107 protein-coding genes (2 of these 107 running past the window's edge) are annotated in these 115,343 nt (G+C 35.7%); 81 read left to right on the top strand and 26 right to left on the bottom strand.

Translation table 11 applies throughout. The features are described from left to right. From ACFSAH_RS04465 to ACFSAH_RS04405, 13 genes are all read left to right on the top strand, one after another. A protein-coding gene (locus ACFSAH_RS04465; RefSeq protein ID WP_379661498.1) for an FAD-dependent oxidoreductase crosses the window boundary here: on the top strand, positions 1-265 show its 3' portion. Its footprint begins 1,001 nt before the window's first position; 265 of the gene's 1,266 nt are visible here — the last part of the coding sequence; its start codon lies beyond the left edge, outside the window; it ends in the stop codon at positions 263-265. A 135-nt stretch (positions 266-400) separates the two neighbouring features. Continuing rightward, a complete protein-coding gene (locus tag ACFSAH_RS04460; RefSeq protein WP_379661497.1) occupies positions 401-949 on the top strand; it encodes a peroxiredoxin in 549 nt (182 codons plus the stop codon). A gap of 197 nt (positions 950-1,146) precedes the next feature. Further along, positions 1,147-1,728 carry a carboxymuconolactone decarboxylase family protein gene (locus ACFSAH_RS04455; protein WP_379661496.1) on the top strand — a complete coding sequence of 194 codons (582 nt, stop codon included), beginning with the start codon at positions 1,147-1,149 and terminating at the stop codon, positions 1,726-1,728. A gap of 349 nt (positions 1,729-2,077) precedes the next feature. After that, on the top strand, positions 2,078-2,623 hold the full coding sequence (locus ACFSAH_RS04450; RefSeq protein WP_379661495.1) for an RNA polymerase sigma factor: 546 nt from the start codon (positions 2,078-2,080) through the stop codon (positions 2,621-2,623). Positions 2,624-2,918: 295 nt separating this feature from the next. Then, entirely contained in the window at positions 2,919-3,851 is a 933-nt protein-coding gene (locus ACFSAH_RS04445) for an alpha/beta hydrolase (RefSeq protein ID WP_379661494.1), read from the top strand. Between the two features lie 80 nt (positions 3,852-3,931). Further along, positions 3,932-4,204 (top strand): sigma factor, encoded by a 273-nt coding sequence (locus tag ACFSAH_RS04440; RefSeq protein ID WP_379661493.1) that lies wholly within the window; start codon positions 3,932-3,934, stop codon positions 4,202-4,204. Between the two features lie 289 nt (positions 4,205-4,493). Next, positions 4,494-5,825 carry a hypothetical protein gene (locus ACFSAH_RS04435; protein ID WP_379661492.1) on the top strand — a complete coding sequence of 444 codons (1,332 nt, stop codon included), beginning with the start codon at positions 4,494-4,496 and terminating at the stop codon, positions 5,823-5,825. Positions 5,826-5,923: 98 nt separating this feature from the next. Beyond that, a complete protein-coding gene (locus ACFSAH_RS04430; protein ID WP_379661491.1) occupies positions 5,924-6,886 on the top strand; it encodes a FecR family protein in 963 nt (320 codons plus the stop codon). 157 nt (positions 6,887-7,043) lie between these two features. Beyond that, the gene (locus ACFSAH_RS04425; protein WP_379661490.1) at positions 7,044-10,397 is read left to right on the top strand and encodes a TonB-dependent receptor; all 3,354 of its coding nucleotides are present in this window, start codon (positions 7,044-7,046) and stop codon (positions 10,395-10,397) included. A 16-nt stretch (positions 10,398-10,413) separates the two neighbouring features. Then, on the top strand, positions 10,414-12,324 hold the full coding sequence (locus ACFSAH_RS04420; protein ID WP_379661489.1) for a RagB/SusD family nutrient uptake outer membrane protein: 1,911 nt from the start codon (positions 10,414-10,416) through the stop codon (positions 12,322-12,324). 87 nt (positions 12,325-12,411) lie between these two features. Continuing rightward, complete coding sequence (locus ACFSAH_RS04415; RefSeq protein WP_379661488.1) at positions 12,412-13,953, top strand: beta-N-acetylhexosaminidase; 1,542 nt, start codon at positions 12,412-12,414, stop codon at positions 13,951-13,953. A gap of 27 nt (positions 13,954-13,980) precedes the next feature. Beyond that, positions 13,981-15,297: a beta-galactosidase gene (locus ACFSAH_RS04410; RefSeq protein WP_379661487.1), complete on the top strand. Its 1,317-nt coding sequence runs from the start codon at positions 13,981-13,983 to the stop codon at positions 15,295-15,297. A gap of 16 nt (positions 15,298-15,313) precedes the next feature. Beyond that, positions 15,314-18,133 (top strand): family 78 glycoside hydrolase catalytic domain, encoded by a 2,820-nt coding sequence (locus ACFSAH_RS04405; RefSeq protein ID WP_379661486.1) that lies wholly within the window; start codon positions 15,314-15,316, stop codon positions 18,131-18,133. A 160-nt stretch (positions 18,134-18,293) separates the two neighbouring features. Here ACFSAH_RS04405 and ACFSAH_RS04400 read toward each other — a convergent pair whose 3' ends face one another. From ACFSAH_RS04400 to ACFSAH_RS04380, 5 genes are all read right to left on the bottom strand, one after another. After that, positions 18,294-19,841, bottom strand: coding sequence for a DHA2 family efflux MFS transporter permease subunit (locus tag ACFSAH_RS04400; protein ID WP_379661485.1), 1,548 nt, complete (start codon positions 19,839-19,841; stop codon positions 18,294-18,296). A 12-nt stretch (positions 19,842-19,853) separates the two neighbouring features. After that, positions 19,854-20,891, bottom strand: a complete 1,038-nt coding sequence (locus ACFSAH_RS04395; RefSeq protein WP_379661484.1) for an HlyD family secretion protein — start codon at positions 20,889-20,891, stop codon at positions 19,854-19,856. 20 nt (positions 20,892-20,911) lie between these two features. After that, the gene (locus tag ACFSAH_RS04390; protein WP_379661483.1) at positions 20,912-22,240 is read right to left on the bottom strand and encodes a TolC family protein; all 1,329 of its coding nucleotides are present in this window, start codon (positions 22,238-22,240) and stop codon (positions 20,912-20,914) included. After that, positions 22,241-22,864 carry a TetR/AcrR family transcriptional regulator gene (locus ACFSAH_RS04385; RefSeq protein WP_379661482.1) on the bottom strand — a complete coding sequence of 208 codons (624 nt, stop codon included), beginning with the start codon at positions 22,862-22,864 and terminating at the stop codon, positions 22,241-22,243. A gap of 115 nt (positions 22,865-22,979) precedes the next feature. Then, positions 22,980-23,747 (bottom strand): DeoR/GlpR family DNA-binding transcription regulator, encoded by a 768-nt coding sequence (locus ACFSAH_RS04380; RefSeq protein ID WP_379661481.1) that lies wholly within the window; start codon positions 23,745-23,747, stop codon positions 22,980-22,982. A 157-nt stretch (positions 23,748-23,904) separates the two neighbouring features. Here ACFSAH_RS04380 and ACFSAH_RS04375 point away from each other — a divergent pair, with 157 nt between their 5' ends. The 4 genes from ACFSAH_RS04375 to ACFSAH_RS04360 all read left to right on the top strand — a co-directional run bounded on the left by ACFSAH_RS04375 (position 23,905) and on the right by ACFSAH_RS04360 (position 27,877). Continuing rightward, complete coding sequence (locus ACFSAH_RS04375) at positions 23,905-25,467, top strand: glycerol-3-phosphate dehydrogenase/oxidase (RefSeq protein WP_379661480.1); 1,563 nt, start codon at positions 23,905-23,907, stop codon at positions 25,465-25,467. A 37-nt stretch (positions 25,468-25,504) separates the two neighbouring features. After that, on the top strand, positions 25,505-26,596 hold the full coding sequence (locus ACFSAH_RS04370) for an SGNH/GDSL hydrolase family protein (protein WP_379661479.1): 1,092 nt from the start codon (positions 25,505-25,507) through the stop codon (positions 26,594-26,596). Positions 26,597-26,661: 65 nt separating this feature from the next. Continuing rightward, complete coding sequence (locus ACFSAH_RS04365) at positions 26,662-26,958, top strand: YtxH domain-containing protein (RefSeq protein WP_379661478.1); 297 nt, start codon at positions 26,662-26,664, stop codon at positions 26,956-26,958. A gap of 172 nt (positions 26,959-27,130) precedes the next feature. Then, positions 27,131-27,877: a DUF4397 domain-containing protein gene (locus tag ACFSAH_RS04360; RefSeq protein ID WP_379661477.1), complete on the top strand. Its 747-nt coding sequence runs from the start codon at positions 27,131-27,133 to the stop codon at positions 27,875-27,877. A 72-nt stretch (positions 27,878-27,949) separates the two neighbouring features. Here the strand turns inward: ACFSAH_RS04360 and ACFSAH_RS04355 are convergent, their stop codons facing one another. After that, complete coding sequence (locus tag ACFSAH_RS04355; protein ID WP_379661476.1) at positions 27,950-28,372, bottom strand: secondary thiamine-phosphate synthase enzyme YjbQ; 423 nt, start codon at positions 28,370-28,372, stop codon at positions 27,950-27,952. Positions 28,373-28,381: 9 nt separating this feature from the next. Continuing rightward, complete coding sequence (locus ACFSAH_RS04350) at positions 28,382-29,533, bottom strand: MFS transporter (protein WP_379661475.1); 1,152 nt, start codon at positions 29,531-29,533, stop codon at positions 28,382-28,384. 314 nt (positions 29,534-29,847) lie between these two features. Between ACFSAH_RS04350 and htpG the strand changes: the two genes are divergently transcribed. After that, positions 29,848-31,737: a molecular chaperone HtpG gene (htpG, locus tag ACFSAH_RS04345; protein ID WP_379661474.1), complete on the top strand. Its 1,890-nt coding sequence runs from the start codon at positions 29,848-29,850 to the stop codon at positions 31,735-31,737. 104 nt (positions 31,738-31,841) lie between these two features. On the opposite strand, the gene ACFSAH_RS04340 is transcribed toward htpG, so the two are convergent. After that, positions 31,842-32,240, bottom strand: a complete 399-nt coding sequence (locus ACFSAH_RS04340) for a thiol-disulfide oxidoreductase DCC family protein (protein ID WP_379661473.1) — start codon at positions 32,238-32,240, stop codon at positions 31,842-31,844. A gap of 30 nt (positions 32,241-32,270) precedes the next feature. After that, the gene (locus ACFSAH_RS04335; RefSeq protein WP_379661472.1) at positions 32,271-32,450 is read right to left on the bottom strand and encodes a hypothetical protein; all 180 of its coding nucleotides are present in this window, start codon (positions 32,448-32,450) and stop codon (positions 32,271-32,273) included. A gap of 236 nt (positions 32,451-32,686) precedes the next feature. Between ACFSAH_RS04335 and ACFSAH_RS04330 the strand changes: the two genes are divergently transcribed. The 4 genes from ACFSAH_RS04330 to ACFSAH_RS04315 are packed head-to-tail and all read left to right on the top strand — an operon-like array spanning position 32,687 to position 35,991. After that, a complete protein-coding gene (locus ACFSAH_RS04330) occupies positions 32,687-33,724 on the top strand; it encodes a sensor histidine kinase (RefSeq protein ID WP_379661471.1) in 1,038 nt (345 codons plus the stop codon). Further along, a complete protein-coding gene (locus ACFSAH_RS04325; RefSeq protein ID WP_379661470.1) occupies positions 33,717-34,451 on the top strand; it encodes a LytR/AlgR family response regulator transcription factor in 735 nt (244 codons plus the stop codon). Before ACFSAH_RS04330 ends, ACFSAH_RS04325 begins: the two co-directional genes overlap by 8 nt. 13 nt (positions 34,452-34,464) lie before the next feature. Beyond that, on the top strand, positions 34,465-35,208 hold the full coding sequence (locus ACFSAH_RS04320) for a DUF481 domain-containing protein (RefSeq protein ID WP_379661469.1): 744 nt from the start codon (positions 34,465-34,467) through the stop codon (positions 35,206-35,208). A 48-nt stretch (positions 35,209-35,256) separates the two neighbouring features. Beyond that, a complete protein-coding gene (locus tag ACFSAH_RS04315; RefSeq protein ID WP_379661468.1) occupies positions 35,257-35,991 on the top strand; it encodes a lysophospholipid acyltransferase family protein in 735 nt (244 codons plus the stop codon). A gap of 6 nt (positions 35,992-35,997) precedes the next feature. On the opposite strand, the gene ACFSAH_RS04310 is transcribed toward ACFSAH_RS04315, so the two are convergent. Then, on the bottom strand, positions 35,998-36,396 hold the full coding sequence (locus ACFSAH_RS04310) for a hypothetical protein (protein WP_379661467.1): 399 nt from the start codon (positions 36,394-36,396) through the stop codon (positions 35,998-36,000). Between the two features lie 65 nt (positions 36,397-36,461). Then, positions 36,462-38,273 carry a translational GTPase TypA gene (typA, locus tag ACFSAH_RS04305; protein ID WP_379661466.1) on the bottom strand — a complete coding sequence of 604 codons (1,812 nt, stop codon included), beginning with the start codon at positions 38,271-38,273 and terminating at the stop codon, positions 36,462-36,464. A gap of 118 nt (positions 38,274-38,391) precedes the next feature. Here typA and ACFSAH_RS04300 point away from each other — a divergent pair, with 118 nt between their 5' ends. Next, positions 38,392-38,553: a FeoB-associated Cys-rich membrane protein gene (locus ACFSAH_RS04300; RefSeq protein ID WP_379661465.1), complete on the top strand. Its 162-nt coding sequence runs from the start codon at positions 38,392-38,394 to the stop codon at positions 38,551-38,553. 58 nt (positions 38,554-38,611) lie between these two features. On the opposite strand, the gene ispF is transcribed toward ACFSAH_RS04300, so the two are convergent. Both ispF and porV read right to left on the bottom strand, forming a co-directional pair. Then, entirely contained in the window at positions 38,612-39,097 is a 486-nt protein-coding gene (gene ispF, locus ACFSAH_RS04295) for a 2-C-methyl-D-erythritol 2,4-cyclodiphosphate synthase (RefSeq protein WP_379661464.1), read from the bottom strand. A gap of 58 nt (positions 39,098-39,155) precedes the next feature. Then, entirely contained in the window at positions 39,156-40,292 is a 1,137-nt protein-coding gene (gene porV / locus ACFSAH_RS04290) for a type IX secretion system outer membrane channel protein PorV (RefSeq protein ID WP_379661463.1), read from the bottom strand. Between the two features lie 355 nt (positions 40,293-40,647). Here porV and ACFSAH_RS04285 point away from each other — a divergent pair, with 355 nt between their 5' ends. From ACFSAH_RS04285 to ACFSAH_RS04195, 19 genes are all read left to right on the top strand, one after another. Then, positions 40,648-42,279, top strand: coding sequence for an SUMF1/EgtB/PvdO family nonheme iron enzyme (locus ACFSAH_RS04285; protein WP_379661462.1), 1,632 nt, complete (start codon positions 40,648-40,650; stop codon positions 42,277-42,279). An 807-nt stretch (positions 42,280-43,086) separates the two neighbouring features. Next, positions 43,087-44,553 carry a Gfo/Idh/MocA family protein gene (locus ACFSAH_RS04280; RefSeq protein ID WP_379661461.1) on the top strand — a complete coding sequence of 489 codons (1,467 nt, stop codon included), beginning with the start codon at positions 43,087-43,089 and terminating at the stop codon, positions 44,551-44,553. 72 nt (positions 44,554-44,625) lie between these two features. After that, positions 44,626-45,183 carry a gluconate 2-dehydrogenase subunit 3 family protein gene (locus tag ACFSAH_RS04275; protein WP_379661460.1) on the top strand — a complete coding sequence of 186 codons (558 nt, stop codon included), beginning with the start codon at positions 44,626-44,628 and terminating at the stop codon, positions 45,181-45,183. A gap of 2 nt (positions 45,184-45,185) precedes the next feature. Next, on the top strand, positions 45,186-45,515 hold the full coding sequence (locus ACFSAH_RS04270) for a c-type cytochrome (RefSeq protein WP_379661459.1): 330 nt from the start codon (positions 45,186-45,188) through the stop codon (positions 45,513-45,515). A 9-nt stretch (positions 45,516-45,524) separates the two neighbouring features. Then, positions 45,525-46,400 carry a sugar phosphate isomerase/epimerase family protein gene (locus ACFSAH_RS04265; RefSeq protein ID WP_379661458.1) on the top strand — a complete coding sequence of 292 codons (876 nt, stop codon included), beginning with the start codon at positions 45,525-45,527 and terminating at the stop codon, positions 46,398-46,400. A 62-nt stretch (positions 46,401-46,462) separates the two neighbouring features. Then, on the top strand, positions 46,463-47,506 hold the full coding sequence (locus ACFSAH_RS04260) for a hypothetical protein (RefSeq protein WP_379661457.1): 1,044 nt from the start codon (positions 46,463-46,465) through the stop codon (positions 47,504-47,506). Between the two features lie 439 nt (positions 47,507-47,945). Next, the gene (locus ACFSAH_RS04255) at positions 47,946-48,617 is read left to right on the top strand and encodes a GNAT family N-acetyltransferase (RefSeq protein WP_379661456.1); all 672 of its coding nucleotides are present in this window, start codon (positions 47,946-47,948) and stop codon (positions 48,615-48,617) included. A 7-nt stretch (positions 48,618-48,624) separates the two neighbouring features. After that, on the top strand, positions 48,625-49,821 hold the full coding sequence (locus ACFSAH_RS04250; protein WP_013634208.1) for an argininosuccinate synthase: 1,197 nt from the start codon (positions 48,625-48,627) through the stop codon (positions 49,819-49,821). Positions 49,822-49,939: 118 nt separating this feature from the next. Continuing rightward, positions 49,940-50,974: an N-acetyl-gamma-glutamyl-phosphate reductase gene (gene argC / locus ACFSAH_RS04245; protein ID WP_379661455.1), complete on the top strand. Its 1,035-nt coding sequence runs from the start codon at positions 49,940-49,942 to the stop codon at positions 50,972-50,974. Positions 50,975-51,031: 57 nt separating this feature from the next. Beyond that, complete coding sequence (locus ACFSAH_RS04240) at positions 51,032-51,391, top strand: four helix bundle protein (protein ID WP_379661454.1); 360 nt, start codon at positions 51,032-51,034, stop codon at positions 51,389-51,391. Positions 51,392-51,424: 33 nt separating this feature from the next. Next, positions 51,425-52,555: an aspartate aminotransferase family protein gene (locus ACFSAH_RS04235; protein ID WP_379661453.1), complete on the top strand. Its 1,131-nt coding sequence runs from the start codon at positions 51,425-51,427 to the stop codon at positions 52,553-52,555. A gap of 49 nt (positions 52,556-52,604) precedes the next feature. Next, positions 52,605-52,826: a DUF433 domain-containing protein gene (locus ACFSAH_RS04230; protein WP_379661452.1), complete on the top strand. Its 222-nt coding sequence runs from the start codon at positions 52,605-52,607 to the stop codon at positions 52,824-52,826. After that, a complete protein-coding gene (locus ACFSAH_RS04225) occupies positions 52,826-53,164 on the top strand; it encodes a DUF5615 family PIN-like protein (RefSeq protein ID WP_379661451.1) in 339 nt (112 codons plus the stop codon). The genes ACFSAH_RS04230 and ACFSAH_RS04225 overlap by 1 nt, the downstream gene beginning before the upstream one ends. A 38-nt stretch (positions 53,165-53,202) precedes the next feature. After that, complete coding sequence (locus ACFSAH_RS04220) at positions 53,203-54,150, top strand: Rossmann-fold NAD(P)-binding domain-containing protein (RefSeq protein ID WP_379661450.1); 948 nt, start codon at positions 53,203-53,205, stop codon at positions 54,148-54,150. Between the two features lies 1 nt (position 54,151). Continuing rightward, positions 54,152-54,949 (top strand): acetylglutamate kinase, encoded by a 798-nt coding sequence (gene argB, locus ACFSAH_RS04215; RefSeq protein WP_379661449.1) that lies wholly within the window; start codon positions 54,152-54,154, stop codon positions 54,947-54,949. A gap of 36 nt (positions 54,950-54,985) precedes the next feature. Beyond that, the gene (gene proC / locus ACFSAH_RS04210; RefSeq protein WP_379661448.1) at positions 54,986-55,801 is read left to right on the top strand and encodes a pyrroline-5-carboxylate reductase; all 816 of its coding nucleotides are present in this window, start codon (positions 54,986-54,988) and stop codon (positions 55,799-55,801) included. A 6-nt stretch (positions 55,802-55,807) separates the two neighbouring features. Further along, positions 55,808-56,872 (top strand): M20 family metallo-hydrolase, encoded by a 1,065-nt coding sequence (locus tag ACFSAH_RS04205; protein ID WP_379661447.1) that lies wholly within the window; start codon positions 55,808-55,810, stop codon positions 56,870-56,872. Between the two features lie 83 nt (positions 56,873-56,955). After that, positions 56,956-58,287: an argininosuccinate lyase gene (argH, locus tag ACFSAH_RS04200; protein WP_379661446.1), complete on the top strand. Its 1,332-nt coding sequence runs from the start codon at positions 56,956-56,958 to the stop codon at positions 58,285-58,287. A gap of 40 nt (positions 58,288-58,327) precedes the next feature. Next, positions 58,328-59,584, top strand: coding sequence for a pyridoxal phosphate-dependent aminotransferase (locus ACFSAH_RS04195; RefSeq protein WP_379661445.1), 1,257 nt, complete (start codon positions 58,328-58,330; stop codon positions 59,582-59,584). A gap of 103 nt (positions 59,585-59,687) precedes the next feature. Here ACFSAH_RS04195 and ACFSAH_RS04190 read toward each other — a convergent pair whose 3' ends face one another. The 9 genes from ACFSAH_RS04190 to ACFSAH_RS04150 all read right to left on the bottom strand — a co-directional run bounded on the left by ACFSAH_RS04190 (position 59,688) and on the right by ACFSAH_RS04150 (position 68,594). Then, positions 59,688-61,187, bottom strand: a complete 1,500-nt coding sequence (locus ACFSAH_RS04190; RefSeq protein ID WP_379661444.1) for a lipopolysaccharide biosynthesis protein — start codon at positions 61,185-61,187, stop codon at positions 59,688-59,690. Beyond that, positions 61,187-62,227: a pseudaminic acid synthase gene (pseI, locus tag ACFSAH_RS04185; RefSeq protein ID WP_379661443.1), complete on the bottom strand. Its 1,041-nt coding sequence runs from the start codon at positions 62,225-62,227 to the stop codon at positions 61,187-61,189. The genes ACFSAH_RS04190 and pseI overlap by 1 nt, the downstream gene beginning before the upstream one ends. Next, on the bottom strand, positions 62,224-63,117 hold the full coding sequence (locus ACFSAH_RS04180) for a methionyl-tRNA formyltransferase (RefSeq protein WP_379661442.1): 894 nt from the start codon (positions 63,115-63,117) through the stop codon (positions 62,224-62,226). Before ACFSAH_RS04180 ends, pseI begins: the two co-directional genes overlap by 4 nt. Before the next feature lies 1 nt (position 63,118). After that, the gene (gene pseG / locus ACFSAH_RS04175; protein WP_379661441.1) at positions 63,119-64,096 is read right to left on the bottom strand and encodes a UDP-2,4-diacetamido-2,4,6-trideoxy-beta-L-altropyranose hydrolase; all 978 of its coding nucleotides are present in this window, start codon (positions 64,094-64,096) and stop codon (positions 63,119-63,121) included. Between the two features lie 2 nt (positions 64,097-64,098). Then, entirely contained in the window at positions 64,099-64,821 is a 723-nt protein-coding gene (locus ACFSAH_RS04170) for a cytidylyltransferase domain-containing protein (RefSeq protein WP_379661440.1), read from the bottom strand. An 11-nt stretch (positions 64,822-64,832) separates the two neighbouring features. Then, positions 64,833-65,996, bottom strand: a complete 1,164-nt coding sequence (gene pseC / locus ACFSAH_RS04165; RefSeq protein ID WP_379661439.1) for a UDP-4-amino-4,6-dideoxy-N-acetyl-beta-L-altrosamine transaminase — start codon at positions 65,994-65,996, stop codon at positions 64,833-64,835. A gap of 14 nt (positions 65,997-66,010) precedes the next feature. Further along, positions 66,011-67,027: a UDP-N-acetylglucosamine 4,6-dehydratase (inverting) gene (pseB, locus tag ACFSAH_RS04160; RefSeq protein WP_379661438.1), complete on the bottom strand. Its 1,017-nt coding sequence runs from the start codon at positions 67,025-67,027 to the stop codon at positions 66,011-66,013. Between the two features lie 2 nt (positions 67,028-67,029). Further along, positions 67,030-67,614, bottom strand: a complete 585-nt coding sequence (locus ACFSAH_RS04155; RefSeq protein WP_379661437.1) for a CatB-related O-acetyltransferase — start codon at positions 67,612-67,614, stop codon at positions 67,030-67,032. 104 nt (positions 67,615-67,718) lie between these two features. After that, the gene (locus tag ACFSAH_RS04150) at positions 67,719-68,594 is read right to left on the bottom strand and encodes a 6-hydroxymethylpterin diphosphokinase MptE-like protein (protein ID WP_379661436.1); all 876 of its coding nucleotides are present in this window, start codon (positions 68,592-68,594) and stop codon (positions 67,719-67,721) included. Between the two features lie 101 nt (positions 68,595-68,695). Between ACFSAH_RS04150 and ACFSAH_RS04145 the strand changes: the two genes are divergently transcribed. Next, positions 68,696-69,457: a glycosyltransferase family 2 protein gene (locus tag ACFSAH_RS04145; RefSeq protein ID WP_379661435.1), complete on the top strand. Its 762-nt coding sequence runs from the start codon at positions 68,696-68,698 to the stop codon at positions 69,455-69,457. Positions 69,458-69,509: 52 nt separating this feature from the next. Here the strand turns inward: ACFSAH_RS04145 and ACFSAH_RS04140 are convergent, their stop codons facing one another. From ACFSAH_RS04140 to ACFSAH_RS04125, 4 genes are all read right to left on the bottom strand, one after another. Beyond that, the gene (locus tag ACFSAH_RS04140) at positions 69,510-71,996 is read right to left on the bottom strand and encodes a YfhO family protein (protein ID WP_379661434.1); all 2,487 of its coding nucleotides are present in this window, start codon (positions 71,994-71,996) and stop codon (positions 69,510-69,512) included. A 211-nt stretch (positions 71,997-72,207) separates the two neighbouring features. Then, positions 72,208-72,492 (bottom strand): DUF4834 family protein, encoded by a 285-nt coding sequence (locus ACFSAH_RS04135; RefSeq protein WP_379661433.1) that lies wholly within the window; start codon positions 72,490-72,492, stop codon positions 72,208-72,210. 71 nt (positions 72,493-72,563) lie between these two features. After that, entirely contained in the window at positions 72,564-74,603 is a 2,040-nt protein-coding gene (gene uvrB, locus ACFSAH_RS04130; RefSeq protein ID WP_379661432.1) for an excinuclease ABC subunit UvrB, read from the bottom strand. Between the two features lie 151 nt (positions 74,604-74,754). Next, positions 74,755-75,951: a phosphoethanolamine transferase gene (locus ACFSAH_RS04125; RefSeq protein WP_379661431.1), complete on the bottom strand. Its 1,197-nt coding sequence runs from the start codon at positions 75,949-75,951 to the stop codon at positions 74,755-74,757. Between the two features lie 611 nt (positions 75,952-76,562). Between ACFSAH_RS04125 and ACFSAH_RS04120 the strand changes: the two genes are divergently transcribed. The 38 genes from ACFSAH_RS04120 to ACFSAH_RS03935 all read left to right on the top strand — a co-directional run. Beyond that, positions 76,563-77,831, top strand: coding sequence for a polysaccharide deacetylase family protein (locus ACFSAH_RS04120; protein WP_379661430.1), 1,269 nt, complete (start codon positions 76,563-76,565; stop codon positions 77,829-77,831). Between the two features lie 51 nt (positions 77,832-77,882). Beyond that, positions 77,883-78,524, top strand: coding sequence for a uracil phosphoribosyltransferase (upp, locus tag ACFSAH_RS04115; protein WP_379661429.1), 642 nt, complete (start codon positions 77,883-77,885; stop codon positions 78,522-78,524). A gap of 83 nt (positions 78,525-78,607) precedes the next feature. Beyond that, on the top strand, positions 78,608-79,300 hold the full coding sequence (locus ACFSAH_RS04110; RefSeq protein ID WP_379661428.1) for a YjjG family noncanonical pyrimidine nucleotidase: 693 nt from the start codon (positions 78,608-78,610) through the stop codon (positions 79,298-79,300). Positions 79,301-79,451: 151 nt separating this feature from the next. Continuing rightward, complete coding sequence (locus ACFSAH_RS04105) at positions 79,452-80,279, top strand: UDP-2,3-diacylglucosamine diphosphatase (RefSeq protein ID WP_379661427.1); 828 nt, start codon at positions 79,452-79,454, stop codon at positions 80,277-80,279. Between the two features lie 71 nt (positions 80,280-80,350). After that, positions 80,351-81,352 (top strand): glycosyltransferase family protein, encoded by a 1,002-nt coding sequence (locus tag ACFSAH_RS04100; protein ID WP_379661426.1) that lies wholly within the window; start codon positions 80,351-80,353, stop codon positions 81,350-81,352. 82 nt (positions 81,353-81,434) lie between these two features. Beyond that, positions 81,435-82,415 (top strand): DUF6427 family protein, encoded by a 981-nt coding sequence (locus ACFSAH_RS04095; protein WP_379661425.1) that lies wholly within the window; start codon positions 81,435-81,437, stop codon positions 82,413-82,415. Positions 82,416-82,514: 99 nt separating this feature from the next. Continuing rightward, positions 82,515-83,276: a type III pantothenate kinase gene (locus tag ACFSAH_RS04090; protein ID WP_379661424.1), complete on the top strand. Its 762-nt coding sequence runs from the start codon at positions 82,515-82,517 to the stop codon at positions 83,274-83,276. Continuing rightward, complete coding sequence (locus tag ACFSAH_RS04085; protein WP_379661423.1) at positions 83,257-84,555, top strand: hypothetical protein; 1,299 nt, start codon at positions 83,257-83,259, stop codon at positions 84,553-84,555. The genes ACFSAH_RS04090 and ACFSAH_RS04085 overlap by 20 nt, the downstream gene beginning before the upstream one ends. A gap of 2 nt (positions 84,556-84,557) precedes the next feature. Continuing rightward, on the top strand, positions 84,558-85,139 hold the full coding sequence (gene lptC / locus ACFSAH_RS04080) for an LPS export ABC transporter periplasmic protein LptC (RefSeq protein ID WP_379661422.1): 582 nt from the start codon (positions 84,558-84,560) through the stop codon (positions 85,137-85,139). A gap of 161 nt (positions 85,140-85,300) precedes the next feature. Further along, positions 85,301-87,397 (top strand): peptidylprolyl isomerase, encoded by a 2,097-nt coding sequence (locus tag ACFSAH_RS04075; protein ID WP_379661421.1) that lies wholly within the window; start codon positions 85,301-85,303, stop codon positions 87,395-87,397. Positions 87,398-87,541: 144 nt separating this feature from the next. Next, positions 87,542-88,057, top strand: a complete 516-nt coding sequence (locus ACFSAH_RS04070; RefSeq protein WP_379661420.1) for a DUF2480 family protein — start codon at positions 87,542-87,544, stop codon at positions 88,055-88,057. A 33-nt stretch (positions 88,058-88,090) separates the two neighbouring features. Next, complete coding sequence (locus tag ACFSAH_RS04065; RefSeq protein ID WP_379661419.1) at positions 88,091-88,870, top strand: DUF3108 domain-containing protein; 780 nt, start codon at positions 88,091-88,093, stop codon at positions 88,868-88,870. Between the two features lie 50 nt (positions 88,871-88,920). Next, positions 88,921-90,183 carry a nucleotide sugar dehydrogenase gene (locus ACFSAH_RS04060; RefSeq protein WP_379661418.1) on the top strand — a complete coding sequence of 421 codons (1,263 nt, stop codon included), beginning with the start codon at positions 88,921-88,923 and terminating at the stop codon, positions 90,181-90,183. Continuing rightward, positions 90,170-91,285 carry a DegT/DnrJ/EryC1/StrS family aminotransferase gene (locus ACFSAH_RS04055; protein WP_379661417.1) on the top strand — a complete coding sequence of 372 codons (1,116 nt, stop codon included), beginning with the start codon at positions 90,170-90,172 and terminating at the stop codon, positions 91,283-91,285. Before ACFSAH_RS04060 ends, ACFSAH_RS04055 begins: the two co-directional genes overlap by 14 nt. Next, a complete protein-coding gene (locus ACFSAH_RS04050; protein ID WP_379661416.1) occupies positions 91,275-91,781 on the top strand; it encodes an acyltransferase in 507 nt (168 codons plus the stop codon). The genes ACFSAH_RS04055 and ACFSAH_RS04050 overlap by 11 nt, the downstream gene beginning before the upstream one ends. A gap of 5 nt (positions 91,782-91,786) precedes the next feature. Continuing rightward, a complete protein-coding gene (locus ACFSAH_RS04045; protein WP_379661415.1) occupies positions 91,787-92,350 on the top strand; it encodes a DUF3109 family protein in 564 nt (187 codons plus the stop codon). A gap of 59 nt (positions 92,351-92,409) precedes the next feature. Beyond that, positions 92,410-93,282, top strand: coding sequence for a glucose-1-phosphate thymidylyltransferase RfbA (rfbA, locus tag ACFSAH_RS04040; RefSeq protein WP_379661414.1), 873 nt, complete (start codon positions 92,410-92,412; stop codon positions 93,280-93,282). A gap of 90 nt (positions 93,283-93,372) precedes the next feature. Then, complete coding sequence (locus ACFSAH_RS04035; protein ID WP_379661413.1) at positions 93,373-93,516, top strand: GIY-YIG nuclease family protein; 144 nt, start codon at positions 93,373-93,375, stop codon at positions 93,514-93,516. A 129-nt stretch (positions 93,517-93,645) separates the two neighbouring features. Next, positions 93,646-93,954, top strand: coding sequence for a GIY-YIG nuclease family protein (locus tag ACFSAH_RS04030; RefSeq protein WP_379661412.1), 309 nt, complete (start codon positions 93,646-93,648; stop codon positions 93,952-93,954). 208 nt (positions 93,955-94,162) lie between these two features. Beyond that, complete coding sequence (gene gmd / locus ACFSAH_RS04025; protein ID WP_379661411.1) at positions 94,163-95,299, top strand: GDP-mannose 4,6-dehydratase; 1,137 nt, start codon at positions 94,163-94,165, stop codon at positions 95,297-95,299. A gap of 71 nt (positions 95,300-95,370) precedes the next feature. Then, the gene (locus ACFSAH_RS04020; RefSeq protein WP_379661410.1) at positions 95,371-97,881 is read left to right on the top strand and encodes an SLBB domain-containing protein; all 2,511 of its coding nucleotides are present in this window, start codon (positions 95,371-95,373) and stop codon (positions 97,879-97,881) included. Between the two features lie 347 nt (positions 97,882-98,228). Continuing rightward, complete coding sequence (locus ACFSAH_RS04015; protein ID WP_379661409.1) at positions 98,229-99,569, top strand: ATP-binding protein; 1,341 nt, start codon at positions 98,229-98,231, stop codon at positions 99,567-99,569. Between the two features lie 71 nt (positions 99,570-99,640). Beyond that, the gene (locus ACFSAH_RS04010; RefSeq protein ID WP_379661408.1) at positions 99,641-100,984 is read left to right on the top strand and encodes an ATP-binding protein; all 1,344 of its coding nucleotides are present in this window, start codon (positions 99,641-99,643) and stop codon (positions 100,982-100,984) included. A gap of 414 nt (positions 100,985-101,398) precedes the next feature. Continuing rightward, positions 101,399-102,517 carry a Wzz/FepE/Etk N-terminal domain-containing protein gene (locus tag ACFSAH_RS04005; RefSeq protein WP_379661407.1) on the top strand — a complete coding sequence of 373 codons (1,119 nt, stop codon included), beginning with the start codon at positions 101,399-101,401 and terminating at the stop codon, positions 102,515-102,517. Beyond that, a complete protein-coding gene (locus ACFSAH_RS04000; RefSeq protein WP_379661406.1) occupies positions 102,514-103,779 on the top strand; it encodes a nucleotide sugar dehydrogenase in 1,266 nt (421 codons plus the stop codon). The genes ACFSAH_RS04005 and ACFSAH_RS04000 overlap by 4 nt, the downstream gene beginning before the upstream one ends. A 1-nt stretch (position 103,780) precedes the next feature. Further along, complete coding sequence (locus ACFSAH_RS03995; RefSeq protein ID WP_379661405.1) at positions 103,781-104,920, top strand: DegT/DnrJ/EryC1/StrS family aminotransferase; 1,140 nt, start codon at positions 103,781-103,783, stop codon at positions 104,918-104,920. Continuing rightward, positions 104,910-105,488 (top strand): acyltransferase, encoded by a 579-nt coding sequence (locus ACFSAH_RS03990; RefSeq protein WP_379661404.1) that lies wholly within the window; start codon positions 104,910-104,912, stop codon positions 105,486-105,488. The genes ACFSAH_RS03995 and ACFSAH_RS03990 overlap by 11 nt, the downstream gene beginning before the upstream one ends. After that, positions 105,488-106,537 carry a Gfo/Idh/MocA family protein gene (locus ACFSAH_RS03985; RefSeq protein ID WP_379661403.1) on the top strand — a complete coding sequence of 350 codons (1,050 nt, stop codon included), beginning with the start codon at positions 105,488-105,490 and terminating at the stop codon, positions 106,535-106,537. The genes ACFSAH_RS03990 and ACFSAH_RS03985 overlap by 1 nt, the downstream gene beginning before the upstream one ends. Then, a complete protein-coding gene (locus ACFSAH_RS03980) occupies positions 106,534-107,811 on the top strand; it encodes a lipopolysaccharide biosynthesis protein (RefSeq protein WP_379661402.1) in 1,278 nt (425 codons plus the stop codon). The genes ACFSAH_RS03985 and ACFSAH_RS03980 overlap by 4 nt, the downstream gene beginning before the upstream one ends. After that, on the top strand, positions 107,774-108,409 hold the full coding sequence (locus ACFSAH_RS03975; RefSeq protein WP_379661401.1) for an acyltransferase: 636 nt from the start codon (positions 107,774-107,776) through the stop codon (positions 108,407-108,409). The genes ACFSAH_RS03980 and ACFSAH_RS03975 overlap by 38 nt, the downstream gene beginning before the upstream one ends. Further along, positions 108,409-109,029, top strand: a complete 621-nt coding sequence (hisH, locus tag ACFSAH_RS03970) for an imidazole glycerol phosphate synthase subunit HisH (RefSeq protein ID WP_379661400.1) — start codon at positions 108,409-108,411, stop codon at positions 109,027-109,029. Before ACFSAH_RS03975 ends, hisH begins: the two co-directional genes overlap by 1 nt. After that, positions 109,029-109,775, top strand: a complete 747-nt coding sequence (locus ACFSAH_RS03965) for an AglZ/HisF2 family acetamidino modification protein (RefSeq protein WP_379661399.1) — start codon at positions 109,029-109,031, stop codon at positions 109,773-109,775. Before hisH ends, ACFSAH_RS03965 begins: the two co-directional genes overlap by 1 nt. Continuing rightward, the gene (locus ACFSAH_RS03960) at positions 109,775-110,914 is read left to right on the top strand and encodes an N-acetyl sugar amidotransferase (protein WP_379661398.1); all 1,140 of its coding nucleotides are present in this window, start codon (positions 109,775-109,777) and stop codon (positions 110,912-110,914) included. The genes ACFSAH_RS03965 and ACFSAH_RS03960 overlap by 1 nt, the downstream gene beginning before the upstream one ends. Next, positions 110,911-112,017, top strand: a complete 1,107-nt coding sequence (locus tag ACFSAH_RS03955) for a glycosyltransferase family protein (protein ID WP_379661397.1) — start codon at positions 110,911-110,913, stop codon at positions 112,015-112,017. The genes ACFSAH_RS03960 and ACFSAH_RS03955 overlap by 4 nt, the downstream gene beginning before the upstream one ends. Positions 112,018-112,184: 167 nt before the next feature. Next, the gene (locus ACFSAH_RS03950) at positions 112,185-113,126 is read left to right on the top strand and encodes a glycosyltransferase (RefSeq protein ID WP_379661396.1); all 942 of its coding nucleotides are present in this window, start codon (positions 112,185-112,187) and stop codon (positions 113,124-113,126) included. After that, complete coding sequence (locus ACFSAH_RS03945) at positions 113,123-113,860, top strand: glycosyltransferase family 2 protein (protein WP_379661395.1); 738 nt, start codon at positions 113,123-113,125, stop codon at positions 113,858-113,860. The genes ACFSAH_RS03950 and ACFSAH_RS03945 overlap by 4 nt, the downstream gene beginning before the upstream one ends. Next, positions 113,857-115,062: an O-antigen ligase family protein gene (locus ACFSAH_RS03940; protein ID WP_379661394.1), complete on the top strand. Its 1,206-nt coding sequence runs from the start codon at positions 113,857-113,859 to the stop codon at positions 115,060-115,062. The genes ACFSAH_RS03945 and ACFSAH_RS03940 overlap by 4 nt, the downstream gene beginning before the upstream one ends. After that, positions 115,055-115,343: the start of an acyltransferase family protein gene (locus tag ACFSAH_RS03935; protein ID WP_379661393.1), read on the top strand. It continues 779 nt past the right edge of the window; 289 of the gene's 1,068 nt are visible here — the first part of the coding sequence; the start codon lies at positions 115,055-115,057; its stop codon lies beyond the right edge, outside the window. Before ACFSAH_RS03940 ends, ACFSAH_RS03935 begins: the two co-directional genes overlap by 8 nt.

Below are 115,343 nucleotides of genomic sequence, written 5' to 3'. Positions count from 1 at the left end.
TCGTTCACGTATTTGGTTTCTTGAACACCCGGATGTACAAGTGCTCACGCTTGAACAAAGTATGTCTTTATTGAGCTTTATTAGCGGGAAAGAAAATTATGTTATCCAGGCGGAGGTAGAAAAGCGATGGAAAAAGGTTTTTAAGTTTGAAGCCGATTTGGATCTCTCTAAAGAACTTACTAAAAAAGAACTTGCTGTTTTAGTTTCTATTTATCTTAATCCCTTTTCGGTAAGGGTAAATATGGAAGGCACCTTTATAAGGTAATTTTATATCTGTTTATTTTTGTTATAGATATATCTTATAGTTGTATCGGGATAAGTGATGGTTAAAACCTTTAAAAGACGTTAATTAAGCCCTATATTTGTATCAAACAAAAAGAAAAAATAAAAAAGTAATATTATGATCGGAGTAGGACAAGAATTTCCAAAATTCTCAAAATTAGCAGTAGTAAGTTTAGAAAAAGGTAAAGAGTTTGATACTATTAGTTCAGACTATTTAGTAAATGAAGATAATGTGTGGACCGTAATTTTCTGGTGGCCGAAAGACTTTACTTTCGTTTGTCCAACAGAGATTGCAGAGTTTAACAAAAGTTTTGGTGAGTTCTCTGACCGTGACGCTCGTTTGATTGGTGCTTCTACAGACTCTGAGTTTGTTCACTTAGCATGGAGAAACAATCATGATGATTTAAGAGGATTGAAATTCCCTATGTTAGCAGATACTTCTAAATCTTTGGCTGGTGAGCTTGGTATCTTAACTAATGATGATGAAAAAGTAGCTTACAGAGCAACTTATATTATAGATCCAAGTGGAATTATCCGTTGGGTTAGCGTAAACGATTTGAGCGTAGGCCGTAATGTAAAAGAGGTATTACGCGTGTTGGATGGTTTGCAAACTGATGAGTTGTGCCCTTGTAACTGGGAAAAAGGACAAGAGACCTTAACTGTTTAAGTCTTTGTTGCTTAAAAATATCGTGGGGGTGTATCAAAAATAAAAACGTTGTCATTTGGATGAGTACAGCGAAGAGAAATCTCTTTCTTAAGTACTTCTGAAAGAAATCCCTCGACTGCGCTCGGGATGACAAATTCCTTTTGATACACCCCCTCTTTTTTAACATGTTTTAAATTAACTATTTGATTATCAATAATATGTCAGAAATAAAAGAAACTACAAAAGAACTTTTAGAGATTTTTGGATTGACTGAAATCACTAACGAATCGTTAAGATTATTGAATGCTGTTGACTTCAAATATCTGAGAGATTTAAAACTTAACTTTAACAGTACGTTGACTTCTGAGCATCTTTCAGAAAAAGAATGTGGTTTAATAGGTCTTTCTATTGCATCTAACAACCAAAATAATGTACTTGTTAAGTTTTATACCAAATATGCTTTTGAACACGGTGCTACAGAGGAGGAATTGGCAGAGGCTGTTGCCTGTGCATCTTTATTAGCGTCTAACAATGTGTTCTACCGTTTCCGTCACTTCACAGGTAAAGAAAAGTATGGCCAAATACCAGCGCGTATAAGAATGCAGATTATGGTTAAGCCGGTAACTGGTAAAGAGTTTTTTGAACTGTTAAGTTTGGCTGTATCTGCTGTTAATGGGTGCGAAATGTGTGTAAATGCTCACGAAGATTCTTTAATTAAATTAGGGGCATCTGAAGAAAGAGTGTTTGATGCGATAAGAATTGCTTCTCTGGTTACCTCTGCCGGAAAATTAATATTTTAAAAAACAATCAAAATGAACCTTCTGAGACGGTTATTGTGAATGTGGAAAACTTATGTGACAAAAATTGAGCTTGTCCTTGTTGTTTTCAAAATCTTTTTCAGTAAATTAGTAACTAGGTTAATCATTTTGTTAGATTTTGGAAATCTAACTAGTCATAGGTTTTAATTGTTAACAAAAAACGCCAGCAATTTTGCTGGCGTTTTTTGTTAACATGTTTTTATTTAAAAAAGTAGCAGAAAGAATACTTGGGTAAGCTCTGTTTTTAAGCTAAAAGAATTGTTACTTTTGCAAAATAGATATTCATAAAAACAACCTTTATTTTTATAAACACCTTATATAGAAGTATATTTTGAATCAATTGAAGCATATTTTTGGTAGTGTTTTTAAAAGAAGGTCTGCAGATGAACATTCTTTCCGAATTTTTGTCAATACCTATCAGGATAAGGTTTTTCGTCTGATTTCTTTGTTTGTTAAAGATAAACATGAATGCGAAGAACTTGTTTCTGATGTGTTTTTTTCTTTATGGGTCAAGAGAGAGGAATTAGGGGAGGTTGATGATCTGGAAAGTTATGTGTTTATTATGGCCAGAAACAAAGCATTTAATTTTCTCAGGAAAAAAAAGATGGAAATAGCGGATATTGACGAAGTTAATATCGATTTATTTTACAATACCCACACTAACCCCGAATCCATATATATAAATCAGGAAACTGTAGCGGCTTTAAATAAAGCTATAGATGATCTTCCGAATAAAACAAAAATGGCTTTTTTGTTAATACGGGAAAATGGAATGAAGTATAAAGAAGCCGCAGATATTTTAGGCGTATCTGTTAAAACGCTGGAAAAACAGGTTGCATTTGCTGTTTCTAAACTTAAGGAAAAACTAAAAAAATAGAACTTTTACTGTTCTGTAATCATCAATTGCTGTCTTTTTTGTGAAATTCTAATTTTCTATGGGGGATTTTTCAAAACGGGGTGTCTTTAGCTATATAAACTTAAATTTTAATAAAGACTATAGTTATGAGAACAAGAAGCCAACCAACTTGACCTGCTTTCTCAATCAATTTTTTAATTAAATGTTGCTGTATGCTTTCTGTACTTGAGTTATGTTTAAATAACATAAGGATGGATACTTGTGGCCTATGAGCAGCAGGGAGAATACAAAATATATCACTTATTTATATTGTTGCATGAAAAAAAGTACTGTATTGTTTTTTATGATTTTGTTATCATATTTTGCCGTTACGGCTCAAGTGAGGGAAGAATTTGAGCTTTATGTAAAGGTGCCCGGGGCAAAAAAATCAGAAACGTATAAAGAGAAAACCGAAACGGTTATAAATGTACATCCTGTATTATGGACCACCAGTGTATCGGTACCAACCTTGACTTATTTTGGTCCGGAACTGTCTCTAAAAACAGATGCTGCTGTTATTATTTGTCCGGGAGGAGGTTATGGAGGGCTGGCTATTAGTCACGAAGGATATGATGTAGCTGCGAAGTTTGCAGAAATGGGTATTTCTGCCTTTGTTTTGAAATACCGTTTGCCTAGTGATGAAATTATGACGGATAAAAAGAACGGACCTTTGCAGGATGCCCAACAAGCTATAAAATATGTCCGTGAACATGCGTTAAAATATGGGATAAACCCTCATAAAATAGGAATTATGGGCTTTTCTGCCGGAGGACATTTAGCATCTACAGCATCTACTCATTTTAGGAGAGAGACTATTGAAAATAAAAACCGGACAAGCTTACGTCCTGATTTTTCAATACTGATGTATCCGGTAATTACTTTTGGAGACTTTACCCACAAAGGCTCCAGGGAAAATTTAATTGGAAAAAATGCTCCTCAGGAGTTAGTTGATTTATATTCCAATGAAAAGCAGGTGACAGCAGAGACTCCTGTTACTTTTATTGTTCATTCTAACGATGACGATGTTGTTCCTATAGAAAATGCTTTCGATTATATTAAAGCCCTAAATAAATTTGGGGTAAAAAATGAAGCTCATATTTATGCTGTTGGAGGACATGGTTTTGGATTGGATAGTCAGCGGATTCATGACAATTGGTTTGATAGATTACTGAACTGGATGAAGGGAAATAATTTACTGAAAGCTGATTAAGTTCTGAGCTTGTTTAAGTTATCGCCATAGGTGTCCGTTTTTAACTGTAATTAATTTGGTCTCACTAGAAAATGCTTGTTATGCTATTTGTAAGAGAAAGTTGTAAGAAAGAACGCGTCTTCAAAATATTTGTCAGCACATATCAGGAGAAGGTGTTTCGTTTGATCTCGTTGTTTATTAATAATCAGGATGAATGCGCTGAGCTTACTTCTGATGTATTCTTTTCTTTGTGGAGAAAGAGAGAGGAGTTAGAAAGAGCGGATGATTTGGACAATTATGTGTTTACCGAGACGAGAAATAAAGTGCTTAATGTGCTCAGAGACCAGAAGGTTAATACGATGGATATGAGTTAGACTCTTATGGTCTGCCTTTTTAAAGAAAAATAATTTCTTTATGGGGGATTATGATAGAGTATGTGTCTTTAGCTGTATAAACTTAAATATAAAGACTTAAAGAATTATGGAAAGAAAAAACCAACCAACCTAACCTTAATGTAGTCTGCAAAATTTTTCGGCAGACAGATTTTTCCTTTTGTATAAGTTTTATGCTGGTTATGCGCCTGGTGCATGACAAGGTATTCTTATGCTTAATGTGAAGCAAAATCAATGAAACAAAAACTAATTAAAATAAAAAATTATAAACATGAAAAATCAATTATTACTAATGTCTGTCCTGATGTTTTTGGTCTTAGGATGTAAAAAGTCAGAAAAAGGAGAAAATCCAGTAGATTTAAAAGTGGAGACAACAACTGTTTCCAGTTTAACAGCTGTAAGTGCTAAAGTAGGAGGTGTAATATCGGGGGCAGAGCCTATAAATGAGAGAGGGGTTTGTTGGGGAAATGAAAGTAATCCTACAATAGAAGGAGGTAAGTATGTTGCGGATATAGATGTTGCTACAGGCGAATATTCCATTAAAATAAAAGGTTTAGATCCAGAAACCATTTACTATGCGAGGGCTTATGCAAAAACAAAGTCGGGCCAAACGGTTTATGGAAAAGTAGTTGAAATAGTAACTAAAAACGTAGTTGCTTTAGCCGAGTCTAATAGTTATTTAATTGGGTTTGATGATGCAGTAGTAATACCAGTGTCACGAGCAAACAAGACTTCTTTAGGAACGCAAATCTCTTCTACAGAAAGTTTAACGGCAGAGCTGTTGTGGATGGACAATTATGATATTATTGATGAGGTAAAAATTGTTGGGTCTGGGTCTGCGGCAAAAATTGTTGTTTCTACAGGGAATGTAAATGGTAATGCTGTAGTAGCTGTAAAAAATGCAAATAACGAAATTAAATGGTCTTGGCACATTTGGGTAGTAGAAGACGTGAAAGCAATAGGGATGATTACATTGCCTTCTGGTGCCAAAATTATGGACAGAAACTTAGGTGCGGTAAATAAAGCACCTGAAGATGCGGGAGCCATAGGTTTGCAATATCAATTTGGACGTAAAGATCCTTTTACTGCCTCTACTAGTTTTGGTACTCCAAGTGAAGTATTGTTAATGGACCTTGCCGGAAAAAATCCAGCTATCCAATTTGAGGATGGACCTAAACCACTTGCTTATTCAATCAAAAAACCTTTGTCATTTATTAAAAGTACCGGTGTTGATTGGGAAGAAAATGGAAGTATATCATTTTGGGCTAATGATTTAGGTACAAAAACGGTATATGACCCATGTCCTTTAGGCTATAAAGTTCCTGCTAAGGAAATTACAGAGGGTTTAGAAAAAACACATTTTAATACAGCTCAAAATGGAGGGTATCTGTTTTTATATAATAATCAAAGTAATATTTTCCCATATACCGGTTATCGCGAGGGGAACGGAAATTTAGATGCTACTGCTTTTTCTGGGAATTTGTGGTTTAATAGTTCTTTGGATGGGTTTGCTTTTTTAACAACATATCAAGACGGGGTAGTGTATCCAATAAACGGATCTCCAAGAGTTAGAGCAATGTGTATACGCTGTATGCAAGAATAATTGAATTTTTGTAGATTAGTGAGATTATTTGGTAACACTCTTTGGGGGATTTATTAAGAACAGGTGTCTTTACAGGAAGAAGTGTTTTATTAATTGTTATGGAAGATAGGTATTCTGTGTTAGTGTCAAAAATTCTTTCTGGTGAGGCCTCAGAAGAAGAACGAAAAGAATTTCGTCAGTTTCTGGCTGATAACCCTGATTATGATTTTACATATAATCAGCTGAAGGAATATTGGAATGCAGATATCCGAAGTACATTAATGGATGACAGAGAGCAGGTTACAGATAAAATTATGGCGAGAATTAAAGCTAACGACAGTGAGCCTGTCGTTAAGAAAAGTTCTTTAAGAATTGCTGTAGCGGCAGCGGTTTTGTTCTTTGTAACTACATGTGCCTTAATATATATGTATAAGGAGCAGGTAGGAAGTACATACACTTATGCTGCTCAATCTGTTCCGGTTGAATACACTTTGGCGGATGGTTCAAAAATAACCCTAAATAAAAATAGCTCTATCTCCCTGGCTCCGGATTATGGAGACAAATTTAGAAATGTGAAATTGGAAGGAGAAGCATACTTTGTGGTAGCAAAAGATAAGTCTCGGCCCTTTGTGGTCGAGACTAAAGGAACAAAGACCAGGGTACTTGGTACAAGTTTCAATATCAAAACACAAGGAAACGATGTGGTAGCTACTTTGGTAGAAGGATCTGTATTGTTTACATCAAGTGGCTGTAAAGAAACGCTTCGTCCGAATGAAGAATTGAGATACAATGTATCGACATCTAAGTTTGATCGATATGCTTGTGATGTTCAGATGAATACAGCCTGGGTATCGGGAAGGTTTAATTACTCGGGCGTATCCTTTGCAACATTTGTAAGCAAGCTTGAAGAAATTTATAATAGAAAAATTCAGGTTTCAGATAATCAGTTGGCAAGTCGTATTGTGTCGGCGTCATTTCTGGTAGAAGAACCTATAGAAGATATTCTTGAAGCATTAAAAGGAGAGCTAAAGTTTACGTATGTTATTGATAAAACCAATAGCATAAATATTAGCGGGAGATAAAGTAGTTACTAAATTATAATACACACACTATAAAATAAACCTTAGAGTTTAGTTAAATTTTAAGCTAGTTGTTAGCACCTATATCACTTGAATTGCACTTATTGAGGGCAAAAGGGGAGGTTTTTGTCTAAAATATTCTATAGAATAAACAATTTATATGAAAAATAAAATCATTAATGGTCTCAGGCAAAAGATTGTTCAGATGACTTTGCTGTTGCTTATGTGGAACACTACGTTCGTTATTGCTCAGGTTAAGCCAGAGCAGTTGAGAAGAAGCATCCAGTTGAGTGATGTGACTGTTCAGCAGTTGGTTGACCGGTTGGGGAAAGACTTTAAGTTCTCCTTTTTTATTTTGGACGATCAGGTCAGTAAAACAAAAGTGAGCGTCAATAAAAAGAATGCTACAATTGCAGAAATTCTGGATGAGGCTTTCCATTCAAAGGAGATTACCTATCAGATCCAGTCGAAAAATATCATCATTTCCCAAAAAAAAGCAATACAAAAGAGCGGCCTTTCAGATAAGGAACAAAAACTAATGAAAATAAAGGGTATTGTACTTAATACCCAAAAAGAACCTGTAAGCGGGGCCTTGATTGAGGTCCAAAATTCAAAAATGAAAGCAGTTGCTGATGTTGAGGGGAGGTTTAGCCTTGAAGCACCTGCTACAGGACAATTGATTGTTTCTTACATGGGCTATGGTATGCAGGTTGTTTATCTTTCAGGTTTGTCTAATTATGAAATTGTACTTCAGGATGAGGTGTACGCTTTGGAAGAAACAGTAGTTGTAGGATATGGTACGCAAAAGAAGGGTAATCTTACAGGTTCTATTTCTTCTATAAAAACTGAAAACCTAACTATTGCGCCAATTACTAATGTGACCAATGCATTAACGGGACAATTGCCTGGATTGAGGACTAAGCAAACCTCGGGAATACCGGGTGCAGATGGTTCAAAGTTGAGTATCAGAGGTTTTAATAGTCCTTTGGTTATTGTTGATGGGGTTGAAACAAGTTTTGAAAATATAGATCCGGGTCAGATTGAATCGATATCAATTTTGAAAGATGGGGCTGCATCTATATATGGAGCAAGAGCAGGGAACGGTGTGGTATTGGTTACTTTAAAAAAGGGAAAAGAAGGAAAAGTAAGTATTGCAGCTAATGTTTCGCAAACTATGCAGAATTCTATGACCTTAATACCAACAGGAAGTTCTGGTCAACGGGCAGAATGGGATCGCGAAGCACACATTAACGCAGGGTTACCAGCTTCTCAAATACCCTGGACATTGTCTCAAATTGAAGAGTTTTATAAAGGGACGAATCCTGATTATTTGAATACAGATTGGTTTTCGGCAGCTATACGTCCATGGGCACCTCAGCAAAATCATAATGTTTCTGTAAGCGGAGGAAGTGATAAGGTTAACTTTTTCTCCTATGTAGGATATAATAAACAAACCACTATAGCCAGGCATGATGGTGGGGCCTACGACCGTCTGAATACACAGATTACAATGGATGCAAAACTTTTAGAAGGTTTGCAGCTTTCGTCCAGCTTTAATTATATAGGTGAGTACAGAGATTTCACTTCTATGAATTTAGGTCATTCAAATTATTATAATGCTTTGTATGATAGTGATCCTAAATATCCTTTATACTTGCCAGACGAATCTATGCTTTCTTATGCGGGTAGCTCAACAGGAAATGCATTATTTGTTTCCAGTCGTGAATTGGCTGGGTACAGCAGAAGTAATAATAAAAACCTACGTTTAAACTCTGCCCTAACCTATGATTTTAAAAATGTAGAAGGGTTAAAGTTTAAAGCTTTTATTAATTATAGTGGCAGTACCGGTTTTTCGAAGATATTTAGGAAACAACCAGATTTTTATTCTTACAGGGCCGCAACAGACGAGTATATTTTTGAAAGAAAATCGGCAAACCCAACTATGATTTTCTTAGGAGCATCAAGTTCCAGCGATTTAACTCAACAATACTCATTTTCTTATGAAAGAACTTTTGAAGGTGCACATCGTGTTTCTGCCATGTTACTTCACGAGAGAATCAATTATAATAACGAAGGTTTTGATACACAACGAGGTGATCTAACTTCGGAAGTAGTGGACCAGCTTTTTGTAGGAGATCCTACAACAGCGTCAAATAATGGTTCTGCATCGGAAATGGGGCGTACCAGTTATGTGGGCCGTATAAACTACGGTTATAAAGGCAAATATTTGATAGAGACGATTTTTAGAGCAGATGCTTCAGCAAAATTCCCTAAAGATGGCAGATGGGGATATTTCCCTAGTGTTTCATTGGGCTGGGTGCTTTCTCAGGAAGGTTTTCTTGCAAAATCTAAGGTTGTAGATAATCTGAAGCTAAGAGCCAGTGCCGGTCATTCCGGAGATGACGGAATAGGAAATTATCAATATTATGCGGGTTACTCTTACGATATGTCTTATATCATGGGAAGCAATATTTATCAGGGACTTTATTTAACAGGATTAGCTAATCCTCAATTATCCTGGGAAAAGCTAGGTATCTATAATGTGGGCTTAGATTTTTCTTTGCTGAACAGGAAAATATACGGAACTGTAGAAGGTTTTTACAGATTAAGAGAAGGGATCCCTGGGTATAGAGTAAACTCCCTTCCTTCTTCTTTTGGCGCCGCACTGCCATTAGAAAATATGAATAGTATTGATACAAGAGGGTTCGAACTTGAAATCGGTACTAAAGGAAAGATCAATAAATTCTCTTATGATATTGCCGGAAACATATCCTGGTCAAGAAGTAAATGGGTTAAGTTTGATGAACCTGTTTATGTTGATCCGGATCAGGATAGAATTTATAGAAATACAGGCAAGTGGACAGATGAACGTTGGGGTTATGTTTCTAATGGTCTTTTTACCTCAGGAGATGAAATTCGGGCATTGGGTTTTAACTATGTGGAATTAGGAGGGAATGATGGCATCCGCCCGGGAGATGTTAAATATGTAGACACTAATGGAGATGGGAAACTAGACTGGAGAGATCAGGTTGAAATAGGAAAAGGCACAATGCCTAACTGGATGGCTGGTTTACTACTTAATTTGTCTTATCAGAATTTCCACCTGAATGGAGTTTTCCAGGGAGCATTTGGTTATACCACTTATATAGATTTGGAATCTGCACCAACCACATTGAAATACGAAAACAGGTGGACCAGTCAAGAAAACAATCCTAATTCTCTTGTTCCCCGACCAGGAAGTAAAAATTTAGCAAACTGGTGGTATTCTGATTATAGAAATCATAACACTTCGTACTTGAGATTGAGAAGCCTTTCATTAGGGTATGAATTTAATGAAAAGCTGTTGAAGACTTTAAAAATGAGTAAGCTACGTGTTTATGTGGCGGGAACAAACCTCTTTACTTTAAGTAATCTTAACAAACTTGGTGTAGATCCAGAGGCACCTGAAGGAACACCTGCCTACTATTATCCACAACAAAGGACTGTTAGTATGGGCTTAAGTTTAAACTATTGATAAAATACATATAGATATGAAAAAAATTCATGTAATAATAATCTTTTTAGGGTGTTTGCTAAGTTCCTGTAAAGATAGCTTACTGGAGAAGGCACCTCTGGATAGGTTTACAGATGCTGTAGTATGGAAAGATCCTGCGCTTATTGATGCATTTCTTTTATCGCAATATGCTTACACACCTGTAATGATTAATGATGCAACTACCGTGTTTTCGAGTTGGGATGGTTCGCCCATGAACCGGGACCCACGTAGCAGCAATTTAAGGTATTGGTTTGGAAATAGTGCACAGACGTTTGGTCCGGGCCTGTCTATAGAAATTAGTGATGAAGCCAAATATACTTCAGGAGCCTGGGCTAACGTGGCTGCGGAAAAAGCCTGGGGAATTTCTATTGATGGTGGAGTTATGGAATGGTGGGATAATGCTTATTATACCATCAGAAATTTGAATGAATTTATTGAGCGGGTACCATCTTCTCCATTAAATGAAAGACTTAAAGCAACCAGAGTTGCCGAAGCCCGATTTTTAAGAGCCTTCTGTTATTTTGCCATGGTGAAAAGATATGGTGGTGTACCTTTGTTAACTACTGTACCTCAATTAGACTCTCCTGAGAGTTTATTATATCCTGAAAGAAATACGGAACAGGAGCTTTGGGATTTTATTTTGAAGGAAACCAAAGAAATAGCCGAGATTTTACCTTCTGTTCAGGACGAATATGGTAGAGCGACAAGTTGGTCTGCACTATCATTACACAGTAGAGCGGCACTTTATGCCGGCAGTATAGCAAAATATGGTACCCTTCACGCAAATAAGTTAACAGGTTTGCCTTCAGGCTTGTCTTCTGCATATTTTCAGATGGCTTATGATGCTTCGGATAAAATTATAAAGGAAGGTCCTTTTAGTCTTTATAAAGCAGATATACAGGGGAGTAATGTAGATGCTCGCGTACAGAATTTCAAAAATATTTTTCTGGTGAAGAGAAATTCAGAAATTATTATGGCGAAACAACATGGCGGGAAAAGTTTTGATCCGGGAGGCGGAACGAGTACATGGTCATGGGATATTTGCCACGCTCCCCGACCATCTGTTTGGGGACAAGGAAATTATCAGGCACCTTATCTGGAATTAGTTGAAGCTTTTGAATACGCTGATGGACGACCAGGAACATTGGATAGAAATTATGTACAGTCTCGTCTTTGGACAATGAAAGAATTATGGGATGGTAAAGATCCACGGTTTTATGCGTCTATATGGACAAATGGGACTCCATGGAGAGATGCCGTTGCCAGTAATTTTGGTAAAGACACCATCAATTTCCACAGAGGGTTAATTACAGAAGATGGAACCATGTTAACAACATTTACGGCATCATACAAAGGTATGCCTGCCGTTGGAGATCAATCTTACTTTCATGCATCAACAGGTATTTTAAATACCGGATTTGGGATTATGAAATACCTGGATCCGACAGCAAATAATATGATATGGTTGATGGAATCGCGTACAGATTATGCCATTTTTAGATTGGGAGAAACCTATCTTAATTATGCCGAAGCAGCTTATGAATTGTCTAAGCCTAATGATGCTTTATTGGCTGTTAATGAGATTAGATCCCGGGCAGGCATAAAAGAGTTAACCTCTATTGATATGGAGAAAATTCGTCATGAACGACGTATAGAACTTGCTTTTGAGAACCACCGTTACTGGGATTTGCGCAGATGGCGTGAAGCTGAAACAAAGCTAACCCGGTCATTCAGTGGAATACAGTATGTGTTGGATTATACTACCAGGAAATACAAGGTACTTATACACGACGAAATAGATGGAGACCAGAGACCTACATTTCCTAAGAGGTGCTATTATTTCCCAATAACAAAAACAAGAACTGGTCAAAATTCAAATTTGAAGGAGAATCCAGATTATAATTAGAAAAGTTAAATGATGATACGTAGAATACAATTGTCGATTCTTTTTTGTCTGTTCAGTGTTTTTTGCGCGTTCGGCGCAAAAGATACTTTGAATATCATACCCTATCCAAACAAAGTACAGGTATTAGATGGGTATTGTGACCTATCTAAAGGAGTTAATGTAGTCGGCGAAAAAGTGATGGCTAAACAATTATATGATTGTTTCCAGAATGATTTTGGTATCTCCCAAAAAAGTAAAGGTGTTAAGGTCTTTTTTATGTACTCCTCTGAGATTACCAACGAGGAAGGGTACAGGCTAAATATAGATTCTGATAACATAACCATTCATGCGTCTAACAGAAAAGGACATTTTTACGCACTGCAAACATTAAGGCAACTGGTCTCTGATAAACAGTTGCCACGTGTTCGCATTATTGATGAGCCCACATTTTCCTGGAGAGCTTTTATGCTGGATGAGGCAAGACATTTTCATGGTAAAGAAGTGGTGAAAAAGATGATTGACGAAATGGCAGCCTTGAAGATGAATACTTTTCATTGGCACCTGACAGATGATGCGGGGTGGAGAGTTGAGATCAAGAAATATCCATTATTAACTAAAATTGGCTCTAAACGAGACAGCACACAAATTGAAGATCTTAATCTGCAAGTACCGGGAGAGACAGGAAACGCTGCCTATGACGCATTTTTAAGAAGGTATCAAAGTAATAAATTTGATGGTAAACCACATCAGGGCTATTACACACATCAAGATATTAAAGATATTGTGGCGTATGCCAACGAACGGTGCGTTCAGGTGATTCCAGAAATTAGCATGCCAGGACATGCTTCTTCTGCTATTGCATCGTATCCCTGGTTGGGTACTACTGGTCAGCCAATAGAAGTGCCTACCCGTTTTGGAGTGATGTTAAATGTTTTTGATCCGTCCTCTAAAAAAGCCGTTCAGTTTCTTAAAGATGTACTTGCAGAGATTAGTCCTCTTTTTCCAGCGCCTTATATTCATATAGGTGGGGATGAAGTGAAACACGATCAGTGGAAAGCTTCCAAAAACATTTCAAAGTATATGGAAGAGAATAACCTGAAGAACTATAAAGATGTGCAGGTAAAGTTTACAAACGAGATTAGTGATTTTGTAGAAAAAGAATTGGGAAAAAGTATCATTGGATGGAGTGAGATTCTAGGTGTTGATACCCATGCATGGCAAAAAGATGCAGGAAAAACGTCTCAGAGCTTATCAAAGAATGCGGTCGTACAATTCTGGACAGGTAATAAGGATATTTTAAAGTTTGCGTTAGACAACAAATATAAAGTTGTTAACTCTTATTGTGAGGATACTTATTTAGATTATTCTTATGAGCAGTTGCCGCTTAAAAGATCGTATGCCTTTCAGGTAGTGCCAGAAGGATATAAAAACTCTTCAATAATTGGATTGGGATGTCAGCTTTGGACAGAATGGGTTCCAGACATTGCTACAATTCAGTATCAGGCCTTTCCAAGGATTGCGGCTTATGCCGAGCTGGGATGGACAAGTGAAGATAATAAATCGTATAACCGTTTTTTAAAAAACCTTAAACCATTAATGGCTAAATGGGAAGCAAAGGGGTATAATCTTCCGAAAATCGAATTAAAATAATTGTAAAACATTGATATATTTAAAGTTATGAAAAGTTTGTTGATTGTGATTACCTTAAGTGTAATGCAGCTTTTTGCGGCGTGTAAAAAAAACTCTGGCAATGAGAATGGAGAGGAAATACCAACAAATAACACTTCTGGTTATGATATTCTCAATATTGGAGAAATAGCCATAGGCTTGTGGGTAACACCTCCAGCAAATAATCAGACAAGTGACGAGTATAAAAAAATAAAAGAATGTGGGATAAACTTTGTAAATGGATTTTATTTTCATGAAAATAGTAATAGTCGAATAATGAATGTGTTAGACTATTGTGAAGAACATGGTCTGAAATACTTTGCGAGCCGTGGAGTAGTGACAGAAGATATTGCAAAATACGCTAAGAATCCAGATCCGGCTTTATTGAAGAAATTTACAGATGGTATGAAACCCTATGCAAATCATCCGGCTCTTGCTGGAGAATTGCTGATGGATGAACCTGGAAAACCTCTTTTTAATGCTGTTGAAGCCTTTGTTTCTGCTTTAAAGAAAACTTATCCTGATAAACTTTGGCATGTTAACTTACTGCCGTCTTATGCAACCGGCGGAATTCAGACATCCAGTTATGCAGATTATATTAACTCATGGATGCAGACTATGTCGCCACACTATTTATCGTATGATAGCTACCCGCTATTAACAGATGGTACAATAGCCAAAGATTATTATTCTAATCTGGATTTCATCAGAGCAAAATCCAGGTTTCAGGAAATTCCTTTTTGGACATTTATTCAAACATTGTCTATCTCCGGAACACCAGGAGTGCCGGACAAAAGAGAACCTAACGAAGCCGATATTCGCTGGCAGGTATGGTCAAACCTTGCTTTTGGTGCCAAAGGAATACAATATTTTTGTTATTGGTCGCCCGGTAATGGTAGCGAAAGTTTTGGAGAAGCTTTGATTGGTTTAAACGGACAAAAAACAGCGCGCTACGATTATGTGAAAAAATTGAATACTGATATTAATCCGGTTGGAAAAATTTTATTAGAGTGCCATGCGGAAGGCGTTATACAAACAGCTACAACTCCTTATAGTTTGTATGAACCTTTGTATGATTATGGAGAAGTTGTATCAGTTTCCGGAGATGATAATATTGTAGGATGTTTTAAGTCTAAAGAAGGTAAAAACAAAGTGTTGATAACCACTTTAACACCCAAAAAAGATGCAAATGTGACGCTTTCTTTAAAAAATACAGTAAGCAAAGTTAAGGTCTGGAAAAATAAAGTTATGACAGAAGAAACTCCTTCTAATAATAAACTGAATTTTTCTATAAAGGCAGGAGATGCCGTTTTTGTAGAGTTTTAATTTAATTTTTCTAAAAATGAAGAGAATATACAGGCAGCTTTTTTTGATATGTACAATAATATTAGTGAATATTATTCCTTCTTTTTCGCAAAATCAGGTTGCTTCCGTATTACCTGTTCAGCTTCGGTGCGAGTACTTAGAAAGCCCCCGAGGTTTGGATGTATTGAAGCCTCGATTGAGTTGGATTCTGCAAGCTGTTCGTGAGTCAGATTACGGACAAATGCAAACGGCATACAGAGTTTTAGTTGCCTCAAATCCAGATTTGTTAAATAAAAACATAGGGGATGTATGGGATAGTAAATGGATTACATCCGATGAGATGCAGCATATCAATTACAACGGTAAAAAACTAGACTCAGACCGAACATATTATTGGAAAGTAAAGGTGAAGGATGAAAAAGGGCGGGAGTCTAATTGGAGTAAATCAACTTTATGGAGTACCGGTTTACTCCATCAGGAAGAATGGATGGCCAAATGGATTGGTAGTAAAGAATTATATGATCGTTATGCTGCAACCAATAATATATCAGATCCATGGTTTCGTAAGTCCTTTGAAGTGAATAAAAAACCGGGTAAGGCAACACTTTTGGTAGCATCGGTAGGTTATCATGAAGTTTATGTAAATGGCGAGCGTATAGGAGATCATGTTTTAGCTCCCGCGGTGTCAAATCATACTAAAAGAGCCAGATATATAGCTTACGATATTGCTTCAAAGCTGGTTAAAGGTAAAAATGTTATTGCTATCTGGTTAGGAACATCATGGTCTATTTTTCCAGGTTATATTTTAAATGACGATCGTCCGCTTACCCCCATAGTAAAAGCACAGGTTGCTGTTTATGAGGTAAGTAATCCATCTTTTGATGCGAAACCAATTATAAATATCTGTACGGATGAATCCTGGAAAACAAAGTCTAGTCCTAATAAACTTGTGGGTAAATGGGACTTCAAACGTATGGGAGGAGAATTGTGGGACGCAAGAAAAGAAGATGAATCGTGGAATCAGGTAAATTGTGATGAAAGCCAATGGAAATATTCGACTGTTTATCCTACCAAACTTATTATGTCTGCCCAAACAGTAGAACCTAATCGTGTTTTTGAAGAAATAAAACCTATTAGTATTAAAAAAAGAAACGATGGTTCTTATCGTGTAGATATGGGCGTAAATTTTGCGGGATGGACCAGTGTAAATGTGAACGGTACCCCGGGTGATACGATTACATTTCAATATTCAGAAAGGAAGCAAAACGATATTACTTTTGGACTTCATAGTGCTTATGTACTTAATAATAGTGGGAAAGGGACGTTTAAAAATCGCTTTAATTATAGTTCGGGAAGGTGGATTACAATCCGTGGATTGAAAAAGCCCTTGACAATAGATGATGTAAAAGGCTGGATGGTACGAACAGATTTTAAGACGGCATCGAATTTCGAAAGTTCTGATACGCTGCAAAACTGGATGTATGATCGTATAAAATGGACCTTTGAAAATCTTTCTTTAGGAGGTTTTATTGTGGATTGCCCGCAGCGAGAACGCATGGGATACGGAGGAGATGCACACGCAACGAGTGAGACAGGCATGTTTAATTATCACATGGGGGCATTTTATACCAAATGGATGGAGGATTGGAGAGATGTACAGGGAACAGAATCTATGGTTGGCGATATGCTGGACACCAGTTATGCGAGAAAAAAGGTTACCAGTGGCCGTCTTTTAAACAATGGTGTAATACCGCATACAGCACCTACTATTTGGGGCGGTGGCGGTCCTGCCTGGGGCGGTATAGTAATTACATTGCCCTGGTTTATGTATCAACATTATGGAGATACACAGGCTTTGGAAAAGAATTTCGAAATGATGAAAGGCTGGTTGTCTTTTTTAGATACCCATGTAGAAGGTAACCTGTTAAGAAGATTTGGTGGAGAATGGGATTTTCTGGGAGATTGGCTATGGCCAAATGCCACAGCAGAAGGAATGAATAATGACTCTCCGGAAAACTTGTGCCTGAATAACTCTTATTACATCTTTAATTTGCGGACAGCAGCTAAAATAGCTCATCTTATTGGTCGTGATAAAGAAGCTGCGGCCTGGACGAAGCAGGCAGAGTTGTCTTCAAAGGCTGTGAATGCTATGTTTTATAAAGAGAAAGATAATAGCTATTCTGATGGATCTATGTCAAATCTTGCGGCGGCGTTGTTAGCAGAAGTTCCTCCGCATGAAGTAAGAGAAAAAGTTCTTAAAAGATTAGAAAAAGAGATTCTTGAAGTTAGAAGCGGACATATTCATGCGGGAATTACGGGAGGAGCTCTTTTGTTTAAACTGTTAAGAGACGAAGGAAGGGATGATCTGATTTACGCCATGACGTCAAAGAAAACCTATCCAAGTTGGGGGTATATGAGAGATAATGATGCTACAACAATTTGGGAAATGTGGGAAAAAGATTTGCCCGGACACTCTTTACTACACAGCTCTTATTTATATCCGGGAGCTTGGTTTATTGACGGAATGGGGGGGATCAGAAGACATCCGGATTATATAGGGTTTAAACATTTTATAATAAGACCTCCAGTTTCTCAGGCAGCAGAAATTAATATTAATAAGACAAAAACAAAGTTTGACTCTCCTGTAGGGACTATTGAGGTTGATTGGGAAAGAGAAGGAAATCAGCTATTGCTAAATGTTGTTGTTCCTCCTAATAGTATCGGGATTTTACAATTGCAACCCAAAGAAGCAGTCGATATTAAAAAATATAAAACGGTAAAAACTTTGTCCAAGCAAGGAAATTATTTACAGTACGAACTACTGCCGGGGAGATATAATTTTAAATCTATGAAATAGAGGTCGGTTTAATATAGATTATTTTATTTTTAAAAGGAGCCGTCTGAAATTAGTGTTTTTTTGTCAGGATGAGCGGAGTCGAAGCCTGTATAGTGCGATTCAAGGCATATTTCGACTCCGCTCAATATGACATTCCTGTTTATGAGACAGCCGCCTTTTTTTAATGTAAATCGCTTGGAATATCTACCTTTTTCTTAAATTTTTGCAGGTACAATAAAGGAATACAACAGACCATAATAATTCCTACAATCCAGTATGCATCTAGATAAGTTAAAAGATAGGTTTGTTTTATAACTGTTCCTTCAATTGCTTTCAGTGCAGCAGTCTTTGCGTCCAGGTAACTATAACCTTTGGCTACAAAGCCAGCGATTAACTTGTTAAACCTTTCTACAAAAGCAGTATTATATTCGTTAATGTTAACCAATAGATTATTTCGGTGTAAACCCTGTCTTAGATGTATAAAGGTGGTTAATGCAGCAATACCAAAAGACCCGCCAAGTTGTCGGGACATATTGTTTAACCCTGTTCCCTGTCCAATCTCTTTTCCTTTCAGATCCTGTATAGCTAAAGTTGTTAAAGGAACAAAAAGTAAGCTTAGTCCCAGACCACGAATAATCAAAGGCCAAAAGAAATCTGATGTTCCTGAAGATAAGGTGCTATTATTAAGCATCATCAGAAATACAAAAAACAATAAGAGACCGGCTGTTGCCATAAACTGAGCCGGGACACCACGTTTTAGCATTTTACCAATCAAGGGCATCATCATAATGGTAGCGAGACCACCCGGTAAAAGAATTTCTCCGGTTTGTAAAGCCGAAAATCCGAGCAGGTTCTGACAAAATATGGGGAATACAAATACGGACCCATAAAGTCCGAAGCCGAGAATAAAACTGGTAAACATACCAATAGAAAAGCTTTGTTTTTTTAATATCCTTAGGTTCACTACAGGGTGGTCTATTCCCAATTCCCTCCAAACAAATAATAGCCCTCCAATTACTGTAATAACAGTAAGTACAACAATATAATTAGTAGCAAACCAGTCTTCGCTTTCACCTTTTTCCAAAACAGTTTGCAGACTGCCTACGGTAACGGCTAACAATATGATTCCCCACCAGTCTATTGGTTTTCCGGCAGCTTCCTTGGCTGTTGGTTTTATAAATAAATAAGCGCTGAAGGCAGCAATAATACCTACTGGGATATTTACATAAAATATCCAGGGCCAGGAGAAATGGTCGGTAATATATCCACCAATAGTAGGGCCTAAGGTAGGTCCAACTACTGCGCCTAAACCAAACATGGCTGTGGCGGTACCCACTTCTTCGGGCGGCCAAGTTTCCAATAAAATTGCCTGAGCGGTAGATATTAGTCCACCACCCGCAAGTCCTTGCAGGATCCTGAAGGCTATTAATTCTTCCAGGCTTACAGCATTACCACAAAGAAAAGAAGCTATGGTAAAGATGATAATTGAAGTGAGAAAGTAGTTTTTTCTTCCGAATTTATCTCCCAGCCACCCCGACATAGGTAATATAATTACGTTTGCTACTGCATAACCTGTTGTAATCCATGCTATGTCTTCAAGAGTTGCGCCTAAGTTTCCCTGAATCTGGGGTAAAGATACGTTCACAATAGTTGTATCTATCAGTTCAAGTAAAGAGGCGGTAATTACGGTAATGGTAATTACCCATTTTTTTAATCCTTTTTCGGCCATCGACTGGTGTTTTTATCCAACATGAACAGAAACTTTCACACTCATTCCGGGGCGTAATTTTTCTATAATTTTATTAGTTTGGTCTATTTTGATTTTTACGGGAATCCGTTGAATTACTTTAACAAAGTTTCCGGTAGCATTATCGGGTGGTAACAAAGCAAATTTAGCTCCGGTAGCAGGTGAGAAATTATAAACTTCACCTTTTAGTGTAATATCCGGAAAGGCATCTACTATAACTTCTACTTCCTGACCTTCTTTTAGTTTTTCAACCTGTGTTTCTTTAAAATTAGCCGTTACATACAAACTGCCTTCGTTAACGATGGAAAAGAGCGCTTGTCCAGGTTGAACCAATTGACCAATTTGTACGTTTTTCTTGGAAGCTATTCCCGTTGCAGGAGCTTTAATGTCAGTATAGCTCAATTGCAGACTGGCAAAATCAACATCTGCATGATGTTGTGCAAGACCGGTTTGTGTGGCGCTTAATTGAGATTGGCTGGTGCCAATTTGTTTTTTTACAACTTCGTACTGGTTTTTTGCAGCTTCCAGTTGAGCATCAGCTGCTATTTTTTCAGCTTTAGCATAATCAAACTGCTGTTGTGTAATAGATCCATCTTTGATCAGGTTCTGGAAACGAATAAAATCCTGATTGGCTTTGGTTGCCCGGGCTTTGGCTGCATCAACATTTGCAGAAGCACTACCCAATCCTATCGTTGTAGAGCTGATTACAGACTCACCCACATTGATATTGGCTTGTACTGATTTTATACCGGCTAATGCCTGCTCTAATTTGATTTTATAATCCCGGTCGTCTAATTTTACTACTACCTGGTTTGCTTTAACTGCAGTGTTCTCTTCAAAGTAAATGGAGTCCACATAACCTCCAACTCTGGCAATAACAGGACTGATATCTGCATCTATCTGAGCATCATCTGTATCTATGTGTTTGCTAAAATATATATATTCTTTAATCCCTATAAAAGCACCTATGATGATAATGATACCAAGTATAATTGGGATGATCTTGTTTGGTTTTGATGATTTCTTTTTCATTGTTGTGTTGATAGGCTGGATTATTTTGTAAAAAGTTGTCCGGATGATTTCAATAAATCATAATAAGCTAGCTGGGCATCTGCTTTTGCCAATTCTAAATTGATTTTAGTTTGAAATAACTGTGTATTGGCATCTATTCGGTCTGTTATAGATGCAGTGCTGTTGGTGTATTTAGATTGTACAATTCTGTCGTTTTCTTCTGCCTGGTCTACAGAGGTTTGAATGATTGCTATTTTCTGTATAGCCAGGTCGTAATTCTGAAAACTTTCGTTAACTTCTGATTTTAGTTTGTCTACGTACATTTCTTTATGAATCAGACTTTCGTCTTTTCTAATAGACGCCTCAGTTACTTTATGCTTGTTGGTCCAAAGGTTTCCAAAGTTCCACGATAGGTTTGCCGCAGCACTTATTGGGGCTATAAATTGTTGTTCTTTAGGAATAAAACTGCCATTTGGATTGATGTAATAGGCACTGATGCCTAAACCCAGAGTAGGTAATAAATTAGATTTAACACTTTTTAAATTAATGTCTTCCAATTTTACCTGATTGTCGGCTTGTTTAATTTCTTGTCTGTTGTTTAGTGCAAGAGCTATATAAGAAGCTAGCGAGCCGTTTTTCGATATGCTTGTCTCAGATTTAGTGGTTTCAATTTTTTGCTCTTGCGGAAATCCTAATAAGATATCAAGGTCATAATTAACAATGTTTTCGTTTTTAAGGATATCTAATCTTGTAAGCTCAATGTTTGCTTTTTGCAATTGTAATCGTAACAGGTCGTTTTTAGTAACCAATCCCTGTTCAAAAAATCGTTGCGTTTGTGTTATTTGCTTATCTATAGCTACAATGTTTTGTCTGACAACGGCCTGGCTCACCTGTAGTTTGTACAGGTTCAGGTAAGTTTTTATAATAGCTATAGATATTTCTTCTTTATCTTTATCCAGATTGAGTTCCGCAGTTTTTTTTAACAGGTCTGTTGATTCCCGGGCATACCTGAGTTTGTTCCCTCCAAATATCAGTTGTTCAACAGATAGGTTACCTAAAATAGCGTCTGCTGATTTTGGAAGTTCTATAGGTTTGGAGCTCCCTATTTGTAAGGTGTGAGATGGTATTTCTGCGTGGTTGTAGGTGATACCCGCTTTAGCGGTTGGTAGTTGTGCGTCTTTGCTTTGGTTGTAGACAGATACGGCTTCATCTATCTTTTTTTGGGAGAGTTTAAGTGTTTTGCTGTTTTCTAGTCCTAGATTTAAAGCTTCATCTAAGCTTAGTTTTTTGTTCTCTTGGGCGAAGGAGCTCAGCATAGAAACACTTAAACTCAGAATGAGCAAGTGTTTGTTTCTGTAATTGATGTTCATCTATTGTTTTATTAAATAAGCTTTTAAAAGTGTTACCATGTGGTTGTAAAGTCTAGGTCTTACTATATCTGCTAAAACCTGAGGATCCGAGGTATCAACACCAGTGACTCTTGAAGATAAATAGGTTGCATTTACAATAAAGTTTTTGGTACCGAAGATCGTTGCAATCAGCATGTCAACATCTACATCGTTGAAATTACCCTTGCTAATACCATCAGTGATTATCTTTTTAATTTCGTTAATATTCTTGAGTAACATCTCATAAAGAGCATCCGATAAATCTGTTCTTTGAGCAAGTGTGATTTCCCGATATATTATTTTTTGAAAGCAAAAATGAGTGGTTATCCTATCGCAATACGACGCTATCCATTTTTCGATCTTTTGCCAGGGATCAATAGAGGTGTTGTTAAGGTTTTCTGTGTATTGTCTGAAACTAGATACTCTACGTTCAAAGACATTCAGAAATAATCCTTCTTTACCGCCGAAATAATAATTGAGCATAGAGATGTTTACGCCGGCTTCTTTGGCTATATGTCTTGTAGAGGCCCCATCGTAACCTAACTCAGAAAATAATTGCTCGGCAACATCAAGAATAATTTCTTTTTTGTCTGTTTTTTCTTTCACGGCTCAAAATTAATCAATCGATCGATTAATTTTGAGCCGTGAAAAAAAGTATTCAAAAAAAATACTTTTGGATGACTGAAAAAGAAAAGAAGAAGTGTGTTCTAATTGTAGCTTTTTACTCTGCAATAGTCACTTCTACTCCCATAGATTCTAATGCCTTTACAGTAGATTCGGTAATTCCAGAATCGGTAATAATCTGGTCTATATCTTCAAAACCACATATTTTCCCAAATCCTTTTTTTCCGAATTTAGTAGAGTCGGCCAAGACAATAGTTTTTTGAGAAACTTTAATCATTTCTCTGTTTATTTGTGCTTCCATGGAATTGGTTGTGGTAAGTCCAAATTCCAGATCAATACCATCTACACCTAAAAATAGTTTAGAACAGAAAAAATCTTTTAAGGCCTCTTTTGCATAATTTCCCGTAACGGATGTGGAACTTTTACGCAGTACGCCACCTAATTGAATAATTTCTACATTATCCTCTTTAATGAGTTCTAAAGCAACGTTTAATGCTGCGGTAACAACAATTAAATTTCCTTTTACGTGAATTGCTTTTGCAAGAGCCTGTACCGTTGTGCCCGACGCAATAATGATAGAATCATTGTCGTGTACCAGTTGAGCAGCAACATTTGCAATCTTTAGTTTTTCTATAGATTGTATTTTTTCTTTTTCGTTTACAGGCCTGTCTACGGTATAAGGGTTTTGTTGAGTTGCTCCTCCGTGAGTTTTAAACAGAAGTCCTTTCTTTTCCAGAAGTTTTAAGTCCTTTCTTATTGTTACGGGAGAAACTTTTAGTTCTTTACAAAGGTCTACGACAGCAACATATCCTTCTTGTTGTAGTTTGTTAATGATAACTTGATGTCGTTCTGCAATGTTTAGCATATATGAATCTATGTTAAAATTTCCTAAAGTTAACCTAATTAAGGGTAAAAAAATAACAAAATAATAATTTAGAGATTAATATTATTTTTTGTTTCTTTTTAAGTTTCGTATAATTGCTATATATTTCTTTTTTGTCGTAAAAATATGAATAACAACTATGAAAACTAGACAGGAGCAGGTAGCGTCTTTACAAGATGGGGCAGTATGGGATATTGTAATTATTGGTGGTGGAGCCACCGGATTAGGTTGTGCTGTTGATGCTGCATCCAGAGGATATAAAACCTTATTGCTTGAGCAATATGATTTTGCGAAAGGAACATCAAGCCGGAGCACAAAGCTGGTACATGGTGGGGTAAGGTATCTGGCACAGGGCGATGTGGCTTTGGTTAGAGAGGCTCTAAAAGAAAGAGGGCTGCTTTTTCAGAATGCACCACATTTAGTTAATAAGCAAGCTTTTGTTATTCCTTGTTTCGATTGGTTCTCCAAGGCAAAATACTTGATAGGATTGAAGATGTATGACTGGTTATCCGGTCGATTTAGTTTTGGAAGTTCGGTTTATTTGAACAAAAAGAAAGTGATTGATTCTTTACAAGGGATTTCGGGTAAAAACCTGGCAGGAGGTATAGAATATTATGACGGACAATTTGATGATGCCAGACTGGCGGTAAATTTAGCGCAGACAGCTATTGAAAACGGTGCCTCTGTTTTGAATTATGCTAAAGTAGTATCACTTTCAAAAGATGATAAAGGAACATTAAATGGTTTGGAGCTATTAGATGTAGAAACCGACCAAAAATATACCGTTCAAGCCAAAGCAATTGTTAATGCTACCGGAGTTTTTGTTGATGATATTCTGAGTATGGATACTCCGGGAAGGAAACCTATGGTTAGACCAAGTCAGGGAGTACATTTAGTTCTGGATCGCTCTTTTATGAAAGGAAATTCAGCTTTAATGATACCTGAGACTTCTGATGGGCGTGTACTATTTGCGGTGCCCTGGCATGAACATCTGGTGGTGGGTACAACAGATACTTTGTTAGATAGCCATAGCTTAGAACCCCGAGCTTTGCAAAAAGAAGTTGAATTTATTTTACAAACAGCGGGAGCTTACTTGGAAAAGGCGCCTACAGAAGCAGACGTGTTGAGTGTGTTTGCGGGCTTGAGACCATTAGCTGCGCCAGATAAATCAACCAGTAAAACCAAAGAGATATCCAGAAGCCATAAACTTATTGTTAACCAAAGTGGATTGGTAACCATTACCGGAGGGAAATGGACTACTTATAGGAAAATGGCAGAAGATACCATAGATCAGGTAATAAAGACAGCAGCACTTTCAATGAAGGAATGTGTAACCGAGAATCTGAAAATTCATGGTTATACCACGCAAAAAACAGAAACCTATTTGGATATTTATGGTAGTGATGCGCAAAATATTCGATTACTTAGTCATTCCAATCCATCTTTAGCAGAAGAACTGGATAGTAAGTTTCCTTATACCGGAGCAGAGGTGGTGTGGTTTGTAAGAAATGAGATGGCCAGAAACGTTGAGGATGTTTTAGCCAGACGACTAAGAGTTTTGTTTTTAGATGCAAAAGCAGCTATAGATATGGCGCCTAAAGTGGCGGCTTTGATTGCTTCGGAATTGAATATGAGCAAAGAATGGGAAACACAGCAAATAGCAGATTTTACCACTTTAGCTAAAGGATATTTGTTAAAGTAAAACCTTATCCTGTAATTTAGTCGTTATACTTAAGTTAATGAAAGCAATAAAATTATTTATTACGGCAGCTTGTTTGCCTCTGTTTTTCCTCAACGGAAATGCACAAAATCTAAAAAAGACAAAGTTTAATACACTGACCATTTTGGGGAAAGGGGCCAACACAGAAAGTGAGTTTCATAGAGTTGATACCGTTAAATATCCCGATATGCCAAAAGGAGTTAAGGGCCTATTGACCAATTCGGCAGGACTTTTTGTGACTTTTAAAACCAATAGTACTTCTATTTCTGCCAAGTGGTGCGTAACCAATAAAAAAACTTCATCGAATATGACTGCGATTGCCTATAAAGGTCTGGACTTGTATATCAAGAAAGATGAAAAATGGCAATTTGCAGGAGTGGGAAGACCTAATGCTACATGCTCTGAATATGATTTGGTGAAAAATATGGATAACTCTGAAAAAGAGTGTTTGGTTTATTTGCCATTATATGATGAAACAAAAAGCTTAGAGATTGGGGTTGATGAAAATGCTTCGTTTACTGAGTTAGAAAATCCATTCAAAAAGAAGATTGTTATCTATGGTTCCAGTATTTTGCAAGGAGCTTCTGCAAGCAGGCCCGGCATGGCGTATCCTGCTCGTCTAAGTCGTTCTACCGGATTTAATTTTGTTAACATAGGGTTGAGTGGCAGTGCAAAAATGGAAAAAGCAGTTGTAGATATGCTGGCAGATATGCCTGCTGATGCTTATATACTAGATTGTATTCCCAATTCTTCCCCTGCAGAGATCAAGGAACGTACATCATATTTAGTAAAAACCCTTCGGTCCAGATATCCCAAAGCTCCAATTATTATAGTACAAACTATTGTGAGAGAACATGGTTTCTTTGATAAAAGTGTAGGTGCCAGAGTGAGCCAGCAAAATGAGGAGATATTAAAACAATATGAATTATTGAAAGGACAGGGAGTAAAGGATCTTTATTTTATTACTGCCGAAAATTTATTGGGAACAGATCACGAGGCAACGGTGGATGGTACACACCCGAATGATATTGGTTTTGACAGAATGCTTCAAAAGTTGGAACCGGAGGTATTGAATGTTTTAAAAAAATATAGAGAATTTATGATTAAGTAATTGGTTTTGGCAAGGTATTGGCATGGTTATTAATTCATTAACGAAACAAATTAATTACTATGAATATGGAAAACTCAAAATCAAAACTAACAACAGCAATTTTAGTAGGAGCGGCAATTGGCGGGGCAGTTTGGTATTTGTTGAAAACAGAGAATGGAAAAGAATGCTGGAATTCGATGGTGAACAATGCCAAGGACTATAATGATAAAATGAAATCTGTACTGTCTGATCAGACGGATAAAATGAACAAGATGTCAAAGAAAGCATCTAAATATGTAGCCAAAAAAGCATCAGAGATTTCTTCCTATGCAGAAGACAAAATTAAAGATGTCAATTCCAAGCTGAAAGAAGCGAAATCTTAGGTATTAATTGTGTGAAATAAAGGAGAAGCCTCTTGTATTTGTTTTTTTGCAAATGCGAGAGGCTTTTTCTTTTTATGCATTAGTCAAAAAAAAATAAATACGTTGTATCAGAAACGGAAGAGCTTACGTTAAGGTCAGTGTATCTAAAATTTATTTGAAAAAATATTGAATTATGAAATATCTACAGTTATTAAACAAGATTAAGAGAAATAATCTGTTGAGAGGGGCGCTGGTTGTAGCAGCAACGGTAACATTATCATCATGTTTAAAGAATAAAAACACAGAATATGTTGAACCGGACTTTGGAGGTATAGCTGCTTATAATACTTATGTATCACAACCTAAAGTTGATTTTATAGCCAATCAACAAAGATACTATAGTGGCTTAGGTTATGGTTTGAATACCAGCTATAATGTTTTTTCTTTTTCCGGTTCGGGAAAATTAAGTATTGCTTTTTATAAAGAAAATATGACAGCTATAACTGATACAATTAGAACGGCTGTAGTTACTTTAAAGAAAGATAGTACTTATTCGGCATTTTTACATGGAGAACCGACTCAACCAGAAATATTAGTGGTTAATGATAAGCTTGAATCTCCATCTGCAGGTAAAGCTAATGTAAGATTTATTCATTTAGTATCAGATTTGGGCGAATTAGATTTGATTTGCAAAGGAACAGAGGAACAAGCTCAGGATAGTACATTGTTTTCCGGTGTTGACTTTAAAGGTTATACTAAATTTAACGAAATACCAGCAAAATCATATACTTTAAAGGTTAAAGACGGAGCCGGATACGAAGAGGAAACAGGCAATGCGATGACCTTTTCAGCAGGTAAAAACTATACTATATATGTTACTGGTCGTAAAGATGCAACAAGTAACGATCTTAAGCCAAGCATAAAAAGAAGTACTAACTAATACTACTCAATAGTAAGATAAGTAATGATTAACTATTTAAATCCTATAGGTGAACTCATCTATAGGATTTTTTTATACGCCAAAAAACGTAACTACACATCGCCTGCTCCCGCCATGGTTTCTATGTTCGCAAAGGTAAATTCCCTGCCATGTTCCCAGCGCTAGTCTACCTTTAGAAATAGGAATGTTTACTGATGCTCCCAATAATGAAGACTTTATATGAGCGGGCATATCGTCATCACCTTCGTAATCATGTAAATAATAAGGTGCATTTTCTGGGACCATCTTATTAAAGTGCGATTCAAAATCTTTACGAACCGTATAATCTGCATTCTCATTTAAAGTTAGTGAGGCTGACGTATGTTGGATAAATAACTGAAACATGCCTTTTTCTACCTCTCTCAGTTCAGGGATATGCGCTAATACTTCTTCTGTTATCAAATGAAAACCACGTGATTTAGCTGCTAATGATATGTTTTTCTGAAAGAACTTCATAAGTTGGTATTAATTTTTGTTTTTGATATTAATGGCTAATATAAAGATTAACATACCTAAAAAACTAAGGATGCCAAAAGACCATCTTAAACTGGTGGCTTGCGCCAAATAACCTACCGAAGGTGGAACCACCAGAAAACCAAGATAGCCAATAGTTGATATGGACGCCACTTGTGAGGCACTATTGGCACTTTTATCTTTCCCGGCCAAACTAAAAATAAGAGGGACAATACAAGAAACCCCCAGACCCACCATGGCAAAAGAAGGAAAGATAACCCATGGAGTAGGCCATAATGAAGCAAAAAGAAGTCCGAAGAAAACCAACAATCCGCTTATCTTAATAATATTCACAATGCCAAACCGATGAACAATTAAGTCTCCTCCAAAACGTCCCATCGTCATAAATACCATATATACAACAAAGCCCGTTATGGCAAAAGAAGAACTTGTAGCAGTAGATCTTTCAAAATAAATTATGGCCCAATCATACATCACATTTTCGGCAGCCATGCAGGCAAAGCAAATCAGGGCAAAACCAAGAACAGATTTGTCTGGCAAAGAAAAAACAGGACGTGGTTTTTCAGGAACCGGTTCTTGGTACAATGTATGCGGATAGCTAAATAAAGCCAGTAATACCATGATGCCGCCAACAATAGGCAGATGAATGTGTGTGCCTATGTTATTTGCAACCATAAGGTAACCTACTCCTGCGCCTGCAAAACCCGCCATGCTCCATACCCCATGAAATGTAGTAATAATAGATTTTTTATAAAAAGACTGTACTGCTACAGATTGTCCGTTCATAGAAATGTTCATTAGGTTTCTGGAAGCACCAAAACCAAATAACACTGCCATTAATTGTAATATAGAGTTTGTGAAACCCGGAAGACATAAAATTATGTTAAAAGCCAAAGCTCCAATGAGCATAATCTTGTTGCTGCTATGTTTTTTTAGAAGTAATTTGGTAAGAGGAAGAGTCAATATTAAACCAACAGGCATGGCAAATAAAACTGTTCCCAATTGAGCCTCATTTAAATGAAGCTGCTGCTGAATGGTAGAAATTCTGGACGCCCAGCTGGAATAGCCAAAACCAGAAATAAAGAAAAAAATACTACAGGCAGTACGGATATGTTTTTGTTGAGGAACAGTATTAATGTACATTTTAATGATTGAGGAGGTAAAGTTACTTACACAATTTTAGAACGCAATAAAATAACTAAGTAATTTTAATATCGGCTTTGGTTGGCTCTGTTATACTACAGAGCCAAAACCGAAATGTCATGGGTAAGATATAGGATCATCGACAGTCTATACCTAACAAGATTGATACCAATAATTATTGTAGAAGGTAAAAAAAGTGAGACAAATAAAAAATAACACCCTGTCAACTTGGCATTTTTAGAGGTATTGGTACAGGCATTGATAACTATTGTACATCTATTTGTACATAATAATTGTTAAAAAATATAAACGATATGCAGGAAAAAGGAACAATTTCAATCCACACCGAGAACATTTTTCCCATTATAAAAAAGTTCTTGTATTCAGATAACGAGATTTTTTTGAGGGAATTGGTATCCAATGCAGCTGATGCTACACAAAAAGTAAAAAGACTAGCATCTTTAGGGCAATACAACGGCGAATTGGGCGATTTGAGAGTAGACGTTTCTTTTGATGAAAAGGCAAAAACAATTACCATTAGTGATAAAGGTATTGGTATGACCGCCGAAGAAATCAAGAAATACATTAATCAAATTGCATTTTCAGGAGCAACGGAATTTGTAGAGAAATTTAAAGATGCTAAAGACGCCAATGAGATTATAGGTAAATTTGGGTTGGGTTTCTATTCGGCATTTATGGTTGCCAGTAAAGTAGAAATTCAGTCATTGTCTTATCAGGAGGGAGCAGAGCCAGCCCGTTGGATTTGCGATGGAAGCACAGAGTTTGAAATAGGTCCGGGTAATAGAACAGAACGCGGAACAGATATAATATTGTATATTAACGAAGAATCCGAAGAGTTCTTAAGCCAACATAAATTACAGCAAATCTTAGATAAATACTTTAAGTTTTTACCTACGAAATTGGTTTTTGGTAAGAAAACGGATTCAGTAGAAGATGGTGTAGATAAAGATGGTAAGCCGCAATATAAAAGCGTAGAATCTGATAATATTATCAACTACGCAAAACCAATTTGGACATTATCTCCTTCTGAGCTTAACGAAGAGGATTATAAAATATTCTATAGCGAGTTGTATCCGTTTTCAGAAGATCCGTTATTTTGGATACACCTGAATGTTGATTATCCTTTCAATTTAACCGGAGTACTTTATTTTCCGAAAGTAAAGACCGATATGGATTTTCAACGTAATAAGATTAAATTGTATAGCCGTCAGGTATTTATTACAGATGAAGTAAAAGATATTGTTCCGGAGTTTTTGATGCTTTTACATGGCGTTATCGATTCACCAGATATCCCGTTAAACGTATCCAGAAGTTTCTTACAGGCTGATTCTAATGTAAAGAAAATCAATAATTATATCACCAAGAAAGTTGCTGAGAAATTAGCCGAACTTTTCAAAAAGGACAGAGAAGAGTACGAGAAAAAATGGAGTGATATTGGTCTTTTTGTGAAATACGGAATGATTAGTGATGAGAAGTTTTACGAGAAAGCCAAAGATTTTACGCTGCTGACCAATACTGATAAGAAAAACTTTACGCTGGAGGAATACAAAGAAAAAGTAAAAGCCAATCAGACAGATAAAAATGGCAATATAGTTTATTTGTACACCAACGATCCGGAAAAGCAAGATGCCTTTATTCAATCTGCACAGAAAAAAGGATACGATGTTTTATTAATGGATACTCCTATAGACGGACATTTTGTAAGTAATATTGAACATAAGCTTGAAAAAGTGTCTTTAAAAAGGGTAGATGCAGATGTTGCTGATAAGCTGATTGATAAAGATGAAAAACTAGAGCATGTTCTATCAGAAGAGCAAAGCAAAAAAGTTCAGGAAATCTTTGAAAAAGCAATCAATAAACCTGCTTATAAAGTTTCGGTAGAAGCGATGAACCCGGAAGATTTACCTGTAACGGTAACTATGGACGAGTTTATGCGTCGTATGAAAGAAATGGCAGCCATGGGCGGTGGAGGCGGAATGAACTTCTACGGTAACATGCCAGATAACTACAGTGTATCTATTAACGGAAACCATAAATTGGTTAGTCGTATACTAGATACCCCAGATAAAACTGCACAAACAGAGTTAGCCAAACAGGCATTTGATTTGGCATTATTATCGCAGGGATTATTAACGGGATCAGATCTTACTGCTTTTGTAAACAGAAGTGTTTCTCTGATTTAATTTTAAATAATTGAGCAAATAAACCCTGGTAGCTTTAAAGTTATCGGGGTTTATTTTATGATTAATATATTTGAAATCTGTATGAATGCTTGGAAAGAAAACAGTTAAGAAAGAAACTTTTTGCGGAGCTCATCTGTAGGTATCATACAAGAATCTTGTTTCCCAAACCATTTATATCTTTTTTTAGCAACTAAGTGGTATACAGCATCACGTATAAAAGTAGGAACAGTAATAAAAATATAAGCTAATTTCCACCCTCCTTTTAACCTTTTTAAGATTCGTAAGGCTGCAGTTGATTTAAAATAAACAGTGCCATTTTCAATAAGCACTACTGTATTTATTCCTTCCAGAAAAACAACATGTTTTGCAAGTAAATCCTGTGCAAAATCAGACTGTAAGGCAGCAAACCTGAAGGTGTTCTTCCTATCATGTCTAATGACAAATTGAACAAAGCTGTTGCATAAATTGCAAATACCGTCAAACAAAATAACAGAATGCTGCATATACAATTTTACGCAAAAAATAACAGACTCTTAAAATAAAGAAGACAGCAAAGTTTTTATACTCACTTTTTGTATAACTTCTATTTTGTTTGCTGTTGTAGAAATCTCATCGTTACTTTTTGTAACATTCAATGCTAAAGACAGTCCAATAAAGAATACTACAGGAATAATTAACATTATAAAAGGAGATACAAAACCTGTTTTTTTCATGATGTTTTTGTTTGTTGATTCAAATGTTCTATAAAAAAATGAGGTGGTAAAAAGTATTCTACCAACCTTTTCAGGAAATAGACCAACGGGTAAAAAGAAGACTTTAAGGTCTTGGATAGCGTTTGTCGATAAAAAACAGGCGTTTGTCGAAAACAGCAGGTTAAAATGTGGTTTTACAATTGTAAATTGGGGTTTGTATCTTTGATTTTTTACTTTTTGAATTAAATTTAGAATTGATGGACTGGAGAAAAAAAGCTTCGCTACATGGATTAGTCTGGTTGTTTCTAGTGGCTATATTTACATTAGTGGCTACCGGAGGCTTTAGTTCTAGTCGTGGCTTTTTGGTTCATTTTGTGGTGATGTCTTTATTAAACATCATTATATTTTACATCAACCTATATCTTATTGTTCCGTACACATTAAATAGGCGTAAATTTTTTCTTTGGCTTGTTTCCAGTCTTACGCTTATAGCTCTTTTTACATTAGTAAAGTATGCCGAGAGTTTCTACATGTTTTTCCTGAGTAATATGGAAATTACCATTAAAGGGAAAAAAGTAGCCTCTTTTGAATTCTGGGAAAGCATAATCTCCTTTGCGGTTGTTAACGGTTTTTTTGTTTTTCTGAGTATAGTTTACAAATTTGCGGTAGATTGGTTCTTCAATGAAAAAGAAAAGATAGATCTGGAAAAGCAAAGCCTTACAGCAGAATTATCTTTCCTAAGGTCGCAGATAAACCCACATTTTTTATTCAATTCACTAAATAATATTTATGCACTGGCCTATCAGAAGTCAGATGATGCACCTTATGCTATCCTGAAACTTTCGGAAATTATGCGTTATATGCTGTATGAAAGTAATGACGATACCGTTTTGCTCAGTAAAGAAATCAATTATCTGAAAAGTTATATCGATCTGCAAAAACTAAGATTTAGAGGAGAGGCGCAGATAGAGGTTCTGGTAGAAGGAGATGTACAGCAACAATTGATTGTACCTTTAATACTGATTTCTTTTGTAGAAAATGCTTTTAAACACGGTGTAGCCACAGATAAAGAGAATCCTATAAAAATCAGTATTTCGGTTTTCGAAAACAACCTCATGTTTGTACTTACCAACTTACGAAATAAGAAAGTAAACAAAGATAAGACCGGAGGTATAGGTATGGTAAACGTAAAACGTAGATTAGACCTTACCTATCCTGGAAAATATAAGCTTAATGTGCAGAACAATGTTGATGACTATTACTGTGAATTATACCTAAATTTATATCATGAATAAAATAAGGTGTATTGTTGTTGATGATGAACCACTGGCAATAGATATTTTAAGAGATTATATTGCCAAAATTCCCTTTTTAGAATTAGTAAAAAGCTTTACCAACCCTATAGAAGCATTACAGCAAGTTCAAAACGGAGAAGTTGACCTTACATTTTTAGATGTGCAGATGACAGAGCTTACCGGTATACAATTCCTGAAGATTGCAGGTTCTAAAAGTAAGTTTGTTCTCACAACAGCCTATCCGGAATATGCGCTGGAAGGATATGAGTTAAATGTTGCAGATTATCTCTTAAAACCATTTGCCTTTGAAAGATTTTATAAAGCAGTGCAAAAGGTACAGGAAGCCATGTCGTTTCCCGGTATTGTGGGAGCTCCTCAGGAGGCGGTGGTAGAATCGGCTTTTAAGAACAATTTTATTTTTGTAAAATCAGAACAAAAAATACAAAAAATATATCTTGATGATATTCTGTATATAGAGGGACTGAAAGACTATATTTCTATTTTTACTAAGCAAGAAAGAATAATTACGCTGCAAAGTATGAAGAAGATGGAAGACAGTTTGCCCTCATTCAGATTTGTAAGAGTCCATAAATCCTACATCATAGCATTAGATAAGATAGAGAGTATAGAGCGCAACAGAATTATAATTGCAGATAAGATTATCCCTATAGGAGATACCTATAGGGATGGTTTTTTTAAAATAATAGAAAACAAAAATATTACCTAGTTCTTTAGACTATATGGTATATTCGTTTAAACGTTTATTATTTATTTCTGTGCTGTTACTTTGTTTCTGTAAGCTAAAAGCTCAGTTTAATGATAGCACCAGATATTATGTGAATTTCGCTTCATCCGGATCCATAAATAAGGCAGAGGATAAAAGCGCTTACCTGTTAAACAACGGGTTAAAGTTTAAGGTAAGGATGAAACGGTTAGAGTCTAACCTGACCAGCTCTTGGGTTTATGGGAGACAAGACAGAGAACTCAGCAATAATGATTTTTCTGCAGGTCTGGATTTTAACTTTCAAGCTAAGCTTCCGAAGTTGTATTATTGGGGGCAGGCAAATTACAATACCAGTCATTCATTAAATATAAATAACCAGTTGCTTACAGGTGCAGGATTAACTTACCGCCTATTTGATGATCCGGAAAAGAAACTTAGTCTAAGTGATGGTGTGTTATTTGATGCGAGTGATATAATACTTGGCGATCAAACCCAGGAATCATACAGTACATTCCGAAACTCTTTTAGGCTCAATTTTATGTTTATCATCAAAAAAATCATAAAAGTAGAAAGTTCCAGTTTTTTGCAAAACTCGCTCAACTATTCTAATGATTATAATATCAAAACCAACAACTCGATATCTTTAAAATTAACACAGTGGTTATCTTTCGATACTAATTACAGCTATAATAAGATAGCCAGAACAGAGAGAGAAAATCATTTGTTAAGTTATGGATTGAAAATGGAGCGATACTTCTAACTCTGTAATTGTAGAATTTTCTGTTATTTTTGCGACAAAGAATTAAAGATGAATAAACTATTCGGGTATATACTTTCTGTAATACACTATATATATTTTTTTCTGGTATTGATCGTTTTTCAACCTATACAATGGCTGTCGTTGAAGTTGGGTGGTTATGCAGCACATAAAAAATCAGTAGATATACTTAATTTATTCCTGATTAGTACTTATTACGTTTTGGGGTGCAGAGTGACTTTTAAAAATGATGAAAACCTGCCAACAGATAAGCCTATTATTTTTATGGCAAACCATCAAAGTATGTATGATATACCGCCTTTGATATGGCATCTTAGAAAATACCATGCAAAGTTTATTTCTAAAATTGAGTTAACCAAAGGTATTCCGTCCATTTCATTTAATCTAAAACACGGCGGTGGAGCAAATATAGACAGAAAAGACACCAAGCAAAGCATTGTTGAAATTGCAAAATTGGGCTCCAGGATGAAAGCAAATAATTGGGGAGCAGTGATATTTCCGGAAGGAACTCGCTCAAAGAACGGGAAAATGAAAGCTTTTCAGGTTGGAGGTGTAGCCACATTGTATAAAAAAGCTCCAAATGCTTTAATCGTTCCGGTTGCTATTCAGAATTCATGGAAAATGAACAAGTATGGGCAGTTTCCCTTAAGTCCTTTCCATCAGTTAAAATTTACAGTATTACCTGTTATAGATCCGGAAGGAAGAAATATTGAGGAGGTAGTACTTGAAGCTGAAAATGTAATAAAAAACGTAGTCGAAAAATAAAAAATGTTAAGGTTTATCGAATCGCTTTAGGTTGGTTTGTCCCATTCCGTCTTTTTCGTATATGCCAATGCAGTTTTTCATAAACTCGGAATTTAGGTGAGGCGGAGTTAAATTAATTGTGGTAGGAAATTGTTTAGTGTTTTTGAAAAAGAAAACTTTTGTAGTTCCATATTTTGTATGCGGCATATAATCACCGTATGTTTTCATTTCTTCTCCAAAATCGCCCTCATTTAAGGAAACAATATATAGCCTGATAACAGGTCCATCATTTTGTTCGTTCCGTAAAAAAGCCTGTTCTTTAAAATTCCCCTTCAGATCTTTTATTCCTGGTTCATTAAAAAGATTCCATGTTAAAATAGAAACAATAATAATAATGGGGGCAAAAATGATTGCTTTTCTTCTCATTATCATAAAAATAACAAAAGCCAGGGAAAACCTGGCTTTTGCTTTATAAGAATTGAAGAATTTGATTATTCTGTAACAAATCTTTTTGCATTTACTTTACGCTCATTTTCCGTTAAATATATTTTTCTTAAACGGATACTTTGAGGAGTTACTTCAATGTATTCATCAGCCTGGATGTATTCCATACATTCTTCTAAAGAGAATTTAATGGCTGGAGCAATTCTAACGTTATCGTCAGAACCTGAAGCTCTCATGTTTGTTAATTGCTTTCCTTTAACAAGATTTACAACTAAGTCGTTGTCGCGGATATGCTCACCAACAATTTGGCCTTCGTAAACATCCACTCCCGGGTCAACAAAGAAACGACCTCTGTCTTGTAATTTATCTATTGAATAAGCCGTTGTCTGACCTTTTTCCATAGAAATCAAAACTCCGGCAGAACGGCCAGGGATTGTTCCTTTCCATGGTTCGTAGTCTTTAAAACGGTGAGCCATGATTGCTTCTCCTCCTGTTGCAGTTAAGATATTATTACGTAGACCTATGATACCGCGAGCTGGAATTTCAAATTCAAGATGTTGTAAATCACCTTTTGGTTCCATAATCAATAATTCCCCTTTTCTTTGAGTAACCAATTCGATTACTTTACCAGAAACATCTCCAGGAACATCTACTGTTAGTACTTCAATAGGTTCGCATTTCTTACCGTCAATTTGTTTTACAATAACCTGCGGCTGACCAACTTGCAGCTCGTAACCTTCACGACGCATAGTTTCTATCAAAACAGACAAATGCAGAATACCTCTACCGTATACAAGGTAAGCGTCTGGTTGCTCTGTTTCTACCACACGTAAAGCCAGGTTTTTCTCCAGTTCTTTATATAAACGTTCTCTTAGTTTTTGAGAAGTTACAAACTTACCTTCTTTACCAAAGAATGGTGAGTTGTTTATGGTGAACAACATATTCATTGTTGGTTCATCAATAGAAATAACTTCTAATTGTTCTGGTTTTTCAAAATCAGCAATAGTATCACCAATATCAAAACCATCTATACCAACAACAGCGCAGATATCTCCGGATTTTACTTCCGAAACTTTGATTTTACCAAGACCTTCAAAAGTGTAAAGTTCTTTAACTCTTGATTTTACAACGGATCCATCTCTTTTTACCAAGGAAATAGGTTGGTTTTCTTTGATGGTACCTCTGGCAACTCTACCAATTGCAATACGTCCTACAAAAGAAGAATAATCTAAAGAAGTAATTTGCATCTGAAGAGTACCTTCGTTGTAAGGTGCCGGTTGTATGTGCTCTAAGATGGTGTCTAAAAGAGGGAAGAAGTTATCTGTTGGTTTTTGCCAATCTGTACTCATCCATCCATTTTTAGAAGAACCGTAAATAACAGGGAACTCTAACTGTTCTTCTGTTGCACCTAAATTGAAGAAAAGATCAAAGATTTGTTCGTAAACTTCATCTGGGCGACAGTTTTCTTTATCAACCTTGTTTACAACAACAATAGGTTTTAAACCTAAAGAAAGTGCTTTTTGTGTTACAAAGCGTGTTTGAGGCATAGCGCCTTCGAAAGCGTCACAAAGTAATAAAACACCGTCTGCCATTTTAAGTACGCGCTCTACTTCACCACCAAAGTCGGCGTGACCTGGAGTGTCTATTAAGTTGATTTTTACGTCTTTATACTGAACAGCTACGTTTTTGGAAACAATAGTAATCCCTCTTTCACGTTCAAGGTCGTTATTGTCCAGAATCAATTCGCCTGCTTCGTGATTTTCTCTAAAAGTTTGGCAACTGTGTAGGATTTTGTCGACCGTTGTTGTTTTTCCGTGGTCAACGTGAGCGATAATCGCTATATTTCTAATCTTTTGCATGCAAGAACTGCTAATAAAATTTTGTGCAAAGATATGAAGAATAATCGAAAAATAATATTCGCTTTTTTAAAAAAATATGACATAAAATTTTGTACAATTGATTAGCTTAGAACCCATTATGGATATTCAAAAAGTACTGGTTTTACTTGTTTTTCTGTTAGCTGTGGCTTATGTAGGAAGGATGATTTATAGATCTTTTGCTAAAAAAAGCGGTTGTGGAAGTAGTTGTAATTGTGGGATAGATTTTTCTAATGTGGAGCCAAAGGAAAAATTGAAATAAATGGAAAATGTTCAAAAACCTCTGTTTAGAAGCTCTTGAACATTCTATATAGTCTATCTTATGCTTGTTGTTTTTGGATAAGGCATACAGCGTAAGCAACAACTCCTTCTTCGCGGCCAACATATCCCATTGTTTCGCCTGTAGTTGCCTTAATGGAAATGTCTTCTATATCGCCTCCAATTGCTTCGGCAATATTTTTTCTCATCTCATCAATATATGGCTTTATTTTAGGAGCTTCTAAACATAGCATAGCATCTATATTACCTACAGAGTAACCCTTTTCGCCAATAAGCTGTACGCATTTTTGTAATAAGATTAGGCTACTGATGCCTCTCCATCTTTCGTCAGTGTTTTTAAAATGATGGCCGATATCGCCAAGATTGGCCGCTCCAAGAAGCGCATCACAAATTGCGTGAGCTAAAACATCTGCATCTGAATGGCCAAAAGCCCCTCTATGGTGATCTAATTTAACTCCACCTACAATAAAGGGATGGTTGTCTTTTAGTTGATGTACATCAAATCCGAACCCTACTTTAATCTTCATAGTTGTTTGCAAAATAATATTCCTGCAAAGGAACACAATTTATACCTGTTTGTCGTTTTTATTTCTTGACAGCGGCAGCTACTTCAGCAAAATTGAAAGCCAGTGTAAATCTTAAAGTTTGTGCCAAAGGTGATTTTTGCGTGCTGGCTGCTATGTAGGCCATGTCTATATTCATAATGTTATATTTTAAGCCGGCTCCGAGAGTTAGGTAATTCCTGTTTCCTTTCTCCGGACTTTCATAGAAATAGCCGACTCTTACGGCAAATTGTTTGTTATACATATATTCTGCGCCAAAGCCAAAGTTTAATTCTTGCAGCTCTTCTGAGAAACCTCCCGGAGCGTCAGAAAAAGATCCGAATATTGCTGCAGGGACAGATTTTGTGCTATTTGGAAGTGTTGGTACCAGTAATTTATTGGCGTCAATTGTAAAAGTAAGATCGCTAAGCTCATCTGCATGATAGGTAAGAGCTCCACCTAAACGCATATTAGTTGGCAGAAAATCTTTAGGACCTCCTTCTGTGTGTTGGATCTTGGTTCCTATATTAGAGATGTTTAAACCCGCAGAATAGGTTGCTTCTTTGCCAGCAAAAGGTTTTTTATCGCTACGATAATATCCGGAGATGTCGGCAGCAAAAGCAGTTGCCGCGATGTTCTGATTGGCTCCATTAACAAAACCGCTACTCAAATTAGAATAGATATATCGGGCAGATAAGCCTAAAGAAAAATTATTGCCAAAGCTTCTTGCAAGAGTAGCGTCAAAGGCCAGTTCGTTAGGGTTATAAACTCCTAAATCCTGACTTTGTTCTCCTGTCATTTGTATGTCTCCGTAAGAAAAATATCTTAAAGAAGCACCCAGTACGTTTCGGTCATCCAGTTTGTAATAACCATTTAAGTAGGCCATGTTAATGTCCGGTACAAATTTTTGCATCCAAGGACTGTAACTTACAGAAAAGCCATAAGAATCGTTAAGGAATGCTAATTTAGAAGGGTTCCAATGTGTAGAGCTGATGTCTGGCGTTGTGGCGGCACCGGTTTCGCCCATGGCTCCGGAACGGGCATCAGGAGCAACTAAAAGAAACGGTACCGCTGTGCTTATGATATTTCCGGTTCTTCCGTCTGAGCTTGTTTGTGCATGAGTTGCTTTGAAGCCTGCAAAAAAACACATAGCAAGCATGAAATTCTTTTTACCTATCATTTTATAAAACTAAGACTTTTTTAATTCTTTTTTAAAAAACATTTTTTGTTCGACGTTTTATATGCAAAACAATTTTTTGCAGGTTATTGCGTTTATACTGTATAAATATAAATTCCTTTTGGAATATTTGACGAAAAATAAGGAGAATATTTTTTGCAGCGGACAAACTTTTAGAAGATTTTTTTTGTTAAATTAAGATTAATAACGCTACGCTTTGCGGTTTGTTGTAACTAAAATCAAAGTTTTTCGTAAAGTACAGCGTAAAGATTTTTGTATGGTACATTTAAAATGCATCAAAATACTACCTTGATTAATATAAATTATTAATTTTAAGCTTTCAAATTTAGAGAATAGGATGAACAAAAATATCATCGCTTATGCTGTAGCCTGTATTATGATTTCCTGTACAGTTACATCATGCAATAAAAAGTCTTCAACTCCAAAGGTTTCTGGTAAAACCGGAGCTTTATATAACGATAAGAGGCCGGGATCTTTACAGGTAATGGCAAAAACAAAACCAACGCCTGGTCCAGGATTGGTACACATTGAAGGTGGAACTTTTGTTATGGGAGGATCTACAATAGATGATATTGGTTTTGATCACACTTCTCCCAAGAAAAGGGTTACTGTGCCTACCTTTTATATGGATGAAACAGAAGTTGCAAACGTAGATTGGTTGGAGTACCTGAACTGGATTAAAGAGGTGGCGGGAGATCCTAGATGGTATTATGAGGCATTGCCTGATACTTTGGTATGGAGAAGTTCTCTGGCTTATAACGAGCCTTACGTAACTAATTATTTAAGACATCCTGCGTATCAGGATTATCCCGTGGTAGGTGTTTCATGGGAACAGGCCGTTGCTTATTGTGATTGGCGTACAAATGTTGTTAACGAAAATATTTTGCGTACCAGAGGTGTTATGAGTGATTGGAAAACTTATGCAGCTGCTAAGAATGGTACGGCTAAAGGAGGAGGGAATACGAAAGGTCAGGTTAATACCGAGCCTTTTAATATGGATCTTTATAAAAATAATCAATACGAGGATATTGGTAAAAAGCCGATTAAAACAACAAATCCAATAGATGCTAAAGATAAAAATGCACCAAAGGGAAGAGCGGCAAGAATAGAAGATGGTATTTTTACTCCGGGAAGCTACAGGCTTCCTACAGAAGCCGAATGGGAATATGCCGCGTTAGCCTTGGTGGCTTCGCCTAATAATAATCTGATCGCCGATAGTAAAATATATCCGTGGCATGGTTTAGGTGTACGTTCGCCTCAGAAAACAACTAGGGGGATGGTATATGCTAACTTTAAACAAGGAAAAGGAGATAATATGGGGGTTGCAGGTTATCTGAACGATGGTGCCGATATCACAGCCCCGGTTAGATCTTATATGCCAAACGATTTTGGTTTATACAACATGGCAGGTAATGTGAGCGAATGGGTTTACGACACCTATAGGCAACATTCTTTTGATAAAGTAGAAGATTTTAGTCCTTTTAGAGGTAATGAGTTTTTGAATAACGAGTACCAGGATGGGAAAATTGTAACCATGGGGAAATCAAATGTTCCTAAAAAAGTTGCGGCAACTAGTGGTAGAAAAGATCCATATGATTTGCAAAAGGCAAAATATGGAAATTCGGACGAGAATAGAAGTCCTTCTACACCAGCTCCAAAAGATAGTAGTATGGCAGCGGTAGTTCCTTCTTTTGATGCAGATCAAAGAGGATACCTGGATAAAGAGAACTTAGAACTATATGGGAAAATCACACTGGTAAGCGATCGTTCTAAGGTTTATAAAGGCGGTTCGTGGAATGATAGAGCCTATTGGTTGAATCCGGGAACAAGAAGATTTAAAGACCAGGCGGAAACAAGTGCTGAAATTGGTTTCAGATGTGCTATGAGTAGTGTGGGTAATCCGCAGATAAATCCAAAAAGTACACCACAATTTAAACAACCCAAATCGAGGGTAGGGTTTAAGAAATAACAAAAAGGAGCTGTTTCATATATATTGAGATAGCTTTTTTTTTGTAATATAATATTGGTGCCCTATTCATCACTTAATTTTATTTTACAGCCAACACGACCTAAAATAAGATATACCAGCCCCCATTATAATTAAGATATTTTTTAAACAACAGATAATCCTGTTGTTTTTTAAAATTGGCTCTTTTTTTACAGCAATAAACTTACCCTTATAGCTTTAGACGTAATATGTACTAATAAGTAGAAGCTACATCGGTATTTTTGCCTAAATAGAAAAGAAAAAATTGCCTTTCACCTAATTCTGAAGGCTTTTATAAATAAAACTTAAAAGCTTCTTTAAAGCATCTCCAAACGAAGGATGAACGAAAGATGGAACTACTCTGATTTTTAATAATTCCCGGAGGATAAACTTATGTACCAATTTAACTATTTATTTCTGTTTTGACAAACATTTCACAAAATAGAAGATGGTAAAATTCGTACTAAAATACACGTATCGGGAATGCCAGACCGAAAGATTGAGGTTGTAAGGCAAGACAAGAGAAATAACAGGTTTTTTTCAGGAAGCAACTCTCAGCTCTGCTTATTAAACACTCTCAGCTCTCATGGTTATGCAAAATTGCTACTAAAAGATGGGCTGATTAGGAGGACCATCCAATTAAAGTTAAGTAAACAAAAAATGCGAAGTCTTTTCAACTCCGCATTGCTATAACTTACACACTTTATGAGACAGCGTCTTTTTGTTACCTGATTTCTTATATTTTAAAAAATCTTATTAACTTACGTCGTTAAAAATCAAGGATAAGCCATGTCTGAAAATAAATCAAACGAACAAAAAGATGTTGGAGATTCTTCTACCAGAAGAAATTTTTTAAAATCTACGGCTATAGCTGCTGCTGCCTTTACTATAGTTCCCAGACATGTTTTGGGAGGTTCAGGCTTTTTAGCTCCTAGCGATACGCTGTATGTTGCAGGAGTAGGAGGGGGAGGAAAAGGATATTCAAACCTGAAGAATATTAGAGAATCAGGTAAAGCTGTTATTTCTCATTTATGTGATGTAGATGATAGAAGATCTGCTAAGTCAAGAGAAGAAAATCCAAAGGCTAAATACTATAAAGATTGGCGTGAGCTTTTAGATAAAGAACACAAAAAGTTTGATGCGGTATGTGTATCCACGCCAGACCATAATCATGCTGTAGTTGCATTGGCTGCAATGCAAAGAAAGAAACATGTTTTTGTTGAAAAACCGTTGACTCATGATATTTATGAAGCAAGGGTTTTAAGGCAGGCAGCACAAAAGTATAAAGTGGTAACGCAGATGGGGAACCAGGGATCATCTAGCGATGGTTTAAGAAAAATGCAGGAATGGTTTGAAGCAGGGGCTCTTGGTAATGTACATACTGTATATTGCTGGACAGACAGACCTGTTTGGCCGCAAGGTATTGCCTGGTCTCAACAAGTAGCTCAAGTACCAAAAGAGTTGGACTGGAATCTTTGGTTGGGAACTGCACCGATGAAAGATTACGTAGATAAGCTGGTGCCATTTAATTGGAGAGGTTGGTGGGATTATGGTACGGGAGCCCTGGGCGATATGGGATGTCATTTATTAGATGCGCCTTGCTCTGTTTTAGGATTGCAGCACGCTACCGAGGTTGAAGCAAGTGTTGGAACTGTATATGTAGATGAATTTAAGAGGGGGTATTTCCCGGAAAGCTGTCCTCCATCTAGTCATGTGATTTTAACATTTCCTGAAACAGAAAAAAATAAATCAAAATTAAAGTTGCATTGGATGGACGGAGGAATAAAGCCAGAGCGTCCGGAAGAGATGGATGCGAATGACGACTTTGGTAAAGGAAACGGAATTTTGTTTATGGGCGAAAAAGGTAAAATGTTTGCAACAACCTATAATAATAACGCTCGTTTACTGCCTGCTTCCAGAAACCAGGAATTTAATGTAGCTGAAACTAAAATGCGTGTACCGGGAGGTACGGCGGGTCACTATCAGCAATGGGTAGAAGCTTGCATTGCCGGTTTTGGTAAAAAAGAATTGAGCTCTCCGTTTGAGACCGCAGCGCAGCTTACCGAAACCTTATTAATGGCAAATTTGGCCATAAGAGCACATGATGTTCAACGATTGGTGAATGGTAAAGTTACTTATCCGGGAAGAAGCATTAAGCTTTTATGGGATAACGAAAACATGAGGGTTACCAACTTTGATGAAGTAAACCAATTTGTGAAAAGAGAATACAGGGAAGGGTTTAAGCTATCTGTGTAAAAGCCAGTACAAGCTTGTGCGGATAGCTAATACTGGAAACTTTTAATCTTTAATTTTAGATATTGTATTAATATGAATAGAAGAGATGCCATCTCAACAGTAGCTATGTTGTTGGGTGGAACACTAATCAATACAGATGCTTTTGCCTTTAATTTGGGTAAGAATGTATCAGGTGCAGTAAGCCTTTTCTCTGCAAAAGATATAGCCTTGTTAGATGAAATAGCGGAAACCATTATTCCAGAAACGAATACTCCGGGAGCCAAAGCTGCAAAAACCGGGGAGTTTATGACTGTGATGATTAATGATTGTTACTCAAGTAATAACCGTAATATATTTATAAAAGGTATTACAAAGGTAGACGAAGAGGCCAAAAGTAAATTTTCCAAAGGCTTTATGGATTGTAGTCCGCAAGAACGTAAATCTTTACTGACAGTTTTAGATGCTGAGCAAAAAGAATTTACCAAACAGAGAAAAACGCACTATTTTAAAATTATGAAAGAACTGACTTTGTTGGGGTACTTTACTTCGGAAGTAGGGGGCACTCAACAGTTGGTGTATGTAGAAGTACCCGGAAGATACGATGCATGTATACCCTACAAAAAAGGAGATCCAGTTTATTTAAACCCATAAAAATGAGATACAAATATTTATCAATTTTAATACCTTCACTATTTACCATACAATCTTTTGCCCAGCAGACAGACGTTACTGTTGGAGAGAAATTAATTGCAAAATCAGATTGTGCAGCTTGTCATAAAGATAAATTTAAATTAATAGGACCATCTTATGCAGATATAGCTGCGAAATATCCGCAGACACCAAAAAATATAGCGTTGCTTTCGGAAAAAATAATTAAGGGCGGAAAAGGCGTATGGGGCAGTATTCCAATGTCTGAGCATAAAGATATTAGTAAAAAAGATGCTGCAGAAATGGTGAAGTATATTTTATCAATTAAAAAATAAATTAAGCACATGACATTTGATAGAAGAAAATTCCTGAAATATTCTGCATGTGCCTCAGCCTCAGTTTTGGTACTGTCAAAATTAGATGTTATGGCCAAAGCCAATATGAAAAATATAGGTTTGCAGCTCTATTCGTTAAGGGAAGAATTCCCAAAACTAGGAGTAGAAGAAATTATATCTCGGGTAGCTAAAGCAGGTTATAAGTTTGTAGAGCCCTATGGTTATTCAAAAAAAGATGGTTTTTGGGGTAAAAGTCCTAAAGAGTTCAAAGCGTTATTAAATAAATACAAGCTTTCCACTTATAGTGGTCATTACGATTTTAATTTTTTGGCTACAACCATAAAACATGATGTTCTGGAAGACTATATTTCGGTAGCCAAAACATTGGGTCAAAAATATCTTGTTGTTCCGCATATAGATCACAAGGTATTTGCCTCAGAGAAAAATGTTAAAGACTTTGCAGAGAAATTAAAAGTTGTTTCCGAGATTTTTGGTAAAGCGGGGATAAAACTTGTTTATCATAACCATGATTTTGAATTTAAAGATCTGGGAGGAAAAACGGGGTATGATATTTTGTTAAAGGAATTAAAGCCTTCCGAAATGGATTTTGAAATAGATCTTTATTGGGCTGTGCGAGCTAAGCAGGATGTGTTAAAAATGTTTAAGGATCATCCCGGAAGATTTACTTTCTGGCATATAAAAGATATCCGTAAAAGTGATAAGACCAAAAATACGGAGATTGGAAATGGAACCATAGATTTTGGAGTGTTTTTACAGCATGCTAAACAAGCAGGGTTGAAGTACCCAATTGTAGAGCAGGAGAATTTTGAAATAGATCCGTTTGAGAGCATAACGCGAAGCGTTAAGTATCTTGAGAAAATCTAAAATATAAAAAATACTGCTTAAGAGTTTCTTGTAATTAGGTCCTTAAGCAGTATTTTTGAAACATGTTTACAGTCAGGCGACTTCGGTTTGTAATACTTGTTTTTTTTCTGAGTCCTCTACAGAAAGTACAAGCAATTAATCTATCATTAACAACCGATGCCACCTTTTATATAGACTCTATATTTAATACCCAAAAAAGAGCGGTATTGGTAGGCGAAGAACTCAAATACCTTACTCTCGATAATAAAGCATTAGGTATAGCGCCACTCGACCTCAATGTTTTTCTGAGTAGCATCAGTTATATTGAAGATAACAACGCAGTGGTTAATTTGTCGCAAACGTTAACCTTGCTGTCCTTTAATCCCCTGATTACAGCAAAAGTACAACTACTTAAATATCTGGCTATCCAAGATGTTTTAAATAGTCAATTAAAGTTTGCAGAACAAAAATTAGAATCAGCGCTGTTTATCTGTCAGCTTAAGCGTGAAGACAAAGAAGCCGCAATGATTTCATCTGTCCTATCGCAAATAAATTATATACAACTGGAAGGTAATATTGCGCTGTTGAATAACCTGATCACGATGAACGCTTATAAGCATATTCAGGATGACGAACAACTGCTGACGGCATGGCTTTGGAGAGCAAAGCTATATTTGGCTGTTGGAGAATACAAAGCAGCAGAAGATTTACTTATGAAAAAAGCTTTAATGAAAAGCTATAAATTTGGTGATAAAGAAGCGGAGATGAAGGTTTATTATCTATTAGGGCAAAGATATTTTATTACTGTAAATGATACCGAATCTTTGTGGTTTTATCTTCAGGCAGCCACTTTGTCAGAGAAATTAAGACAATATGATTATACCATTCAATCATTATTGATGGTGTCCGAAATAAAAATGAAGCGAAAAGATTATTCGTTGGCTTTGCAGGATTTAAGAAAAGTGGAAGATCTTATAGTTGCCAATCCAAAACAAATAAAATACGATGTAGATTTATGTGAGAAACTGGGTAAGATTTATCATTTGTTAGGACAAGAAGACAAAGCTAAGATATATCAGTTGCGATATTCGCAATTAAAAAAGCAGATTATTAATAAAGAGGAATAAATTGTTTTTGTTTTAACTGTTTGATTTTTTGTTTTTTACGAATATTTCAGGGACGATATTATAAAATGTGCTCTAAAAAGAAAAGGCATTTAATTGTTATTTTTTTAATAAATTAACATAGCTATTGTAATTAAAGAAAATAATGCGCTCTTTTGCATCTCAAATCAGCCTTAAGTGTCTGATGGATAAATGAAAATGAAACAACTACTATTAAATATTTCTACAAGCTTTACTGTTGTGAAAACGGTAAGTTTTCAGGTGTTGCTTTCTGAAATTTATACATCTATACGCATATTGCGACGAAGACCTCTCTTTGTTACCAGATCTTAATAGACTGGTAATATCCAATTGTGCTTTTTCTGTTTGTTGTAAACAGTTTTTAAATCAATTTTTTATTTACTGATTAAAATCCCTTCGATGGATTTATCGATTTCTAAAAATGCACATTAACGATTTTAATATTCTTGTTGCCGGAGTTCAACATGTAGGTTTTGCACAAACCATTGTTGATGAAATGGAGGCCTCTGCAAAAGTAAGAGGAACAGGCATTGCTAAGCGTTCGCCGGAATATGTAGCTAATAAAATGTTGGAAGGTAAAGCTGTGATAGCCTTACATAAAGACGGAACATGGGCTGGGTTTTGTTATATCGAAACCTGGAGTCATGGCGAATTTGTAGCCAACTCAGGATTAATTGTTAATCCTATTTACAGAAAAGCAGGATTGGCTAAAGCTATTAAATTTAAGGTTTTTGAGCTGTCAAGAACAAAATATCCTGATGCTAAGATTTTCGGATTGACCACTGGTTTGGCTGTAATGAAGATAAACTCCGAATTAGGATACGAACCGGTAACCTATTCGCAGCTTTCGCAAGATGAAAACTTTTGGAAAGGCTGCCAAAGTTGTGTAAATTACGACATTTTAATGTCTAAGGGCAGACAGAACTGCATGTGTACTGCCATGCTTTACGATCCTGAAGAAAAGAAAGCGCAGGAAGAAGAACGCTTAAAAAAAATCACTAAAAAAGCCACTTTGTTAGAGCGTATAGAAGCAAAGCTTCGTAATTCGTTAAAAATGGTAACTGTTAATTTGTTTAGAACCCAAAACGCATAATATAAAGATGAAGAAAAAAGTAGTTTTAGCTTTTAGTGGAGGTTTAGATACCTCGTTTTGCTGTATCTATTTGTCTAAAGATTTAGATTTAGAAGTACATTCGGTAATTGTAAACACTGGCGGATTTTCTGATCAGGAATTAAAAGAGATCGAAGAAAGGGCTTATAGTTTAGGTGTTGCTTCTCATCATGCAGTAGATGCAGTTAAAGGTTATTATGATGATTATTTAAAATATTTGATTTTTGGAAACGTATTGAAAAACAATACTTATCCGCTTTCTGTAAGTGCAGAGCGTGTTACACAAGCCACTGCAATTGCAAATTATGCAAAAGAAATCAATGCGGATTTTGTAGCACATGGATCCACTGGTGCTGGTAACGATCAGGTGCGTTTTGATATGATATTCAATATCCTGATCCCGAAAGTAGGAATCATTACACCTATACGTGATTTAAAATTAAGTCGTGAAGCCGAGATTGAATATTTGCATTCTCATGGTGTGAATATCAATGCGGAAAAAGCGAAATACTCGATCAATAAGGGTATTTGGGGAACTTCTGTTGGAGGCAAGGAGACTTTATCTTCCAGAGGCGTTTTACCAGAAGAGGCGTGGCCAACACAAGTAACCAAAACAGGTCAGGAAGAAGTGGAGCTGGAATTTGTGAAGGGGGAATTGGTCGCGGTTAATGGAACAAAATATAGCCATCCGACAGAAGCTATTTCAGTTTTACAGGAAATTGTTGCTCCTTATGGAATTGGAAGGGATATCCACGTAGGTGATACGATTATTGGTATAAAAGGTCGCGTTGGATTTGAAGCAGCGGCGCCAGTAGTGATTATTAAAGCGCACCATGCTTTAGAAAAACATACATTAACCAAATGGCAGCTTTCCTGGAAAGACCAATTGGCGATGTTTTACGGAAACTGGATGCATGAAGGGCAATTTCATGATCCGGTAATGAGAGATATCGAAGCTTTTTTCATTAACTCACAAAAAACCGTTTCTGGAAAAGTTTATGTTCAATTATATCCATACCGATTTGTGGTAGAGGGAATTGAGTCTGACCATGATTTAATGAGCAGCAAATATGGTACTTACGGAGAAATGAATGAAGGTTATACTGGCGATGATGTGAAAGGTTTCTCTAAAATATTTGGTAACCAAGTGTCTATTTGGCACAAAGTGAATGAAGCAAAGGGCTAAAAGTGCCAAAGGCATCCCTTCAGGGCAAAATGCTTGAGGCATTGGACGTAGAAATATATAGTAGTTTAGGGCGGTAAGTTCTAACCAACGGACAACTATCAACGAACAAACTAAAAAAATGGAAAAAATTAAAGCTGGAATTATTGGAGGTGCCGGATATACCGGGGGTGAACTTTTAAGAATATTGGTAAACCATGCGAAAGTAGAAATTGCTTTTGTACATAGTAACAGTAATGCCGGAAATTTAATTTCAGACGTTCATACTGATTTATTTGGGGATACAGATTTAAGATTCACCGATGCGATTTCGCAGGATATAGATGTCTTGTTCCTTTGCGTTGGTCATGGTGATGCTAGAAAATTCCTGGAAGCTAATCCGATAAATGATGCCATAAAGATTATTGATTTATCTCAGGACTTTCGTTTAAAGGCTAAAAGCCAAAAGCCAAAAGCGGAAAGCAATGGACAGGAAAATCAGCCTTCAGCTTTAAGTGTTAAGCCTTCGGCCTTTGTGTACGGTTTGCCGGAGCTGAACAAAGAATCAATAAAGAAGGCTCATAATATCGCTAATCCGGGTTGTTTTGCTACTTGTATACAATTGGCATTATTGCCTTTGGCAAAAGCTGGGAAACTGAATAATGAAGTGCACATTGCTGCGACAACAGGATCAACAGGAGCGGGACAAAAGCCGACAGCAACGAGCCATTTCAGTTGGAGAAACAACAATCTTTCGGTTTATAAAGCTTTTGAACACCAGCATTTGAATGAAATAGGAGAGAGCTTACATCAGTTACAACCGGATTTCGATAAAGCCGTCAATTTTATTCCTTACCGGGGAGATTTTGCCCGAGGCATTATGGCCTCTGTTTATTTAGAAACAGATTTGACATTGGAACAAGCAGAAAAAATCTACGAAGATTTTTATGCAGATGCTCCATTTACACATATAAGTAAGTCTAATATAGATTTAAAGCAAGTTGTAAATACAAACAAATGTCTTCTGCATTTGGAAAAACATGGCAATAAGTTGATGGTGTTGTCCATTACAGATAATTTGTTGAAAGGAGCTTCTGGTCAGGCAGTTCAAAATATGAACCTGATGTTTGGTTTTGACGAGAAAGAAGGATTGAGGTTGAAAGCCTCGTGTTTTTAGCTAAAAGTGTAAAGCTTAAGGCTGAAAGCTAGATACTGAGTGGAATAAATATATTTTATGAGAGATTTTAAGAAATATGACGTTTGGCAATTAGCACATGAAAATGTCCTTTTTATATACAAAGTCATATTACCTACAATGCCTTCATCAGAAAAATATGATTTGTCCAGTCAAATAAAAAGAGCAGCTTACTCTGTGCCCATGAATATAGTGGAAGGGGCTGGAAGAAATACAGATAAGGATTTTGCTAGTTTTTTAGATAATGCTTTAGGTTCTGCGCAGGAAGTAGAATATTGCTTATTGTTACTTAAGGATTTAGAATATATTTCTTCAGAAACATTCAATGAGGCAAATCAAAAGATTAACACTATCAAATCTAAACTAATTAATCTTATAAAATCAATAAGGAAGCTTTAAGCATTAAGCCTTTAGCTTTTCGCTAAGAAAATTATGAAGTTATTCGACGTTTACCCAATAAATGATATTGAAATCGTAAAAGGTCAGGGAAGCCTTGTTTGGGACAATAATGGTCAGGAATATTTAGATTTATACGGTGGTCACGCTGTAATATCTATCGGACATACACATCCTCATTATGTATCGAGGGTCACAGAGCAATTGAATAAAATAGGTTTTTATTCAAACTCGATTAGAATTCCTTTGCAAGAGCAATTGGCAGAGAAATTAGGACAGGTTTCTGGAAAAGAAGATTATCAGCTTTTCTTGTGTAACTCTGGGGCAGAGGCGAATGAAAATGCTTTTAAATTGGCTTCATTTGCTAACGGAAGAAAGAAAATTATCGCTTTTTCTAAAGCATTTCACGGAAGAACTTCTTTAGCTGTTTCTGCGACGGACAATCCAAAAATTGTAGCGCCAGTTAACGAAACAGATAATGTAGTTTTCTTACCTCATAATGATATCGCGGCTTTAAAGCAAGCGTTCGCTGATTTTGGAAATGAAATTTCTTCGGTTGTGATTGAAGGGATTCAAGGAGTAGGAGGAATAAGAGTTGCTGATGTTGAGTTTTTGAAAGCTATTCGTTCATTATGTGATGAGTATGGAGCATATTACATTGCCGACGCTGTACAATGTGGTTACGGAAGAAGTGGTAAATTCTTCTCTCATGATTATGCAGGAATAGATGCGGATATCTATACCATGGCAAAAGGAATGGGAAATGGTTTTCCTATCGGAGGAATCATTATCTCTCCTAAATTAAAGCCTTGGCATGGTATGCTGGGAACAACTTTTGGAGGAAATCATTTAGCTTGTGCAGCGGCTCTGGCAGTTTTGGAAGTTATTGAAAAAGATCAATTGATAAAAAATGCAGAAGAAATAGGGAATTACCTGATTTCTGAGTTAAAGAAGATTGACAAAATTAAAGAAGTTCGTGGTTTAGGTTTGATGATTGGAATTGAATTACCGGAAGAATTAAGTCAGGCAAAAAAGCAATTGCTTTTTGATGAGCATATTTTTACCGGCGAAGCAAAACCGAATGTAATTAGACTATTGCCAGCGCTTAATTTAACAAAAGAACATGCCGACAGGTTCTTAACAGCATTGAAGAAAGTAATTGATTAAGCATAGAATCCTTATATTTGTGTAAAAGCTTATTTTATAATTACAGGTCATGATAAATTATAAAGATTACATAGTTATAGATTCGCAAAAAAGGTTTGGAAAACCCTGTATTTATGGAACCCGGATTTCAGTATATGATGTGTTGAACTGGTTAGCAAACGGGATGACCACGGAAGAAATTATAGAAGATTTTCCAGAACTATCGCAGACTCATATACAGGCATGTTTGGCTTATGCAGCAAATCGTGAACACAAAATACGCGTAGCCTAGTGAAGCTGCTTTTCGATCAAAACATATCTTTTAGGGTCATTCGTAGAATTTCAGAACTATATCCCAAAGCAAGACAAGTAAGAGAGCTTGAACTTGAAAACTTTTCGGATATGCAAATTTGGGAATATGCCAAGTCTAATGGTTATACTATTGTAACCTTTGACGCGGATTTTTATGAAATTACAAATTTAAAGGGACATCCTCCTAAAATTATCTGGTTAAGGTTCGGCAATATGACTACAAATAATATTGCCGTTTTTTTTAATAAGGAATCGATTTTAATAAAAGAGTTCTTGGATAATATAGATCTGGCATGTCTTAAAATAGATAAATATTAAGAGAGCTTTTGAGGCTCAAAATCTCTAATACTAAAAAAATGAAACTATTCTCTTCTGTACACGATGTTAATGATGTAAATCAACTGGTATCAGAAGCTATCCAGCTTAAGGCATCTCCATTTGCATTCGAAAATCTAGGAAAACATAAAACAATAGGTTTAATTTTCTTAAACCCAAGTTTAAGGACGCGTTTAAGTACGCAAAAAGCAGCCATGAATTTGGGAATGCAAGTGATGGTGATGAATATGGATAAGGAAGGTTGGGCTTTGGAAACCAGAGATGGCGTGATTATGAACGGCACAACCGTAGAGCATATCCGCGAAGCAGCAGGTGTAATGGGCGAATATTGTGATATCATAGGCATCCGTTCTTTTCCGGGATTAAAAGACAGAGAAGAAGATTATTCGGAACTGATTTTTAACAAATTTGTTCAGTTTGCGGGTTGCCCAATTGTAAGTTTAGAATCAGCAACCAGACACCCGTTGCAAAGTTTAGCAGATTTAATCACCATAGAAGAATTAAAACAAACTACAAAGCCAAGAGTAGTTTTAACTTGGGCACCTCACGTAAAACCATTGCCGCAAGCTGTAGCTAACTCATTTGCAGAATGGATGAATAAAGCCGATTACGATTTTGTGATTACCCATCCTGAAGGATATGATCTGGCACCAGAATTTGTAGGAAATGCCATTGTAACTAATAATCAGGACGAAGCTTTAGCTGGGGCTGATTTTGTTTACGTGAAAAACTGGTCTTCTTATAATGATTACGGAAAAATATTGACTGATGGTGATGGCTGGATGTTAACGGACGAAAAATTGAAATTGACCAATAATGCAGGTGTAATGCATTGTTTGCCGGTAAGAAGGGGCTTAGAACTTTCTCATGAAATTTTGGACGGATCGAACTCTTTGGTCCTTAATCAGGCAAATAACAGAGTTTGGGCAGCTCAGGCTGTTTTAAAACAAATGTTGGAGGGCTTGTAGGATGAAAAAAGCACTATGGGTGATAAAAATAGGAGGTAATGTAATAGACAATCCTAATCAATTAGCATTGTTTCTTCATGATTTTGCGCAGTTGGAGGGAGGAAAGATACTCATACATGGCGGAGGGAAAATAGCCACACAAATGGCTGCTCAATTAGGCATAGAAACCCAAATGGTAAACGGAAGACGGATAACAGATGGAGAAATGCTGAATGTAGTAACCATGGTTTATGGAGGTTTGGTAAATAAAAATATTGTTGCCAGATTACAGGCTAATGGAGTTAATGCTATTGGGATGACAGGAGCCGATGCTAATGCTATTAAAGCGGTAAAACGCCCGGTTAAAGAAGTGGATTTTGGATTCGTTGGTGATTTAAAAGAAGATTCTGTAAATCAGGAAATTTTGAGTAAGCTCATCGAAAGCGGGTTGATTCCGGTTTTTTCAGCTTTAACGCATAATGGGCATGGTCAATTGCTAAATACTAATGCAGATACTATAGCATCGGCATTGGCTGTGGGTCTTTCCTCTATATATGAAACTAAACTGATTTATTGTTTCGAAAAAAACGGAGTATTAAAAGATGTTAATAATGATAATTCAGTCATCCAAAATATAAATCCTAGCTTTTTTGAAGAGCTAACTAAAGAAGGGATTATTGCTGATGGGATGTTGCCGAAGCTTCAAAATGCTTTTGATGCAATTTCGAAAGGAGTTAAAGAAGTATATATAGGAAATGCCGCAAAATTATCAGATATTCATCAAGGTGATAATTTTGGAACCTGTTTATCACTTAACTAAACGTGGAGAAAAGTTAATATAAGCAACATTTAGAGCATGTCAAAAAACTCAATAGCCATTTTAGGAACAGGAAATATGGGAGCCTACATTGCCCTTGGTTTATCTAAATCAGGAATGTATGAAGCTTCTTCTATTACTTTAACCAGAAGAAATTTAGCAGCTTTAGAAAGCTACAAAGCGCAAGGATTTAAAGTTCGTAACGATAATATTGCAGCAACTAAAGAGGCAGATATTATTATCTTAGGCATATTACCTCAGCAACTGAATGAGGTTTTAGATCAGATCAAATCGGAAATAGACGAGTCCCGACACTTGATAATTTCTATTATAAGCGGTGTAAGTTCTGCTGATATCAAAAAAAGGCTCAATAAAAATATAGAAGTGATTCGCGTAATGCCAAATACAGCGATAGCGATAAATCAATCTATGACTTGTATTGCAGGAGACCAAGCGAGTGAGGAAAATATAGAGTTGGTTAAAAATATATTTAGCACAGTTGGTGTTGCTATGGTGATTAAAGAAGATTTAATGCCTGCAGCAACCGCTCTTTGTTCCAGCGGAATTGCTTTCTTTTTAAGAACAATAAGAGCAGCGACAGAGGCAGGAGTGCAGATGGGGTTCCATGCGCATGAGGCATTAGAAATGGCTTCGCAAACTGTAAAAGGAGCGGCAGATTTATTAATTCAGTTAGAATCGCATCCAGAAGTGCAGATCGATAAAGTAACTTCACCCAAAGGCTGCACTATTGCAGGGCTTAACGAAATGGAGCATAATGGCTTTAGTTCGGCATTAATTAAAGGAATTACTTTGGCAGGACAGAAAGCAGGTAATTTATTAAATCAAGAAAAATAATTAGAAATGTCTGTAGATAATTTGTTCGAAGATGCATTTCAGCTGTTGAAACAGATGATTGCAATACCTTCCTTTAGCAAAGAAGAAGATAAAACGGCTGATTTGATTCAGGCTTTTTTAATCGAAAGAGGAATTACTCCTCACCGAAAAGGAAATAATTTATGGGTGTTTAATAAATATTTTGATTCTCAAAAACCAACTATTTTATTGAATTCTCATCACGATACCGTAAAACCGAATAAGGGATATACAAAAGATCCATTTAGTCCAGAAGTTTCAGACGGAAAGTTATTTGGATTGGGTAGCAATGACGCAGGCGGATGTCTGGTTTCTTTAATTGCGACTTTCAGACATTTTTACGATAGACAGGATCTGAAATATAATTTTGTATTGGCTGCCACTGCAGAAGAGGAAAACTCGGGAAAAGGTGGGTTAGAATCTATCATTCCCGATTTAGGAGAATGCAATTTTGCTATCGTAGGTGAGCCAACCCAAATGCATTTAGCGGTTGCCGAAAAAGGCTTAATGGTACTGGATTGTCATGCCAAAGGAAAAGCAGGTCATGCCGCAAGAGACGAAGGTGATAATGCGATTTATAAGGCATTAAACGATATACATTGGTTTAAAGATTATCAGTTCGAAAAGGTTTCTCCTACTTTAGGTCCGATAAAAATGTCGGTAACAGTAATCAGTACAGGAACCCATCAACATAATGTAGTGCCGGATTTGTGCTCTTTTGTAGTCGATGTACGTGTAACGGATTGCTATACAAATGAAGAGGTGTTGGAGGTTATTAATCAACATGTGGAATGCGAGGTGGTTCCAAGATCTATCCGATTAAAGCCATCATCAATCCCGATGGACCATCCTATAGTGAAATACGGAATTTCTTTAGGCAGAAATACTTATGGTTCGCCCACCACATCAGATCAGTCATTATTAAATATTCCATCTTTAAAATGTGGACCTGGAGATTCCGCCAGATCACATACAGCAGATGAATTTATCTATGTTGATGAAATCAGAGAGGGAATTGAGATGTATATCAAATTATTGGAAGGAATTAATTAGTGTTGAATGATTAATTCTTGATTTTTAATGATACCGATTGGTATGTAATTAAAAATTTAACATTAAAAATTAATAATTAGAAAATGAAGTTGTGGCAAAAAAACACATCAGTAAATAATCAGGTAGAAGTATTCACGGTTGGTCAGGACAGAGAAATGGATCTGTTTTTGGCTGCTTTTGATGTTTTAGGATCATTGGCGCATACCAAAATGTTAAATAGCATTGGACTTTTAGAAGATGCAGATTTAGCTTTGGTTCAAAAGGAACTGAAAAATATCTATCAGGAAATTGCCGATGGAAAATTCGTTATAGAAGAAGGAGTAGAAGATGTACACTCTCAGGTTGAGCTATTATTAACGCAGCGTGTTGGAGATGCAGGAAAGAAAATACATAGTGGACGTTCTAGAAACGATCAGGTTTTAGTGGATTTAAAGCTGTTTTTTAGACATCAGATCGAAGAATTGGTCAAATCTTCCAGAGAGCTTTTTGATCTTCTGATAGAACTGTCAGAAACACATAAAGACAAGTTACTACCAGGATATACGCATTTGCAAATTGCTATGCCTTCGTCATTTGGCTTATGGTTTGGCGCTTATGCAGAAAGTCTTATTGATGACTTGGAAATGATGTTAGGCGCATTTAAAGTGACTAATAAGAATCCTTTGGGTTCTGCAGCAGGTTACGGCTCATCGTTTCCATTAAACCGTCAAATGACTACAGATTTATTAGGTTTCGAATGTTTAAACTATAACGTGGTTTATGCGCAAATGGGACGTGGTAAAACAGAAAGAATTTTGGCGCAGGCAATGTCTTCTATCGCGGCAACGCTCAATAGAATGGCGATGGATGCTTGTTTATTCATGAATCAAAATTTTGGTTTTGTTAGTTTTCCTGATGAGTTGACTACTGGTTCTAGTATTATGCCACATAAGAAAAACCCGGATGTTTGGGAGCTGATCAGAGGAAGAAGCAATCAGTTACAAGCTTTGCCAAATACGATTTCTATGCTGACAACCAATTTGCCGTCGGGCTATCATAGAGATATGCAGTTGTTAAAGGAAAATATTTTCCCTGCTTTCCAAAGTTTAATGAGTTGTTTGGATATGGCGAAACTGATGTTGAAAAATATCAAGATCAAAGAAAACATCTTAGATGATGAAAAATACACTTACTTGTTTAGCGTAGAAGTGGTGAATAATTTGGTTTTAGAAGGACTGCCTTTCCGCGAAGCTTATAAAAAAGTAGGATTGGATATTGAGGCCGGTCAGTTTGAAACAGATAGAAAGGTGAATCATACACACGAAGGAAGTATTGGTAACCTGAATTTGAAGGAAGTAAAATCTATGATGGACGGACTGCAAACTCAATTTAATTTTGATAAAATTGCGGCGGCTATTGATAGATTGGTAAAATAGAAATTGGGCCGTTTGTGGTTCAGAAAAATAAAGAATTAGAATGAAAGTATCCGTATTAGCATCAACCTTAATTGGTTCAGAAATTATAAAAATTGCTGGTGAAGTCAATGAGATGAAAAGCAGAGGAATTCAGGTTGCCAATTTAACTATTGGTGATTTTGATTCTAATGTTTATCCAATTCCTCAAGAGTTAAAGCAAAATATTGTTGATGCTTATGCAGAAAATCAAACCAATTACCCTCCGGCAGATGGCGTAATGGCACTAAGAGAAAGTGTTTCCCGTTTTCTAAAAGATAGAATGGGCTTGGAGTACGCTGCAAAAAATGAGATTTTAATTTCAGGAGGTTCGAGGCCTTTGATTTATAGTACCTTTTTGTCTGTGGTAGATCCGGGCGATAAAGTTATTTTTCCAACCCCATCCTGGAACAATAATCATTATGCGCATTTACTTTCTGCCGAAGCTGTAGCTTTGCCCGTTAGTGCAGAAAATAATTTTTTACCTACTGCAGCAGATTTAGCTCCACATGTAAAAGGAGCAACGTTAATTGCCGTTTGTTCTCCTTTGAACCCTACGGGAACTATGTTTAGCGAACCTGCACTAAAAGAAATTTGTCAATTAATAGTAGATGAAAATAAATCTCGTAAAGAAGGAGAAAAGCCTCTTTATTTGATGTATGATCAGATGTATGCTCATTTGACTTACGGAGATCATGAACATGTAAACCCTGTTTCATTAATGCCGGAAATGAAAGATTATACCATTTTTATTGACGGCAGCTCTAAGTGTTTTGCAGCAACGGGAGTACGTGTAGGTTGGGGATTTGGTCCTGCCGAAGTAATGGATAAAATGAAAGCTATCGTTGGACATATGGGAGCCTGGGCACCAAAAGCAGAACAGGTTGCTATGGCTAAATATCTGGATCAAACAGAAGCAGTAGATACATTTTTAGCTTCTTTTAAAGCGAAGATAAAGTCAAGTTTAGATTCGCTTTACGAGGGTATAATCGCTTTAAAGAATGAAGGTTTTGCCGTAGATGCCATTGAACCTATGGGCGCTTTATACCTAAGTCTTAAAATTGACTATTTAGGGAAAACTACCCCAGATGGTCAGTTGCTTCAAAAATCTACAGATTTGAACTTCTACTTAATCAGAGAGGCTAATGTAGCTTTGGTTCCTTTCTCTTCTTTTGGTACAGATGATATGTGCTGGTTTAGAGCTTCTGTCGGTGCTTGTTCTAAGGAAGAAATAGTATCAAAATTACCTGCTTTGAAAGCTGCTTTGGCCAAGTTGAAATAAGAATTAATCGCTTTAGCGTCAGATATCTTTAAACCACATACGGACATAGTTTATGTCATAATCTATGTCCGTATGTGGTTTTATTTTTGGAGTCTATGCGGACTTAGGTTCGTCTGTTTAAGAAATCTTGAATTTTGTTTAACGAAGAATGAATAACACTATTCATTTCAGGAGAAAGTTTAAACCAATAAACCAATCCAATATAGATAATAGAGATTAATCCCGATCTTACGATAATATCAAATATAAACCATTTTAAGGAGGGCATTAATCCGATTACAAACAGGATAGTTACACCAATAAAAAGAATAAATAGGTTATTCCAGGATAAGGGTTGTATTTTAAACTTTTTCCAAATGAATAAATAGCGGAATAGGTTAAATAAGAAAGTTGTTAAGGCACTAGCGATAGCTGCGCCAGTAATACCGTATATAGGTATAAAAAGAATGTTTGCGCCAATAGTTAATAGAATAAGAGCAAGGAAAAAATATGTGTCATATTTGTAATATTTGGATGTAGCCAATATAACGCCATTTAAACCTGTCGACATTTCTATTAAACCTCCTAAACTAATAAAGAAAATAACATACTTACCAGCCTCGTATCCTTCGTTTTTCGGCAACATTTCAAATACATTGTCAATATTGGCCCATATCCCAATAAAGATTAATAAACCAATAAGTAACTGATTGATACAACTTTTTTTATATACCGACGCAATACCTGCTAAATCGTTCGACTTCCATTTTTCTGCTACGATTATACTGCCTATACGGTACATAACTCTTGATGGCATAATAACTACCGTCCCAAATATTGCAGTTATTCCGTAAATACCGGTCAAAGAAGTGTTAATCATACCATCTATCATGATCTTATCTATGTATTGAATAATCATGGTTGTAAATCCGGTAATAACGGCAAATAGGCTTACACTGCTTAACATTTGTATTTTCTCTTTATCCAAGAAATCCAGATTTGGAGAGAAATTCAGTTTTTTTTCTTTCTTTAATTTATAAAATATAATAATTGAGGGAATGGTATTGGCAATTAACCATATTGTCAGAAATAAAGAGAAAGGCATAGAAAAGAACAACATTAAGCCCATAGCTATTGCTGTTGTAACTTTTAATACAAACTCTTTTAAAGTTGCGCCGGTTACGGCATCAAAAAAAGCGTTTCTGTTGTAAGTATCAAAAATATTGAAGATCAGATTTGCAACAGTTAATATTAATATAGGAATTGCGTATTCATTTAAGAATGATGTATAGTTGTTTTCGGGGCTGATGGATTGTATGATTAGATACAGTATACAAAAGAATAACGTCCCTACTATTGGAATGGAAGAAAGCAGAAAGAGAAAACCATGATGATTTTTATCTACATTTCTAAAGTAAGGAAAGCATCTGGAGCTGGCCATGAAAATCCCCAAAGATCCCAACTGAACCAAAATCATAGCGTAAGATGTAATTAATTCCAGTACGCCATTTTGTTCGGTAGATAGCCCATGCGAGCGTAAAAGGGTAACACTAAAAAAGCCAACAATTACTCCTAAATAAGAATAAATGGTGCCTTTTATGGTTTGTGCTCCGATTTTACCCATTACGCGTTTATGTCCTCCCAAGCTAATCTAGTGCCTTTCTTTAAATCTTGTTTTACTGTTTTACCCAAAACTTCTTTATAATATTTAGGATGCATTCCGAATCCTGGTCTTATCGATCTTACATTTTTGGATGTAAGAATTTCTCCAGACTTAAGATCTTCAACAATATATAATGATCTGCTAAAATCTCGTCCTGCTTTCTGTTTCTCTGTTAGTGTATAATCTGTTTTTCCAATCGCTTTCTCTGCTTCTCGTACCGCCTTTACCATATCGGTAAACTCTTGTTCATTCATAGAAAATGAGGAGTCTGGACCTCCAATAGAACGGTCTGTGATGAAATGTTTTTCAATAATCTTTGCGCCAAAACACACAGCTACAACCGGAACAGTACTACCCATTGTATGGTCAGATAGTCCTGATATGACTCCAAATCGGTCAATAAAATCTTTTACCATTAGCATATTTGCCTCTTCTATTGGAGCAGGGTATGAGGAAGTACACTTTAACAAAGCAACTTCTTTATTGCCCATGCGATAACAGGCATCTAAAGCTAGGCGAATATCGGCTTCTGTAGCAATACCTGTAGAAAGAATTACGGGTTTTCCTTTTGAGGCTACCAACTCTATCAAAGGAATATCTGTAATTTCAAAAGAAGCAATTTTGTATGCAGGTACATCTAGTTTTTCCAAAAATTCAACTGCAGTAGGGTCAAAAGGAGAAGAGAAGCAAATAAGATTTTCTTCTTCGGCTACTTTAAAAAGTTCTGCATGCCATTCCCAAGGGGTGTAAGCTTGTTGGTAAAGTTCATGAAAAGTAATACCGTCCCAGATAGAACCTGATTTTAATATAAAATCCTCCTTATCGCTTGCAATGGTAATGGTCTCTGCAGTGTATGTTTGCAATTTTATTGCATCAGCGCCAGCTCTTTTTGCTGCTCTAATTGTTTTTATGGCTGTATCTAAACTTCCATTATGGTTTGCAGAAAGTTCCGCTATAATGAAAGTCTTACCCGAATTCAGGTCGAAATTTCCTATTTTCATATACTTGATGGGGTTTTTAAGTTTGGACTTTCCAGTATATCCCCTGGATTTAATATTTCCAGATTTGATCTGGCTCTATCTATAGATATTGCTCCGTTAGGTGTTTTTACAATAACAATTTCGTTTTCGCTCTTAAGGATGAGTCCATTGGGCATCTTGTTGTCGAAGCCAGAATTGTTATAGCTAATTCTATCAATGATAATTTTTTCTTTTCCGAACAAAGTAAATGCTCCCGGGTAAGGATATGTTTGTGCTCTAACCCAATTAAATATACGTTCTTTTTGCCAGTTCCAATCAATTTGCCCATCTTCTGGCGTACGTTTATCAAAATATGTAGCCAAGGAATGATCTTGATGTTTTAGCATTAAAGTCTGATGTTCTACTTCATGGATAATGGATTGCACCATTTCTGGATATATTTCTACATATTTTTCTAAGAGCGATTGCCCTGTATCTTCAACATTAATTGTTACTTTTCTTTGTAAAACAATATCGCCAGTATCACATCCGGAATCAATCAAATGAGCAGTAACGCCTGTTTCTTTTTCGCCATTAATAATAGCCCAAACATGTGGTGTACGTCCGCGGTATTTTGGCAATAAGCTGCCATGAAAGTTAATGGCGTATTTGAACAAAGAGATGGTGTCTTGTTCTATAATAAAAAGGTAATTGATAGATAAAGCAATATCAGCATCAAAACTTTTCGAAAATTCACTTAGTTTTCCATTTCGGGGATTCCCTTTAAATAATGGGATATTGTTTTGAAGAGCAAAGCTTACAATACTTTCTGACTTTGAATCTGTTGCAATGAAGCTGATATCAATTTTGAGATAGATCAACTTCAGTAAAGAATAACCTAAACCTCCAGAAACAAATAAAGCATATTTCATATTATAGTTCCTTAAATAATTTTAATAGGCGTTCTCCTGAAAGGCCGTCGATTAGCTGCCCATTATTTTTCCGTTCAAAATTACCAATATTTTTTAGTAGCTGGCTTATATTTGAGAAATCTCCAGCTTTATGAATGGCGTTTATTTGATGAAATCCCTCATGGATATCCTGTTGATTATCAATGTAATATCCGGAAATGGATTCGCAACCGCAGGCCAGTGCTTCAAATAAAACTCCACTAGCCGGAACAATAGCCCAATCATTTCGGCTCATCACCTTGATCATTTCTTGTTCATTAAGGTTGAAGCTCAGTTTTATTGTTTTTGAAGAAGTATCCAGTCCAGTAATAATTTGATTTAGGCTTTCATGAAAAAGATAAGAGGGGCCTAAAATGACTTCTATCGAATTGAAAAAGCTACTCTGAGCGACAGCTTGTAAGATAGTTGCACTTAGATTTTTTGGGTCAGCGCCGCCAAAGCATATCATAATACTGCCTTGTTTTTTTGGAGATTTCTCTTTATTGGCTTCTTGTAAAAAAGCAGGTCTCAATAAAGCGTAAGGTAATCCCAAAGCAAATTTAGTATATGGCTGTGCTTGATAAAGCTTTTCTGATACATTTGGTGCATGGTTGATAATTAAGTCTGCATAAAAAATTTTATCATGTAAATCGTCGATACAAACTAGTTTATTGCCATTATTTTTAATGCGCAGCTGAAAATCAGAATCTAAATTATAATGATCCAGAACAATGATATCATCGGGATAGATCTGTTGAAAAATATCCTGCTCTTTTACAATTTCTAATAGAGAGAATTTGGTTTTGGCAAGTTCGTCAATAAAAGAGCTGGGAATAGATTTACAGATGAACAGTATTTTAAAATGCTGTTTGAGCGTTTGAGCAAGTGCAAAGCAACGGACCAAATGTCCCATGCCAATATTTGCTCCGCCGTCACAGCGTATAACTATTCTTCTCTTCACGGCTAAACTTTCTTTTGTTCTATATGAGCGTTAATAGCGATCAATTCGGGGTGCTGAAGTAAAATCTCTTCAATCCCATTATAAGGTAAGAGGTCGGCGTCAAAAGTTACTATTAGCTCTTGAATGAGCTGAAAATCTTCCGCAGTATCTACGGTTATCCTTAAATCATTATGATTTTTGGATTGCTTAATATCATAAAACTCGGTATCACCTTTAATGTTTTTTCTGATGTAAGGCGTTACATGTTCCAAGTCAGCGGATTCGGTTGCATTTTTATAGGCGTCTTCTAATAAGCGGAAACTGAAAATTTCAAAATCAAATCCCCGGGCAAAAGTTCTGTCTATAACGTTACTGACATAAAGATTTTCATTATTAAATTTCAGATATTTTTCCATACTGTTTCTGATGAGGTGTGGATCAATCAATGGACAATCAGACGTTACCCTAACAATAATATCTAAATTGTTTTCAACAGCTGCGTTATAAAAACGGCTTAGTACATTTTCTTCACTACCTCGGCTGTAAGGGATGCCTTTATTAATACAGAAATCAATAACCGGATTATCTGTTTCATTGGTTGTGGTAGCCACAATAACCGGAAAACCACTGTGTTTTAGTCGTTCTATGTGATAAGTAAGCAAAGATTTCCCTTTAACTTCCTTCAGAATTTTTCCCGGAAGTCTACTGCTGGTCATTCTTGCTTGGGTAATGATGCCTATATTCAATTTGGATAGTATTATCGTTCGGTAAAACTTAAAACAGTATCAATGACAAATTGCTGATCTTGTTCAGTTAAGCTCTGATACATAGGCAGACTTAAACATTCATCATAATAAGCTTCGGCTAAAGGGAAATCTCCTTTTTTAAAACCTTGTTCCTGATAATATGGCATTAAATGAACAGGAACGTAATGAACTTGAGCAAAAATTTGATTGCTTCTTAAATGCTCATATAAAGCCAGTCTATTTTTTACTTTAATCACATATAAGTGATAAGCATTTCCTTCTACAGAAATAGGTGTGGCTACAGTTGAATTTTTAAAAGCCTCATCGTATCTTTTGGCTAATTCTCTTCTTCGGCTTAAATTATCATTAGCTCTAGTCAATTGAGAAACACCTAAGGCTGCCTGAAAATCTGTTAATCTGTAATTATAGCCCAAAGTTTGCATTTCGTAATACCAAGGTCCTTGAGCTACAGTTTCTTGACTGTTTTTAAATTCAGTAGCATTTTTTGTGATTCCGTGGGTTCTCAGAAGAGTTAGTTTATCAAAAAGATCCTTACTGTTAGTCGTAATCATTCCACCTTCTCCAGTGGCAATATGTTTTACTGGGTGAAAAGAAAATATGCTTAAATCGGCAAAATTTCCATTTCCACAATATTGATCGATATTATGACTATCCTTGAAAAATCCACCAGGGGCGTGGCAAGCATCTTCAACAATCCAAAGATTATGTTCGTCTGCTAATTTTTTGAATTCTTCCAAATTTACTGCATTTCCTGCAAAATCAACCGGAATAATGCCATGAAAATATCCCTTAGGCTTAGATTCGATAAGTTCTTTTACTTTATTGATGTCTAAAAGGAATGTTTTAGGATCTATATCGGCAAAATAAACTTCACCACCACAGTATTTTATACAATTTGCTGAAGCAGCAAAAGTAATTGGAGTAGTAATTACTCTTGTTTTCTCATCAACACCTAGTGCTAAAGCACATAAATGTAATGCTGCTGTTCCGTTAGAAACCGCAACGGCATATTTAGAACCTACATATTCGGCAAACTTTTGTTCAAAAGTTGAAATATGAGGACCTTGTGTTAAAAAATCAGATTGTAAAACATCTACAACTGCTTTTATATCATCTTCGGTTATGGTTTGACGACCGTAAGGAATTGATTTCATCTTTTTTATTTCTATTAAGCAGTAAAATCCGGATATAAATGTTCTTTTATTAATGCTCTTAATTCTTCCGCATTTACCCATTCTGTATTTTCGCCAGAATTATATTGAAATCCTTGTTCTACTAAAACTGCTTTATTTGTTTCGATATATTCCTGTAGATTAAAGTTGGGAAGTTGAGGAAGAATAACATAGTATTTTCCTAAATCGTAGGTAGTAAATGAATCTGATGAAGTAATCATCTCCTCATGAACTTTTTCACCTGGGCGAATTCCAATAATTTCCTGCTTACAATCTGGTCCGACAGCTTTTGCAACCTCTGTAATTTTGTAAGATGGAATTTTAGGAACAAAAATTTCTCCGCCCCACGCAGTTTCCATAGCATGTAAAACCATGTCTACACCACCTTGTAAAGAGATGTTGAAACGAGTCATGTTTGCATCTGTAATAGGAAGTACACCTTCTTTTTTCTTTTTCATGAAAAAAGGAATTACCGAACCATTAGAACCCATTACATTTCCGTAACGTACTACAGAAAACTTGATTTTTTGTTGTCCTCTAATATTATTTGCAGCTACAAAAAGTTTATCAGAAGCTAATTTTGTAGCTCCGTATAAATTAATTGGTGCACAAGCTTTATCTGTAGAAAGTGCAACAACATTGCTAACACCTGTTTCTAAACAAGCATCAATTACATTTTGAGCCCCATGAATATTTGTTTTTACACACTCATCTGGATTATATTCTGCAATAGGAACGTGTTTCATGGCTGCGGCATGAATCACGTAATCGATTCCTTGCATAGCTCTTTTTAAACGATCGTAATCCCTAACATCACCAATAAAATAGCGAATTCCATCATGTTTTGATTTCGGAAATTCTTGTGCCATTTCAAACTGCTTTTGCTCGTCTCTGGAATAAATGACCAATCGTTTTACGTTCGGAAACCTATTTAGTATATTTTTTGTAAGGTGCTTACCTAATGATCCGGTTCCACCAGTAATTAAAATCGATTTATCGTTAAGATCTAACATAATTATTGTTGTTTCTGATGGGCATATTTATCCATCAGTAATTCTATATTCGTAAATAAATCCTTATTCTCTTTAAGCCAATATAAGTCTTTTTTCCACCATTTGAACTGATTTAAAAAGGCAATTTGTTCTTCTGAAAATCTATATTTCAAATGTTTTGCCGGTATCCCACCGACAACGCTATAAGGAGCAACATCTTTAGTTATTACAGCCCCAGAGGCTATAATAGCGCCATTTCCGATGGTGATTCCTGCTTTGATAATTGCATTGGCTCCAATCCATACATCATGACCTATCGTCGTTTCTAAATATTCATCAAACAGATCTTTGTCTAAAATAGATAAACCTCCAGCTTGCCTTTTCGTTGAATAAAATAACGGATGACTGGACACAAATGTTGTACTGGGGTGCGCTCCCAAGCCCAAGCTAACATTAGGGCCTATACAGCAAAAATTTCCGATGTGTGTATGCTGGATCAGGCTGTTTCTAGCGACATAGGTGAAATCTCCAAAGCTTGAGTTACGTATTTTTGAATATTTATATATGGTATTGTAATGTCCAAAAGAACAATTATCAATCTCAACCATATATTCTATTTTAAGGTGTTTATTCCTGTTTTTTAGCTTATAAATCAGTTTTTTATACAGCCAACGAAACCACAATGTAAGAGGGTTAACTAATAATGTTTCCATCAAGAAAGTCTCCTCCTTTCAAAAGCATCTATAAAAGATATTTTGCTGGCATTATAGACTTTAGCATTCAGTGTTTCTGCATATTCGTTAATTGTTTCGTAGCCTTTAAAAACCTTTGTCCAAGCCTCAAATATCTCAGAAACTTTAAAAGTTTCATCTAAATGTAATCCTTTCTTAAAGGGTCTCAGATTAATTTCGACACCTTCATCATAATAATGGACATCTTTTACACACAAAATATTCTGATCATTTACACTAATATTCTCATGCCAGGTATGATCGGATCCGAGAATATAAATGGTTTGGGTTCCCATGTTTAGCGCTAAGAATAAACAGGCGACCAAAACATTCTGGCTTTGCGGCATAGCAAGGTTTTTTTTAAAAAAATAATGTTTTAAATTTTTAAACCCCTTAAATATAGTGTAATTGTAGAAGATTATTTTGACTTTCTCCGATTCCAAATCTCTTATAGCGTTGGATTTTTTTGCCTGAACCGGAAAGAGCAATGTAAGAGGCCAGTTCGTTTTTTCTGTTATCGCTTTATAAATCTTAGAGGATAATTCATTTTCTGAAATCCATAATCCCGGATCATGCATAACGTAATAATCTGGCTTTAATAGCTCATACTCTTTCGTTAAAGCAAAACTGTTTACAGCTATTAGTTGGTATTGACGCAAAATCGAAGCATACTCTGCTAAAGAATCTGCCAAAGAAGGTCCGTTCCCTAAAATGATACATTCTTTACCACCTTTAGGAAGGTTTTTTTTGTGACTAAAATCAGATTGTAGCAAGATTTTTACGATAGAAACAGAGGAGCTTATAACATTCGTTAAAAAACTGTCTATAGTATTGTACACTTGTTCTAGCCGTTTCATTTTCTGCAAATTTATTAAATAAATGCTTTATCTTGTCTGGAGCATCAAATAAAAGCCTGTAAATTTTTTAAGTTTGGCTTATATTTCTAAAATAGGGAAAGATGTCTCAAAAATCGCCAATCCTTTCAGTAATAACAGTTGTTTATAACGATGAAAAAAACATCGAACGTACCATTAAATCTATTTTAAGACAAACTTATCCTCATATTGAGTACATTGTTGTTGATGGAGCTTCTAACGACAATACCCTTAATATTATCAATAAATATAAAGACCAGATAGCTAAAATAATATCCGAACCAGATAAAGGAATTTACGATGCCATGAATAAGGCATTAAAGATCGCTAGTGGAGATTATCTGCTTTTTATGAATTCTGGAGATGAAATTTATGCAGATAATACTGTTTCTGATTTATTTTCTTTAATACCGGATGCAGATATTTATTATGGGGAAACCGAGATGATTAACGATAAGCTTGAGAGTTTAGGAAGAAGAAGGCATCAGGCTCCTGATAATTTTACGTGGAAAGGTTTTAAATATGGTATGAGCATTTGCCATCAGGCAATTTATGCTAAACGATCTTTAGCGGATTATTATGATAACGAACATTACCAACTAAGTGCCGATATTGATTGGATATTAAATATTGCTAAGAAATCTAAGAAAATTGTAAACGCAAATGTTTATGTGGCTAAGTATTTGGTAGGTGGAATGTCCAAGAAAAAACACTGGCAAAGTTTAAAAGAACGCTATCGTATACTTCGTAAATTTTATGGAGTGATTCCTAATTTTTTCAACCATATAATAATTGGTATGAATTTAGCGTTTTATTGGCTGAAACATCAAAAGACAAACGACTAAAAACAACAATCCCAGCTTTTGTGGAGCCGGGACTTAGGTTTTTTTGGTCGGTTTAAGCTTTCTGCTCTTGCGATTTTTGTCTAAAAATTGCAAAAGCAAGAATTAAAGATAATAATACTGAACCAATTAACGAAATATTTTCTCCAAAATAATATGATTTTGGTTCAAATTTCCATTCAATAGTATGGTTTCCGCCTGGTAATTCTGCTGCCCTTAATACATAATTAGCCCTTATATATGGCGTCTCTTCTCCATCAACGTACATTTTCCAACCTTTTGGATACCATATTTCAGAAAATACGGCAATCGATTTTTTGCTCGTACTATATTCATATTTAAGATGATCGGGGTGGTAGCTTACCAGTTCAATCTTAGCACCCTCGCTTGTACCTAGTTTATTCAGATCTAAAGAGGTTTTAAATTCATCATTAATAATGGCTTCTTTCTTAGGGTCGAAAGAACTAATAGCAGCCATTTCTTCATCATTGTTTTTGACAAACTGTATGTTATCTACAAACCAGGCATGCCCACAAGCGGTTTGGTTTATTTTCATCGAAACGTTTTGACCTTCTTGACCAGAAGTAATAAAATATTTCGTATTTAACATATCCAGTACATCTTGATTAATACTTCCTGAAAATTGTTTTTCTATTAATTCCTGCAACCTTTTCAGTTTAGCAGCATGATATCCGCCAATCGTTTTATGAAAATAGGTAGCATTGGCACTACTGAAAGTGGGGATAGTTAAATCCAATACTCTAAAATCGGGATCTTTGTCTCTTAATATAAAATCATCTACCTCTCTGGCTTTCCATTGCTGGCTTAGAACAGACTTAGATACGAATTTTTCATTGTTTAAATATCTTTTGTCCACAGTCCACATATCGGCTAGAATAACTACGCCCATTGCAATAAGTGTGGTATTTACATTAAGTTTTTTGGTTATGATAGCCCAAACGGAAACAAATGCAATAATTACAAATGCCAAAGATCTTAATGCATCAGCTTTAAATAAGGCTATTCTGTCGTCTATTAATGCTTGGGCAATACTGTTTGCAAAACCAGTATCTCCTACTAATTGGTTGAGTTGATTAATAAAGTCTTGATGATTTTCTGCTCTGAAATTAAAGAAAAGTGTTGGAATTAGCCAGAGAACAACCAGGATTCCACCTATAATATAACCGGATAATTTCAGCTTTTTTATAAGCCATTGTTGGTCGTTTTTAGGTTTTAAAGACTCAACGATAGCCATAATTGCTAATATGGGGAAACATAATGAGGCAATTACTAAAATAGACTCTACCGCTCTAAATTTATTGTATAGAGGGAAATAATCAAAAAAGATATTAGATATCAGGTCAAAATATTTTCCGAAAGAAAGTACAATACTTAATAAGGTTGCGCTTAAAAGCCACCATTTTAATTTCGATTTTACTACAAATAGCCCATATATGAATAAGAAGAAAACAATTGCTCCAAAATACCATGGTCCCGAAGTAAATGGTTTTGGTCCCCAATATGTAGGCATTTGTTGAGCAAAACCTTCCGCTTGTTGTACATCTACTCCTTTGTCTTTTAATACTTTTGCTACATGCGAGTTGCCATCAAGTGTTGGACTGGAGGCTCCTCCATAAGCATTCGGAATAAGAAAAGTAATACATTCTCCAATGCCTTGACTCCATTGGTAGGCATATTCTTTGTCAAGACCAGTGCTTTTTTCTGTTGGCTCTTGCGTAAGGTTAGCCTTTCCTCTAATAGATAACTGCCCATATTCATAAGTTGTCCAAAGCATGCTGAAATTTACAGCTATAGCAACAATAACAGCTATAATCAGAAAACCTGTGGATTTTAAATATGTTTTAAAGGTTTTTGTTTTATAGGCATGGATGAGGTAAATAAGCATTAATATGAGAAGAGCAATAAACAAATAATAAGTCATCTGAATATGATTGGCTCTTATTGCTAGCGAAATAAACAGGGCACTTATTCCGGCTCCCAGCCAGTATTTTCCTCTTAAAGTAAGTAGTAAACCTGCTAAAATAGGGGCGAAAAAACCTATGGCAAGTGCTTTATTACCATGTCCTGCTTCAATAATGATGAAATTATAAGAAGAAAATGCAAAAGCAAGTGCACCTATAACAGATAAGATAATACGAGTAGGTTTACTGAGGGTTTTAACCGGTGCCAAAAGAACGGTAAATAAAAAATAACTTCCTATAAGATATAGCATTACCATATCTACAGGATTAGGAAACATAGCTCTAAATCCGCTTAAAATGTATGTGGTGATGTTTTTTGGGTATGTTGCCCAGATCTGATACGAAGGCATGCCACCAAACATCGCATTTGTCCATAAAGGAGCTTTTCCGTCTTTTTCTTTAAAAGCCATGATTTCTCTTTGCATAGCCTCTGCCTGAGAAACATCATGTTGAACCAATACCTTTCCCTGGAAAGCTGGAGTGAAATAAACAAAGCAGAGTGCTACAAAAAAAACGATGATGGCTAAATGAACGCCATTTTTCTTAAACCAGTTATTCATTTGTATTAAAAAGTTGAACACCAAAAATAGAAAAATACGTGATATATATACCTTTATATAAAGGTTAAATTTTGCTTTTATAAGTTTTTAGAAAATGGCAGCCCGTATTTTTTTAGAAATTACGACTTGTAGAATCAAGGTTGAAAATAAAAAAGCTACCAGAAATAAGTGTTCTGATAGCTTTTACAATATTCTTGATCTTTTCGGTGAATTATTTAACCTCTTCGAAGTCAATAAATTCTCCGCCTTTATCTAGGTTTGGAGCCTTTTTATCTGCTGGAGGAACGTAATCTACCGTAATTTTACCTTCAGGTTTTGAGTTAGATGTCCCACCTTTATAATTATATTCTCTATATTGAAAACCTCCGCCACCGTATTGTTTTCCCATTTTTTCTACAGCTTTCTTAAATAAGAAAGGAAGAAATATTCTGGCAAGTACCCTTAATAAATAAAGGATACAGATTGTTATCAATAAAAACTTTAATAATGCACCCATATCACAAATATAATTTTTTCACATTAATTAGAGTGTAATTATAACGTAATGTTACAACTTACAGTGTAATTTTAGCCTTTACTAAGCCCAAATTTCTCCGCCATAATTTTTTCTAAAGCATACATCTCGTCTCTTAATTTGGCAGCCAGTAAAAAATCCATATTTTTTGAAGCAGCCAGCATATCTTTTTTCGTATTCTCTATAGATTTCTTTAACTGAGCTTTAGTCATATACTGTACAACAGGGTCTGCGGCTATTGTGGGCTCTATATTGTCTATGTAAGCATGTTGTACTCCTCCTTTGAAGTCAACAACGGAAGTTTGCTCAATAATAGCTTCTTTGGATTTTCCCACGGTTTTAGGAATAATGCCGTGTTTTTCATTGTATTTAATCTGCTTTTCTCTCCGGCGGTTAGTTTCATCTATGGTCACACGCATAGAAGCCGTAATAGAGTCAGCATACATAATAACACGGCCACGGTCGTTTCTTGCTGCTCTACCTATTGTCTGGATCAAGGATCTTTCCGAACGTAGAAAACCCTCTTTATCTGCATCCAAGATAGCAACTAGCGAAACCTCAGGTAAATCAAGTCCTTCTCTTAGTAGGTTAATTCCTATTAATACATCAAACTCGCCCAGTCTTAATCCTCTTAAAATTTCTACACGTTCCAGTGTTTTAATTTCCGAATGTATATATCTGACTTTGATATTCAATCGGTCCATGTACTTTGCCAACTCTTCAGCCATTCTTTTGGTTAAGGTGGTTACTAAAATCCTGTCCCCAAGTTTTATGGTCTTGTCAATTTCATCCAATAAATCATCAACCTGATTGGTTACGGGTCTGACTTCAATAATCGGATCTAAAAGTCCTGTAGGTCGGATAACCTGCTCAACAAATACGCCCTCGGTTTTTTCCAGCTCGTAATCTCCAGGAGTTGCACTAACATAAATTGTTTGAGGAGCCAGACTTTCAAATTCCTGGAAGTTTAAAGGACGGTTGTCTAAAGCTGCGGGCAATCTGAATCCATATTCTACTAGGGAAATCTTTCTGGATCTGTCTCCGCCATACATCGCTCTTATTTGTGGTACGGTAACGTGACTTTCGTCGATAACCATCAAATAATCGTCCGGGAAATAATCTAAAAGACAGAAAGGACGCATTCCGGGTTTTCTGCCGTCAAAATATCTTGAGTAATTTTCTATACCTGAGCAGTAACCGAGTTCCCGCATCATTTCCAGATCATAGTTAGTCCGCTCTTCCAATCTTTTAGCTTCTAAAAAACGACCTTCGGATTCCAATTGTTTCTTTCTGGCCTCCATATCTTCACCTATTTCATGAAGAACGGTCACGAATTTTTCTTTCGGAGTGACAAACAGATTGGCAGGAAATATAGTAATAGCCTGTGTTTTTTCGAAACTTTTTCCACTTATCGGATCTATGGCTGATATTTCCTCGATATCATCTCCAAAGAAAGAAACACGGTAAGCAAAGTCAAGATAAGCGGGGTAAATATCTACAGTATCTCCTTTTACTCGGAAAGTACCTCTTTTGAAATCCGCAGTTGTTCTTGCATATAGAATCTCTACCAAGCGATGTAGAAATGCATTTCTGCTAATGCGAGTACCAACTCCAAAACGAAAAACGGAGTTGGAAAAGTCTTCCGGATTTCCCATACCATAAATACAAGAAATAGAAGAAACGACAATTACATCGCGGCGCCCCGACATAAGAGCGGAAGTGGTCCGGAGTCTTAGCTTTTCAATTTCTTCATTAATCTGAAGATCCTTTTCTATATAAGTATTAGTTGTGGGTAAAAAAGCTTCGGGTTGATAATAATCGTAATATGATACGAAATAGTTTACGGCATTGTCTGGGAAAAACTGTTTAAACTCTCCATATAATTGAGCGGCCAGCGTTTTGTTATGGCTCAATATTAGCGTTGGTTTTTGGGTTTGTTCAATTACGTTGGCAACGGTAAAGGTTTTGCCCGATCCGGTAACACCTAATAAAGTCTGGTAATGATCGCCTGTTTTTACCCCTTCGACCAGTTGTTTGATAGCATTGGGTTGGTCGCCGGTAGGGTGGTATTGAGATGATATTTTAAAATCCATTTTAAACAAAGATACTGTTTAGAGAATAAAAAAAGACCTCCTTCTGAGGGTAAATCCCTCTGATGGAACCTTATGACATACTGTCGATATTCTAATAAATATTCAACATTGATTTGAGAGGAATGTTTGTCTCCTTGTTTTTCATGGAGAATTAGTTGATCAAAATAATCTTCTTTGAAGCACTAATAAGTTTACGTTCTGTTGGTTCTTTATACTGAGGGCTTGCGATACTTTTTTGAAGCTCCTGATCTGAGTTGTGATAACCAATATTAGCCAGGTCTAGCATAGTATAAAAGGTGGTGTTGGACATAGCTTTCTTATCTTTATTATTGAGTATGGCCAATGTTTTTTCACTGTTTTCCTTTTGGTATTGGTTAGAGAACCATATAAATAAAGGAATATGATATTCTTCTTTACCAGGGTTTTCAGTACCATGCTGTATAAGTCCTCTTTCATCATCAAATAGGTTTTCTCCATGGTCTGATACATAAGTTAGTGTGCACACTGCTTCTGTATTTTTGAGCTCTTTTATCAATAAATCAAGGAAAAAGTCGGTAAATAAAATACTATTATCATACGAGTTTATAAACTTTGTTTTATTACTAATATGTATGTTATCAAAGCCAACTCTTGCTAGAGCCGGTTTAAATTTTTCAAAAGAAGGAGGATAGCGTTTTGAATATCTAAAATGACTGCCTAATGAATGAATGACGATGAATTTTCTATTTCCATTTTCTTTCAATACTGTTTTGAAGTTAGAAATAATGTCCGTGTCATAAGGACTATTATTATCTAATCCTAATTTTGATGAATGAAAATAATTGGTTACACCTCTTAATCTTTTTATAGCGGGGTCATTTTCATTTTGTGTACTAATCCAGGCTGTATAAAACCCTGCTTCTTTGAAGGCATCTATTATTGATTTTTCTTCAAACTGTAAGTTTAAATTGTCGGGTGTGGCTCTGGTGATAAGCTGGGGTAAAGACATAAAAGTTAGGGTAGCAGGGCTGAATACATTTGAAAATGATATTAAGTTGTCCAGGTTGTCTAAATTAGGGCTAGTTTGTCTGGAATAACCATTTATGTGAAAGCTGGAGTATCTTGCCGACTCCCCAATCACCAAAACATATATTTCTTTTTTTTGGGAGCTTTTGTATTGCTTTGCCTGGAAGGAGAATTCGTTAAAATTTTTACCAAAATTTTGTTTATTCCTACTGTTATAAAAAATTTTGTTTGTGTTTAGGAGTAAATCAATAGGATAAATCTTTTGATACTTCATTAATGTTATAGCTAAAGTATAATTGGCTTTAGAAGAGAAACTACCAGAATCTGCTTGAAAAGTGTACATTTTAAAAATGAGAATCACGTTCAATATCAGAAAAAATGATAGAATAAAGTACTTTGATTTATTATCAATTGATTTGAGTGTTAATTTTGATGTTAGTATATAATATAAGCTTGCAATTATTAAAACAAAGATTATAATTTCTTTATTTGTAGAGAGCTGTTCTAATGTTTCCTGAAAATTAGTATTCAAAATAGCTTCCAAAAAACCTTCGCTTATTGGGGCGCCCAGGCTTTTTACCGACCCTATTTCGAGTCCTGAAAGTAAGAGAAAAATCCATCCTATTTTAAAGAACGTTTTTATTCTAAGAACAACAAGTGGAAGTAAAAGAACAGAGAGGCATAAAGCTATGTAAGAGATACTCATAAGCCAGTTGCCTTTGAGATCAGTATAGTGAAGTAATGTATAGAGGTTAGGTATAAGAAGAATTAGTATTAAGCAGCAAAAAATGACTTTTTGTTTAGCATCTATTTTGTTTTTTAATTGCTTCAACATGATTTAGATAATACTCTTAGCTTTTAGTTAATCTTTGTGGCCTTGGATAATGTTTTTATAGAATGTGAATATAGTTTTTTTAGATTTCACCAACACCATTATTTACATATATTCGTTTTGTGGAACAATTACTTATATATATCCCCGAAAAAAGTCACAGGCAGACTTATGTTTTTAACTTTGTTTTTAGGGGTGTTTTAGGTATTGACTACCAGGAAACTGGTGACTTTTCTTTCTTTTCCAATAGTCAGTTGCCGAAACTGATGTATAGTGACGAAAGATTAAATGTTGAGGGGATTTATATAAAGAATAACGGATTCCTTTATGAGAAAGGGATGTGTAAAACCAACTGTGATTTTACGATTGGGTGTAAATCTGATGCGCCTTTTACCATACAAAATACAGATGTTTTTGCAGCCACCTTTTTTCTGATAACCCGTTATGAAGAATATTTTGCCACAGAAAAAGACCAATACCAAAGGTTTTCAGGAAAACAATCAGTTGCCTATCAATACGGATTTTTAAAACGCCCGATTGTAGACGAATGGGCTTTCTCCATTTTAGAAGAGCTACTGAAAAAGTATCCCTCGCTTTCTTATAAAAAGAGAAGCTACCAGTTTATTCCTACGCTGGATATCGATATGCCGTATTATTATCGGTCAGAAGGTATTTTTAGGAGAATTTTAAAAAAAGCAAAAAAACTCATTGAAGGAGAGTTTAAATACATTTTCAGAGATCCTTATGATGTGTATGAACAGGTGAAAAAATGGGATGTTCAATTCCAAATAAACACAATTTATTTTTTATTAATGGGAAATAAGCATCAGTTTGATAATCCACATCATAAAAATAAACAGCCTTTGAGGGCACTTATAAAAACATTGGCATTATCAAACAGAGTAGGTGTGCATCCCTCTTATTACTCTAATAACCACACATCGCAAATTGCGACTGAAAAAAATGAACTTGAAAATTATTTAGGTAAAAAGGTAGAACTATCAAGGCAACATTATTTGAAGTTGACTTTTCCAGATACTTACAGATCACTTTTAGCAAACGGTATTAAAGAAGATTATACCATGATATATGCTGATGAGCCAGGCTTCAGAGCATCAACCTGTACCCCATTTTATTGGTATGATCTGGAGAATGATAAGGTTACTGACTTGAAAATTTACCCTACAGCGGTAATGGATCAAACCTTAAAAAGATATCAACAGCTTAACAGAGAAGAGGCATTAAAAGAAGTTTGGAATCTAATAGAAAACGTGAGAAAAGTTAATGGAACTTTGATTACGTTGTGGCATAACGAATCGGTAAGTGATTTTGGTGGCTGGAAAGGCTGGAAAAATATGTATATTCAAATGCTTGAGATGGCAACGCCATAATTAAGAAGGTTTAATAGTAAAATTATTGTTTGTTAACATAAATACAGTATCATGTTTGTTCTTGAAGAAAATAACAGTATTGCCAATCATTTTATTGCAGAGTTAAGAAACGTAGAGGTACAACAAGACAGTATGCGTTTCCGCAGGAATATGGAGCGAATAGGTGAAATATTTGCATACGAAATCAGTAAGAACCTAGTGTATGATGAGTGTGAGATACAAACACCGTTAGGGTTAACAAATATCAATTTAATAAACCAACAGCCTATTCTGGCAACTATATTACGGGCTGGTTTGCCTTTACATCAAGGTTTGTTAAACTATTTTGACCATGCAGGAAGTGCTTTTATTTCGGCCTATAGAAAAGTTAAAAAACAAGGCGATTTTATAATACAAGCCGAATATATTTCTGCTCCCGATTTAACCGATAAAGTTGTTATTGTTTCAGATCCGATGTTGGCAACAGGGAAAAGTATGGTGTTATGCTGCAAAGAGCTGTTAAGCGGGTATAATATTAAAGAATTGCATATTGTTAGTATTATTGCCAGTCAGGAAGGAGTTAACCATGTTAAAGCAAACCTGCCAAAAGCAAAACTTTGGATTGGAGCTATTGATGAGGAGCTGACCTCAAAAGCCTATATTGTTCCTGGTCTTGGCGATGCCGGAGACTTAGCCTACGGGGACAAAATATAGGTTATAGAATAGAAGAAAAGAGCCTTTTTAATGTCAGAGTACAAAAAAGTTTAGAAATATCAGTTTCTTTGTATTTCATAATTATGAAATATCAAAATATATTCTTTGATCTGGATCATACTCTGTGGGATTTTGATAAAAATGCGCAGGAAACTATTCACGAGTTATATATCACTTATGATTTTAAAGGTTTGGGTGTTGATTCCGTAGATCTTTTTATAGAAACCTACACTAAAAATAACCATCGTTTATGGAGAGAATATCATTTGGGATATATCTCAAAAAGTGAACTTAGGGAAAGGCGGTTCAAAGAAACTTTTGTAGAATTGGGTTTGGATGCGCAAGTGTTTCCAGATTCTTTCGAAGAAGATTACGTGAAAATATGCCCTACAAAAACCAACCTGTTTCCTCATGCACATGAAATTCTGACTTATCTTTCCGGTAAATATAACCTTCATCTTATCTCCAATGGCTTTAAAGAGTCTACCGAATATAAGTTGAAGAACACAAAATTGGGTAATTACTTTTCTAATGTGGTTATATCAGAAGTTGTTGGTGTAAATAAACCGGACAAAGCTATTTTTGAATACGCCTTGGGCTTAGCTAAAGGTAGGGCAGAAGAAAGTGTGATGATAGGAGATAGTTTGGAAGCCGATATCAGAGGAGCTAAAAACTTAGGAATGGATGCTATTTACTTCAATCCCAATTTTTTAGAAGTTCCGCAAGACATAGATCAGCAAATTAACAACCTTTTCCAGTTGCGAGAAATCTTGTAAGAATTATTAAAAGATAATCTTAATCCATAATATCGCTAGTTAACATAATATCAAGTTAATAATAAGTTCACCTTTGATTTTTATCTTAGTTAAAAAGTAGATAGGGTATGAATCAATATACCAGATCCATCTTTCTTCAAAGAAGTTGATTATGGATAAGAAAGAGTTGGACATTGTGGTCATCTCAGACGTTCATTTAGGAACGTACGGTTGTCATGCAAAAGAGCTGCTAACCTATTTAGGCAGTATAAAGCCCAATAAACTAATCTTAAACGGTGATATTATAGATATGTGGCAATTCAGTAAATCATATTTTCCTGAAGCACATATCAAGGTTTTGCGAAAAATCCTCAAATTCGCTTCCGAAGGTATTCCAGTATATTATCTGACAGGAAACCACGACGAGATTCTTCGAAAATTTACCAATGCCAGTATGGGAAACCTGCACTTATTGAATAAACTAGTGTTAAATTTAGAAGGAAAAAAAGCATGGTTTTTTCATGGAGATGTATTTGATGTTACCATGCAACATTCTAAATGGTTAGCGAAATTAGGCGCAATAGGTTATGATAGTTTGATTTTGCTGAATAGTGTGGTAAACTGGATGTTGGTGAAATTGGGAAAGAAAAAATACAGCTTTTCGCAAAAAATAAAGGCAAGCGTAAAAAAAGCAGTAAAATTTATCAATCAATTCGAGCAAACAGCGGCAGATATTGCGATAGAGAAAAAATACGAATATGTTGTTTGCGGACATATCCATTGTGCCGAAATGCGTGAAATAAGTAATAATGAAGGCAAAGTGATGTACCTAAATTCTGGCGATTGGGTAGAAAGTTTGACTTCCCTGGAGTACAAAGATGGGCAATGGAGCGTTTATAGCTATAATCCACAGGATTTTGAAAACCGTCAGGAAGAAGAACAGGAAGATCTTAAGCAAATGATGAACATAGAAGAACTCCTCTATAAATTGTCCACATAAAAGGATAATGTTTTTTATACTTTTGTGAAGCAGGAAATGATTTAATAAAATTGTGTAGCTAGAGCAGAAAAATGAAGATACTTTATGCCATACAGGGAACAGGAAATGGACATGTAAGCAGGGCTAAGGAAATAATTCCTTTACTGTCTAAATACGGGAAGCTAGATATTCTTGTAAGTGGGACACAGGCAGATATCGAACTTCCTCAGCAACTGACCTATAAGTTTCATGGTTTCAGTTATATCTTTGGCAAAAACGGCGGTATAGATTATTGGAAAACCCTAAAACAAGTAAAACTATTTAGATTTTTAAAAGATATGAGGTCTATCCCATTAACAGAATATGATCTTATTATCAATGATTTCGAGCCCCTTTCTGCATGGGCATGTAAGCTCAAAAACAAAAACTGTATAGCATTGAGTCATCAAGCTTCCTTTCTATCCAAAAATACACCACGCCCCAAAAATAAAAGCTTTTTGATGGAGCAGATATTAAAATACTATGCTCCAACAACCACTCAGGTAGGCTTTCATTTTGATAGGTACGATAAATTTATTTATACACCGGTGATTAGGAGTGAAATAAGAGCATTGAGTCCGGTAAATAATGGACATTATACTGTTTATCTGCCGGCCGTAGATGATAAAATATTGTTAGAACATTTTCATAAACTGAAAGATGTGAAATGGGAAGTTTTTAGCAAACACCAAAAAACACCTTATCGTTATGCCAATGTATTGGTGAAACCTATTCAGAATGAGAGCTATAATAAAAGCCTGGAGTCATGTGCCGGTTTACTAACTGGTGGAGGTTTCGAAGGGCCCGCAGAAGCTCTTTATCTTGGTAAAAAAGTTTTATTGGTTCCTATGCCCGATCAGTTCGAACAGGTATGTAATGCTGAGGCAGCAAAAAGGCTTGGTGTTTCGGTGATCAATAATCTTAGCGATAACTTCTTTAATAAACTGAAGAAATGGGTTGAAGAGGAAAAACCTATTAAGGTAGATTTTCCGGATGAAACATCAGATATCATCGAAAATATCATTTCAGTCCATCAGCATAAAAAACAACATTAAATATGTTTTTAATTAGGACTGAATATGCTTATTATTGTCGGCAAAACAAATGAGCAGTTTCTGCTAGTTAAAGACAATAACAATGATTCAGCAGTTTAGAACGCTAAACTTCTTTAATGTCATCATACTTTTTTTAGCCGTATATGTGCTAAGGATAGGGTTATTGATAGACTTGCCCAATGAAATTAATACCGGATTTTCAGAAACAGCCAGCCGACTGCTGATACGGGATGCCCACACTCCCCTTTTGTCTCCTTCGTCTAATATTTTAATTGCGGGGCTCGTACTTTTTATACAATCGTTACTGTTCAATCGCGTTCTGAACGAGTATAATATTATGGGCAAAACAACCTTCGTACCTGCTTTAGTGTACATAACGGTGTGTTCAGTATTTACTCCGTTTCTTTTATTATCACCGCCCTTAATCTGTAACTTTCTCCTGTTGTTCATCATCTTTAGGATTTTGCAATCTTATAAAGACAGTAGTCAGATATCAACTATGTTTGATTTAGGAATGGTGACAGCGATAGGGACAATTATTTATTTCCCGTTTGTACTTTTTCTGCTTATACTTTGGGTTGCGTTAATCATTTTTAGGCCATTTAACTGGCGGGAATGGGGCGCTGTTTTATTTGGTTATATAACTATTACATTTTTGCTGGGAGTTTATTATTTCTGGAATGATAAATTAGGCTCCTTTTTTGAAATTTGGAAACCGCTAACTGTTGCTTTGCCGGTTTTTATCAGCATAGAGCCGTTGGATTATATCGTATTATTACCCATAGTTATTGGACTTATATTGGGGACAATACAACTAAGAGAGAACTTTTTTAAAAGCTATATACAGATTAGAAAGACCTTTATTTACATGTTTTATGTGTTTTTAATAGGTCTTGCGTCTTTTTACCTGAGGTCAGATTATAGAATAAATCATTTTTTGGTGTGTGCTATTCCGGTATCTACTTTGTTATCATTTTATTTTTTGAATGCCAAGCGACGTTGGTTTTATGAGACGCTTTTTCTACTCATTCTGGTTTTTATAGTTTACTTCCAGTTCGTTTAAAATGCATCTGTCTTTAACTTTTTTTAACGGTTGCCAGATTAAAACGAAGTAAAAGTTTAATAGATTTGTTTTAAATAGGGGATTTTGTAGGTATACTTAATGGTGAATTTGATTATAGATATAGGAAATACATTTTCGAAAATACTTGTTTTCAGAAAAGAAGACATTATCTATATTCAGAAGCAGGAACAGTTTTTTCAAGACGAAATAGAGGCGCTTGTAAAAAGGTATAATGTAGAACGTATATTAGTATCATCTGTAAAAGGAGAGAGCCCGTTGCCTGTTTCGTTTGTTTCAGGAATAGAAGTTGTATATTTTGATTATAAGACCCCTGTTCCGATAAAAAACAAGTACGGAACTCCGGAAACTCTAGGGGTTGATAGATTGGCAGGAATTATAGGAGCTAAAAATATTTTTTCGCAAAAAGCAGTTCTGGTATTCGATTTTGGAAGCTGTTTAACGGTAGATTTTGCAGACGAAGAAGGTAATTATTTTGGAGGCGTAATCTCTCCCGGTCTTAAAATGAGATTTAATGCCATGCATAGTTTTACAGACAAGTTACCTCTTATAGAAGTAGGTGAGTCATTTTACGAGTTTAATAAACAAATAGGTGAGAATACAACAGAATCATTAATGGCAGGAGTAATTAATGGAATGTTGTTCGAAATTCAGGGCTATATTAAAAAATATAACGAAAAAAAAATAGATTTAGGCATAATACTATGCGGAGGAGATGCATCGTTTTTTGATAGTAGATTGAAAAATAGCATCTTTGCGCACCAAATACTATTAGAGCCAAATTTGGTGCCAATAGGATTAAATACAGTTGTTAGATACCAACATGATAAGAAAGACAAATAAATACATCTTTATTTTCGCATTTTTTGCCTTTGCGGCGGTTAATGCAGCAGCACAAAGTATTATTAATTCCCCGTATTCAAAATATGGTGTAGGTAACCTGCAAGGAACATACTTACCGCAAAATCGCTCTATGGGTAATCTTGCTTATGGTATCAGTTCAGTGGGCGTTTATAATAATATCAATATTGCTAATCCTGCATCCTATTCGCAAATTAGGTTAACCGCTTTTGATTTTGGTCTTGGAGGCGGTGTTCAAAGCTTGAAAAGAGATAATCAAGTTGAAAATAATTTTAACGCAAGTTTAGAGCATTTGGCTATTGCTATACCAGTTTCAAAAAAATCTGCTTTAAGCTTTGGATTGTTGCCTTACAGTACCTTAGGTTATTCCTATAAACAAACAGTAGGTTTAGATACGCTGTCTGCAGATCATGTTTACAAAGGCGAGGGAGGTTTGTCAAGGGCCTATTTAGGTTATGGTTTTGGAGTAGGTAAAAACTTTAATTTCGGTTTCAATATGTCATACCTTTTTGGAAACTTAAAAGACGTGAGTTCTGTAGAGTTCCATAACAGGTATATTGGATTCAACAATGCAAAAAAAGAAGTTAATAATAGTTTGGGTGGACTTAGTTTTGATTTAGGAACGCAATATGTAGCGCCGTTAGGAGAGAAAATGAAACTTACTTTGGGTTATACCGCTGGATTAGAGTCTAAACTTAAAAATAATTATTCCACACTGACTTCAACATACGTAGTATCTAACGATACTGATTATACCACAGATACGATATATAACAAAGAATCAGACAGGGGAAAAGTAACCATCCCGCTACAGCATAATTTTGGTATAAGTATAGCAAGAGTGAATAAATGGTTAGTGGGAGCCGATTTTCGTATGGCTGACTGGAGCGATTTCAAAATCGATAATGTTAACCAAAACCTGAATAAAAGTTGGGGTTTTTCTCTAGGAGGACAGTTGGTGCCCAATATTAATTCAGTAACTAATTATTTTGCCCTTATTGATTACCGATTGGGAATTAATTACGATAAATCGTATGTAAAGGTGAACCAGACAGATATTGATGTAAAAAGTATCAATTTTGGGATGGGATTTCCTTTAGTCGCCTCTGCTAACAGATCTGCATTTTACAAAATTAATTTCGCTGCGGAGATAGGGCAACGGGGAGTATTAAAACCAGGATTGGTAAAAGAAGGCTTTTATAACTTCCATATCGGGTTTACCATCAATGATAGATGGTTTCAGAAATATAAATACGATTAACCATGTTTAAGCTCTTCTCTGCTTGGTGTTTTGTGCTGGTGGGTATAATCACTCTTTTTGCTTGTGGTAGTGGCGATCTTAAAAAAGCAAAGAAAATTACTTTACAAGAAGAAATACAGGTAGACTCAACAAAAGGAGCCGAAATTGTATACAGCGACTCAACAAAAGTAAAAGCCAAATTAAAAGCTCCCTTATTGCTGTATTTCAAGACAAAAGATCCGTATTATGAAATGCCTAAAGGTATAGATGTCGTTTTTTACGACGAACAATTAAAACCAACCAGCACCGTAATATCAGATTATGCAATAAGAAGAGAAAATCAGAAAACGGTAGAGTTAAGAAATAATGTAGTGGCAAAAAACTCAGAAGGGAAAACTTTTAAATCAGACGAATTATTCTGGGACGAGAACACCAAAAAGTTCCATTCCAATAAAGTCGTAACTATTATCACCGATCAGGCAACTATATCGGGGACAAGTTTTTGGGCTCTTGAAGATTTTAGTTATTATGAGATTAAACAAGGTGCGGGACCTATACAATTTAATACAGGGTTAGATGGCGAGGGAGAGAATTCTCCGCAATAGTGTTAACTGAAAAATTATTACTAAGTTAGAAAAGGCGTTAGATAAGATAAAAGGTTAAATTGTAACTGAAAATCAACAATTAATTAACTTTTAACTTTCAAAATTGATTTTGTATCTTGCGCCCTCTAAAAATAAAATTATAGAAGAATCATATGGGAATTATGAGTTTTTTGCGAGAGCGCGCAGGTGCCATCATTGTAGTGGCAATAGGTCTTGCAATCGTAGCGTTTCTTTTGGGCGATGCAATAAGAAGCAGTAGCGGTTTTATTGCTGATGCAAATAGCGAAATTGGCGTTATAGACGGACACAAGGTATCTTACCAGAATTTCAACGAAAGAGTAGAACAAAACTCTCAGCAGTTTAGAGCACAAATGGGAAATTTAAATTCTCAAATGCAATCTTACATTGTGGAGAATACCTGGAATCAGATGACTTCTAGTATAATTTTAGAAAATCAAACTGCTAAGTTGGGACTATCTGTAGGAAACAAAGAGTTATTTAATCTTTTGTTTGAAGAGCCGTCTCCGCAAATGCAGCAGATCTTTGCAGATCCTCAAACAGGTCAGTTTAACAGAACTAATGCAATTTCTTCCAGAAAAAGTGCAGAAACAGAACCTACAGGTCAGCTTAAACAACAGTGGATTGCCTTGGAGGAAAGTATAGAGAAAGACCGCGCTAACCAAAAATATCTTTCGTTAATCAGAAATGGTATCTATGCCAATTCTTTAGATGCAAAAGACGAATACACTAACAAAAATAAGTTGGTAAACTTCGATTATGTGGTGTTAGATTATTCAAGCATAAATAATGCGGATGTAAAACCTACCGATGCAGATTATAAAGAATACTACGATCAAAATAAGTACAGATTTAAAAGTAATACAGATACCAGAACTTTTGAATATGTAGCATTTGACGCTTCTCCTTCAAAACAAGATACTGCAGATGCAAAAACAAAAATTGAGAAAATAGCTGAAGGCTTAAAGGCTACAGATAATGATTCGTTATATGTAAGTATTAATGCAGATACTAAAACACCTATTTCTTATCAAAAGAAAGGAACTTTAGAACCAGCGTTAGACTCGGTAATGTTTAATGTTTCTAAAGGATACGTTTTTGGTCCGTATTTATCAGATGGAGCTTATAAAGTTGCTAAACTAGTAGATACCAGAATAAGTCCGGATTCAGTAAAAGCCCGTCATATCTTAATCAATCCTGCAACAGAAGGAGGAATGGGTCAAGCAAAAGCAAAGGCAGACTCTATTAAGAACCTGATTCAAAAAGGAGCAAGCTTTGCCACATTAGCATCTGAATTTGGTACAGACGGATCAAAAGATTCAGGAGGCGATTTAGGAACTTTTGCAAGAGGATCAATGGTGCCTCAGTTTGAAGAAGCTGTATTTAATGGTCACCCAGGTCAGTTACTTACGGTAGAAACTCAATATGGTGTACACGTTATCGAAATCCAAAAGCAAGTAGGTTCCTCTAAAGTTGTTAAAGTTGCAATCGTAGATAAGCAGATTGCGCCAAGTTCTCAAACAGAACAATTAGCTTACCAGAAAGCGCAGTCTTTTATTGCATCCGTTAAAAATCAGAAGCAATTTGAAGAAACAGCACAAAAACAAGGTGTTAATAAGCTTGTAGCTGAAGATGTAACTCCTCTTCAAGGCGGTGTACCAGGTTTGGATGATGCAAGGAACGTTGTACGTTGGGCTTTTAAAGCAGACAAAGGAGACGTTTCAGACGAAATCTTTAACGTTGGAAATAAATATGTTGTTGCTGTATTAACCGAGGTTAAACCAAAAGGAACTTTAAGCTTAGAAAACGTTAAGAAAAGTATCGAGCCGGCTGTAATAAATTTAGTTAAAGCAAGAATGCTAAAAGAAAAGGCAGATAAAGCTTTAAATGGAGCAACTAATATAGCCCAGGTAGCACAAAAGTTAAATGTTACTGTAAACCCGGTAGAGAATATTGTGTTTGCTAACCCTATTATTCCTGGATATTCTCAAGAAAATAAAGTGATAGGTTCTATCTTTGGCTCTCAGCCAAATAAAGTATCAAAAGCTATTGATGGAGAAAGAGGAGTATATGTTTATGCGGTGAAAGGCTTTACAAATCCGGCTGCATTCACAGGAGCTAGCGTTGCAAAAAGTAAAGAATCTTTAAGTCAGTCACTATCCTCTCAGGCAGAAGGAGCAGTTTTTGAAGTTCTAAAAGAGAAAGCCAAAATAAAAGACAATAGAGCTAAGTTCTATTAAAATAGATAGCTAAAAAATAAATTATGACCGGAGTTTGTTAAAAACAAGCTCCGGTTTTTTTATTTTAGTACATCAGCTCGGTGATTATATTTATTGTGTAGTTTAGAAAACTGTAGCGTGTTAAAAATTAATTGAAATAATATTATGGATATTCAAGAGAAAATAGTGAATAAGGTAGCATTGAGCGGTTTGGTTTCATATGATTTGGAGACCATAAAGCCTCAGGGAGAAAGAATACTGTATGATATCAAAGATAATCTTTTCCATGGATTAATGCTTAAAGAAAAAGATTTCAGAGAATTTATAAAAAATCACGATTGGACACAATATGAGGGGAAACATGTGGCCATAACCTGTTCAACTGATGCCATTGTCCCAACCTGGGCTTATATGTTGCTGACGACTAAGTTTTCTGAATATGCGCTTACCGTTATTTTTGGTTCGTTAGAAGATTTAGAAGACCATTTGTTAAGCCAAGCCATAGAGAACTTAGATGTTGAACAATTTAAAGATCAGAAAATCGTTGTAAAAGGGTGTGGTGATGGTAATGTGCCGGTTTCAGCGTTTGTAGCATTAACGGCTAAGTTGAAACCAGTTGTGAAAAGCCTGATGTATGGCGAACCATGTTCCACAGTACCGTTATATAAACGGAAAGACTAATATTTTCGTTAAATTTTTATGTAAGTTAGTGTTATGGCAAAATTTATAGCAACATTTTTCCTGATGTTAGTAGCTTATGCCCCGGTTTTTTCACAAACACTGGCTTATGTTAAAAACTCGTCATTTGATGCAGGAGAGGTTTTACGTTATAAACTTAAATATGGGTTTATAACAGCAGCCGAGGCGACATTACAGGTGTTTGATAGTGATATTAAGTTTGGAGGAAAACCGGCATATCACTTAGTCGCTTTAGGGCGGACCTATAGTGCATTTGATTTCTTTTTCAAGGTAAGAAATCGTTACGAATCTTATATAGACAAAACAAACTACACACCGTTTATGTATGCCGAGGATATTAAAGAAGATAATTATAGGCGGGTAGACAAAGTCAAATTCAATCAGACAGAAAGAAAAATAACAGGAAACGAAGGTACATTTACATCACCCGTAAGTCAAACCTTTGATATGGTTTCCGCATATTATTTTGCAAGAAATCTGGATTTAACGGGAATAAAACCAGGAGATCAATTAACGCTGACTTATTTTCTAAAAGATGAAGTTACTCCGCTTACCATAGAATATATTGGAAAAGAAGTCATTAAAACTGCTAAAGGAAAAATACGGTGTCTGAAATTTAGTCCATCTATATCCCCTGGTCGTATTTTCAAGAAAAACAGTCAACTGTTCCTCTGGATTACAGACGATGAAAACAGAATACCTGTTAAAGCTCAGGCAGAGGTAATTGTAGGTAACGTAACTATGGAAATTGCAGATGCCACCGGTTTAAAAAGACCATTACAAATAGTGAAGTGATTCTTTGAATTTATAACTAATAAAATTCTATTTTAGTTCTAAATTAAAGGATGGTAGAAAATAATCATATTGCGGTAATAGGGCAAGGTTACGTAGGTTTACCGTTGGCGGTTGAGTTTGGAAAGAAGATAAAAACAATAGGTTTTGATGTTTCGGTAAATCGTATAGGGGAATTAAAGAGAGGTATAGACCGGACTAAACAGATTGACAGCGATGAATTCACAGCCTCAAAGTTTCTTAGTTTTACAGATTCAGTTTCCGATATAGAAGGTTGTAACATCTACATCGTAACAGTGCCTACACCTATTACAGTTTTTAAAACTCCGGATTTAAGCTTTCTTATCTCAGCATCTCAACTGATTGGGCAAGTTTTAAAAAAAGGCGATTATGTGATATACGAATCTACAGTATATCCCGGGTGTACAGAAGAAGAGTGTTTGCCAATACTCGAAAAAGTAAGTGGCTTAAAGTTAAACAATGACTTTTTTCTGGGATACTCTCCGGAAAGAATTAATCCGGGAGACAAAGTTAATACACTGACAAAAATAAAAAAAGTAACTTCAGGCTCAGCCCCGTCAGCCGCAAAATTTATAGATCAGCTCTATCAGCAAATTATAATAGCAGGTACACATTTAGCGCCTTCCATAAAAGTGGCAGAAGCCGCAAAAGCAATAGAGAATGCCCAGCGAGATATAAATATTTCGTTTGTAAACGAATTATCGCTGATTTTTGACAGAGTAGGCATAGATACTAATGATGTTATTGAGGCTGCAGCAACCAAATGGAATTTTTTGAAATTTAAACCGGGGTTAGTAGGCGGCCATTGCATAGGCGTAGATCCTTATTATCTGGTACATAAAGCAGAGTCTTTAGGGTATTATCCGCAGGTTATCCATTCCGGAAGGCGGGTTAATGATAATATGGGTATGTTTGTAGCCAATAAATTTATCAAGTTATTAGTTAAAAAAGACTATGCCATAAAGGGTAACAAAATCCTGATTCTTGGATTTACATTTAAAGAAGACTGTGCGGATACCAGAAATACCAAAGTGATTGATATATATAATGAACTTAGACAGTTTGAAACAGAGGTAGATATTTATGATCCTTGGGCGCATGTGGAGGAAGTGAAAGAGGAATATGGAATCAGTTTGTCTGCGTCTCCCGTTTATGAAAACTATCAGGGTATAATAATAGCGGTTGCACATCATCAGTTTTTGGAAATAGATTTTAAAAAACTAAAGGAACAAGGAGTAGTTATCTTCGATACAAAATCAATTATAGACAGAGCGTACGTAGATGCCAGATTATAATAGAATAAAAATGATGGATTTACCTTTGGAGTATCAAACGCACAAAGGTGAAATAGATGCTGCTATGCAGGCAGTATTACAACGTGGTGATTTTATTAAAGGAGAATCTGTAAAGCAATTTGAGAAAGCCTTTGCTAATTATTTAGGTGTTTCAAATGTAGTTTCCTGTGGTAATGGAACAGATGCTCTTCAATTGGCTTTAATGGCACTTGGCATCGGAGAAAATGATGAAGTTATTCTGCCTGCGTTTAGTTATGTAGCTGCTATAGAAGCAGTAAGTCTATTAAAAGCCAAACCAGTTTTGGTTGATGTAGATATGAAGTATTTTCAAATAGATACCGATAATCTTAAACAGAAAATAACCAGTCAAACAAAGGCGATAATAGCCGTACATCTTTTCGGTCAGTGTGCAGATATAGATGTTTTGGCCGATATTGCAAAACAACATCATTTATATTTAATCGAAGATTGTGCCCAATCAATAGGGACAACTTATTCGGGAAAACATTTAGGAACTTTTGGAGCTATTGCCTGCACCTCGTTTTTTCCAACAAAAAATCTTTCGTGTTATGGCGATGGTGGTGCTCTTTATACGAACGATGATGATCTGGCCAAAAAAGTACGAATGTTAGCGGCGCATGGACAATCAGAAAAATACCGGCATCATATAGTGGGGGTTAACTCAAGATTAGACTCCTTACATGCGGCATTATTAAACGTTAAACTAAATTATTTAGAGAAATATCTGGCCAGAAAAAAGGAAATAGTAACTCTATATAAAGAACAATTAGATAGCCTTCAAGATATCCAGTTACCTTTAATATATAGGACTGTTAACCATTCGTGGCACCAGTTTACCATTTTGGTGCAGCATGGAAAAAGAGATGAGTTAAGAAAATATCTCAAAGATCACGGAATAGATAGTATGGTTTATTATCCTTTGGTGTTAAATCAGCAGGAAGCCTATAAGCATATTGTTGGATATTGTCCCAATTCAGACTCCTTGATAGACAAAGTTTTATCTTTACCTATTCAACCCTATTTGAAGAACCATGAAGTCAGTTATATTTGTGAAATAATTCATGAGTTTTATGGAGGATAACAATCATATATTTGTGCATGAAACAGCTGTGGTAGATAAAGGAGCAATAATAGGCAAGGGCACCCGTATATGGCATTTCTCCCATATTTCAGCTTCTGCCATTATTGGCGATAACTGTATTATAGGACAAAATGTATATGTAGGGGATAGGGTGCGGGTTGGTAATGGAGTGAAAATACAGAATAATGTTTCAGTATATGAAGGAGTGTTTATAGAGGACGATGTTTTTATAGGTCCGTCAGTAGTATTTACCAATGTAATTAACCCAAGAGCATTTATAGAACGTAAATCAGAATATAAAAATACTATTGTACAACGGGGGGCAACATTAGGGGCAAATAGTACTGTAGTCTGCGGAAATAATATTGGGAAATATGCGTTGATAGGGGCAGGATCTGTAGTGACCAAGAATATCCCTGACTACGAATTATGGTACGGAAATCCGGCAGAAAAAAAAGGAAAAGTAAATAAAGAGGGCGAGATTTTAGATAAATAAGAATAATGTTAGAAGTTAGAAATACGCTGATACATGAAGATGTTTTACAACAGAAATTTGTGTGTCATTTAGAAAAGTGCAAAGGGGCCTGTTGTGTAGAGGGAGATTCGGGAGCACCATTAGAAGAAAGCGAACTGGATATTTTAAAAAAGGTATACCCGTTGGTAAAACCTTATATGACGGCAAAAGGTATTGAGGCCGTAGAGCAGGATGGAGAATATGTTATTGATGAAGATGGCGATTATACAACCACCTGCGTAGATAAAAATAAAGAGTGTGCTTACGTTACATGGGAAAATGGAATTACCAAATGTGCTATAGAAAAAGCGTATGAAGAAGGGGTGGTGGATTGGAAAAAACCCATATCATGCCATTTATACCCAATCAGAATAACGGCATACCCTGAGTTTGATGCATTATATTATGATAGATGGGGAATTTGCTCTTCTGCCTGTAGCTTTGGTCAAGAATTAAACGTAAGGGTTTACGAATTTTTAAAAGAACCTTTAATAAGAAAGTATGGAAAAGCCTGGTATGAAGAACTTATCCAAAAGCTAAACGAGCAATAATGTTACAATACTAACCAAAAGTTTATAAATTTGCAGACCTTACTAAACACTACCGAGATTTGAAAGGAATAATATTAGCAGGGGGATCGGGAACACGCTTACACCCTCTGACTCTGGCCGTAAGTAAACAAATGATGCCGGTTTATGATAAGCCGATGATTTACTATCCCTTATCTACATTGATGTTGGCAGGGATAAAAGATATTTTGATTATATCTACCCCACATGATTTGCCCGGGTTTAAAAAATTATTAGGCGATGGTAAAAGTTTAGGCTGTAATTTTTCTTATGCAGAACAACCTTCACCAGATGGTTTGGCTCAGGCCTTTATGATAGGTGAAGATTTTATAGGGACCGATAAAGTAGCACTAATCTTAGGAGATAATATTTTCTATGGCGATGGTATGGCCAGATTGCTTCAATCTAATACTAATGTAGAAGGAGGAGTGGTTTATGCTTATCCGGTACACGACCCCGAGCGATACGGAGTAGTGGAGTTTGATAAAGATAAAAACGTGATTTCGATAGAAGAAAAACCAACCGAACCTAAATCAAACTACGCAGTTCCCGGATTGTACTTTTACGATAATGATGTAGTGGAGATTGCTAAGAATATAAAACCCTCACCAAGAGGTGAGCTGGAAATTACGGACATAAACAAAGTATATCTACAACAGGGAAGGCTAAAAGTAGGGGTTTTGAGTAGAGGTACGGCATGGTTAGATACCGGTACGTTTGATTCTTTAATGCAGGCGGGGCAATTTGTGCAGGTTATTGAAGAAAGACAATCCTTAAAGATAGGCTGTATAGAAGAGATTGCTTTCCGTATGAAATTTATTGATGAAATCCAATTGAGGACATTAGCACAACCTCTGTTGAAAAGTGGTTATGGTAAGTATTTGTTGGATATTGCAGATAAGAAAATTTTGTAGTCTTTTTTAGAAGATTCTGAGTATTGGAGAGAAAAGGGAGGAGTGGAGTCACATTGAGCGTAGTCGAAATGTAGAGTAAGTGTATAAGAAATGAAATATTATTATGTTTATATCTTAAAATGTAGTGATAATAGTTGTTATACAGGAGTTACTAATAATATAGAGCGTAGAATGTACGGATATTTAACAGGAGAGAGTACTAATAAAAAGGGGCTTCGACTCCGCTCAGCCTGACAAAGACGGTAAATCTGAGATATTACATAGGTTCTTTAGTATGTTGAGGGACTTGAAGCAGAAGAATTAACTCTATCGGAAAGGATGTCACATTGAGCGTAGTCGAAATGTAGAGTAAGTGTATAAGAAATGAAATATTATTATGTTTATATCTTAAAATGCATTGATAATAGTTATTACACAGGAGTTACTAATAATATAGAGCGCAGAATGTACGAACATTTAACAGGAGAGAATACTACCTGTTACACATATAAGAGAAGGCCGATAACACTAGTGTTTTGTGAAGAATTTAATGACATTAATCAAGTAATAGCTTTTGAAAAACAAGTTAAAGGTTGGTCAAGAAAGAAAAAAGAAGCGATTATTTTAGGTAATTGGGATAAATTAAAATATTTAGCTACATGTAGGAATAGCAGTCATTATAGTAATAAATGAGGCTTCGACTCCGCTCAGCCTGACAAAGATGTAAATATATATGTCACATTGAGCGGAGTCGAAATGTGGTGTTAGAAAAGCGCGAAAGATTGAGTAGCATATTATAGATAAAAAAATGAAACCAATAGATGGTATAACTCTTAAAATATGGGTGGTTTGTGTTAAGTATCATAGGGTTATTTGGTGAATAAAAAGATTAAGGAAAAAAATGAAAGTAGCATTAATAACAGGTATTACAGGACAAGACGGAGCTTATTTAGCCGAGTTCTTATTAAAAAAAGGATATGAGGTACACGGTTTGAAAAGAAGATCTTCCTTGTTCAATACCGATAGAATAGACCATTTATATCAGGATCCACATGAGCAGGGAGTAAAACTCAAGCTACATTTCGGAGATTTAACAGATTCAACCAATTTAATCAGGTTAATTCAGGAAATACAACCTGACGAAATATACAATCTGGCTGCAATGAGCCATGTTAAAGTGAGTTTCGATACTCCTGAATATACAGCAAATGCCGATGGTATAGGTACTTTACGTATTTTAGAAGCTGTAAGATTGTTAGGCTTAACAAAAAAAACTAGGGTTTATCAGGCTTCCACTTCAGAGCTTTATGGATTAGTTCAGGCTGTTCCTCAGTCAGAAACCACCCCGTTTTATCCAAGATCACCCTATGCTGTAGCTAAAATGTACGCTTACTGGATTACGGTAAACTATAGAGAAGCCTACGATATGTATGCTTGTAACGGAATATTGTTTAATCACGAAAGTCCTATAAGAGGAGAAACTTTTGTGACAAGGAAAATAACAAGAGCTGCCGCCAAAATTGCTTTAGGACTTCAGAACTGTCTTTATTTAGGAAATCTTTCTGCACAAAGAGACTGGGGGCATGCTAAAGATTACGTAGAAGCCATGTGGTTAATTCTACAACAAGAAAAACCTGAAGATTTCGTTATAGCTACGGGAATTACAACTACGGTAAGAGATTTTGTGAGAATGACTTTCGCTGAACTGGGAATAGAAATTGAATTTAGTGGAAAAGATGAGCATGAGCGTGGAGTGATTATAGATGTAGACCAAAGTAAAGTGCAGGAGTTAGGTTTGGATGAAGCATCATTGAAAATCGGACAAACAGTAGTAAAAGTAGATCCTAAATATTTTAGACCAACGGAAGTAGAACTCCTTTTGGGAGACCCTACAAAAGCAAAGCAAAAGCTGGGATGGGAACTGAAATATGATTTACCGGGACTGGTGAAGGATATGATTCATTCAGATTTACACCTGATGAAAAAAGATCAGTATTTGAAACAGGGAGGTTACCAAACTATGAACTACTTTGAGTAAATTACAACTGCTAATAAATGTAGCTGATAGATAGTTGATTATAACCATTAAAAAGAGTAATAGTAAAGTTAATGAATATTAAGAAGGTTGTTCTATTATTAAGTGTGCTAATAATGTTGTTCACTACATTTTCAGTGAAAGCACAGAACATTAATCAGCAAAATTTCAGTAATATCAGGGTTGATGAGCTTAGTGATGAACAGATAAGGCAATTTATCCGTCAGGTAGAGTCTTCCGGGATGTCCGAGGCCCAATTGGAGCAAGTTGCTACAGCTAAGGGAATGTCCTCTACGGAGATTCAAAAGTTAAGACAAAGGGTAGAGAAAATCAAAACTCAAACTGGTGGAGCAGCTACCGGTTCTGCAACAAATAAGCAGGCTACACTAAAGAGTAAAGATGGTAGTCGTAGCCGATCTTTTGAAGGAGAGGTTGATTCTCTGAGCAAATCCGACAATAAAAAGACCGAGACAGAAGCGGAAATAGCATTAGCATCTCTACGTTCTAAAATTTTCGGGAAAGAGCTGTTCGCAAACTCCTCCACAACTTTTGAACCTAATCTTAAACTGGCTACTCCGCTTAATTATGTGATTGGGACGGGAGATGAAATTCTATTAGACATTTACGGCTACTCGGAAGTCAGCCATCAATTAACCGTTAGTCCCGAAGGAAATATTAATATTCCCTATGCAGGAGTAGTTCCTGTATCCGGTTTAACCGTAGAAGCTGCTACTTCAAGAATTAAATCTAAATTATCTTCTATATATAGCGGATTAAACAATGGAACCACCAAGTTAAGCATTGCCATTGGAAACATCAGGAGTATAAAAGTTATTCTTACCGGAGAAGTAACCAAACCCGGAACTTATACATTGCCGTCTTTAGCCACCGTATTTAATGCATTATATTCATCAGGAGGACCTACCGAAAACGGATCTTTTCGTGCTATAGAAGTTATCCGTAGTGGAAAGAAAATAGCCACTCTGGATGTTTACGATTTCTTGCTCAAGGGAGATTTGAAAAACAATGTCCGTTTGCAAGATCAGGATATTATCAGGATACCTACTTATCTGAACAGGGTAGAAATTGTAGGAGAGGTTAAACGTCCGGCCATTTTTGAACTAAAGAACGGTGAAAGCCTCCAGAATTTACTTGATTTTGCAGGAGGTTTTACAGAAAGAGCTTATCAGGCCAGAATAAAAGTGTTGAAAAATACAGCAACAGAAAGAAAAATATCAGATGTAGTTGCTGATGCTTTTTCAACTTATAAACCACACACGGGAGATAAATTCTTTGTAAACGAAATTTTAGACAGATTTGAGAACCGGGTTTCAGTAACAGGAGCTGTTTTTAGACCCGGACAATACGAACTTACTTCCGGTTTAACCGTTAAAGAATTGATTAAAAAAGCGGAAGGGCTAAAAGAAGATGCATTTAAAACAAGAGCTTATATCGTGAGGTTGACACCATTAAACGATACGGAGATTATTTCGCTGAATCTGGAAACCCTATTGAATGGATCAGGTCCGGATGTTTTGTTAAAAAGAGAAGACGTTTTACATATTTCCTCAATATTTGATTTGAGAGAGGAGTATTCTGTCACCATAGATGGCGAAGTAAGAAATCCCGGACAATTTGATTATGCGGAAAATATTAGTTTAGAAGATCTTATCATTCAGGCTGGAGGATTTAAAGAGTCTGCTTCGCCACAACGTATAGAGATTTCCAGAAGAGTTATCAATACAGATAGTGCAGCCATTTCTGCAACAGCCAAAACCGCTCAGGTTTTTCAGATAGATATTAATAAAGACTTAAGTGATATAGCATCCAGGTTTATATTAAAACCTTTTGATATTGTAGTGGTCAGGGGAACTCCGGGTTACGAAACTCAAAAGCAAGTTCGTATAGAAGGAGAGGTATTGTATCCGGGAATCTACAGTATAACCAGAAAAGACGAAAGAATATCAGATCTAATCCAAAGAGCCGGAGGTTTAACTCAGTTGGCTTATCCTAAGGGTGCTTCCTTAAAACGGGAAGGTAAAATGGCTAATCAGCTGGATCAAGAGAAAGAAGAACTAAAAATTCAGCAGTTTAAGAAAAACTCTAAGGACTCAACAGATGTACAGTTAGAGAATAAAGTCATCAGAAATAATTTTGTGGGAATCAATCTGGAAGAAATATTGAGAGTTTCCGGAAAGAGCAACGATTTATTTTTGGAAGAAGGAGATATTATTTCTATTCCGAAAGAACTGCAGACTGTAAAGGTAAGTGGGGAGGTATTATCCCCTAATACTATGCTATATGTAAAGTCGAAAGGATTTAAACGTTATATTAATAATGCTGGAGGATTTTCGCAAAAAGCATTAAAATCCAGAGCCTACATTATTTACGCCAATGGGTCCGTAAAAAGCACCCGGAAATTTTTGTTCTTTAACAATTATCCTGTTGTAACTACAGGCGCAGAAATTTTTGTGCCGAAAGCAGAAGAAAAACGTAAGATGACTACAGGTGAAACAGTGGGATTGATTTCGGGTTTGGCTTCTCTTGGAGCAATAGTTCTGGGGATTATGAATATGGTGAAATAAATAATGAGTTAATAACGAAGCTTGTTGTTAATGGCCTTTCGTTTTCATACCAACGAGCAATAAATAACGATAAATATTAGCAACTAGATTTGGTTGCATTGAGGCTTTCGAAATGTGATCTGTCAATATAAAATATGAAGAAAAAAAAGTGATTTAGAAAACCGTTTGTTATGTCGATTTTCGATAATGTCAGGCAGAGGCTCTCGATATGTCTGTTGAGCGGAGTCGAAACATCAATACAAGCTTAGCCAAAGAGCATGTCACTCTGAGCGGAGTCGAAGGGAATGTCACTCTGAGCGGAGTCGAAGAGAACAACGAAAAACAAACAATTAATATCAAAGAGGCCAATGGGAGAAACAGATAACATAGAATACAAGTCTGAGTGGAAAGACGATTTTCTAAAGGTTATCTGTGCTTTTGCTAATACTAGGGGAGGAATTCTCTATATTGGGAAAGATGATGAAGGAAAAGTTGTGGGGCTTAAACAAGCTAAAGAATTATTAGAGCAGCTGCCAAATAAAATAAACAATAGGTTAGGTATCATAAGCTCTGTTTCCTCTCAAAAGGATAGGGGGAATGAGTTCTTAAAGATAGAAGTACAGCAGGCATCGGTTCCGATTTCTTTTCAGGGCAGATATTATAAGCGGAGTGGAAGCGTTGTACTCGAACTACAGGGAAAGCAACTGAGTGATTTTTTATTAAAAAAATCAGGGGTAACCTGGGATTTTTTAACAATCGATGATGTTTCTTTAAAAAATTTGAACGAACAAAGTATAGAGAAATTCAAATCCTATGCAGAAGACCGTCTACCTTCTATCTTGTCCGAAAAGGATAATCTTTCAGTGTTGCATAAGCTAAATCTTGTAGAAAAGGGAAAGTTAAGAAGGGCTGCTGTAATGCTTTTTGGTAAATCTGTGAAACTCTGGTTTCCGCAGGCACATGTCAGGATAGGGCGTTTTCTGTCCGAAACAGAAATGATAGCCAGTGATATCGTCGAGGGGAATCTGTTCGAGCAGGTAGAATCTGTTTTCGATATACTACGTAAAAAATATTTTATCAACCGGATTCATTATGAAGGGATTCACAGGCGTGAAGTACCTCCTTATCCTATAGATGCGTTGCGTGAAGCACTCATTAATGCGCTTATCCATAGAAATTACCATTCTACAGCAGCTACACAAGTAAGAATATATAATGATAGGTTACAAATCATCAACGATGGGGGACTGGCAGAAGGAATGACGGTTGAGGATCTGAAAAAAACTCACCTGTCGCAACCCCGGCATATTTTGCTGGCTGATGTCTTTTATAAGGCCGGTTTTATTGAGAGCTGGGGCAGCGGTACATTAAAGATAACGGAGATCTGTAAAGAGCATGATTTAAAAGAACCTGAGTTTGAACAACAAGGTAATTACTTCTCTGTAACATTTTTTAGCAGTACTGTTGAAAATGAACCTGAAAATGAACCTGAAAATGAACCTGAAAATGAACCTGAAAATGGGCGGTATAAATTGATTATTTACGAGATTAAAAAAAATAAATTTATCAATATTGATCAACTGGCAACTAAAATGAATGTAAACCGGTCGACGATAAAAAGAGACTTGTCTGCACTAAAAGATAAAGGTGTGATCATGAGAACTGGTCCGGCAAAAGGAGGGTGTTGGGAAATATTAAAGAAAGAATAGTAATTTAGAAACCGTTTGTCGTTCCTCGTCTTTCGTCCATCGAGAAATGAATATAGAATAACTAACAACTTGTGAAAGAAAACCAATATATAGAATTTAAAAGCAGTTTTAACGATGCTGCTATAGAATCTTTGGTTGCTTTTGCTAACACCAGCGGCGGAACAGTCTATATTGGCGTAGATGCAAGAGGAAATGCCCTTTCGGGTTTTGCTATTGGAGAAGAAACTGTTCAACAATGGCTTAATCAGATTAAAATTAAAACCCAACCGTCAATTGTTCCCGATGCTAATCTAAAGGAATTGAAAGGAATAATAGTGGTCGAATTGGTCATTCCCGAATATCCCATAAAACCAGTCTCTTTTAAGGGGCGTTATTATAAACGGATCGAAAATTCCAATCACCAGCTTAGTTTACAGGAAATTTCAAACCTTCATCTTCAAACCTTTAATAGTAGCTGGGATAATTATTTTACCAATTCTTATACTCTGGAAGATGTCTCTTTAGAGAAGGTGAGGGCATTTATCAGGTTAGTCGAAAAAGTCAGGCAGATTCCGTTATCAGACGACCCGCTCATGGTACTCTATAAGCATGAGCTTATTAAGGAAAATCGAATAAGCAATGCCTGTCAGTTATTATTTGCAAAAAACGATGTTTTTTCAGCTACTGTTGAGTTGGGAAGATTTTCCTCACCGGATCTGATAAAAGACGGTTTTACTTCCAGATCAGATTTGTTTGGTCAGGTAGAGGAAATACTTTCTTTTGTCAGGAAGCATACGAATAAAGAATTTATTATTACGGGGCAAGCACAGAGAGAGGAACGTTGGCAATATCCCCCTGAAGCTATCCGGGAAATTGTGATCAATATGATTGTTCACCGGGATTACCAACATTATGGAGATTCCCAGATAAAGGTGTTTGATGATTATATCGAATTTTTCAACCCGGGAACTCTACCAGATAATCTCTCCGTAGAACAATTATTATCCGATCGGTATGTGTCACAAAGCCGGAATAAAAAAATAGCGGTACTATTTAAAGAATCCGGATTAATAGAAAAATATGGTTCGGGTATCAGAAGAATAAGGAATGCCTTTATTGCTTACGGTTTAAAAGAGCCTGTATTTGAAAATTTTCAGTATGGTTTTAGAGTAACTGTTTTTTCCAGGGTCGGAGGTAAGGTCGGAGGTAAGGTCGGAGGTAAGGTCGGAGATGTAAATTTAACGGGTAATCAGAAAAAAATTCTGGAAATATTGAAAGAACAACCCTCTCTTAGTGCTAAGGAGCTGAGCCGTATCATCGGCCTTTCACAAAGAAAAGTAGAGGAAAATATCAAAAAACTGAAAGAAAATGACAGGCTTATGCGTATAGGAAATAATAGAAAAGGATATTGGCAGGTAATAGAAAACAAGGTATAGTTAAAAACAGTAATTTAGGAGCTTGTTTGTCGCTCACCAGTTAACAAATATCGAGAAACAAGCAAAGACAAGGCCTGTTTGTTGAATGTTTTGGCAAGCTCAGTACAGGCTGTCAAAACATCTAATAACTAGCGAAAAAACATTAACAAATAGATCCAGTCACTTGGATACTCTAGAAATACGGTATCCCGGTGAAATATGAAGAAAGAATAGTAATTTAGCAATCAGTTTGTTACATTCATTTTCGATAATGTCATGCTGAGGCTCTCGATATGTCATGTTGAGCGGAGTCGAAACATCAATACAAGCTTAGTCGAAGAGCATGTCACTCTGAGCTTAGTCGAAGGGAATGTCACTCTGAGCGGAGTCGAAGAGAACAACTAAAAACAAACAATTTAAACATTAACATCGCCAATGGCAGAACAAAAACATATCAAAACATCACAGCAACCGGAACAGCAAACAGCTCGAGTAGGCGAAACCTATTCCAATACTGCTGACGACGAAATATCTTTAAAAGACCTCATTCTTAAAATTAAAGAATGGATTTCTTATTTATGTTCTAAAAAATGGACTATTATTATTGCTGGACTTATTGGAGGAGTTTTGGGATTAACCTATTCTTTGATTAAGAAACCAATTTATACGGCCACTACAACATTTGTTTTAGAATCGGGCGAAAAAGGTGGTGGTTTAGGAGCCTATGCAGGTTTGGCTTCTATGGTGGGTATAGACCTTGGTGGTGGCGGTGGTGGTATTTTTCAGGGGGATAATATACTCGAATTATATAAATCCCGTTCTATGATAGAGAAAGCATTGTTGGATACAGTTACTATAGATGGTGAAAAAATGTCATTGATAGACCATTATGTTGATGTTAACAAATTAAAGGAAAAATGGTGTCAAAAGCCGGAAACTAAAGATGTAATATTTAATAAGCAACCAAATCGTATAAAAGATTCGTTGGTGACTGATATTATTAATGGAATAAATAAAAATATTTTATCGGTAACAAAACCGGATAAAAAGTTATCTATCATTAAAGTAGATGTGAAATCAGAAGACGAGCAATTTTCTAAACTTTTTAACGAAAAGATTGTGCAGACGGTGAATGATTTCTATGTGGAAACTAAAACTAAAAAGTCATTGGATAATATAGCCATTTTGCAGCACCAGACGGATTCGGTAAAAGCTGTGATGTATGGGGCAATTTATCAATCTGCTGCGGTGGCAGATGCTACGCCTAATTTGAATCCAATCAGACAGGTATTGCGTACACCGGCTGTGCGATCACAAATAAGTGCAGAAGCAAATAAAGCGATGTATAGCGAATTGGTGAAGAATCTGGAATTAGCGAAAATCACGGTGAGAAAGGAGGTGCCTTTGATACAGGTGATTGATGAACCGGTGTATCCATTGGAAAAATACAAATTTGGAACCATGAAGGGATTAATTAGTGGTGGATTATTTGGCGGGCTTTTGGTTATTATAATTTTATCGATAAAAAAACTATTTCAATATATTAACAGGTGAATAATTATAAAATTGCTATAATAGGATTAGGTTATGTAGGCTTACCTCTGGCCCTTGAGTTTTCAAAAAAGTATTCGGTTATCGGATTTGATATTGATATAGATAGGATAGATGAGTTAAAAGGAGGAAAGGACCGAACCCGTGAAGCAGACTTAAAAGATTTAGAGGGTGCTATCGCAAACGGAATTTCCTTTTCATCTGATCAAAATGATTTAAATAATTGTAATATATTTATTGTAACCGTACCAACCCCTATCAATGAGTTTAATTCTCCTAATTTAGCTCCTTTACTTCAGGCGTCTGAAATGTTGGGTAAAATATTAAAGAAAGGGGATATCGTTGTATACGAATCTACTGTTTATCCAGGCTGTACTGAGGAAGATTGTGTACCTGTATTAGAGAAATTCTCCGGCTTGAAGTTTAATCAGGATTTTTATTGTGGATATTCTCCTGAGCGTATTAATCCCGGAGATAGGGTAAATACACTAACTAAAATTAAAAAAGTTACATCTGGTTCAACGCCGGAAATTGCCGAAATTGTCGACCAATTGTATTCGAGTATAATAGTCGCTGGAACACATAAAGCTCCAAGTTTAAAGGTAGCAGAAGCGTCTAAAGCAATTGAAAATGCACAAAGAGATGTAAACATCTCTTTTGTAAATGAGTTAGCCTTAATATTTGACCGTATCGGTATTGATACTACCGATGTTATTGAGGCAGCCGGAACAAAATGGAATTTCCTAAAATATAAACCGGGTTTAGTAGGTGGTCATTGTATAGGAGTGGATCCATATTATTTAGCTCACAAAGCGGAGTCTTTAGGTTATCATCCTCAGGTTATTCTGTCGGGACGTCGGGTTAATGATAATATGGGGATGTTTGTGGCTAGTAAAGTCATCAAGTTGATGATTCAAAAAGGGCATAAAATACAAGGAGCCAGAGCTTTGATCTTGGGTATCACGTTTAAAGAAAATTGCCCAGATATCCGCAATTCCAGAGTGATTGATATTTATGATGAATTAAGGCAGTTTGGGCTAGAGATAGATGTGTATGATCCATATGCGGATTATTCGGAAGTGGAGAAAGTATATAAAATTCGATTGGTAAGTGAAATCTCCAAGCAATATGATGCAATAGTTTTGGCTGTAAGTCATCAAGAGTTTATAACATTGGATTTTAAAGAATTAAGAAATGGGCATAATTCAGTTATTTTTGATACTAAATCTTGTTTAGACCGTAATTTAATAGATGCCCGATTATAAGATGGATAAGATACAAATGGTTGACTTGAAAGGTCAGTATTTAAAAATTAAACCGGAAATTGATAATGCTTTATTAAAAGCAGTGGAAGATGCAGCATATATTAATGGACCCCAAGTAAAGCAATTTACTGAAAGTTTAAAAAGTTTTAATAAAGTAGCCGCAGCTATTACTTGTGCTAATGGAACTGATGCACTGCAAATCGCTATGATGGGGCTAGGTTTTAAACCAGGAGATGAGGTTATTGTTCCGGCATTTACTTACATCGCCACAGTTGAGGTAATCGCCCTTTTAGGGCTTATACCTAAATTTATTGACATTAGGGAAGATACATTTGAATTAGATTATACCCAACTAGAGGCGCTTATTTCTGATAAAACTGTGGGTGTCGTCCCAGTTCATTTATTTGGACAATGCTCAAATATGGAGGCTGTATTAGCTGTTGCAAAAGAATATAAAATTGCGGTAATTGAGGATACCGCCCAAGCCATGGGCGCACAATATATATATGGGGATGGCACAACTGCCTTTGCAGGTACGATTGGGGATATAGGAACAACTTCTTTTTTTCCTTCTAAAAATCTGGGTTGTTTTGGTGATGGAGGTGCTCTGCTAACACAAAACGTGGAATTGGGAGAAAAGGTTCAGATTATAGCCAATCATGGTCAGAGAAAAAAATATTATCACGAAACTATTGGTGTAAACTCTAGGCTCGATAATATACAGGCAGCTATTTTAGATGTTAAACTAAGATATCTCAATCATTACAGTGAGTCCAGACAAAAAGTTGCCGAAAAGTATGACGAATCTTTTAAAGATCTGACAGAACTCATTATCCCTAACCGGGCTAAATATTCTACTCATGTTTTCAATCAATACACTTGTAAAGTTAAAAATGGCAAAAGAGATAAATTGAAAGCCTATCTACATGAAAAGGGGATTCCTACAATGGTTTATTATCCTGTACCTGTACATTTACAAGAGGCTTACTTAGTGTACGGTTATAAAAAAGGAGATTATCCTGTTGCAGAGCGCATGTGTGATGAAGTAATTTCGCTTCCCATACATACCGAAATGAAAATTGAAGTTCAGGAATTTATCATAGAAAATATCATAAATTTTTTTAATAAGGATGGAAAATAATTATTTTGTTCACGAAACTGCGGTTGTAGATGAAGGTGCTGTGATTGGTGAGGGTGTGAAAATCTGGCACTTTTCTCACATCATGTCTAACTGCCAAATAGGTGAATATTGCAATATTGGGCAAAATGTAGTGGTATCACCGGGGGTCATTTTAGGTAAAAATGTTAAGGTACAAAATAATGTCTCTATTTATACCGGTGTAATCTGTGATGACGACGTATTCCTCGGCCCCTCAATGGTATTTACCAATGTAATAAATCCCCGGAGTGCAATAAACAGGAGAGATCAGTATGCTAAAACCCATGTGGGAAAGGGGGTAAGTATTGGTGCGAATGCAACTATTGTATGCGGCCATGATATTGGTAAGTATGCTTTTATAGGTGCTGGTGCTGTTGTAACTAAAACCATAGCTGATTTTGCATTGGTTGTTGGAAATCCTGCAAAGCAAATTGGTTGGGTGGGCGAATACGGACACCGGCTTAATTTTGATGAGTCGGGTTTTGCCATTTGTCCGGAGAGTAAACAAGAATATAAGTTAGAGTTTAATACGGTAATAAGAGTGAAGTAATGACACAAAATAAAAAAATCAGGTTTGCAGTAGTTGGATGTGGTCATATAGGCAAAAGACACGCCAGCATGATTCAGGGTAATCAGGATTGTGAGCTCGTCGCTTTATGTGATGTTAAACCAAAAGCCGATCTTGGGATTGAAGCATATTCAGAAGCGGCCTTGTTTTCGTCAATCGACAATCTAATTCAGTCAAATCTCGAATTTGATGTAATATCTATTGCCACACCCAATGGTTTCCATGAAGAACATGCGATTAAGGCATTGGATCGAAACTGTCATATCGTGGTTGAAAAGCCTATGGCACTTACAAAGGCTGGATGTGAACGTGTAATTTTTAAAGCCTTACATAAACATAAGCAGGTATTTTGTGTAATGCAAAATCGCTATTCGCCACCTTCCGAATGGCTTAAAGGAATTTTAGATCAGGGGATTCTGGGCAAAATCTTTATGGTTCAAATTAACTGTTACTGGAACCGGGATGACCGATATTATAAGCCTGATCCCCTCACTGGAAAACCAAGTACCTGGCATGGAACTAAGGCTCTTGATGGAGGAACACTTTTTACTCAATTTTCGCACTTTATTGATCTAATGTATTGGTATTTTGGTGATATAACCAATATCAATGCAAGGTTGAATGATTTTAATCATAAAAACTCTACAGATTTTGAAGATTCAGGTTTTGTGAATTTTGATTTTGTTGATGGAGGGATGGGCAGTTTAAATTACTCAACTGCTGTTTGGAACAAAAACCTGGAAAGCTCTATAACCGTTTTAGCCGAAAACGGGTCGCTTAAAGTTGGTGGACAATATATGAATGAAGTAGAATATTGTCACATCAAGGATTATGAAATGCCAGTTTTAAAAGAGAGCAATCCACCAAATGATTATGGACCTTACAAGGGGTCTGCAGCCAATCATCATTATATTTATGAAAATATAGTTAACGTGATAAAAGGCAATGGTAATATTACAACCAATGCACTGGAAGGCTTAAAAGTAGTGGAGATTATAGAAAGAATTTATGCTTCCAGTAGCAGTAAGTGAAAATACTAAATAAGTTTAATTTTAAGAGTAAAAATTTAATATTAGTATTAGTAAGTGTTTTAACTCAAGTTTTGCCAATACTAATATCACCAATTTTCTCAAGAATATATTCTCCTGAGCAATTTGGCGAATTTTCTATTCTCCTGAGTTATTCAAGTATCTTTGTGATTTTTTTCTCCGGAAAATACGAATTAGCTTTATTGTTGCCAAAGCACGAAATAGACATCAAACGTGTTTTTCAATTATGTTTGGCCGTTATTTCTTCTAGTTTCTTATTTACAACAGTGCTATGTATTGTTTATTATGTACTTTCTAAAATATTTAATTTAAAATTTGACCCAGTTTATTTGATAACCCCACTTTATGCAAGCTTAATTGCTATATATCAACTATCATGTTATCTTTTGTTATATCTGAAACTTTTTAGAGAACTATCATTAAATAGATTCATCAAATCATTCGTAACCATTATCGTAATTGCATGTTTGGGATGGTTTTTTAAAGGTGTAAATGGCTTAATTATAGGGTCGTTTATTGGTCAGTTTTTATCGATCGTGTTATGCTTTGATCTATTAAATAAAAAAAGCCTGCGATTCCGTCATCTTCAAATAATTAGAGGTTTTGCAAAGTTTAAATCGATTATGGTTGAATATATTAATTTCCCAAAATATTCTCTCCCCGCAGATTTAATCAATGCAGTTGTTAGCCAGGCACCAGTATTTATCCTCTCCATATATTTTAGTAAAACCATAGTCGGTTATTATGGCTTTGTTGTTACTGTAGTACAGGTCCCGATTTCGATTATAGCCTCAGCGGTTTTGGATATATTTAAAGAAATGTCAACAAGAGAGTTTAAAGAAAAAGGTAACTGCAAAAATTCCTTTAAAAAAACTTTTTTGCTATTACTTGGAATCAATATTATACCCTTAACCGTTATTCTTGGTTGGGGTCCATTAGTTTTTGAGTTTGTTTTTGGTACTAAATGGTCAATCGCAGGAAGTTATGCACAGGTAATGGTTATAATGTTTTTTATTAAATTTATCTCCAGCCCACTGAGTTATACATTTATTTTAATGGGAAGACAAAAATTAGATTTATATTTGCACCTTCTTATCCTGATACTTTTGATATTGTCATTATTCGCTGGTATATATTTTAATCTCAGCGCCTTTAATTTCTTAGTTCTGATTGCAAGTGTTTTTGGTTTTATTTACTTAATTTACTTAGTTAAATCTTATGAATTTTCTAAAGGTTACGGTGAAAAAATTTCTTAAAAGGCTTTACTTTGCGCTCCTTAAAAGTAATTCACTCACACGAATAGTTTATGAAACACGCGAAACCCAGACACCTGTATCGGTTTGGCAAATCGTTAAATATAAGATTTTTAGAAAAGGTATTTATTGGCCTGTACATCCGTCAAGCAAGGTTGCTAACTTTAGAAATGTTGTTATTGGAATTGAAACATCACCAGGTCTTATGCCAGGTTGTTACATTCAGGGAAATGGTAAAGTATATATAGGCGATTATACGCAAATTGGACCAGGTGTGGGAATTATTAGTTCTAACCATGATATTTACGATAATAGAATAGGGGTTTATACAACTGTGGATATTGGCAAATATTGCTGGATTGGTATGAACGCTGTTATCCTGCCCAACGTAACCTTAGGCGAGTACACAATTGTTGGTGCTGGTAGCGTTGTAACTAAATCATTCCCTGAAGGTTATGTGGTTGTAGGTGGTAATCCTGCAAAGGTTATCAAGAAACTCGACCCCTCAAAGTGCATAAAACATGTAAGTGAGTTTGAATACAATGGTTTTATCAAACATAGCAAATTTGAAAAATTTAGAAGATTAAAATTAAATGTCTAATGATAACAATAGTAGATTATGGTTTGGGTAATTTGGGCTCAATAAAAAACATGTTAAAAAAGATTGGGGTCGTTTCAGACATTACCGATGATCATGCTAAAATTTTCAATGCAGAAAAACTCATTTTACCTGGTGTTGGAGCTTTTGATGATGGTATGAAAAATCTTCGTGAAAAGGGATTGATAGAAATATTGAGCAAAAAGGTTTTAATAGAAAAAGTGCCAGTGTTGGGTATCTGTTTAGGAATGCACCTCATGACACAGAGCAGCGAAGAGGGTAAGCTTCCAGGATTGGGATGGATTGACGGACAGGTTGTTAAGTTTCCTGATAGCCATAATGAGCAGAAACTAAGGAACCCCCATATGGGCTGGAATGTAGTAAATCCAGTAAATAAGGCTGAAAACGGGATTTTTAAATCTGATTTTAAAGAATTGCGCTTCTACTTTGTCCATTCTTACTATGTACAATTATCGAATTCCGAAGAAGTGATCGGACAGACACAATACGGAAAGCATTTTGTATCAGCCTACAGGAAAGACAACATCATTGGGATGCAATACCATCCTGAAAAGAGTCACAAATTTGGTATGGCAATCCTTAAAAACTTTAATGAAATTTAATGTTAAAAGCAAGAGTAATTCCTGTATTGTTATTACACGATAACGGATTGGTTAAAACTAGACGGTTTACCGATCCCGTATATGTTGGCGACCCGGTAAATGCAGTTAAAATTTTCAATCTAAAAGAGGTTGACGAATTGATATTCTTGGATATCAATGCATCCAAATTAAATAAAGAACCCGATTATGAATTGATTTCAGATATTGCAAAAGAGGCGTTTATGCCATTTGGTTATGGTGGTGGAATCAATAAAATCTCACAGATCAGAAAACTGCTCCGTATCGGAGTGGAAAAGATAATCATCAATACAGCACTAAGCGATGAACATTTTGTTAGAGAAGCTGTGGCCACATTTGGAAGCAGTACGATAGTGGCTTCAATCGATATTGATCAAGAAAGCATCTACGTTCATACTAAAAAGAAAAAACAGCACTGCAAGCTCCTCGAATATGTACGCAAAATTGAGGAATTAGGGGTTGGGGAAATCATGGTCAATAGTGTTGAAAGAGATGGTATGTATGTGGGCTATAATATACCATTATTACTACAAATTGCCTCAGCCGTTAATCTCCCTGTTATAGGCTGTGGTGGTGCAAGAAATATCGACGACGTTAAAGAATTGATTACTCATACAGAATGTCAGGCAGCAGCTGCAGGTAGCATGTTCGTTTTTTACGGAAAATTTAAGGCTGTTTTAATAACTTATCCCGAAGAGTCGGAATTACTAAATTTAGGAGTGTCATAATGAAAAGGGAATATCAGATCTGTACAAAAACCATCATGGATACAAGCGATCCTGAAATCACTTTTGATACCGAAGGCGTAAGTAATCATGTACGCTTATATGAAGAAGCTAAAAAGCAACTGTTGATTCCCGATCATCTTAAAGATCAGGCCCTAGAAGATTTGGTAAAGAAAATCAAAAGCGATGGAAAGGATGCCGATTATGATTGTATCATTGGATTGAGTGGTGGGGTAGATAGCTCTTATGTAGCCTATCAGGTAAAAAAATTGGGACTCCGTCCACTTGCTGTACACTTGGATAATGGTTGGAATTCAGAATTAGCTGTAAAAAACATTGAACAAATTGTAAAAAAACTTGATATCGACCTTTATACTTATGTAATCAACTGGCAAGAGTTTAAAGAGTTGCAGCTGGCCTTTTTGAAAGCATCAGTAGTAGACATTGAAATGTTAACTGATAATTCAATATGTGTAATTATCAATATGTTAGCAAAGAAGTTTAAGGTTAAATACTATTTAGTAGGTACAAATGTTACTTCTGAAGCTATTATGCCCAGAAGTTGGCTCTATAACATCAAATACGATACCTTAAATATCAAAGCCATTTATAAGAAATTCGGAAGGGGAATAAAAATTCCGTCTTTTCCTATGTTTAAATTTATTCCTTTTATTATTTATAGGTATATTTCTGGGAGTAGAAGGTTTTCCAAGTTTGACTTTCTAGCCAAGATAAAAGTCTTATCATTACTTAATTATATCGATTATGATAAAGAGAAGGCTGCCGATCTTTTAGTAAAAGAGATTGGATATACCAAATATGCCGGTAAACACTATGAATCCAATTTTACCAAATTCTATCAGGCCTACATTTTACCGAATAAATTCGGCATTGATAAAAGAAGAGCTTTTTTGTCGTGTCTAATTCTATCAGGTCAACTTACCAGAGAACAGGCTTTGGAAGAAATCAAAAAGCCACTATATAATCAAGAAGAACTGGAAGAGGACATTGAATATGTTTGTAAAAAATTTAAGCTCACAAGAGTCGAGTTTGATGAGATTATGAAAAGTGAACCCAAGTCGCATTATGATTATTTATCATATGATGGGATACATCATAAAATCATGAAAATTTTTAGATGAAATTAGTATTTGTAACAAACGATATCAGTTACTATGGGGCCTCAAGAAGCTTAAGGTCTTTAATAAAAGGACTGCAGGAAGTTTATGGAAATAGTATTGATATTTATTTGGTTATTCCAAAGCGATTAAAATCAAAAAATGATTTTAATGCCATATCATTGTGGTTTGGTGTCCCGGTACCTAAAATACATGAATTCTGCTTGCCTTTTTATAACAACTATAAAGGTAAATTAGAATCCTATTATCATGTACTGTTTAATTTAAAATGGAAAATCAATAAAAAGAAGTTTTACGGCTTTTTGAAGAAAGAAAGGTTTGATTTTATTCAGCTTAACTCGTTAACGCTATTGGATGTTGCAAACAGCGGATTTCCAATGGTGTTACATGTAAGAGAAACCATTAATGAGCTTGATAAAAGTTCTTACATACAATATAAATTAAAGGAATTAAGAAAGATTATTTTTATAGATGGGACCACAAATTCTGCTTTAGAGAAATTTGAACTACCTGAAAAATGTATCTTAAATAACCCCTTTTCGATGAAGGAGCTTGCTTATGTTAAATCTTCAAAAGAACTTATTTTTTTACAGGACCTTTGCGCCGGAAAAACCGTATTCTCTCTTATTGGAAAGATACATAAGGACAAAGGGACAGAATTTTTTTTAAATGCTTTTAAACAAATAGAAGAAGATAATAAGATCTTATTGATTAAAGGAGGCGGCAATGCAAATTATGTTAAGTATTTGAAATCAATTGCACCTTCAAACGCTGTTTTCTTAGATGCAGGCCCCAACGTAGAAAATCTATATTTAATATCTGACTACATAGTGAGGGGCGAAGAGTTTCCTTGTATAGGGCGAACAACGTTTGAGGCGCTATATGCTGGCTTAGGTGTTATTCTCCCAGGTAACGAAAATTATTATCTGGAGCATCTAAATGATTATAGTAGATTTGGCAAAAGCGTGTATACTTACAATCCGAGAGACACTCATGAGTTAATTAGTCTGGTCCAAATGTTGAAACCGATTGATAAATTTGATAAAAAATTGCTCAGCAATATTCCGGAATACGTTAAGCAATTTTTTGATTTTATTAAAAAATGATAGGAACAAAAGTAATTCATAAGCTATTGAGGATTAAAAAGAAGATAATAATTAATCCTAAAGGGAAAAAGCATGCGTTGATTTCTTATGTGCTATTTCCTCCACGGCCGTTTAATTTTAGTTTCTTTTTTAACGTATCGCACAATCGGTACCTTAAATCTTACCTGATGGCAGAAACGCTAAAAAATCAAGGCTTTTGTGTGCATGTTTACGATTATCTGGATACCAAAATTGATCAGGCCATAAATTTTGACCTATTTATTGGCCATAATAAAACTTTTAACGAAATCTCACTTAAGCTAAATAAACAATGTAAAAAAATATTATTGACTACAGGCTCATCTCCTTTTTATGATAACGAAATGTTGGCCAGTAGACAAAATTATGTTCAGACACTGATGGGTACTAAGGAAAAATTTTATACACCTATGGAAGATATTGCCTACGTACCAAAAAATATAGAAGTTGCTGATGCTTTTTTTATGATCGGAAACAAATATATTAGTGATACCTGGAACATACCAGATCATAAGCATATTACTCATTTTTCTAATGTAAACAACATTAATTTTAGAATTAAGCAGCACAGAACTAACAATTTTATTTATTTATCAAGTGTTGGACAGTTGAGGCGTGGTTTAGACCTAATTTTAACAGTATTTAGTAAACGGCCCGAACGTATTTATATTTGTGGAGATTATAAAGGCCCTCTTTTTGATGAATTTCAGGATAAAATCAAAAATTCACCAAATATCAGACTAATGGGCTATGTTGATCAGACAAGTGATGGATTTCAAAAAATGGTAGATGATGCCGATTTTGCAATATTACCATCCTGTTCTGAAGGCCAATCTGGTTCTGTTCTAACCTTAATGAGTCATGGTCTCGTTCCGGTGATTACAGAGGCGGCAGGTTTTACGGATTTTAAGAAATACAGTGTGGCAATAACAGATTATACCATTCAAGAAGTTGAAAGTGCTGTTGAGAGATGTGTAAAAATGAAAGAGCAGGAGTTGTTTGAGAAGCGAAAATATTTGCTATCTCTACAAACGGAGCATACTCAAGAAAAATTTATAGAAAGATTTACTGAAGCCATTAATACAGTATGAAACCATTTTTCTCAATAATTATTGCTACTTATAACTCTGAGAGATATTTAGAATCTTCACTCCAAAGTATTGTAAATCAGAGTTTAAAAGATTATGAGATTATTGTAGTTGATGGGGGAAGTAAAGATGGAACTTTAGCTATTGTTGAACAGTACAAGAATAAGATTGCTATTGTAATTTCAGAAAAAGATGATGGAATTTACGATGCTTGGAATAAGGGGGTAAAAATGGCCACTGGTGATTGGATTTCTTTCCTGGGATCGGATGATGTTTTTTATCCAGATTGTTTGATAAATTATTACCAATATATTCAGGCAAACCACGGACTGGAATACGTTAGCTCAAAAGTGAATTTGCTGAATATGGATGGAAGTGTGCTTAGAACAATAGGCAAACCGTGGGATTGGAAATCTTTTCGAAGATATATGTGTGTGGCACATGTTGGGTCAATGCATAAATCAACATTATATGAGCGTTATGGATTTTATGATAGCTTTTATAAAACGGCGGGTGATTATGAATTTTTATTGCGCTCCAGAGAAAGTTTAAAAACTGGATTTTTTGATAAAATAACCGCCGGAATGCAGGTTGGTGGCGTAAGTACAAATTTTAGCGCTTATAAGGAAACTTATAGAGCTAAAATTACAACAGGTAATGTTTCAAAAGCGATTGCCTTGTATGATTGGTTAATTGCTTTTGGAATTTTTTATGGCAGAAAGATATTTAAGTTATGAAGAATTATATTTTGTACTCTTCATTATTATGTATATTTTGTGAAAGGTTTGTAATTCACGGTCTAATACCCTTTGATTTAAGGTTTTATTATTTCATATACATCATCAATCTTTTTATCATTGGTTTATCTAAACTTGCTTTGCGGATCAAGATTGGACACTTAATTGTCTATCTAGTTTTTGTATTATCCTCTTTGTATGGATTAATTAGAGGCACAAATACATTAGGTAGCCTTTCGTTTCAGGTAGTCGGTATTTTTTTTTGTAGTCTATATTATTATAATTTTTATAGAGCATTGGACTTTGATATTAAACGAATTTTTAGGCTCTATGTTGATATGTCCGTATTTTTTGCAAGCTTAGGCATATTTGCATTTGTTGTAATCCTCCCATTTGTGCCAAATATTGTGCATACCGTAGAAAGTACAATGAGTGAACCAGCCGTGTATTCCTATACAGTATTACCTGCAATGTATTATTGCATTCAGGTTTCCCTGAAGGAAAAGAAAGGTTATTGGAGAACATTTATTATACTATTGTCACTGCTGTTAAGTGGATCGAGTATAGGTTACTTGGGCTTAATTCTTTGTGTGGTTTTTTTGATCAAAAAGATTTCTTTTACAAAAGCCATCGTCGCAATATCGGTTACTGCTATATTGATTTCGGGAATTTATGTTGTTTCCGAAAAATTTAGGGTAAGGATAGACGACTCGGTGAAGGTAATTACAACAAAAAATCTAGCTGAAGCCAACCTAAGTACTTATGCATTATTAAGTAATGCATTCGTAGCTATAGAAAGTTTTAAAGAAAGTCCAATTATTGGCAACGGTCTAGGCTCTCACCCTACTTCACATGATAGATTTGTTGGGAATATCGACGGGGTAGATGAATTCGAACAGTATATGCAGTTAAATTCCAAGGATGCATCGAGCCTATTTTTGAGATTAACTTCTGAACTCGGATTAATGGGGATTTGTTGCGCCTTTTTTTTTATCATCAGATTTTATCCTAGTAGTAAAGTTGAAATAAAAAACTTTCCCGAATTGCACATTATACAAAAGGCAACACTTGTTTATTTTTTGCTCAAACTATTGCGGGCAGGACATTATTTTTCGCCAGAATTCTATTTTTTTTTATTTATATATTATTTAGCGTATGTTGTGCTAAAAGAAGATATGCATAAACTACAAACCAATGGCTGAAGCGATAGAAGGGCCTAAAGTTAGATCTATTCCAGAAATTGATGGATTACGCGCAATTGCAATTATTCAAGTGGTATTTTTTCATCTTTATATTTATATTAAATATAAAACTGGTTATGCAAATGACATTGACGAAAATAATATTCTAGTTTCGTTCGCAAAAAATGGTCATCAAGGAGTGGAACTATTTTTTGTAATAAGCGGATTTATAATTGCATTACCGTATATTAAGGGTAGGACATTACAGATTGGAGATTTTTATAAAAAAAGGCTTGTACGCA

Origin of the sequence: Pseudopedobacter beijingensis (assembly GCF_042678145.1) — a bacterium.
Lineage (GTDB): Bacteria > Bacteroidota > Bacteroidia > Sphingobacteriales > Sphingobacteriaceae > Pseudopedobacter > Pseudopedobacter beijingensis.
The sequence above is the reverse complement of the archived record's forward strand: the minus strand, read 5'-3'. Positions and strand labels throughout refer to the sequence as shown.

What these genes read in the sequence shown, in the direction of transcription:
- ACFSAH_RS04150 (WP_379661436.1), bottom strand. Translation starts at nt 68,594, where the DNA reads ATGAAACGGCTAGAACAAGTGTACAATACTATAGACAGTTTTTTAACG.
- ACFSAH_RS04015 (WP_379661409.1), top strand. Translation starts at nt 98,229, where the DNA reads ATGGGAGAAACAGATAACATAGAATACAAGTCTGAGTGGAAAGACGAT.
- ACFSAH_RS04095 (WP_379661425.1), top strand. Translation starts at nt 81,435, where the DNA reads ATGATTCAGCAGTTTAGAACGCTAAACTTCTTTAATGTCATCATACTT.
- ACFSAH_RS04195 (WP_379661445.1), top strand. Translation starts at nt 58,328, where the DNA reads ATGAAAGTATCCGTATTAGCATCAACCTTAATTGGTTCAGAAATTATA.
- pseB (WP_379661438.1), bottom strand. Translation starts at nt 67,027, where the DNA reads ATGTTAGATCTTAACGATAAATCGATTTTAATTACTGGTGGAACCGGA.
- ACFSAH_RS04425 (WP_379661490.1), top strand. Translation starts at nt 7,044, where the DNA reads ATGAAAAATAAAATCATTAATGGTCTCAGGCAAAAGATTGTTCAGATG.
- ACFSAH_RS04395 (WP_379661484.1), bottom strand. Translation starts at nt 20,891, where the DNA reads ATGAAAAAGAAATCATCAAAACCAAACAAGATCATCCCAATTATACTT.
- ACFSAH_RS04445 (WP_379661494.1), top strand. Translation starts at nt 2,919, where the DNA reads ATGAAAAAAAGTACTGTATTGTTTTTTATGATTTTGTTATCATATTTT.
- ACFSAH_RS04075 (WP_379661421.1), top strand. Translation starts at nt 85,301, where the DNA reads ATGAGTTTTTTGCGAGAGCGCGCAGGTGCCATCATTGTAGTGGCAATA.
- ACFSAH_RS04360 (WP_379661477.1), top strand. Translation starts at nt 27,131, where the DNA reads ATGAAATATCTACAGTTATTAAACAAGATTAAGAGAAATAATCTGTTG.
- ACFSAH_RS03955 (WP_379661397.1), top strand. Translation starts at nt 110,911, where the DNA reads ATGAAATTAGTATTTGTAACAAACGATATCAGTTACTATGGGGCCTCA.
- ACFSAH_RS04355 (WP_379661476.1), bottom strand. Translation starts at nt 28,372, where the DNA reads ATGAAGTTCTTTCAGAAAAACATATCATTAGCAGCTAAATCACGTGGT.
- ACFSAH_RS04190 (WP_379661444.1), bottom strand. Translation starts at nt 61,187, where the DNA reads ATGGGTAAAATCGGAGCACAAACCATAAAAGGCACCATTTATTCTTAT.
- ACFSAH_RS04005 (WP_379661407.1), top strand. Translation starts at nt 101,399, where the DNA reads ATGGCAGAACAAAAACATATCAAAACATCACAGCAACCGGAACAGCAA.
- ACFSAH_RS03985 (WP_379661403.1), top strand. Translation starts at nt 105,488, where the DNA reads ATGACACAAAATAAAAAAATCAGGTTTGCAGTAGTTGGATGTGGTCAT.
- ACFSAH_RS03995 (WP_379661405.1), top strand. Translation starts at nt 103,781, where the DNA reads ATGGATAAGATACAAATGGTTGACTTGAAAGGTCAGTATTTAAAAATT.
- ACFSAH_RS04380 (WP_379661481.1), bottom strand. Translation starts at nt 23,747, where the DNA reads ATGCTAAACATTGCAGAACGACATCAAGTTATCATTAACAAACTACAA.
- ACFSAH_RS04325 (WP_379661470.1), top strand. Translation starts at nt 33,717, where the DNA reads ATGAATAAAATAAGGTGTATTGTTGTTGATGATGAACCACTGGCAATA.
- ACFSAH_RS04235 (WP_379661453.1), top strand. Translation starts at nt 51,425, where the DNA reads ATGAAGTTATTCGACGTTTACCCAATAAATGATATTGAAATCGTAAAA.
- proC (WP_379661448.1), top strand. Translation starts at nt 54,986, where the DNA reads ATGTCAAAAAACTCAATAGCCATTTTAGGAACAGGAAATATGGGAGCC.
- ACFSAH_RS04330 (WP_379661471.1), top strand. Translation starts at nt 32,687, where the DNA reads ATGGACTGGAGAAAAAAAGCTTCGCTACATGGATTAGTCTGGTTGTTT.
- ACFSAH_RS04250 (WP_013634208.1), top strand. Translation starts at nt 48,625, where the DNA reads ATGAAGAAAAAAGTAGTTTTAGCTTTTAGTGGAGGTTTAGATACCTCG.
- ACFSAH_RS04340 (WP_379661473.1), bottom strand. Translation starts at nt 32,240, where the DNA reads ATGCAGCATTCTGTTATTTTGTTTGACGGTATTTGCAATTTATGCAAC.
- ACFSAH_RS04400 (WP_379661485.1), bottom strand. Translation starts at nt 19,841, where the DNA reads ATGGCCGAAAAAGGATTAAAAAAATGGGTAATTACCATTACCGTAATT.
- ACFSAH_RS04455 (WP_379661496.1), top strand. Translation starts at nt 1,147, where the DNA reads ATGTCAGAAATAAAAGAAACTACAAAAGAACTTTTAGAGATTTTTGGA.
- ACFSAH_RS04260 (WP_379661457.1), top strand. Translation starts at nt 46,463, where the DNA reads ATGTTTACAGTCAGGCGACTTCGGTTTGTAATACTTGTTTTTTTTCTG.
- ACFSAH_RS04140 (WP_379661434.1), bottom strand. Translation starts at nt 71,996, where the DNA reads ATGAATAACTGGTTTAAGAAAAATGGCGTTCATTTAGCCATCATCGTT.
- ACFSAH_RS04335 (WP_379661472.1), bottom strand. Translation starts at nt 32,450, where the DNA reads ATGAAAAAAACAGGTTTTGTATCTCCTTTTATAATGTTAATTATTCCT.
- ACFSAH_RS04230 (WP_379661452.1), top strand. Translation starts at nt 52,605, where the DNA reads ATGATAAATTATAAAGATTACATAGTTATAGATTCGCAAAAAAGGTTT.
- argB (WP_379661449.1), top strand. Translation starts at nt 54,152, where the DNA reads ATGAAAAAAGCACTATGGGTGATAAAAATAGGAGGTAATGTAATAGAC.
- ACFSAH_RS03950 (WP_379661396.1), top strand. Translation starts at nt 112,185, where the DNA reads ATGGCAGAAACGCTAAAAAATCAAGGCTTTTGTGTGCATGTTTACGAT.
- ACFSAH_RS03975 (WP_379661401.1), top strand. Translation starts at nt 107,774, where the DNA reads ATGAATTTTCTAAAGGTTACGGTGAAAAAATTTCTTAAAAGGCTTTAC.
- ACFSAH_RS04300 (WP_379661465.1), top strand. Translation starts at nt 38,392, where the DNA reads ATGGATATTCAAAAAGTACTGGTTTTACTTGTTTTTCTGTTAGCTGTG.
- ACFSAH_RS04030 (WP_379661412.1), top strand. Translation starts at nt 93,646, where the DNA reads ATGAAATATTATTATGTTTATATCTTAAAATGCATTGATAATAGTTAT.
- ACFSAH_RS04090 (WP_379661424.1), top strand. Translation starts at nt 82,515, where the DNA reads ATGGTGAATTTGATTATAGATATAGGAAATACATTTTCGAAAATACTT.
- ACFSAH_RS04220 (WP_379661450.1), top strand. Translation starts at nt 53,203, where the DNA reads ATGAAACTATTCTCTTCTGTACACGATGTTAATGATGTAAATCAACTG.
- ACFSAH_RS04460 (WP_379661497.1), top strand. Translation starts at nt 401, where the DNA reads ATGATCGGAGTAGGACAAGAATTTCCAAAATTCTCAAAATTAGCAGTA.
- ACFSAH_RS04285 (WP_379661462.1), top strand. Translation starts at nt 40,648, where the DNA reads ATGAACAAAAATATCATCGCTTATGCTGTAGCCTGTATTATGATTTCC.
- ACFSAH_RS04365 (WP_379661478.1), top strand. Translation starts at nt 26,662, where the DNA reads ATGGAAAACTCAAAATCAAAACTAACAACAGCAATTTTAGTAGGAGCG.
- typA (WP_379661466.1), bottom strand. Translation starts at nt 38,273, where the DNA reads ATGCAAAAGATTAGAAATATAGCGATTATCGCTCACGTTGACCACGGA.
- ACFSAH_RS03990 (WP_379661404.1), top strand. Translation starts at nt 104,910, where the DNA reads ATGGAAAATAATTATTTTGTTCACGAAACTGCGGTTGTAGATGAAGGT.
- ACFSAH_RS03945 (WP_379661395.1), top strand. Translation starts at nt 113,123, where the DNA reads ATGAAACCATTTTTCTCAATAATTATTGCTACTTATAACTCTGAGAGA.
- ACFSAH_RS04255 (WP_379661456.1), top strand. Translation starts at nt 47,946, where the DNA reads ATGCACATTAACGATTTTAATATTCTTGTTGCCGGAGTTCAACATGTA.
- ACFSAH_RS04135 (WP_379661433.1), bottom strand. Translation starts at nt 72,492, where the DNA reads ATGGGTGCATTATTAAAGTTTTTATTGATAACAATCTGTATCCTTTAT.
- ACFSAH_RS04045 (WP_379661415.1), top strand. Translation starts at nt 91,787, where the DNA reads ATGTTAGAAGTTAGAAATACGCTGATACATGAAGATGTTTTACAACAG.
- ACFSAH_RS04435 (WP_379661492.1), top strand. Translation starts at nt 4,494, where the DNA reads ATGAAAAATCAATTATTACTAATGTCTGTCCTGATGTTTTTGGTCTTA.
- ACFSAH_RS04100 (WP_379661426.1), top strand. Translation starts at nt 80,351, where the DNA reads ATGAAGATACTTTATGCCATACAGGGAACAGGAAATGGACATGTAAGC.
- ACFSAH_RS04320 (WP_379661469.1), top strand. Translation starts at nt 34,465, where the DNA reads ATGGTATATTCGTTTAAACGTTTATTATTTATTTCTGTGCTGTTACTT.
- pseC (WP_379661439.1), bottom strand. Translation starts at nt 65,996, where the DNA reads ATGAAATCAATTCCTTACGGTCGTCAAACCATAACCGAAGATGATATA.
- ACFSAH_RS04350 (WP_379661475.1), bottom strand. Translation starts at nt 29,533, where the DNA reads ATGTACATTAATACTGTTCCTCAACAAAAACATATCCGTACTGCCTGT.
- lptC (WP_379661422.1), top strand. Translation starts at nt 84,558, where the DNA reads ATGTTTAAGCTCTTCTCTGCTTGGTGTTTTGTGCTGGTGGGTATAATC.
- ACFSAH_RS04405 (WP_379661486.1), top strand. Translation starts at nt 15,314, where the DNA reads ATGAAGAGAATATACAGGCAGCTTTTTTTGATATGTACAATAATATTA.
- ACFSAH_RS04110 (WP_379661428.1), top strand. Translation starts at nt 78,608, where the DNA reads ATGAAATATCAAAATATATTCTTTGATCTGGATCATACTCTGTGGGAT.
- ACFSAH_RS03965 (WP_379661399.1), top strand. Translation starts at nt 109,029, where the DNA reads ATGTTAAAAGCAAGAGTAATTCCTGTATTGTTATTACACGATAACGGA.
- ACFSAH_RS04050 (WP_379661416.1), top strand. Translation starts at nt 91,275, where the DNA reads ATGGAGGATAACAATCATATATTTGTGCATGAAACAGCTGTGGTAGAT.
- hisH (WP_379661400.1), top strand. Translation starts at nt 108,409, where the DNA reads ATGATAACAATAGTAGATTATGGTTTGGGTAATTTGGGCTCAATAAAA.
- ACFSAH_RS04125 (WP_379661431.1), bottom strand. Translation starts at nt 75,951, where the DNA reads ATGTACACTTTTCAAGCAGATTCTGGTAGTTTCTCTTCTAAAGCCAAT.
- ACFSAH_RS04420 (WP_379661489.1), top strand. Translation starts at nt 10,414, where the DNA reads ATGAAAAAAATTCATGTAATAATAATCTTTTTAGGGTGTTTGCTAAGT.
- argH (WP_379661446.1), top strand. Translation starts at nt 56,956, where the DNA reads ATGAAGTTGTGGCAAAAAAACACATCAGTAAATAATCAGGTAGAAGTA.
- ACFSAH_RS03940 (WP_379661394.1), top strand. Translation starts at nt 113,857, where the DNA reads ATGAAGAATTATATTTTGTACTCTTCATTATTATGTATATTTTGTGAA.
- ACFSAH_RS04035 (WP_379661413.1), top strand. Translation starts at nt 93,373, where the DNA reads ATGAAATATTATTATGTTTATATCTTAAAATGTAGTGATAATAGTTGT.
- ACFSAH_RS03960 (WP_379661398.1), top strand. Translation starts at nt 109,775, where the DNA reads ATGAAAAGGGAATATCAGATCTGTACAAAAACCATCATGGATACAAGC.
- ACFSAH_RS04055 (WP_379661417.1), top strand. Translation starts at nt 90,170, where the DNA reads ATGCCAGATTATAATAGAATAAAAATGATGGATTTACCTTTGGAGTAT.
- ACFSAH_RS04240 (WP_379661454.1), top strand. Translation starts at nt 51,032, where the DNA reads ATGAGAGATTTTAAGAAATATGACGTTTGGCAATTAGCACATGAAAAT.
- ACFSAH_RS04070 (WP_379661420.1), top strand. Translation starts at nt 87,542, where the DNA reads ATGGATATTCAAGAGAAAATAGTGAATAAGGTAGCATTGAGCGGTTTG.
- ACFSAH_RS04315 (WP_379661468.1), top strand. Translation starts at nt 35,257, where the DNA reads ATGAATAAACTATTCGGGTATATACTTTCTGTAATACACTATATATAT.
- ACFSAH_RS04060 (WP_379661418.1), top strand. Translation starts at nt 88,921, where the DNA reads ATGGTAGAAAATAATCATATTGCGGTAATAGGGCAAGGTTACGTAGGT.
- ACFSAH_RS04205 (WP_379661447.1), top strand. Translation starts at nt 55,808, where the DNA reads ATGTCTGTAGATAATTTGTTCGAAGATGCATTTCAGCTGTTGAAACAG.
- porV (WP_379661463.1), bottom strand. Translation starts at nt 40,292, where the DNA reads ATGATAGGTAAAAAGAATTTCATGCTTGCTATGTGTTTTTTTGCAGGC.
- ACFSAH_RS04065 (WP_379661419.1), top strand. Translation starts at nt 88,091, where the DNA reads ATGGCAAAATTTATAGCAACATTTTTCCTGATGTTAGTAGCTTATGCC.
- ACFSAH_RS04020 (WP_379661410.1), top strand. Translation starts at nt 95,371, where the DNA reads ATGAATATTAAGAAGGTTGTTCTATTATTAAGTGTGCTAATAATGTTG.
- upp (WP_379661429.1), top strand. Translation starts at nt 77,883, where the DNA reads ATGTTTGTTCTTGAAGAAAATAACAGTATTGCCAATCATTTTATTGCA.
- ACFSAH_RS04390 (WP_379661483.1), bottom strand. Translation starts at nt 22,240, where the DNA reads ATGAACATCAATTACAGAAACAAACACTTGCTCATTCTGAGTTTAAGT.
- htpG (WP_379661474.1), top strand. Translation starts at nt 29,848, where the DNA reads ATGCAGGAAAAAGGAACAATTTCAATCCACACCGAGAACATTTTTCCC.
- pseI (WP_379661443.1), bottom strand. Translation starts at nt 62,227, where the DNA reads ATGAAAATAGGAAATTTCGACCTGAATTCGGGTAAGACTTTCATTATA.
- ACFSAH_RS04280 (WP_379661461.1), top strand. Translation starts at nt 43,087, where the DNA reads ATGTCTGAAAATAAATCAAACGAACAAAAAGATGTTGGAGATTCTTCT.
- ACFSAH_RS04105 (WP_379661427.1), top strand. Translation starts at nt 79,452, where the DNA reads ATGGATAAGAAAGAGTTGGACATTGTGGTCATCTCAGACGTTCATTTA.
- ACFSAH_RS04180 (WP_379661442.1), bottom strand. Translation starts at nt 63,117, where the DNA reads ATGAAATATGCTTTATTTGTTTCTGGAGGTTTAGGTTATTCTTTACTG.
- ACFSAH_RS04375 (WP_379661480.1), top strand. Translation starts at nt 23,905, where the DNA reads ATGAAAACTAGACAGGAGCAGGTAGCGTCTTTACAAGATGGGGCAGTA.
- ACFSAH_RS04155 (WP_379661437.1), bottom strand. Translation starts at nt 67,614, where the DNA reads ATGGTTGAGATTGATAATTGTTCTTTTGGACATTACAATACCATATAT.
- ACFSAH_RS04270 (WP_379661459.1), top strand. Translation starts at nt 45,186, where the DNA reads ATGAGATACAAATATTTATCAATTTTAATACCTTCACTATTTACCATA.
- gmd (WP_379661411.1), top strand. Translation starts at nt 94,163, where the DNA reads ATGAAAGTAGCATTAATAACAGGTATTACAGGACAAGACGGAGCTTAT.
- ispF (WP_379661464.1), bottom strand. Translation starts at nt 39,097, where the DNA reads ATGAAGATTAAAGTAGGGTTCGGATTTGATGTACATCAACTAAAAGAC.
- ACFSAH_RS04370 (WP_379661479.1), top strand. Translation starts at nt 25,505, where the DNA reads ATGAAAGCAATAAAATTATTTATTACGGCAGCTTGTTTGCCTCTGTTT.
- ACFSAH_RS04440 (WP_379661493.1), top strand. Translation starts at nt 3,932, where the DNA reads ATGCTATTTGTAAGAGAAAGTTGTAAGAAAGAACGCGTCTTCAAAATA.
- uvrB (WP_379661432.1), bottom strand. Translation starts at nt 74,603, where the DNA reads ATGGATTTTAAAATATCATCTCAATACCACCCTACCGGCGACCAACCC.
- ACFSAH_RS04310 (WP_379661467.1), bottom strand. Translation starts at nt 36,396, where the DNA reads ATGAGAAGAAAAGCAATCATTTTTGCCCCCATTATTATTATTGTTTCT.
- ACFSAH_RS04085 (WP_379661423.1), top strand. Translation starts at nt 83,257, where the DNA reads ATGATAAGAAAGACAAATAAATACATCTTTATTTTCGCATTTTTTGCC.
- ACFSAH_RS04145 (WP_379661435.1), top strand. Translation starts at nt 68,696, where the DNA reads ATGTCTCAAAAATCGCCAATCCTTTCAGTAATAACAGTTGTTTATAAC.
- ACFSAH_RS04430 (WP_379661491.1), top strand. Translation starts at nt 5,924, where the DNA reads ATGGAAGATAGGTATTCTGTGTTAGTGTCAAAAATTCTTTCTGGTGAG.
- ACFSAH_RS04275 (WP_379661460.1), top strand. Translation starts at nt 44,626, where the DNA reads ATGAATAGAAGAGATGCCATCTCAACAGTAGCTATGTTGTTGGGTGGA.
- argC (WP_379661455.1), top strand. Translation starts at nt 49,940, where the DNA reads ATGGAAAAAATTAAAGCTGGAATTATTGGAGGTGCCGGATATACCGGG.
- ACFSAH_RS04265 (WP_379661458.1), top strand. Translation starts at nt 45,525, where the DNA reads ATGACATTTGATAGAAGAAAATTCCTGAAATATTCTGCATGTGCCTCA.
- ACFSAH_RS04410 (WP_379661487.1), top strand. Translation starts at nt 13,981, where the DNA reads ATGAAAAGTTTGTTGATTGTGATTACCTTAAGTGTAATGCAGCTTTTT.